The 115,343-nt window shown below is 70.8% G+C and carries 95 protein-coding genes and 2 riboswitches (2 of these 97 running past the window's edge); of the genes, 43 read left to right on the top strand and 52 right to left on the bottom strand.

Features of this window, described 5'->3' with window-relative positions; all coding sequences use genetic code 11:
* Positions 1-1,096 carry the 5' portion of a dihydrolipoyl dehydrogenase family protein gene (locus RWH45_RS02940; RefSeq protein ID WP_315993423.1) on the bottom strand. The gene continues 332 nt to the left of window position 1, outside the view, so the window shows 1,096 of its 1,428 coding nt (coding positions 1-1,096); it begins with the start codon at positions 1,094-1,096; its stop codon lies off the left edge, out of view.
* Between the two features lie 287 nt (positions 1,097-1,383).
* Here RWH45_RS02940 and RWH45_RS02935 point away from each other — a divergent pair, with 287 nt between their 5' ends.
* The 4 genes from RWH45_RS02935 (at position 1,384) to RWH45_RS02920 (ending at position 7,511) form a co-directional block, all read left to right on the top strand.
* Complete coding sequence (locus RWH45_RS02935) at positions 1,384-2,997, top strand: DNA-3-methyladenine glycosylase 2 family protein (protein WP_315993422.1); 1,614 nt, start codon at positions 1,384-1,386, stop codon at positions 2,995-2,997.
* Positions 2,994-3,491, top strand: coding sequence for a methylated-DNA--[protein]-cysteine S-methyltransferase (locus tag RWH45_RS02930; RefSeq protein ID WP_315993421.1), 498 nt, complete (start codon positions 2,994-2,996; stop codon positions 3,489-3,491). Before RWH45_RS02935 ends, RWH45_RS02930 begins: the two co-directional genes overlap by 4 nt.
* A 286-nt stretch (positions 3,492-3,777) precedes the next feature.
* Positions 3,778-5,697 carry an ABC transporter ATP-binding protein gene (locus RWH45_RS02925; protein ID WP_315993420.1) on the top strand — a complete coding sequence of 640 codons (1,920 nt, stop codon included), beginning with the start codon at positions 3,778-3,780 and terminating at the stop codon, positions 5,695-5,697.
* The gene (locus tag RWH45_RS02920; RefSeq protein ID WP_315993419.1) at positions 5,694-7,511 is read left to right on the top strand and encodes an ABC transporter ATP-binding protein; all 1,818 of its coding nucleotides are present in this window, start codon (positions 5,694-5,696) and stop codon (positions 7,509-7,511) included. The genes RWH45_RS02925 and RWH45_RS02920 overlap by 4 nt, the downstream gene beginning before the upstream one ends.
* Before the next feature lie 66 nt (positions 7,512-7,577).
* Here the strand turns inward: RWH45_RS02920 and RWH45_RS02915 are convergent, their stop codons facing one another.
* Entirely contained in the window at positions 7,578-7,763 is a 186-nt protein-coding gene (locus RWH45_RS02915; protein ID WP_315993418.1) for a hypothetical protein, read from the bottom strand.
* 78 nt (positions 7,764-7,841) lie between these two features.
* Complete coding sequence (locus RWH45_RS02910; protein WP_315993417.1) at positions 7,842-8,294, bottom strand: GNAT family N-acetyltransferase; 453 nt, start codon at positions 8,292-8,294, stop codon at positions 7,842-7,844.
* A 128-nt stretch (positions 8,295-8,422) separates the two neighbouring features.
* Here RWH45_RS02910 and RWH45_RS02905 point away from each other — a divergent pair, with 128 nt between their 5' ends.
* Positions 8,423-8,968 carry a hypothetical protein gene (locus tag RWH45_RS02905; protein ID WP_315993416.1) on the top strand — a complete coding sequence of 182 codons (546 nt, stop codon included), beginning with the start codon at positions 8,423-8,425 and terminating at the stop codon, positions 8,966-8,968.
* Between the two features lie 113 nt (positions 8,969-9,081).
* Entirely contained in the window at positions 9,082-11,301 is a 2,220-nt protein-coding gene (locus tag RWH45_RS02900) for an NADP-dependent isocitrate dehydrogenase (RefSeq protein ID WP_315993415.1), read from the top strand.
* Between the two features lie 381 nt (positions 11,302-11,682).
* Here RWH45_RS02900 and RWH45_RS02895 read toward each other — a convergent pair whose 3' ends face one another.
* The 3 genes from RWH45_RS02895 to RWH45_RS02885 form a co-directional block, all read right to left on the bottom strand.
* On the bottom strand, positions 11,683-13,083 hold the full coding sequence (locus tag RWH45_RS02895; protein ID WP_315993414.1) for a L,D-transpeptidase family protein: 1,401 nt from the start codon (positions 13,081-13,083) through the stop codon (positions 11,683-11,685).
* 124 nt (positions 13,084-13,207) lie between these two features.
* A complete protein-coding gene (locus RWH45_RS02890; RefSeq protein ID WP_315993413.1) occupies positions 13,208-14,611 on the bottom strand; it encodes an FAD-binding oxidoreductase in 1,404 nt (467 codons plus the stop codon).
* On the bottom strand, positions 14,608-14,994 hold the full coding sequence (locus tag RWH45_RS02885; protein WP_315993412.1) for a YrdB family protein: 387 nt from the start codon (positions 14,992-14,994) through the stop codon (positions 14,608-14,610). The genes RWH45_RS02890 and RWH45_RS02885 overlap by 4 nt, the downstream gene beginning before the upstream one ends.
* 376 nt (positions 14,995-15,370) lie before the next feature.
* Positions 15,371-15,456, top strand: a riboswitch (ZMP/ZTP riboswitch).
* 57 nt (positions 15,457-15,513) lie between these two features.
* On the opposite strand from RWH45_RS02885, the gene glyA reads away from it, so the two are divergent.
* The 3 genes from glyA to RWH45_RS02870 all read left to right on the top strand — a co-directional run bounded on the left by glyA (position 15,514) and on the right by RWH45_RS02870 (position 18,509).
* Entirely contained in the window at positions 15,514-16,788 is a 1,275-nt protein-coding gene (gene glyA, locus RWH45_RS02880; protein WP_315993411.1) for a serine hydroxymethyltransferase, read from the top strand.
* A gap of 264 nt (positions 16,789-17,052) precedes the next feature.
* Positions 17,053-17,937 carry a bifunctional methylenetetrahydrofolate dehydrogenase/methenyltetrahydrofolate cyclohydrolase gene (locus tag RWH45_RS02875; protein WP_315993410.1) on the top strand — a complete coding sequence of 295 codons (885 nt, stop codon included), beginning with the start codon at positions 17,053-17,055 and terminating at the stop codon, positions 17,935-17,937.
* 89 nt (positions 17,938-18,026) lie between these two features.
* Complete coding sequence (locus RWH45_RS02870; RefSeq protein ID WP_251504743.1) at positions 18,027-18,509, top strand: cytochrome C5; 483 nt, start codon at positions 18,027-18,029, stop codon at positions 18,507-18,509.
* Between the two features lie 70 nt (positions 18,510-18,579).
* On the opposite strand, the gene hxlA is transcribed toward RWH45_RS02870, so the two are convergent.
* Positions 18,580-19,203 carry a 3-hexulose-6-phosphate synthase gene (gene hxlA, locus RWH45_RS02865; RefSeq protein ID WP_315993409.1) on the bottom strand — a complete coding sequence of 208 codons (624 nt, stop codon included), beginning with the start codon at positions 19,201-19,203 and terminating at the stop codon, positions 18,580-18,582.
* Positions 19,204-19,232: 29 nt separating this feature from the next.
* Positions 19,233-19,805: a 6-phospho-3-hexuloisomerase gene (hxlB, locus tag RWH45_RS02860; RefSeq protein WP_315993408.1), complete on the bottom strand. Its 573-nt coding sequence runs from the start codon at positions 19,803-19,805 to the stop codon at positions 19,233-19,235.
* Positions 19,806-19,907: 102 nt separating this feature from the next.
* Here hxlB and RWH45_RS02855 point away from each other — a divergent pair, with 102 nt between their 5' ends.
* Complete coding sequence (locus tag RWH45_RS02855) at positions 19,908-20,747, top strand: helix-turn-helix transcriptional regulator (protein WP_315993407.1); 840 nt, start codon at positions 19,908-19,910, stop codon at positions 20,745-20,747.
* Here RWH45_RS02855 and RWH45_RS02850 read toward each other — a convergent pair.
* The 6 genes from RWH45_RS02850 to RWH45_RS02825 form a co-directional block, all read right to left on the bottom strand.
* Positions 20,741-21,541 (bottom strand): HpcH/HpaI aldolase family protein, encoded by an 801-nt coding sequence (locus tag RWH45_RS02850; protein ID WP_315993406.1) that lies wholly within the window; start codon positions 21,539-21,541, stop codon positions 20,741-20,743. The genes RWH45_RS02855 and RWH45_RS02850 overlap by 7 nt on opposite strands.
* Positions 21,526-22,311 carry a fumarylacetoacetate hydrolase family protein gene (locus RWH45_RS02845; protein ID WP_315993405.1) on the bottom strand — a complete coding sequence of 262 codons (786 nt, stop codon included), beginning with the start codon at positions 22,309-22,311 and terminating at the stop codon, positions 21,526-21,528. The genes RWH45_RS02850 and RWH45_RS02845 overlap by 16 nt, the downstream gene beginning before the upstream one ends.
* Before the next feature lie 250 nt (positions 22,312-22,561).
* Positions 22,562-23,710: a 3,4-dihydroxyphenylacetate 2,3-dioxygenase gene (hpaD, locus tag RWH45_RS02840; RefSeq protein ID WP_315993404.1), complete on the bottom strand. Its 1,149-nt coding sequence runs from the start codon at positions 23,708-23,710 to the stop codon at positions 22,562-22,564.
* A 71-nt stretch (positions 23,711-23,781) separates the two neighbouring features.
* A complete protein-coding gene (gene hpaE, locus RWH45_RS02835) occupies positions 23,782-25,302 on the bottom strand; it encodes a 5-carboxymethyl-2-hydroxymuconate semialdehyde dehydrogenase (protein WP_315993403.1) in 1,521 nt (506 codons plus the stop codon).
* 73 nt (positions 25,303-25,375) lie between these two features.
* Positions 25,376-26,062, bottom strand: a complete 687-nt coding sequence (locus RWH45_RS02830) for a GntR family transcriptional regulator (protein ID WP_315993402.1) — start codon at positions 26,060-26,062, stop codon at positions 25,376-25,378.
* Positions 26,059-27,711: a fumarylacetoacetate hydrolase family protein gene (locus tag RWH45_RS02825; protein ID WP_315993401.1), complete on the bottom strand. Its 1,653-nt coding sequence runs from the start codon at positions 27,709-27,711 to the stop codon at positions 26,059-26,061. The genes RWH45_RS02830 and RWH45_RS02825 overlap by 4 nt, the downstream gene beginning before the upstream one ends.
* A gap of 118 nt (positions 27,712-27,829) precedes the next feature.
* Between RWH45_RS02825 and RWH45_RS02820 the strand changes: the two genes are divergently transcribed.
* Positions 27,830-29,212 carry an MFS transporter gene (locus RWH45_RS02820; protein ID WP_315993400.1) on the top strand — a complete coding sequence of 461 codons (1,383 nt, stop codon included), beginning with the start codon at positions 27,830-27,832 and terminating at the stop codon, positions 29,210-29,212.
* Between the two features lie 256 nt (positions 29,213-29,468).
* Here RWH45_RS02820 and RWH45_RS02815 read toward each other — a convergent pair whose 3' ends face one another.
* The 4 genes from RWH45_RS02815 to RWH45_RS02800 all read right to left on the bottom strand — a co-directional run bounded on the left by RWH45_RS02815 (position 29,469) and on the right by RWH45_RS02800 (position 34,968).
* A complete protein-coding gene (locus RWH45_RS02815) occupies positions 29,469-30,236 on the bottom strand; it encodes an endonuclease domain-containing protein (RefSeq protein ID WP_315993399.1) in 768 nt (255 codons plus the stop codon).
* A 594-nt stretch (positions 30,237-30,830) separates the two neighbouring features.
* Complete coding sequence (locus RWH45_RS02810; RefSeq protein WP_315993398.1) at positions 30,831-32,300, bottom strand: FAD-binding oxidoreductase; 1,470 nt, start codon at positions 32,298-32,300, stop codon at positions 30,831-30,833.
* Positions 32,297-33,949, bottom strand: coding sequence for a thiamine pyrophosphate-binding protein (locus RWH45_RS02805; protein WP_315993397.1), 1,653 nt, complete (start codon positions 33,947-33,949; stop codon positions 32,297-32,299). The genes RWH45_RS02810 and RWH45_RS02805 overlap by 4 nt, the downstream gene beginning before the upstream one ends.
* Before the next feature lie 314 nt (positions 33,950-34,263).
* Positions 34,264-34,968 (bottom strand): IclR family transcriptional regulator, encoded by a 705-nt coding sequence (locus RWH45_RS02800; RefSeq protein WP_315993396.1) that lies wholly within the window; start codon positions 34,966-34,968, stop codon positions 34,264-34,266.
* 96 nt (positions 34,969-35,064) lie between these two features.
* Here RWH45_RS02800 and RWH45_RS02795 point away from each other — a divergent pair, with 96 nt between their 5' ends.
* Entirely contained in the window at positions 35,065-36,900 is a 1,836-nt protein-coding gene (locus RWH45_RS02795) for an FAD-dependent monooxygenase (RefSeq protein ID WP_315993395.1), read from the top strand.
* A gap of 255 nt (positions 36,901-37,155) precedes the next feature.
* Complete coding sequence (locus RWH45_RS02790; protein ID WP_315993394.1) at positions 37,156-38,628, top strand: NAD-dependent succinate-semialdehyde dehydrogenase; 1,473 nt, start codon at positions 37,156-37,158, stop codon at positions 38,626-38,628.
* Between the two features lie 145 nt (positions 38,629-38,773).
* Here RWH45_RS02790 and RWH45_RS02785 read toward each other — a convergent pair whose 3' ends face one another.
* On the bottom strand, positions 38,774-40,213 hold the full coding sequence (locus tag RWH45_RS02785; RefSeq protein ID WP_315993393.1) for a helix-turn-helix domain-containing protein: 1,440 nt from the start codon (positions 40,211-40,213) through the stop codon (positions 38,774-38,776).
* 117 nt (positions 40,214-40,330) lie between these two features.
* On the opposite strand from RWH45_RS02785, the gene RWH45_RS02780 reads away from it, so the two are divergent.
* Positions 40,331-42,220 carry a phosphoenolpyruvate carboxykinase (GTP) gene (locus RWH45_RS02780; RefSeq protein ID WP_315993392.1) on the top strand — a complete coding sequence of 630 codons (1,890 nt, stop codon included), beginning with the start codon at positions 40,331-40,333 and terminating at the stop codon, positions 42,218-42,220.
* 139 nt (positions 42,221-42,359) lie between these two features.
* Here RWH45_RS02780 and RWH45_RS02775 read toward each other — a convergent pair whose 3' ends face one another.
* The 15 genes from RWH45_RS02775 to sdhC all read right to left on the bottom strand — a co-directional run bounded on the left by RWH45_RS02775 (position 42,360) and on the right by sdhC (position 58,728).
* Positions 42,360-44,234 (bottom strand): ABC transporter ATP-binding protein, encoded by a 1,875-nt coding sequence (locus RWH45_RS02775; protein ID WP_315993391.1) that lies wholly within the window; start codon positions 44,232-44,234, stop codon positions 42,360-42,362.
* Positions 44,235-44,542: 308 nt separating this feature from the next.
* Entirely contained in the window at positions 44,543-45,994 is a 1,452-nt protein-coding gene (locus tag RWH45_RS02770) for an MFS transporter (RefSeq protein WP_315993390.1), read from the bottom strand.
* 204 nt (positions 45,995-46,198) lie between these two features.
* Complete coding sequence (locus RWH45_RS02765; protein WP_315993389.1) at positions 46,199-46,552, bottom strand: Fe-S protein; 354 nt, start codon at positions 46,550-46,552, stop codon at positions 46,199-46,201.
* 325 nt (positions 46,553-46,877) lie between these two features.
* A complete protein-coding gene (gene ribH, locus RWH45_RS02760; RefSeq protein WP_315993388.1) occupies positions 46,878-47,351 on the bottom strand; it encodes a 6,7-dimethyl-8-ribityllumazine synthase in 474 nt (157 codons plus the stop codon).
* Positions 47,351-48,619, bottom strand: a complete 1,269-nt coding sequence (ribA, locus tag RWH45_RS02755) for a GTP cyclohydrolase II (protein ID WP_315993387.1) — start codon at positions 48,617-48,619, stop codon at positions 47,351-47,353. Before ribA ends, ribH begins: the two co-directional genes overlap by 1 nt.
* A complete protein-coding gene (locus RWH45_RS02750; protein WP_315993386.1) occupies positions 48,616-49,272 on the bottom strand; it encodes a riboflavin synthase in 657 nt (218 codons plus the stop codon). Before RWH45_RS02750 ends, ribA begins: the two co-directional genes overlap by 4 nt.
* Complete coding sequence (ribD, locus tag RWH45_RS02745; protein WP_315993385.1) at positions 49,272-50,345, bottom strand: bifunctional diaminohydroxyphosphoribosylaminopyrimidine deaminase/5-amino-6-(5-phosphoribosylamino)uracil reductase RibD; 1,074 nt, start codon at positions 50,343-50,345, stop codon at positions 49,272-49,274. Before ribD ends, RWH45_RS02750 begins: the two co-directional genes overlap by 1 nt.
* Positions 50,346-50,401: 56 nt before the next feature.
* Positions 50,402-50,551: riboswitch (FMN riboswitch) on the bottom strand.
* Between the two features lie 218 nt (positions 50,552-50,769).
* Entirely contained in the window at positions 50,770-51,633 is an 864-nt protein-coding gene (locus RWH45_RS02740; protein ID WP_315993384.1) for an Fpg/Nei family DNA glycosylase, read from the bottom strand.
* Between the two features lie 182 nt (positions 51,634-51,815).
* Positions 51,816-52,820 carry a tryptophan--tRNA ligase gene (gene trpS / locus RWH45_RS02735; RefSeq protein WP_315993383.1) on the bottom strand — a complete coding sequence of 335 codons (1,005 nt, stop codon included), beginning with the start codon at positions 52,818-52,820 and terminating at the stop codon, positions 51,816-51,818.
* Positions 52,821-52,863: 43 nt separating this feature from the next.
* The gene (locus RWH45_RS02730) at positions 52,864-53,712 is read right to left on the bottom strand and encodes an exodeoxyribonuclease III (RefSeq protein WP_315993382.1); all 849 of its coding nucleotides are present in this window, start codon (positions 53,710-53,712) and stop codon (positions 52,864-52,866) included.
* Between the two features lie 59 nt (positions 53,713-53,771).
* Entirely contained in the window at positions 53,772-54,971 is a 1,200-nt protein-coding gene (locus RWH45_RS02725; RefSeq protein WP_315993381.1) for a YihY/virulence factor BrkB family protein, read from the bottom strand.
* Between the two features lie 201 nt (positions 54,972-55,172).
* On the bottom strand, positions 55,173-55,958 hold the full coding sequence (locus RWH45_RS02720; RefSeq protein ID WP_116536175.1) for a succinate dehydrogenase iron-sulfur subunit: 786 nt from the start codon (positions 55,956-55,958) through the stop codon (positions 55,173-55,175).
* A 1-nt stretch (position 55,959) separates the two neighbouring features.
* Entirely contained in the window at positions 55,960-57,789 is a 1,830-nt protein-coding gene (sdhA, locus tag RWH45_RS02715) for a succinate dehydrogenase flavoprotein subunit (protein WP_315993380.1), read from the bottom strand.
* A 46-nt stretch (positions 57,790-57,835) separates the two neighbouring features.
* Positions 57,836-58,294, bottom strand: a complete 459-nt coding sequence (locus RWH45_RS02710; RefSeq protein ID WP_315993379.1) for a succinate dehydrogenase hydrophobic membrane anchor subunit — start codon at positions 58,292-58,294, stop codon at positions 57,836-57,838.
* Positions 58,294-58,728: a succinate dehydrogenase, cytochrome b556 subunit gene (gene sdhC, locus RWH45_RS02705; RefSeq protein WP_074615813.1), complete on the bottom strand. Its 435-nt coding sequence runs from the start codon at positions 58,726-58,728 to the stop codon at positions 58,294-58,296. Before sdhC ends, RWH45_RS02710 begins: the two co-directional genes overlap by 1 nt.
* A gap of 227 nt (positions 58,729-58,955) precedes the next feature.
* Here sdhC and RWH45_RS02700 point away from each other — a divergent pair, with 227 nt between their 5' ends.
* The 8 genes from RWH45_RS02700 (at position 58,956) to RWH45_RS02665 (ending at position 68,624) form a co-directional block, all read left to right on the top strand.
* A complete protein-coding gene (locus RWH45_RS02700; protein ID WP_076674157.1) occupies positions 58,956-60,074 on the top strand; it encodes a mannose-1-phosphate guanylyltransferase in 1,119 nt (372 codons plus the stop codon).
* Positions 60,075-60,298: 224 nt separating this feature from the next.
* Positions 60,299-61,405 (top strand): BMP family lipoprotein, encoded by a 1,107-nt coding sequence (locus tag RWH45_RS02695; RefSeq protein ID WP_315993378.1) that lies wholly within the window; start codon positions 60,299-60,301, stop codon positions 61,403-61,405.
* A gap of 163 nt (positions 61,406-61,568) precedes the next feature.
* On the top strand, positions 61,569-63,089 hold the full coding sequence (locus RWH45_RS02690) for an ABC transporter ATP-binding protein (RefSeq protein ID WP_315993377.1): 1,521 nt from the start codon (positions 61,569-61,571) through the stop codon (positions 63,087-63,089).
* The gene (locus RWH45_RS02685; RefSeq protein WP_315993376.1) at positions 63,086-64,450 is read left to right on the top strand and encodes an ABC transporter permease; all 1,365 of its coding nucleotides are present in this window, start codon (positions 63,086-63,088) and stop codon (positions 64,448-64,450) included. Before RWH45_RS02690 ends, RWH45_RS02685 begins: the two co-directional genes overlap by 4 nt.
* Positions 64,447-65,742 (top strand): ABC transporter permease, encoded by a 1,296-nt coding sequence (locus tag RWH45_RS02680; protein WP_315993375.1) that lies wholly within the window; start codon positions 64,447-64,449, stop codon positions 65,740-65,742. The genes RWH45_RS02685 and RWH45_RS02680 overlap by 4 nt, the downstream gene beginning before the upstream one ends.
* 43 nt (positions 65,743-65,785) lie before the next feature.
* Positions 65,786-66,187 (top strand): cytidine deaminase, encoded by a 402-nt coding sequence (locus tag RWH45_RS02675; protein WP_298874382.1) that lies wholly within the window; start codon positions 65,786-65,788, stop codon positions 66,185-66,187.
* Positions 66,184-67,485, top strand: coding sequence for a thymidine phosphorylase (locus RWH45_RS02670; protein WP_315993374.1), 1,302 nt, complete (start codon positions 66,184-66,186; stop codon positions 67,483-67,485). The genes RWH45_RS02675 and RWH45_RS02670 overlap by 4 nt, the downstream gene beginning before the upstream one ends.
* A gap of 26 nt (positions 67,486-67,511) precedes the next feature.
* Positions 67,512-68,624 (top strand): adenosine deaminase, encoded by a 1,113-nt coding sequence (locus RWH45_RS02665; RefSeq protein ID WP_315993373.1) that lies wholly within the window; start codon positions 67,512-67,514, stop codon positions 68,622-68,624.
* 296 nt (positions 68,625-68,920) lie between these two features.
* Here RWH45_RS02665 and RWH45_RS02660 read toward each other — a convergent pair whose 3' ends face one another.
* The gene (locus RWH45_RS02660) at positions 68,921-69,601 is read right to left on the bottom strand and encodes a response regulator (protein ID WP_315993372.1); all 681 of its coding nucleotides are present in this window, start codon (positions 69,599-69,601) and stop codon (positions 68,921-68,923) included.
* On the bottom strand, positions 69,601-71,187 hold the full coding sequence (locus tag RWH45_RS02655) for an ATP-binding protein (protein ID WP_315993371.1): 1,587 nt from the start codon (positions 71,185-71,187) through the stop codon (positions 69,601-69,603). Before RWH45_RS02655 ends, RWH45_RS02660 begins: the two co-directional genes overlap by 1 nt.
* Before the next feature lie 170 nt (positions 71,188-71,357).
* Between RWH45_RS02655 and RWH45_RS02650 the strand changes: the two genes are divergently transcribed.
* Genes RWH45_RS02650 through RWH45_RS02640 form a run of 3 tightly spaced genes read left to right on the top strand, consistent with a single transcriptional unit; the run spans position 71,358 to position 74,599 of the window.
* A complete protein-coding gene (locus RWH45_RS02650; protein ID WP_315993370.1) occupies positions 71,358-72,374 on the top strand; it encodes a Bug family tripartite tricarboxylate transporter substrate binding protein in 1,017 nt (338 codons plus the stop codon).
* A complete protein-coding gene (locus RWH45_RS02645) occupies positions 72,371-72,925 on the top strand; it encodes a tripartite tricarboxylate transporter TctB family protein (protein WP_315993369.1) in 555 nt (184 codons plus the stop codon). The genes RWH45_RS02650 and RWH45_RS02645 overlap by 4 nt, the downstream gene beginning before the upstream one ends.
* A 12-nt stretch (positions 72,926-72,937) precedes the next feature.
* Positions 72,938-74,599: a tripartite tricarboxylate transporter permease gene (locus tag RWH45_RS02640; protein ID WP_315993368.1), complete on the top strand. Its 1,662-nt coding sequence runs from the start codon at positions 72,938-72,940 to the stop codon at positions 74,597-74,599.
* Between the two features lie 99 nt (positions 74,600-74,698).
* On the opposite strand, the gene RWH45_RS02635 is transcribed toward RWH45_RS02640, so the two are convergent.
* The 7 genes from RWH45_RS02635 to RWH45_RS02605 all read right to left on the bottom strand — a co-directional run bounded on the left by RWH45_RS02635 (position 74,699) and on the right by RWH45_RS02605 (position 81,352).
* Positions 74,699-75,469 (bottom strand): alpha/beta hydrolase, encoded by a 771-nt coding sequence (locus RWH45_RS02635; RefSeq protein ID WP_315993367.1) that lies wholly within the window; start codon positions 75,467-75,469, stop codon positions 74,699-74,701.
* Between the two features lie 109 nt (positions 75,470-75,578).
* Positions 75,579-76,730, bottom strand: coding sequence for a mannitol-1-phosphate 5-dehydrogenase (locus tag RWH45_RS02630; protein ID WP_315993366.1), 1,152 nt, complete (start codon positions 76,728-76,730; stop codon positions 75,579-75,581).
* Entirely contained in the window at positions 76,727-77,164 is a 438-nt protein-coding gene (locus RWH45_RS02625) for a PTS mannitol transporter subunit IIA (RefSeq protein ID WP_315993365.1), read from the bottom strand. Before RWH45_RS02625 ends, RWH45_RS02630 begins: the two co-directional genes overlap by 4 nt.
* A gap of 104 nt (positions 77,165-77,268) precedes the next feature.
* Positions 77,269-78,933, bottom strand: coding sequence for a PTS mannitol transporter subunit IIBC (locus RWH45_RS02620; protein ID WP_315993364.1), 1,665 nt, complete (start codon positions 78,931-78,933; stop codon positions 77,269-77,271).
* Positions 78,934-79,032: 99 nt separating this feature from the next.
* Complete coding sequence (gene ptsP / locus RWH45_RS02615; RefSeq protein ID WP_315993363.1) at positions 79,033-80,718, bottom strand: phosphoenolpyruvate--protein phosphotransferase; 1,686 nt, start codon at positions 80,716-80,718, stop codon at positions 79,033-79,035.
* Between the two features lie 14 nt (positions 80,719-80,732).
* Entirely contained in the window at positions 80,733-81,008 is a 276-nt protein-coding gene (locus tag RWH45_RS02610) for an HPr family phosphocarrier protein (RefSeq protein ID WP_076674181.1), read from the bottom strand.
* A 17-nt stretch (positions 81,009-81,025) separates the two neighbouring features.
* The gene (locus RWH45_RS02605; RefSeq protein WP_315993362.1) at positions 81,026-81,352 is read right to left on the bottom strand and encodes a PTS sugar transporter subunit IIB; all 327 of its coding nucleotides are present in this window, start codon (positions 81,350-81,352) and stop codon (positions 81,026-81,028) included.
* Between the two features lie 202 nt (positions 81,353-81,554).
* Here RWH45_RS02605 and RWH45_RS02600 point away from each other — a divergent pair, with 202 nt between their 5' ends.
* Complete coding sequence (locus RWH45_RS02600; protein WP_315993361.1) at positions 81,555-83,483, top strand: BglG family transcription antiterminator; 1,929 nt, start codon at positions 81,555-81,557, stop codon at positions 83,481-83,483.
* A gap of 101 nt (positions 83,484-83,584) precedes the next feature.
* On the opposite strand, the gene RWH45_RS02595 is transcribed toward RWH45_RS02600, so the two are convergent.
* The 3 genes from RWH45_RS02595 to RWH45_RS02585 form a co-directional block, all read right to left on the bottom strand.
* On the bottom strand, positions 83,585-84,544 hold the full coding sequence (locus RWH45_RS02595; protein ID WP_315993360.1) for a type IV toxin-antitoxin system AbiEi family antitoxin domain-containing protein: 960 nt from the start codon (positions 84,542-84,544) through the stop codon (positions 83,585-83,587).
* A gap of 171 nt (positions 84,545-84,715) precedes the next feature.
* The gene (locus tag RWH45_RS02590; protein WP_315993359.1) at positions 84,716-86,407 is read right to left on the bottom strand and encodes a phospho-sugar mutase; all 1,692 of its coding nucleotides are present in this window, start codon (positions 86,405-86,407) and stop codon (positions 84,716-84,718) included.
* Positions 86,404-87,237, bottom strand: a complete 834-nt coding sequence (locus tag RWH45_RS02585; protein ID WP_315993358.1) for a purine-nucleoside phosphorylase — start codon at positions 87,235-87,237, stop codon at positions 86,404-86,406. The genes RWH45_RS02590 and RWH45_RS02585 overlap by 4 nt, the downstream gene beginning before the upstream one ends.
* Before the next feature lie 108 nt (positions 87,238-87,345).
* Between RWH45_RS02585 and RWH45_RS02580 the strand changes: the two genes are divergently transcribed.
* Positions 87,346-88,806: an NAD(P)H-quinone dehydrogenase gene (locus RWH45_RS02580; RefSeq protein ID WP_315993357.1), complete on the top strand. Its 1,461-nt coding sequence runs from the start codon at positions 87,346-87,348 to the stop codon at positions 88,804-88,806.
* A gap of 319 nt (positions 88,807-89,125) precedes the next feature.
* Here RWH45_RS02580 and RWH45_RS02575 read toward each other — a convergent pair whose 3' ends face one another.
* Together RWH45_RS02575 and RWH45_RS02570 are read right to left on the bottom strand one after the other, a co-directional pair.
* Positions 89,126-90,892 carry an ATP-binding protein gene (locus RWH45_RS02575; protein ID WP_315993356.1) on the bottom strand — a complete coding sequence of 589 codons (1,767 nt, stop codon included), beginning with the start codon at positions 90,890-90,892 and terminating at the stop codon, positions 89,126-89,128.
* Positions 90,893-90,969: 77 nt separating this feature from the next.
* Positions 90,970-91,617: a Maf family protein gene (locus RWH45_RS02570; protein WP_315993355.1), complete on the bottom strand. Its 648-nt coding sequence runs from the start codon at positions 91,615-91,617 to the stop codon at positions 90,970-90,972.
* 270 nt (positions 91,618-91,887) lie between these two features.
* Between RWH45_RS02570 and RWH45_RS02565 the strand changes: the two genes are divergently transcribed.
* The 4 genes from RWH45_RS02565 (at position 91,888) to RWH45_RS02550 (ending at position 96,185) form a co-directional block, all read left to right on the top strand.
* A complete protein-coding gene (locus RWH45_RS02565; protein WP_315993354.1) occupies positions 91,888-93,150 on the top strand; it encodes a class I SAM-dependent RNA methyltransferase in 1,263 nt (420 codons plus the stop codon).
* A gap of 86 nt (positions 93,151-93,236) precedes the next feature.
* Positions 93,237-93,902 (top strand): response regulator transcription factor, encoded by a 666-nt coding sequence (locus RWH45_RS02560; protein ID WP_315993353.1) that lies wholly within the window; start codon positions 93,237-93,239, stop codon positions 93,900-93,902.
* Positions 93,883-95,151, top strand: coding sequence for a sensor histidine kinase (locus RWH45_RS02555; protein ID WP_315993352.1), 1,269 nt, complete (start codon positions 93,883-93,885; stop codon positions 95,149-95,151). The genes RWH45_RS02560 and RWH45_RS02555 overlap by 20 nt, the downstream gene beginning before the upstream one ends.
* The gene (locus tag RWH45_RS02550) at positions 95,148-96,185 is read left to right on the top strand and encodes a hypothetical protein (protein ID WP_315993351.1); all 1,038 of its coding nucleotides are present in this window, start codon (positions 95,148-95,150) and stop codon (positions 96,183-96,185) included. Before RWH45_RS02555 ends, RWH45_RS02550 begins: the two co-directional genes overlap by 4 nt.
* A 443-nt stretch (positions 96,186-96,628) precedes the next feature.
* Here the strand turns inward: RWH45_RS02550 and RWH45_RS02545 are convergent, their stop codons facing one another.
* Positions 96,629-96,865 carry an acyl-CoA carboxylase subunit epsilon gene (locus RWH45_RS02545; protein WP_315993350.1) on the bottom strand — a complete coding sequence of 79 codons (237 nt, stop codon included), beginning with the start codon at positions 96,863-96,865 and terminating at the stop codon, positions 96,629-96,631.
* Complete coding sequence (locus tag RWH45_RS02540; RefSeq protein WP_391400357.1) at positions 96,862-98,451, bottom strand: acyl-CoA carboxylase subunit beta; 1,590 nt, start codon at positions 98,449-98,451, stop codon at positions 96,862-96,864. Before RWH45_RS02540 ends, RWH45_RS02545 begins: the two co-directional genes overlap by 4 nt.
* A gap of 148 nt (positions 98,452-98,599) precedes the next feature.
* Between RWH45_RS02540 and RWH45_RS02535 the strand changes: the two genes are divergently transcribed.
* The 9 genes from RWH45_RS02535 to RWH45_RS02495 all read left to right on the top strand — a co-directional run bounded on the left by RWH45_RS02535 (position 98,600) and on the right by RWH45_RS02495 (position 108,813).
* A complete protein-coding gene (locus RWH45_RS02535; protein WP_315993348.1) occupies positions 98,600-99,382 on the top strand; it encodes a biotin--[acetyl-CoA-carboxylase] ligase in 783 nt (260 codons plus the stop codon).
* Positions 99,383-99,462: 80 nt separating this feature from the next.
* The gene (locus tag RWH45_RS02530; RefSeq protein ID WP_315993347.1) at positions 99,463-100,017 is read left to right on the top strand and encodes a PH domain-containing protein; all 555 of its coding nucleotides are present in this window, start codon (positions 99,463-99,465) and stop codon (positions 100,015-100,017) included.
* 192 nt (positions 100,018-100,209) lie between these two features.
* Positions 100,210-101,343 (top strand): 5-(carboxyamino)imidazole ribonucleotide synthase, encoded by a 1,134-nt coding sequence (locus RWH45_RS02525; RefSeq protein ID WP_315993346.1) that lies wholly within the window; start codon positions 100,210-100,212, stop codon positions 101,341-101,343.
* Between the two features lie 119 nt (positions 101,344-101,462).
* Entirely contained in the window at positions 101,463-101,930 is a 468-nt protein-coding gene (gene purE / locus RWH45_RS02520; RefSeq protein ID WP_315994585.1) for a 5-(carboxyamino)imidazole ribonucleotide mutase, read from the top strand.
* Positions 101,927-103,393: an LCP family protein gene (locus RWH45_RS02515; RefSeq protein WP_437127317.1), complete on the top strand. Its 1,467-nt coding sequence runs from the start codon at positions 101,927-101,929 to the stop codon at positions 103,391-103,393. Before purE ends, RWH45_RS02515 begins: the two co-directional genes overlap by 4 nt.
* Positions 103,390-104,493 (top strand): glycosyltransferase, encoded by a 1,104-nt coding sequence (locus tag RWH45_RS02510; RefSeq protein ID WP_315993345.1) that lies wholly within the window; start codon positions 103,390-103,392, stop codon positions 104,491-104,493. Before RWH45_RS02515 ends, RWH45_RS02510 begins: the two co-directional genes overlap by 4 nt.
* Positions 104,494-104,553: 60 nt before the next feature.
* Positions 104,554-105,504, top strand: a complete 951-nt coding sequence (locus RWH45_RS02505) for a glycosyltransferase family 2 protein (RefSeq protein ID WP_315993344.1) — start codon at positions 104,554-104,556, stop codon at positions 105,502-105,504.
* Positions 105,505-105,733: 229 nt separating this feature from the next.
* The gene (locus RWH45_RS02500) at positions 105,734-106,099 is read left to right on the top strand and encodes a hypothetical protein (RefSeq protein WP_315993343.1); all 366 of its coding nucleotides are present in this window, start codon (positions 105,734-105,736) and stop codon (positions 106,097-106,099) included.
* Positions 106,099-108,813, top strand: a complete 2,715-nt coding sequence (locus RWH45_RS02495) for a hypothetical protein (protein ID WP_315993342.1) — start codon at positions 106,099-106,101, stop codon at positions 108,811-108,813. The genes RWH45_RS02500 and RWH45_RS02495 overlap by 1 nt, the downstream gene beginning before the upstream one ends.
* Before the next feature lie 57 nt (positions 108,814-108,870).
* Here RWH45_RS02495 and RWH45_RS02490 read toward each other — a convergent pair whose 3' ends face one another.
* Both RWH45_RS02490 and rfbB read right to left on the bottom strand, forming a co-directional pair.
* Entirely contained in the window at positions 108,871-110,292 is a 1,422-nt protein-coding gene (locus RWH45_RS02490) for a sugar nucleotide-binding protein (protein WP_315994583.1), read from the bottom strand.
* A gap of 2 nt (positions 110,293-110,294) precedes the next feature.
* Positions 110,295-111,293, bottom strand: coding sequence for a dTDP-glucose 4,6-dehydratase (gene rfbB / locus RWH45_RS02485; protein WP_315993341.1), 999 nt, complete (start codon positions 111,291-111,293; stop codon positions 110,295-110,297).
* A gap of 80 nt (positions 111,294-111,373) precedes the next feature.
* On the opposite strand from rfbB, the gene rfbA reads away from it, so the two are divergent.
* The 3 genes in view from rfbA to RWH45_RS02470 are tightly spaced (each overlapping or abutting the next) and all read left to right on the top strand, a layout consistent with a single transcriptional unit that may run on beyond the window.
* On the top strand, positions 111,374-112,249 hold the full coding sequence (gene rfbA, locus RWH45_RS02480; protein ID WP_315993340.1) for a glucose-1-phosphate thymidylyltransferase RfbA: 876 nt from the start codon (positions 111,374-111,376) through the stop codon (positions 112,247-112,249).
* Positions 112,233-114,191 carry a rhamnan synthesis F family protein gene (locus RWH45_RS02475; protein WP_315993339.1) on the top strand — a complete coding sequence of 653 codons (1,959 nt, stop codon included), beginning with the start codon at positions 112,233-112,235 and terminating at the stop codon, positions 114,189-114,191. The genes rfbA and RWH45_RS02475 overlap by 17 nt, the downstream gene beginning before the upstream one ends.
* On the top strand, positions 114,188-115,343 hold the 5' portion of the coding sequence (locus RWH45_RS02470) for a rhamnan synthesis F family protein (protein WP_315993338.1). Its footprint extends 773 nt past the window's final position; 1,156 of the gene's 1,929 nt are visible here — the first part of the coding sequence; it begins with the start codon at positions 114,188-114,190; its stop codon lies off the right edge, out of view. Before RWH45_RS02475 ends, RWH45_RS02470 begins: the two co-directional genes overlap by 4 nt.

The raw sequence follows: 115,343 nt of genomic DNA, 5'->3' as shown, positions 1-115,343 counted from the left end.
CGGGATCGGTGAACGTGACCTGGGGCACGGCGTCGTGGTCGGCGGTGGCGACGTGAGCGCCCCACGGGGCGTCGTCGACCTCGTCGCCCTTCGCGCGTGCGGCGATGACGTCGCCCGCGGCCCGCGCCTGGTACTTGCCCTGGTGGGTGAGGAGCGCGCGGTGGTTGACGTCTCCGACCGCGTACAGCCAGTCCGAGCCCCGCACGCGGAGGGTGTCGTCGACGTCGAGCCACTCGCCCGGGACGAGTCCGACGGCCTCCACTCCCAGGTCGTCGGTGCGGGGGACGCGTCCGGTCGCCACGAGCACCTCGTCGGCGGTGACGGTCGTGCCGTCGGACAGCTCGAGCACGACGCGGCCGTCGTCGTCGCGGCGCGCCGACGCGGCATCCGCCCCCGTCTTGACGGTCGCTCCGCGGTCGCGGAGGGAGGATGCGACGAGCTCGCCGGCGAACGGCTCGTTTCCGCCCAGCAATCCGGAGCGCGCGATGATGGTGACCTGCGCGCCGAGGCTCTGGAACGCGGTGGCCATCTCGGCACCGACGACGCCACCGCCGATGATGGCGAGCGAGCCGGGGATCCGTTCGACGGCGGTCGCTTCGCGGCTCGTCCAGGGCGACACGTCGGCGAGGCCGGGGATGTCGGGGAGGAGCGCGGCGGAACCCGTGCACACGGCGACCGCGTGCCGAGCGACGAGATCGGTCGTGGTGCCGTCGGCGGCGGTGACGCGCACCGTCTTCTCGCCCGTGAGCCGCCCGTGTCCGCGGACGAGGTCGATGCCGGCGCCCTGCAGCCACTGCACCTGACCCGAGTCGTCCCAGTTGCTCGTCATCGTGTCGCGGCGTCGCAGAACAGCGGCCACGTCGAGCTCGCCCGTGACCGCCTGCTTCGCGCCGTCGACGTCACGTGCGGCGCGGAGGGCCGCGCCGCTGCGCAGGAGTGCCTTCGACGGCATGCATGCCCAGTAGGAGCACTCGCCGCCGACGAGCTCGGACTCCACGATGGCGGCGGTGAGACCGGCCTGCACGGCGCGGTCGGCCACGTTCTCGCCCACGGGGCCCGCGCCGATGACGATCAGGTCGTATTCGCGTTCGCTCATCCCCTCACGCTAGCGACGGGCACCGACATCGGGGAGGGGTTGCGGCGACGGCCTCGTCGCTGGATGGCCCCGGGGCCGGCGCGGCCGCCCCGGCGTCACTTCCGTCGCCCCGGGGGGAGTCGGGCGCGCCGAGTCGGGGCGCAGGGTGGCCCCAGGGCCACCTCCGTCGCCCCGGGGCCACCTGCGCACCTGTCGCCACCCCGTCTCCGCCCGCGCTTTCGCGGCCGCCCACGGCCGTGTCCGATTTCCGCCAGCCGATGTCGGAGGTCGATGGCAGGGTGGATGCCATGACCCCCACCACCGCCGACGCGCCGGGCTTCACCGAGCGCTACCGCGTGATCCAGTCGCGCGACCGGCGCTTCGACGGGCAGTTCGTCACGGCCGTGCGATCGACGGGCATCTACTGCCGTCCGAGCTGTCCGGCGCGCACCCCGAACGAAGAGAACGTCACCTTCTACGCCACCTCCGCCGCAGCGCACGAGGCGGGCTATCGCGCGTGCAAGAGGTGTCTGCCCGAGGCCGCCCCGGGTTCGCCCCTGTGGGACGTACGCGGAGACGTCGTGGCCCGCGCCATGCGCCTCATCGCCGACGGAGTGGTCGACCGCGAGGGCGTCCCGGGCCTCGCCCGCCGCCTGGGGTATTCGTCGCGTCACCTGACGCGACTCCTCGCCGCCGAGCTCGGTGCGGGTCCGCTCGCCCTCGCGCGAGCCCATCGCGCCCACACCGCACGGGCCCTCCTCGTGGGCACCGACCTGTCGTCGGCCGACGTGGCCTTCTCGGCCGGATTCTCGAGCGTCCGTCAATTCACCGAGACCATCGGCGAGGTGTTCGGGATGACGCCCAGCGCCCTGCGCGCGCGCCGTTCGGCGACCGCGCGCGCCGAGGCGGCGGCGGGCGAGATCGATCTGGCGCTTCCGGTACGCGGGCCCATCGACACGGTCGGGCTCTTCGGATGGATGCGGGCGCACGCGATCCCGGGTGTCGAGGTCGGCGACGACCGCTCGTTCGCACGGGTGGTGCGCCTTCCCGGTGGCCCCGCGTGGTTCGAGGTGCGCCGCGCCGACGACAAGCTGCGCCTGCGCGCGCGGCTGAGCGCGCTCGCCGATCTCGGCACGCTCATCGCACGGGTCAGGCGACTGTTCGATCTCGATGCCGACCCGCGCGCGATCGACGACGCCCTCGCGCGGCATCCCGAACTCGCTCCCGCCGTCGCCGCGATCCCCGGTGTCCGGGTGCCGGGGGCGATGGATGCCGACGAGATGCTGTTACGCGCCATGATCGGCCAGCAGATCAGCGTCGCCTCGGCCCGCACCATGCAGGGGCGACTCGCCGCCGAGCTGGGTGAGTCCGCGAGCGTGGCGCCCGAGCCGATGACGCTGTTCCCCCCGCCGGCAGTGATCGCCGAACGCGGACTCGAGGTGCTGCGGGGGCCGGCCGCGCGCATGCGCGCGATCGTCGAGGCCGCCGCAGCTTTGGCCGACGGCTCACTCGAGATCGGACCCGGCGACGACGGCGCCGAGCAGCGGGAGCGGCTCCTCGCCCGGCGGGGGATCGGCCCGTGGACCGCCGACTACGTGCGCATGCGTGTCCTCGGCGACCCCGACGTGCTGCTCCCCGGAGACGTCGCAGCGCGCGCCGGTGCCGCGCAGCTCGGTCTGCCGTCCGATCCCGCCGGGTTCACCGCCTGGTCGCAGCGCCTGGCTCCGTGGCGCAGCTATGCGATGGCGCACTACTGGTACGCCGCCCCGGTGACCCAGGCCTGGCGCTCGCCCGCCCCCGCGGCACCCGCCGCCCCAGCGGCACCCGCGGCACCCGCCGCCTCGGCCGCGGCGCGGCCCACCCCCGCATCCCGCCCCGCACCGATCCCCGCCCCCGACGCAGAAAGCGAGACCCCCGCATGACCACGGCCACCCTGCAGTTCGTCGACACCCCCGACGGCCCCTTCGCGATCCTCGCAGACGCCGCCGATCGCGTGATCGTGTCGGGATGGACCGACGACCGCGACGCCGTCCTCGCCCGCCTGCGGCCCGACCGCCGTCCCGACCTCGTGTCCCCGGGCGAGACCGCCGCGGCCGTGGCGGTCCGCGCCTACTACGCGGGCGATGTCGCGGCGATCGACGACGTCGAGGTCGCGCAGCACGGTACGGCCCTCCAGCTCGCCGGGTGGCAGGGCCTGCGCCGTATCGCGCCCGGTTCCCCGCTGACCTACACCGGGTTCGCCGCGGCGCTGGGCTCGCCCACCGCGGTGCGGGCCGCGGCATCCGTCTGCGCCCGCAATGCGGTCGCCCTGTTCGTCCCGTGCCACCGCGTTCTGCGGGGAGACGGGACGATGGGCGGATTCGCGTGGGGCACCGCGGTCAAGCAGAGCCTCCTCGCGCGCGAAGCGGCGGCCTGAGCGGCGAAGACACCCTTGCCTTCAGCGTTCTCACAGGGATACTCTGGAGGGCTGTCGTTCCCCCGGCGATGGCTTCACCAGATCAAGGAGGATGCCATGGACCAGATCGACGCCCCCGTCGCCCCGGCCGCCGCGTTCTCCGTCGCCGCGCGTCCCGGCCGACGCTCCTAGGGCCCGCGTCCGCGCTCCGGCGCTCGCGCTTCCGCCCTGACCGACGAAACCCGTCGCGCCCTCGGCTTCCCTGTCCGCGCCCGATCCCGGCGCCCGCTTCGACCCCCTGAGGATCATGACCACCTCGACGACTCCGAAACGTCTCTCCACGCCGCGCGCGCTCGCGCGGTTGCTGCCCATCGCGCGGCCGGTGCTGCCGCGCCTCATCGCGGGCGCCGTCACGGCGCTCATCGCGAGCCTCCTCGCCCTCGCCATCCCGCTCGTCCTCGAGCAGATCGTCGCGGGCCCCATCGCCTCCCTCGACCCCGCCGCGCTCGTGGGGGGCTCGCTCGCCGTGCTCGCGCTCGGCCTCGCCGAGGCGGCGATGGTGTGGCTGCGTCGGTGGTTCGTGCTCGCGCCGGCGACCAAGGTCGAATACGACCTGCGCCAGTCGTTCTACTCGCGCCTGCAGCGGCTGCCCGTCGCCTTCCACGACCGGTGGCAGTCGGGGCAGCTCCTCTCCCGCATGATGCAGGACATCAGCATGCTGCGCCGGTGGCTCGCCTTCGGTGTCATCCTGCTCGTCGTCAACATGCTGACGATCGCGATCGGCGCGATCCTGCTCTTCCGCTGGCACTGGCTGCTCGGAGCACTGTTCCTCGTCACCTCGGCCCCGGTGATCTACGTCGGCTTCCGGTTCGAGAAGCGGTACGGCGCCCTCACCCGTCAGAGCCAGGATCAGGCGGGCGATCTCGCGACCTCCGTCGAAGAGAGCGTCCACGGCATCCGCGTGCTCAAGGCCTTCGGCCGCGGAAAGCACGCGCTGCAGAAGTTCACCCGCCAGGCGGAGTCGCTGCGTGAGACCGAGATCGACAAGGCCCGCGCGGTCGGCTGGATCTGGTTCTGGCTCGTGCTGCTGCCCGACATCGCCTTCGCCGTCTGCCTCGGCGCGGGGATCGTGCTGGCGCAACTCGAGCAGCTGCAGGTCGCCGAGCTCGTGGCCTTCTTCGCCATGGCCACCGTGCTGCGCTGGCCGATGGAGTCGATCGGCTTCCTCTTCTCGTTCCTGCTCGACGCGCGCACCGCGACCGACCGCATCTTCGAGGTGTTCGACGAGCAGAACACGATCGTCGACCCGGAGAACCCGCGTTCGATCGCCGCACCGCGCGGCGAGCTCACCTTCGAGGGCGCCCACTTCCGCTATCAGGATGCCGCCGGCACCGAGCCCGATCTGCTCGACGGGATCGATCTGACGCTGCGCCCGGGCGAGACGATGGCCCTCGTGGGCCTGACCGGCTCCGGCAAGACCACGCTCACGACCCTGCCGGGCCGGCTCTACGACGTCACGGGCGGACGCGTGCTGCTCGACGGCGTCGACGTGCGCGAGCTGTCGCTCGCCGAGCTGCGGCGCCACGTCGGCATGGCCTTCGAAGACGCGACCCTGTTCTCGCAGACGGTGCGCGACAACGTCCTCCTCGGGCGCGAAGACCTCGTCCCGGGCTCGCCCGAGGCGGAGGAGATCCTGCGCGAAGCCCTGCAGGTCGCTCAGGCCCAGTTCGTGCACGACCTGCCCGACGGTGTCGACACCGTCATCGGCGAGGAGGGGCTCAGCCTCTCGGGCGGCCAGCGTCAGCGTCTCGCCCTTGCGCGAGCGGTCGCCGCCCGCCCCGCCGTCCTCGTGCTCGACGATCCGCTGTCGGCGCTCGACGTCGACACCGAGGCCCTCGTCGAAGACGCCCTGCGCGAGGTCCTCAGCGAGACGACGGCCCTGGTCGTCGCCCACCGGCCCTCGACGGTCACCCTGGCCGATCGCGTCGCGCTGCTGGAGAACGGGCGCGTCACGGCGGTCGGCACCCATTCCGAGCTGCTGCGCGAGAGCGAGCACTACCGCTACGTCATCTCGAGCCTCGAAGAAGCCGAGCGCGAGGCGCGGACGGGAGCCATCTCGATCATCGCTCCCGACGAGGACTTCGCGGACACCGACGGGCGCCGGGCCACGGCATCCGAAGACGCCCCCACCGACGACGCCCTCACCGAGAAGGAGGCGACCCGATGAGCACCGCGACCGTGTCCGGGACCAGCGGCGAAGACCGCTCCGACTACACGCGCGCCGAGAGCAAGGCCATCCGGCAGCGCTCCCTCCGCCTGCTCGGATCGCTCGTGTCACCGCTGCGGTGGCAGCTCGTGCTGGCTGCGGCCGTGCTCGTCGTCTCGACGGCACTGCGTGTGGCCGGTCCCGCGCTGATCGCCTACGGCATCGACAACGCGCTCCCCGCCGTCATCGAGCGCAGCGACTGGATGCCGACCTACGGCGTGGTCGGCGTGTACCTGCTCGCGGGCATCGGCGGTGCCGTGCTGATCGGCTGGTACGTGGTCGTCGCCGCGCGTCTGACGCAGGCGATCATGCTCGACCTGCGCAAGCGCATCTTCCTGCACACGCAGAAGCTCAGCCTCGAATTCCACGAGTCGTACACCTCCGGCCGCATCATCTCGCGTCAGACGAGCGACCTCGACACCATCCGCGAGCTGCTCGACGGCGGACTGAACGAGCTGGTGTCGGGGGTGCTCTACGGCCTGTTCACCCTCGCCGCGCTCTTCCTCATCGACTGGCAGTCGGGGCTGATCCTCACCGTCATGGGCATCCCGATGTACCTGCTCATGCGCTGGTTCTACACGCGCTCGCAGGTCATCTACCGGGAGTCGCGCGTCATCAGTGCGCAGGTCATCGTCAAGTTCGTCGAGACCATGACGGGTATCCGCGCCGTGAAGGCGTTCCGCAAGGAACCCCGCAACGACGCCGAGTTCGGCGCGCTCGCCGCGGATTACCGCGACGTCAACATGCGCTCGATCCGTCTGTTCGGAACGTTCGAGCCGGGGATCATGGCGGTCGCCGCCGTCTCGGTGGCCGTCGTGCTGCTGTGGGGCGGCGGTCGCGTCATCGCCGGTCCGCTCGAGATCGGCGTACTGACGGCCGCCGTGCTGTACGTGCGCAACTTCTTCTCGCCCCTGCAGGAGGTCGCGTTCTTCCTGAACTCCTACCAGTCCGCCACCGCGGCCCTGGAGAAGGTGTCGGGCGTCCTCGAGGAGGAGCCGACGGTTCCCGACCCGACCGACCCCGTCGACCTGTGGAGTGCCCGCGGGCACGTCCGCTTCGACGAGGTCACCTTCGGCTACACCGAGGGTCGGGTCATCCTGCCGAACTTCACGCTCGACATCCCCGCGGGGCAGACGATCGCCCTCGTCGGCACCACCGGCGCCGGCAAGACGACGCTCGCGAAGCTCATCTCGCGCTTCTACGACCCGACGCAGGGTGCCGTCACCCTCGACGAGGTCGATCTGCGTCGCCTGCATCCGAAGGATCTCCGCCGCGCGATCGTCATGGTCACCCAGGAGGCGTACCTCTTCAGCGGAACGGTCGCCGACAACATCGCGCTCGGCAAGCCCGACGCCACGATGGACGAGATCCGCGCCGCCGCCCGTGCGGTGGGCGCCGACGGCTTCATCTCGAAGCTGCCCGACGGCTACGACACCGACGTGAACAAGCGCGGCGGTCGGGTCTCGGCGGGCCAGCGTCAGCTGATCTCCTTCGCGCGCGCCTTCCTCGCCGACCCCGCGGTGCTGATCCTCGACGAGGCGACGGCGTCGCTCGACATCCCGAGCGAGCGTCTCATCCAGGATGCGCTGCAGACGTTGCTGGCCGACCGCACGGCGATCATCATCGCCCACCGCCTGTCGACGGTCGCGATCGCCGACCGCGTGCTGGTGATGGAGCACGGTCGCATCATCGAGGACGACACCCCCGCCGCCCTCATCGCCGGGACGGGCAAGTTCGCGCAGCTGCACGCGGCCTGGCGGGAGTCGCTCGTCTGACCCCGGGCGCCGAGAACATCGGATGCCACGCCCCCCCGCCTGACGCGGGGCGCGTGGCATCCGTCGTCAGTCACGCGGAGCGCGGCGGCGAGCCCGTAGGTCGAGGACGCCCCGCAGGACGGACGTTACGGCAGCGGAAAGCAGAATGGCCGTGGTGGCGATGTTCCACCAGTGCGGAGTCGAGCCCAGCTGAACGAGGCTGTAGGCCGCGAGCGCGACCCCGAAGGGCATGGAGAACCACGGTCCGGACACGGGGACACCGTACGAGGAAGCGGGTTCTCCGTGCGCCCGGAGGCTACAACCTCACCCGGGAAGCAGAGGTGGTTCGCCTCACACGCGGACGCGCGCGATGACCTCGCCGTACTCCGTCTCGTCGACGGGCTCGAAGCCGACGCGCTGGAAGAAGGCCTCCGGGCCGCCGACGCCGGGCTCGTAGATGACATCGACGTGGTCCATGCCGCGACGGCGCGCCTCTTCGAGGAGCTGCCCGAGCGCGAAGCTGCCCACACCGCGGCCTTGATCGTCGGCGTCGACGTTGATGCGCCACAGCACGGAGCGGAAGTGCTCCTCGGGCGCCTCGCCGTCGAAGTTGGCGCTCACGAAGCCGACGACCTCGTCGCCGTCGAGCACGACGCGCTGCCACGACGTCGACGGGTTCATCACGGTCGCGGCGATGCCGTAGCTGACCGGGGCGAGGAACTGCTCCTGGCCGGGCTTGAGCGAGAGATTGTTCACGGCCACGATCGTGGCGGCGGACAGTTCGACGAGACGCAGGTCAGCCATGCGCCCAGGCTAGCGGCACCGTCGTCCCGGCCCCAAGATCCCATGCCACCGCATGCGTTCGGCGTCATGGTTTTCGCGCCCCCGCCCGCCCGCCGCCCCGCCCCGGACACCCGCCGTAGGCTGAATCGATGGATGCCGCCACCCCGCCGCCCGCGCGCCCTCCCCGCGCCGAAGACGGACCGGCGGGCCGATGGAAGATCGCCCGCGCGTGCGTCCTCCACGTGGCGCGAGAGGCGCAGGGCACCACGGTCGACGCGGTGTCGGCTGCTCTGGCGCGGGCGCACCTGCGCCCGGCGCCGGAACGCACGAGCTCCGCCGATCCGGGGGCGACGGGCGAGAGTCTCTGGGTGTGGGAGCGCGGCGACGTCGTCAGCGAGGCGCTGTTGGACAACACCGGGTTGTCCCTGTTCACGACGCGCATCGGGCCGTTCTCTCTGAAGGCCGTGGTCGTCGTGACGGCGCGCGTCGAGCGAGAGGAGTGCCGCGTGATCGTGTCGATGGTGGTCGGCAGTCAGCTCGCCGACGAGATCTCCCGCGAGGTGGATGCTGCGATCGACGGTCTCGCCGCGAAGGGCGCCCGGATCGAGGGGCCGGGGTGGATGCGCGTCGCCGACCTTCCTCGCGACACCATGGCGCATCCGAAGACGGCCCGGGAGCACGGCATCCGCGCCTGAACGGAGTCCACACGACAGGGGGCGCCGAGTGGAACTATCTCGACATCAAGAGACTTTGCCCTGGTGCGATAGGCTGGTTCGCAACCCTGGCCGCCTCTACGGAGAGATCTGACGTGCCCGATTCCACCATCATCTACACGTACACCGACGAGGCGCCGGCTCTCGCCACCGCGTCGTTCCTGCCCATCGTGCAGGCCGTCACGAAGCAGGCGGGCGTCGACGTCGATACCCGCGACATCTCGCTCGCCGGCCGCATCCTCGCGGCCTTCCCGCAGCGCCTCACTCCCGAGCAGCAGGTGGGCGACGCCCTCGCCGAGCTCGGCGGTCTCGCGACGCTGCCCGAGGCGAACATCATCAAGCTGCCGAACATCTCGGCATCCATCCCTCAGCTCAAGGCGGCGATCGCCGAGCTGCAGGCGCAGGGCTACGACATCCCCGACTACCCCGACGAGGCGTCGAGCGTCGATGAGAAGGACGTCCGCGCCCGGTACGACCGCATCAAGGGCTCGGCCGTGAACCCCGTGCTGCGCGAGGGCAACAGCGACCGCCGCGCGCCCCTGGCGGTGAAGAACTACGCCAAGAAGCACCCGCACCGCAACAAGGCGTTCGGCGAGGGCTCGAAGACCCGCGTCGCGACCCTCGGCCACGACGACTTCCGCTCGAACGAGAAGTCGGTCGTCATCGCCGACGACGACGTGCTCACCATCCAGCACGTCTCGGCCGACGGCACCACGAAGACCCTCAAGGACGGCCTCAAGGTCCTCCAGGGCGAGATCGTGGATGCCACGTTCCTCTCGGCCGCGGCCCTCGACGCGTTCCTCGCCGACACGCTGGCCGAGGCCAAGGCCGACGACGTGCTCTACTCGGTGCACCTCAAGGCCACGATGATGAAGGTCAGCGACCCGATCATCTTCGGTCACGTCGTGAAGGCCTTCTTCGCCGATGTCTTCGACCGTCACGGCGACGCCCTCGCGGCCGCCGGGCTCACCCCGAACGACGGCCTCGGATCGATCCTCGCGGGTCTGGCGAACGTCGAGGGCGGCGAGGCCATCGCGGCCGAGATCCGCGCCGGTCTCGAGAACGGCCCCCGCCTCTCGTACGTGAACAGCGACAAGGGTATCACCAACCTGCACGTGCCCTCCGACGTCATCGTCGACGCCTCGATGCCCGCGCTCATCCGCAACGGCGGCAAGCTGTGGGGCGCCGACGGGGGAGAAGACGACACACTCGCCGTCATCCCCGACTCCTCGTACGCCGGTGTCTACCAGGCGACCATCGAGGACGTCATCGCCAACGGTCCGCTCGACCCGGCGACCATCGGCTCGGTACCGAACGTCGGTCTCATGGCTCAGGCCGCCGAGGAGTACGGCAGCCACGACAAGACCTTCGAGATCCCGGCCCCGGGCCGCGTGCAGGTCGTCGCCTCGAACGGCGACGTGCTGCTCGAGCACGAGGTGAGCACGGGCGACATCTGGCGCGCGACGCAGACCAAAGACGTGGCTGTCCGCGACTGGGTGAAGCTCGCTGTCACGCGCGCCCGCGCGACCGGCGTTCCGGCCGTGTTCTGGCTCGACGAGACCCGCGCGCACGATCGCAACCTCATCGCCAAGGTGCACGAGTACCTCGCCGACCACGACACCGAGGGCCTCACCATCGAGATCCTCGCTCCGGCCGAGGCCACGCGGTACTCGCTCGAGCGCATCCGCCGCGGTGAGGACACGATCTCGGTCACCGGCAACGTGCTGCGTGACTACCTCACCGACCTGTTCCCGATCCTCGAGGTGGGCACGAGCGCCAAGATGCTCTCGATCGTGCCGCTGCTCGCGGGCGGTGGCCTGTTCGAGACCGGTGCCGGTGGCTCCGCCCCCAAGCACGTGCAGCAGCTCGTCGAGGAGGACTACCTCCGCTGGGACTCGCTCGGCGAATTCTTCGCCCTCGCGGCCTCGCTCGAGCACCTCGCCGACACGACGGGCAACGACCGCGCCCGCGTGCTCGCACAGACGCTGGATGCCGCGACCGGCACGTTCCTCGAGAACGACAAGTCGCCGGGCCGTGCGCTCGGCACGATCGACAACCGCGGCAGCCACTTCTACCTCGCGCTGTACTGGGCTGAGGAGCTCGCGAAGCAGACGACGGATGCCGACCTGGCGGCCGTCTTCGCCCCTGTCGCCGAGAAGCTGGAGGCGGAGGAGCAGACCATCGTGTCCGAGCTCAACGCGGTCCAGGGCCACCACGCCGAGATCGGCGGCTACTACCGCCCCGACACGGCGCTCGTCGAGAAGGTCATGCGCCCCTCGGCCACGCTGAACGCGGTCATCGACGCGCTGCGTTGATCGCCTGATCCCGAGAGGGGCGGATGCCATCGGCATCCGCCCCTCTTTCGTCGTCGCCCCGCCCCGAGACCGTGCGCTGGGCCGATCCGTCGGCCCGGGGCGGCGTGCACAGCTGCTGCAGAGCCGCCGCTCCCGCTGGCGATGAACATTCGGCCGAGCCGTAGCGCAGGAGTTGTGCGCGCGAGGGACCCGATCCCGGGGCGGACGGGCCGGCCGAGGAGGGGAACTCCTGCGGTGCGTCGCGCCCACGGGGACGGCCCGCGTGATGTCGCGCTCGCGTGAGCGGACGGGCTGTTGCACGCCCACTCGAGGGAGGGGCCCCGAAACGGGACGAGGGGCGGATGCCGAATGGCATCCGCCCCTCTTCTGAAGGATCCGGGCTCAGTAGTGGACCGACACCTCGGTGCCGCGGTAGGCCCAGTCGTAGAGCTCCTTGGCCTGCGGGATGGTCATGTTGATGCAGCCGTGGCTCATCGGCGTACCGAAGTTGTTGTGCCAGTAGGTGCCGTGGAAGCCCTCGTCGCCGTTGAAGTAGGCGACCCAGGGGACGTCTTTCGTGCAGTAGTCGTAGCCGGGGACGCAGCCCATGTCCTGCATGGCCGTCTTCCAGCCGATGCGGAACTCGCCGGTGTGGGTGGCGTGGTCGCCCGCGCCCGACGAGATCGTGTAGGTGCGATACACCTGCCCGTTCTGCCAGAGCGTCGTGGTCTGCGTGCTGAGGTTGACGTCGATACGGCGCTCGGTCTTCGTCGTCTCGAACGGCGTCTCGGCCACGGTCAGGGCGTACCGCCCGTTGCCCTCGGCGAGCTGGGTGGCGAAGGCCGCGGCGATGCCGGCGGTGTCGCCGAGCGAGCGTCCGGTCTGACCCTCGGTGTTGGTGTGGATGACCTCTCCGCCGGTGTCGACGATCACGTCGGCGTTGATCGCCCCACGATCGACCGCGGCGGGGAGCCCGGCGACCGCATCCTGGATCGCGGCCTCGTCGGCCGAGATCGCGAACGCGCCCTTGCCGTCGGGAGTGACGGTGAGCCACGAGGCGGCGGTGGCGCGGTCGACGGTGACGGTGCGCTCGTCGCCGACGTAGAAGCCGGCCGAATCGAGGATGCCGTTGAGCGTGCCGACCGCGGCCGCGGCCTCGTCGGTGGAGACGGGGGCGTCGACGGGCACGAGCGAGGCCTCGACGGTGGTCGCAGCGGTGCCGGCGTCGAATGCCGACTGCAGCGCCGCGGTGACCGCTGTGACATCGATGCCTTCGCCGGCCTCGGCGGGGGTGGTCACGTAGGCCTGCGACCCGGCGTCATACGCGACGGTCGCGTCGACGGGAGCGCGGTACGCGCCGGGGGCCTTGTCGCGAAGAGCTGCGGCGGCCTCGGCCTCGTCGATCTGGACGGACACGCCCGTCCCCTGCGGGAACCACGACGAGGGCTTCCACATCGGGTTGTCGGCGAAGGCCTTGTCGGCGAGGGCTGCCGCGTCGACGGTCGCGCCGAGGTCGGCACCGGTCACGACGACCTCGCCCGCGGGGCTCTCGACCGTGACGGCCGTCTGCGCCAGACGCGACTCGATGGCCTGCGCCGCAGCGCCGGCCGTGAGACCGCCGATCTGCACGCCGGCGACCGAGGCCCCGGGGGCGATCAGCACGAGCGACGCGGCGATGAGGGCCACGGCCGTGGCACCGGCGGGGATGCCGATCCACAGGCCGGAGCGGTTCTTGCGCGGCTGGGGCTCGGCGGGAGCCCAGGCGTAGGTCGCGCCGTCGGTGCCAGGTGCGCCGTCGGTCATAGTCAAACCCCCCGGAAGTCAGTCTTCCAATGGTAGAGGCGCACACTGCGCGTCTGCCCTGAGCAATATCACGGTCTGATCACGCCCGTGGCGCGACGCGGCCGTGCCGGCCGGGAAGCGCGACTCAGGGAGCGAACACCTTGCCGGGGTTCAGGATGCCGAGGGGATCGAAGACGCGGGCGATGTCTCGTTGCAGGGCCCACTGATCGTCGCCCAACTCCTCGGCGAGCCAGCGTCGCTTGAGCACGCCGATGCCGTGCTCACCGGTGAGCGTGCCGCCGAGCGCGAGCGCCGCGCGGAACAGCTCCTCCGCCGCCTCCCACACCACCGGGGGGACCTCGGGCCCCTCGAAGACGAAGTTCGGATGCAGGTTGCCGTCGCCCGCGTGGGCGACGGCGGGGATGACGAGGCCGTACTGCCGTTCGATGCGGGCTATCTCGTCGAACATGTCGGGAAGCGCGCTGCGGGGTACCGACACGTCCTCGATGAGGGGGGTGCCGAGCGTCTCCATCGCCGGGTGCATGGCCCGCCGCACCGCGAGCAGCTCCTCGCCCTCGGCCGCGTCGGCCGCGACCGACACGCGTCCTCCCGCGGCCTCCAGCACCGCGGCGATCGCCCGTGCTTCATCGACCGCGACGGGGCCGTCGGTCTGGATCGTCACCTGCGCCGCGCCCGCGGGAGGGGTGGGCAGCGAGAGCAGGCGGTGCACGGCGGCGAGGCTCGTGGCATCCATCAGCTCCATGATCGCGGGCTGCACTCCGGATGCCGTGACCGCGGCGCAGGCGACGGCGGCGGCGCGCACGCCGTCGAACAGGGCCGTCAGGGTCACACGCTCGCCTTCGACGAGGCGGCGGAGCTTGAGGGTCGCGCCCACCACCACGCCGAGTGTGCCCTCGGATCCGATCACGAGCGAGGTGAGGTCGAGGCCGGTCACCCCCTTCACGCTGCGGTGGCCGAGGTGGAGGAGGAGGCCGTCGGCGAGCACGAGGTCGACGCCGAGCACCGCGTCGCGCACCACGCCGTACTTCGCGCACAGCAGGCCACCCGCACCGGTGGCGATGTTGCCGCCGACGGTGGAGATGGCCCGGCTCGCGGGGTCGGGGGCCCACCAGACTCCGTGAGATTCGAGGTGGGTGTTGAGGTCGGCGTTCAGGATGCCGGGTTCGACGACGGCCAGCAGATCGTCGGGGCGCACCTCGAGCACGCGGTCCATCGCGCGCACCGACAGGCTGATCTCACCGCCGCCGGTGTTGGCGCCGCCCGCGAGTCCCGTCCCCGCTCCGCGCGGCACGACGGGCGTGCGCGTGGCGGTGGCGATGCGCATGACGGCCTGGACATCGGCGACGGATGCGGCGTGCACCACCGCGAGGGGGAGGCCCTCGGCCGCGTGGCCCGATTTGTCGGCGCGAGCCGCCTCGAGGGCGGCGGGGGCGGTGTCGACGCGCGCGCCGAGTTCGGCCCGGAGCAGCGCGAGGACGTCGTCACCCGCGCGCTGCGACGGCGTGAGGTGCGCCGTCTCGTCGGTCATGCCAGGCGCCGGCGGCCGTTCAGGGCGCCGAAGACGACGGCGACGATGGCGAAACCGAGGCCGATCCAGGCCTGGCCCATGCTCCACCACGCCACGGTGGCCGCGGCGTAGACGAACAGCTCGACGATGGCGCGCACGAAGGGGTGCACGGCGAGCACCGCGCGGGGTGAGACGAACAGGGCCCAGACGATCACGGCCAGGGCCGGGGCGCCGATGCCGGCCACGATGTTCCACGGCAGCGGCCACGCGGTGAAGCCCCAGATGGCGAGCGTCACGAAGGCGAAGAGGCCGCAGACGACGCTGCCGATCTCGACCGCCGTCGGCCGCGGGCGCATGCCGGGAGCGAGGGGCGCCTGCGCGCGGACGTTGGGGGAGTCGGTCACCCCGCCATTTTACGCGGGCCCGCGGTCTCGGCATCCGGGATCGCTCACCGTCGAGCCGATCGCGCCGCTACCGAGGTCCCTGAGCCTGTCGAAGAGACCGGGCCCGCGCCGACCGCGGCGGCGTCGGCACGCTCAGCCCCCCCCCCCCCCCCCCCCCCCCCCCCCCCGCCCAGCTCAGGTCCCTGAGCCTGTCGAAGCCACCGGGACCCGCGGAGGCCCCGGTGGCTTCGACGAGCCCAGCCACCTCTGCGTCGGACAGGGCTGACGCGGACCGTGGCGCCTTCTACAGGCTCAGCCCCCTCCGCGTCGAGAGGAACCTGTGGAGCAACGGTGGATGCAGGGTCACGCGAGGACGCGCACGTGATACGCGATACAGTGGCACCGTCGCGACTGGCGTTGAGGTGGGACACCACCGGGGAGCGACCGCTTGACGGTATTCGACCGCACGCCTGGGTCGATGCGGTATCTCCGCGGACTCGCCGAGTCCGCGGCATCCGGAACCATCGTCAAGGAGATCGCATGACCGATCCGTACTTCAACGCCCCTCTCTCGGAGGTCGACCCCGAGATCGCCGAGGTCCTCGAGCGCGAACTGAACCGCCAGCGCGGCTTCCTCGAGATGATCGCGTCGGAGAACTTCGTGCCCGTCTCGGTGCTGCAGTCGCAGGGCTCGGTGCTGACCAACAAGTACGCCGAGGGCTACCCCGGACGCCGCTACTACGGCGGCTGCGAAGAGGTCGACGTCGCCGAGTCGCTCGCGATCGCGCGCGCCAAGCAGCTGTTCGGCGCCGAGTTCGCCAACGTCCAGCCGCACTCCGGCGCCTCCGCCAACGCTGCGGTGCTGCACGCGATCGCGCGCCCCGGCGACACGCTGCTCGGTCTCGCCCTCGACCAGGGCGGCCACCTGACGCACGGCATGAAGATCAACTTCTCGGGCCGTCTCTACGACATCGTCGCGTACGGCGTCGACCCCGAGACCTCGGTCATCGACATGGACGAGGTGCGCCGTCTCGCCGTCGAGCACAAGCCGAAGGTCATCATCGCCGGCTGGTCGGCATACCCGCGTCAGCTCGACTTCGAAGCGTTCCGCGCGATCGCCGACGAGGTAGGCGCCCTCCTCTGGGTCGACATGGCGCACTTCGCCGGTCTCGTGGCCGCGGGCGTGCACCCGAGCCCGATCCCGCACGCGCACGTCGTCTCCACCACCGTGCACAAGACGATCGGCGGCCCCCGCTCGGGCCTGATCCTCACCAACGACGCCGACATCGCCAAGAAGATCAACACCGCGGTCTTCCCCGGGCAGCAGGGCGGTCCGCTCATGCACGTCATCGCGGCGAAGGCGACGGCGTTCAAGCTCGCGATGACGCCCGAGTTCAAGGAACGTCAGGAGCGCACGCTCCGCGGAGCGGCGATCCTCGCCGACCGTCTCACCCAGGACGACGTGAAGAACGCCGGCATCGCCGTGCGCTCGGGCGGCACCGACGTGCACCTCGTGCTCGTCGATCTCCGCGAGGCCGAGATCGACGGCAAGCAGGCCGAAGACCTGCTGCACGACATCCACATCACGGTCAACCGCAACGCCGTGCCGAACGACCCGCGTCCGCCGATGGTGACCTCGGGCCTTCGCATCGGCACCCCGGCGCTCGCGACCCGCGGCTTCGGCGACGTGGAGTTCACCGAGGTGGCCGACATCATCGCCCTCGCGCTGATCCCGGGCGCCGACGTCGAGGCTCTCCGCGCCCGCGTGGCGACGCTGACCGAGGCCTTCCCGCTTTACCCCGACCTGCAGCAGTGAGCCGTGCCGGGGCGGGCGTCGCGCAGGCGGCCCCGCCCCGGCATCCGGTGTCCGCTTTTCGCGGCGCGGTCCCCGGCGTCGCATTCGTCCGGCGCAGGGCCGCGATAAACGCTGATTCTGTCGAAACACGGTGCGACGCCGCGTATCTCACGCGGATCAGCGTTTATCGCTGCGGTGACACCGACGACCGTGCCCCCGGCGGCTTCGGGGCGCGGCACCGCACCACTTCATGACACGAATGACACACACAGAACGAGGGATGCCATGACGGCGACGATTCTCGACGGTAAGGCCGCGTCGGCGGCGATCAAGGCCGAGCTCACCGAGCGGGTCGCGGCACTCCGCGAACGCGGCGTCGTGCCGGGCATCGCCACGGTGCTCGTGGGCGCGGACCCCGCTTCGCAGCTGTACGTCGGCATGAAGCACAAGCAGTCCGAGGCGATCGGCATGAACTCGATCCAGGTCGAGCTGCCCGCCGAGGCCACGCAGGAGGAGGTCGAGGCCGTCATCGACCGGCTCAACGCCGACCCCGCCTGCCACGGCTACATCGTGCAGCTGCCGCTGCCGAAGCACATCGACACCGACGCGATCCTCGAGCGCATCGATCCGGCGAAGGATGCCGACGGCCTGCATCCCACGAACCTCGGTCGTCTGGTGCTCAACGTCAACGCGCCGATCCACACGCCCCTGCCGTGCACGCCGCGCGGGGTCATCGAGCTGCTGCTGCGAGGCGGCTACGACCTGAAGGGCAAAGAGGTCGTCGTCGTCGGACGCGGCGTCACGATCGGCCGCTCCATCGGGCTGCTGCTGACCCGCCGCGAGATCAACGCGACCGTGACCCTCACCCACACCGGCACGGCCGACCTGGCGAAGCACCTGCGCGAGGCCGACGTCATCGTCGCCGCCGCGGGAGTGAAGCACATCGTGCAGGCCGCCGACGTCAAGCCGGGCGCCGCGGTGCTCGACGTGGGTGTCACGCGCGAGACCGACCCCGAGACCGGAAAGTCGCGCGTATACGGCGACGTTCACCCCGACGTCGCCGACGTCGCCGGCTTCATCTCGCCGAACCCGGGCGGGGTCGGACCGATGACCGTGGCCCTGCTGATGACCAACGTGGTCGAGGCGGCCGAGCGGGCGGCATCCGTCTGAGGTGAACCGCGCGCAAGCGCGGGTTGAACAGCCGTCGCGGCGCGCGCAAGGTGTTCACACCGGGGAGCCGGACGTGGGATCGTTGATTCATGACTGAGTCCGTGCTGAACGACCTCCTCCGCCGCGTCACCGAGAGCGGCCTGCTCGACGACGCCCAGATCGACGAAGACAGCGTCATCGGGTCGGGACACCTGGATGCCGCCGGCGTCGAGGTGGAGGTCGACCTCGACCCCGAGATCGACGAGGAAGATGCCCCCGACCTCGACGCGATCATGAGCAACCTCAAGGACGTGCTCTCGGTCGGCGAGGAGCGCTGGCGTGCGATCGTCGAAGAGGTCGCGAGCGACATCGAAGACGCCCTCGACGACGACGAGCTCGATGCCGACGTCGACCTGCGCACCGACCTCGAGGCGATCGGCGTGGGCGTCTTCGCCGACGCGATCATCGTGGTCTTCGCCGGTCAGACCTCGTTCCCCGACGCTCTCGTGCACGTGCAGCTCACGCCCGAGCTCGAGGTCGAAGACATCGAGATCATCGGCGACGACGACGAAGACGACGAAGACGAGGACTGACCCTCGACACCACGAAGGGCCGGACGAGCGATCGTCCGGCCCTTCGTCGTTCTCGGGATGCGGTCGGCGCTCAGACGATCGCGGCGCGCAGTTCGGCGGCGGCGGCGCCCACATCGGGGGCGCTGTAGATGGCGCTGCCGGCGACGGCGACCTGGGCGCCCGACTTCTGCACGTCGGCGATGCTCGACGCGTTGACGCCTCCGGCGACCGAGAACGGCACGCCCGAGGCTTCTCCGTCGCGCAGCAGCGTGGCGAAGGTGAAGCCCTCTTCGGCCTGCTCGTCGAGGCCGGCGTGCATCTCGACGAACTCGACGCCGAGGGCGATGACCTCCTTGGCGCGGGCCGGCTTGTCGGCGACCCCGATGAGGTCGACGACGACGCCCTTGCCGTGCTTCTTGGCGGCGGTGACGGCTCCGACGATCGTGCTGTCGCCGGCGCTGCCGAGCACCGTCACGAGGTCGGCTCCGGCGCCGAAGGCGATGTCGGCCTCGAGCTCGCCGGCATCCATCGTCTTCAGATCGGCGAAGACGATCTTGTCGGGGTGCGCCTTCTTGATGGCGGTGATGGCCGAGAGGCCCTCGCTCTTGATGAGCGGGGTGCCGAGCTCGAGGATGTCGACGTGCGGCGCCGCGGCGGCGGCGAGGTCGAGGGCGGCCTCGGTGGTGAGGGTGTCCATGGCGAACTGCAGCTTCATTCGGGGGTCCTGACTGTCGGGGTGGAGGGTCATTCGAGGTTCGCGTGGCGGGGCCACAGGTCGTCGGCCGAGAGGCCCGAGCGCTGCCAGAGCGCGTCGAAGACCGCATCGCCGACGAGGACGACGGCCTGCTCGAACAGACCGCCGGCGTATTGGGTGGAGGCCGTGCCCGAGCGATCGAGCTTCGTCGCGGCGGGCACCACGACGAGGGCGTCCGCCGCTCGCCCGAGGGGCGAGTCGGGCGCGGTGGTGATCGCCACGACGCGCGCGCCGACCTCGGTGGCCGTCTCGACGGCGCGGACGATGCCGGCCGTCGTCCCCGAGCCGCTGGCGGTGAGGAGCACGTCGCCGGCGCGGATCGCGGGGGCGGTGGTCTCGCCGACGACGTGCACGGCGAGGCCGAGGTGCATGAGGCGCATCGCCGTCATCTGCAGCGCGAGGCCCGAGCGTCCGGCGCCGAGGACGAAGACGCGGTCGGCGCCGCCCAGCACCTCGAGCACGTCGTCCGCGCCGTCGCCGGTGGCGAGGCTGTCGACGACCGAGGTCAGCTCGCCCGAGATGCGGGTGAGGGATGCCGCGATGCCGGCGTCGGGGGAGGTCATGTGTCCATGCTTCGCCGGGGGAGCGGAGCGCGAGGCCGGTCGACGGCAGAGGTCGACCTACCCGATCGGGTAGGTTCGGCTCCGTCGGCTAGGTTTGGGCGGGTGAAGTCGTCCGCCGAGTTGTCGTCTCCCGCGTCCCGCGCCCTCGTCATCGAGCACGAACGCGTCGTCGCCGAGCAGGCCGACCGCCACGCCGTGACGCTCGAATCGGTGCTGGCGATCCTGCGGTCCACGCGTCTCGACGACCGGGCCGCGCGCGCCCTCGCCGTGGAGACCGCGGCCGCCGCCCTCGTCGTGCTGCGGACCTCCACCGATCAGCAGCGCAGCGCCCTGCTCGAGCCCGTCACCGGGGCCTTCGCCCGGTTGCGCACCGACCTCCGTCCGCTCGTCCGGCACGGCGACCTCGACGTGCAGTTCGTCGAGCCTCCGGCGACCGGGCGCGCCTTGCCGGGTGAAGTCGCGCACGAGGCCCGGGCGATCGTCCGCAGCGCCGTGCTCGCCCTACTCGACCGGGGCACTCCACACCGCGTGCGCATCCAATGGGACTGCGACGGGCTGAACCTGCTCATCGGCATCCGCGACGACGGAGCGGGCACCCTCACCGCTCACGACGACTCGCTGGGACCGATCGTCGAGCGGGTCAGCGCGCTCAACGGCGCGTTCGACGTCGCCTCGACTCCCGGGTGGGGGTCGGAGCTGTCGGTCGTGCTGCCGCTCGATCCGCCCCCGCGCCCCGACTTCCTCGACGAGGCGGTCGACCTCAGCCCCCGCGAGAGCGAGGTGCTCAGCCTGGTCGTCGCGGGCTCACGCAATCGCGCGATCGCCGAACGCCTCGGCATCAGCGAGAACACCGCGAAGTTCCACGTGTCGAACCTGCTGCGCAAAGCCGGCGTCTCCACGCGGGCCGAGCTCGCGGCCCTCGGGACGGCGCGCGCTCAGTAGCTGTCGCGCTGCTCCGCGCGGGCGGTGACGAACCGCGCCGCTAGCGCCTCGGACGCGCGGGCCAGCAGAGCGACGTCGGCGCCGACCGCGACGAAATCCGCTCCGGCGTCGAGGTAGGCCTCGGCCACCGCGGGATCGAAAGCGTTCACGCCGACCGGGGTCCCGGCATCCGCCGCTGCGGCGAACACGCGATGCACCGCCGCCACGACATCGGGATGCGACTGCTGCCCGAGCAGGCCCATCGAGGCCGAGAGGTCGCTGGGGCCGACGAAGACGGCATCCACCCCCTCGACCGCGGCGATCGCAGCCGCGTTGTCGACTCCCGTCGTCGTCTCGATCTGCACCGTGAGCGAGACGTGCTGGGCGGCCTCGGTGAGGTAGCCGTCGACGCGGTTCCAGCGGGCGCTGCGGGCGAGGGCGCTGCCGACACCGCGCACGCCCTGCGGCGGGTACCGCGTGGCGGCGACTGCGGCGCGGGCTTCGTCGGCGGTCGAGACCATCGGCACGATGATGTTCTGCGCACCCAGGTCGAGCACCCGCTTGATGGTCACGGGGTCGTTCCACGGCACGCGCACGACCGGCGTGACCGGATACGCCGCGGCCACCTGCAGCTGGGTCAGCACCGACTCGAGCGAGGTCGCCGAGTGCTCCATGTCGAGCAGCAGCCAGTCGAGGCCCGAGCCGGCGGCGACCTCGGTAATCGTGGCGTTGCCCGAACACACCCACATGCCCGCGAGGGAGCGATCGGATGCCGCGAGGGCGGCGCGGAAGGTCGGGGTCAGACGAAGCGGCACGAGATCGTTCCCATCGGTCCGTAATCGCACAGCACGTCGTCGCCCTGCGACACCCACATCGGGCGCGTGAACGATCCTGCCAGGATGATCTCGCCCGCCTCCAGGCGCGCGCCGTGCTGGTGGAACTTGTTCGCCAGCCACGCCACGCCGGTCGCCGGGTGGCCGAGGACGCCTGCGGCGACGCCGGTCTCTTCGATCTCGCCGTTGCGGTTGAGCACGCCCGGGACCCACCGCAGGTCGATCTCGTCGGGGCGCTTGTGCACGTCGCCGAGCACCATCGCCCCGTAGGCGGCGTTGTCGCTGATCGTGTCGACGATCGTGCGGCCCTCGAGCTCGATGTGCGAGTTGAGCACCTCGAGCGCGGGCACGGCGTAGTCGGTCGCGGCGAGGGCGTCGTCGAGCGTGCAGTCGGGGCCCTCGAGCGGGGTCTTCAGAACGAACGCGAGTTCGACCTCGATGCGCACGTTCGAGAACAGGGCGACCGGGATCTCGTCTCCCGAGCGGTAGACCGTGTCGTCGAACATCACGCCGTAGTCGGGCTCGGTGATGCCCGTCGCCTGCTGCATCGCCTTCGAGGTCAAGCCGATCTTTCGCCCGACGAGGGTGCGTCCCGCGGCGATCTGCGTATCGCGCCAGCGGCCCTGGATCGCGTAGGAGTCTTCGACCACGGCATCCGGATACCTCGCCGTGATCCGCGGGATCACCGCGTGCGTGCGGTCGGCCTCGGCGAGCTCGGCCGCGATGGCGTCGATCTGTGCGTCGGTGAGCATGGGGTCTCCTTGGTCGGTCTCACGAACGTCGTCCCACTTCTGGTGGAGCGTGTCCCACTTCTGGCTGGTTGAGGGGTGCCCAACCAGCCAGAAGTGGGACATGGACGGGCTGGACGAGCTGCGGCTGTGCGCGCGTCCCACTTTTGGTGGAGCGTGTCCCGAATTCGGCTGGTTGAGGGGCGCCCAACCAGCCATACGTGGGACATCGGTGGGCGGGCGCCGGCGCTGGCAGGGTTGGCGCGGCGGCGGGTCAGAGCTGGTTGCCCAGCTTGAACTCGCCGGCACCGACCTCTTCGGGCGCGCGGGTGTAGCTGAAGCCGTCGGCGCCGATGGTCACGGCCATCTCGCTCGAGTCGGTGCGCGCGCGCACCGGCTGCGGGGTGCCGTCGAGGTCGAGCACGAGCGAGCCCTCGGTGTACCACGACGGCACGACGGGGTTGCCCCACCAGTCGCGGCGCTGGTTGTCGTGCACGTCCCACGTGATGACCGGGTTGTCGGGGTCGCCGGTGTAGTAGTCCTGCGTGTAGATCTCGACGCGGTGGCCGTCGGGGTCGCGCAGGTACAGGTAGAACGCGTTCGAGACGCCGTGGCGGCCGGGACCGCGCTCGATGGCATCCGATCGGCGCAGGGCGCCGAGCTTGTCGCAGATGGCGAGGATGTTGTGCTTCTCGTGCGTGGCGAAGCACACGTGGTGCATGCGAGGTCCGTCGCCGCCGGTCATGGCGGTGTCGTGCACGGTGGGCTTGCGGCGCATCCAGGCCGCGTAGACGACGCCCTCCTCGTCCTGGATGTCCTCGGTCACGCGGAAGCCGAGCGACTGCATGAAGTTCACCGCGCGCGGCACGTCGGGGGTGATCTGGTTGAAGTGGTCGAGGCGCACGAGCTCGCCGGGGGAATAGAGGTCGTAGCGCCACGACAGGCGCTCCTGGTGCTCGGTGTCGAAGAAGAACTCGTACGGGAAGCCGAGGGGATCGACCACGCGCACCGAGTCGCCGATGCCCTTGGTGAACCCGTTCGGCTCGCGGCGCACCTCGCAGCCGAGCTCCTCGTAGAACGCGACGGCCTTGTCGAGGTCGTCGGCGCTGCGCACGCGGTACGAGAAGGCGGCGACGGCCGCGACCGGACCCTGACGCAGCACCAGGTTGTGGTGGATGAACTCCTCGGTCGAGCGGAGGTAGATCGCCTCGTCGTTCTCCTCGGTGATGTGCAGGCCCAGGATGTCGACGTAGAAGACACGGGATGCCGCGAGGTCGGTCACCACGAGCTCCATGTACGCGCAGCGCAGGATGTCGGGCGCCGGTGAGGTGGGCGTGGGGATGGGGTTGTCCGACTGGATCGGTGCCTCTTCGGTCACCCAGAACCCGGAGGAGGTCTTCTGTTCTTCGGTGTGCTTTGCCATGGGGTCGCGTCCTTGCGTGGAGTGTTCTGCGGGTCGGGGGTGGCTTCGACGGGCTCAGCCACCGGTGGGGCTCAGTGCGCCTGCGCCTTGCCGAACGTGGGGTTGTGCGCGGGGCCGAGCGTGATGTGCACGGCCTGCTGGTCGGTGTAGAAGTCGATCGAGCGGTAGCCGCCCTCGTGCCCGAGGCCCGAGGCCTTCACGCCGCCGAACGGGGTGCGGAGGTCGCGGACGTTGTTGGAGTTCAGCCACACCATCCCGGCCTCGACGTTCTGCGCGAAGAGGTGGGCGCGCTTCAGATCGTTCGTCCAGACGTAGGCGGCCAGGCCGTACTTCGTGTTGTTCGCGAGGGCGAGTGCCTCTTCGTCGGTGTCGAAGGGGGTGATCGCCACGACGGGGCCGAAGATCTCCTCCTGGAAGATCCGCGCCTCGGGGGAGACGTCGGCGAACACCGTGGGGCGGACGAAGTTGCCCTCCGGGAACTCCTCGGGACGGCCGCCGCCGGCGACCAGGCGCCCCTCGGTCTTGCCGAGCTCGACGTACGACATGACCTTGGCGTAGTGCTCGGGGTGCACGAGCGCGCCGACCTCGGTCGCGGGGTCGTCGGGGAGCCCGACCTTCACGCGATCGGCCTGGGCCGCGTACCGCTCGACGAAGGCGTCGTACACGTCGCGCTGCACGAGGATGCGGCTGCCCGCGGTGCAGCGCTCGCCGTTGAGGGAGAACACCCCGAAGATGGTCGCGTCGATCGCGGCATCCAGGTCGGCATCCGCGAAGACGATCGCGGGGCTCTTGCCGCCCAACTCCATCGACAGGCCCTTCAGGAAGGGCGCCGCATTGGCGAAGATGAGCTGCCCGGTGCTGCTCTCGCCCGTGAAGGAGATGAGCGGAACATCGGGGTGCTTCACCAGCGCGTCACCGGCGTCTTCGCCGAGGCCGTTGACGAGGTTGAACACGCCCTCGGGCAGGCCCGCCTCCTCGAAGATCCCCGCCCACAGGGATGCCGAGAGGGGCGTGAACTCCGCGGGCTTGAGCACCACCGTGTTGCCGGTGGCGAGCGCCGGTCCCAGCTTCCAGGACTCGAGCATGAAGGGCGTATTCCACGGCGTGATGAGGCCGGCGACGCCGATCGGCTTGCGGTTGACGTAGTTGAGCTGACGGCCGGGCACCTTGAAGGCGTCGTCGGTCTGCGCCACGATCAGGTCGGCGAAGAAGCGGAAGTTCTCGGCCGCGCGGCGGGCCTGACCGAGGGCCTGCGTGATCGGGAGCCCCGAGTCGAACGACTCCAGCTCCGCGAGGCGCTCGTCGCGCGACTCGACGATGTCGGCGATGCGGTGGAGCACCCGCGAGCGCTCGCGCGGCAGCATCCGGGGCCAGGGGCCTTCCGTGAACGCCTTCCGGGCGGCGGCGACCGCGAGGTCGATATCGGCCTTCTTGCCCGCGGCTGCCCGCAGGTAGGTCTGGTTCGTCACCGGGTCGAGCACGTCGAACGTGTCGCCGTCGACGGAGTCGACGAACGATCCGCCGATGTAGTGCTGGATGTGCTCGGGCAGGTCGGCCGGGGTCCGGCGTGTGGTGGTGAGCGGGGTGGTCATGGCTGCTCCTTTGTGGGAGGGGTGGATGCCGGCGGCCGGCGATCCGCGACGGCGATGCCGGGTGGGCGGAACGTCAGAAAGCGGGAAGGCCGAGCACCTCATCGGGGTGCTCGTGGATCATGTAGGCGTCGAGAGTGGCCGAGCGGTGGCGCCGCGACACCTTCTCGATCTCGGCGAGCGGGGCGCCGTTCTCGATAAGGACGAGGATGTTCTCGTGCTCGCGCACCGATTCGGCGGCGCGGCCGGGGACGAAGCTGAACGTCGAGTCGCGCAGGTGGCCGAGGCGGGCCCATTCGGCCTGGACGAGTTCGAGCATGCGGGGGTTGGCGCACTTCTCGAAGAGGATCGCGTGGAACTCCTGGTTCAGCGCGGTGAAGGCGCGCGGGTCGAAGTGCTCGAGCGTCTCGACCATGAGGTCGTTGACGGAACGCGCGCGCCGCACGTCGTCGGCGGTGAGTGCGCGCGCCGACAGGGCTGTCGCGGCTCCCTCGAGCAGGCTGAGCGCCTGCATGCTGAACCGGTAGGCGGTGTCGTCGACCATCGACACGCGCGCGCCGACGTTGCGCTCGAACATCACCAGGCCCTCGGCCTCGAGCTGGCGGATGGCCTCGCGCACCGGGACGACGCTCATGTCGAGCTCGCCCGCGATCGTGCCGAGCACGAGCCGGTAGCCCGGAGAGAATTCCTGCGACGCGATGCGCTGCTTGATCCAGTGGTAGGCCTGCTGCGACTTGCTCCTGCTCGCGGTGACCTCGCTCATCGGGTGGCCTCGCTCTCGTAGCGAGCGCGCCATTCGGCGTTCATCGGGAACAGTCCCTCGATCGGGTGACCGGATGCCACCTGCTCGGCGATCCACGCATCTTCGGTCTCTTGCGCGAGCGCGGCGTCGACCACCTCCTCGGCGATCGCGGGCGGGATCACGATCACGCCGTCGCCGTCGCCGACGAGGATGTCGCCCGGCTCGACCGTGGTGCCGCCGCAGCCGACGGCGACGTCGGTCTCCCACGGCACGTGACGACGCCCGAGGACGGCCGGGTGCGGGCCGGCGGTGAAGACGGGGATGCCGACAGCGGCGACGGCCTCGGCATCCCGCACTCCGCCGTCGGTGACGATCGCGGCGGCTCCCCGCGCGTGGGCGCGGATCGCGAGGATGTCGCCGAGCGTGCCGGAGCCGGTCTCGCCGCGGGCCTCGATGACGATGACCTCGCCCTCGCCGACCGCGTCGAACGCCCGCTTCTGCGCGTTCTGCCCGCCGCCGTGGGAGGCGAAGAGGTCCTCGCGGTGGGGGACGAAGCGCAGCGTACGGGCGGTGCCGACGAAGCGGCTACCGGGAGTGAGGGCGTGCACCCCGTCGATGGTGACGTCGTTGAGGCCGCGCTTGCGCAGCTGTCCGCTGAGGGCGGCGACCGGGACGCGCTCGAGCTTGCCGCGGAGCGTGGGGGAGAGGCGCGGGGCCGCGGCATCCGTCACCGGAACAGGGGATGCGGCGGGAACAGGCTGATTCGTCGAGTTTTCGCCTGTTCTGGTGACATCGCCTGTTTCGGGCGCGGCGTGGGGCGTCGCGGCATCCGTCACGAGGACAGGGGATGCGACGGGAACAGGCTGATCCGTCGGGTTTTCGCCTGTTGCGGTGACATCGCCTGTTCTCGAGGCGGCGGTGGCGGCCGCTTCGGCCGAGCCCCAGGCTTCGACGCGCTGCGTCTCGTCGATCGCGGGCACGGATCCGATCGCGGGATCGAAGGGCTGGGCGCCCGGGACCACCGTCGTGCGGAGTCTGCCGGTCGTCAGGGAGCCGGCATCCACCTGCACCTCCACCACGTCGCCGGGGATGACGACCGACGAGCCGGCCGGCGTGCCGGTGAGGATGACGTCGCCGGTTTCGAGGGTGAAGTGCTGCGAAAGGTCGGCGACGATCTGGGCGAGCGGGAAGATGAGGCCCGCCGTCGAGTCGTCCTGCACGAGGTCGCCGTTCACCCAGGTGCGCAGGCGCAGGGCGGCGGGGTCGATGTCGCGGGCGTCGATGAGCGCCGGGCCGATCGGCGTGTAGCCGTCGCCGCCCTTGGAGCGGACGTTCGACCCCTTGTCGTTCGCGCGGAGGTCGTACAGGCCGAAGTCGTTCGCGGCGGTGACGGATGCCACGTGCGACCACGCGGCATCCGGGGTCACCCACCGCGCGGGCTCGCCGATGACGAGCGCGATCTCCCCCTCGAAGGCGAGGAGTTCGGTGCCAGCCGGGCGGACGATCTCGGCGCCGGACGCGGCGAGCGAGCTCGACGGCTTGAAGAAGTACGACGGGGCGGCGGGGCGGCGTCCGCGCTGATCGGCGCGCGAGGCGTAGGAGAGGTGGACGGCCACGATCTTGCCGGGGCGCTCACCGAGGGCGGTGAACCGGGGGTCGGTGTCGGTCATGGATGCTCCCTTGCGTCGTATTCGAAATCGTATACGATGTTGCCCACCCCAGCAAGACCACGCCTCGTCGCCGACGACGACGTCCGGGGGTCTGACGATGACGTCTCGAAGGAGTTCCATGTCCCGCTCGCAATCGCCGGGGTTCACCCCCACCGGCACCATCTCCACGTCCACGGACCGCCGCCGGGTGGTCTTCGCCACGGTCGTCGGCACCACCGTCGAGTGGTACGACTTCTTCCTGTACGCCTCGGCTGCCGGTCTCGTGTTCGGTCAGCTGTTCTTCGCGCCCGCCGGCCCCGGGATCGCGCAGATCCTGTCATTCCTCACGGTGGGTCTGAGCTTCCTGTTCCGTCCGCTTGGCGCCTTCCTCGCCGGGCACCTCGGCGACAAATACGGTCGTCGCGTCGTGCTCATGCTGACGCTCATCATGATGGGCGCCTCGACCACGCTCATCGGCGTGCTGCCGACCTATGAGGTCATCGGCGTCGCCGCCCCCGTGCTGCTCATCCTCCTGCGCGTGCTGCAGGGCATCTCGGCCGGTGGCGAGTGGGGTGGCGCAGTGCTCATGGCCGTCGAGCATGCGCCGAAGACCAAGCGCAGCCTCTTCGGCGCTTCGCCGCAGCTCGGCGTGCCCCTCGGTCTGCTGCTCGCGAGCGGCATGCTCGCGCTCATGGCGCTGATCGCCCCGGGTGACGCCTTCCTCGCGTGGGGCTGGCGCGTGCCGTTCCTGCTGTCGTTCGTGCTGATCCTGGTCGGCTACTACGTGCGCAAGAAGGTCGAGGAGAGCCCGGTGTTCGTCGAGCTCTCCGAGCGCAAGGAGCAGACCCGTATGCCGATCGTGCAGCTGTTCCGCAAGCACTCGCTGCTCGTGATCATCGCCGCGTTCGTCTTCGCCGGCAACAACGCCGTGGGCTACATGACCACCGGCGGCTACATCCAGCGCTACGCGACCAACCCCGACGGCCCTCTGGGGCTCGCGACCGCCGACGTGCTCGGCGCCGTGACGCTCTCGGCCGTGACGTGGCTGATCTTCACGTGGCTCGGCGGGTGGCTCGGCGACAAGATCGGGCGCCGCAACACCTACATCATCGGCTGGATCTCGATGCTCGTCGCGATCGTGGCGCTGTTCCCGCTGGTCAACTCCGGCAGCATCGTGCTGCTGGCGGTCGGCCTCATGCTGCTCACCGTCGGCCTCGGCCTGACCTACGGGCCCCAGGCGGCGCTGTACGCCGAGCTGTTCCCGGCATCCATCCGCTTCTCGGGGGTGTCGATCGCCTACGCCATCGGCGCGATCCTGGGCGGCGCCTTCGCCCCGACGATCGCGACGGCGCTCGTCGACGCGACGGGGACGACCGTGTCGGTCACGGTGTACCTGGCGATCATGGCCGTGCTCGGTCTCGTCGCGACGTTGCTGCTGCGCGACCGCAGCGGCATCCCGTTGGGTCCTGATCACGAGGCCGAGCAGGAGGTGAGCCCGATCCGCGGGCTGTCGAAGGTCTGACCCGATCGAACGGCCCTGTCGCGCTCCGGCGCGGTGGGGCCGTTCCGCGGGTGCTGCCACTCGAGCGCGCGGGCTCGCCCGTTCTCAGCGAGGCGAGGCCCGTTTGCCCGAGATGGTGGGTGTTGCGCGAGCGACCGGCCGTCCGCGGCACGTGAGCGCGGAGGCTGCCGGCTGATTTGCCTGAGATGGTCGATGTTGCTCGGACGGCCGACCATTCGAGGCGAACGAATGCGTGGGCTACCGACGTCGGTGCGGGTCAACCGGGGCGCACTCCACCGGAGAGCGCCCCGCGCACCCTCGCCACGAGCTCCTCGCGGTGCTGCGCGAGGTCGGACGCGGTCACGCGGATGATGCGCCATTCGAGGTCGGCGAGCATCTCGTAGCGCCGTATGTCGCGTGCCCACTGTCGTGGGTCGGTGAGGTGTTGCTCACCCTCGTACTCGATGCCGACCTTGCGGTCGGGATAGGCGAGGTCGACGAGCGCCACCACTTTCCCCTCGACGAGCACGGGATGGTTCAGAGACGGTTCGGGCAGACCCGCGGCCACGAGCACGAGTCTGGTCTCGGTCTCTTTCCTCGACCGCGAGCGTGTGCGAGTCAGGGAGAGCGCTTCGCGCAGCGCCGTGGCGCCCCGTCGGCGACCTGCCTCGAGCGAGGCCGCGAGCTCGGCGATCGTCGCGAGCGCGGGCGGGTCACCCCTGCGCATGGGCTCGCGAACGAAGGCGTCGCCCAGCGCGACGAGGTCGTCCCGGCACAACATGGCGCCCATCATGGCCCAGGTCGTCGCGGGGCTCGTCACCCGCAGCCCGCTCACGGGTTCGGTGCGGACGCTGCCCATCCCCTCCGAGATGGAGGTGCCGCGCACTCCCCGCGCCCTGCTCGCGCGCGAAGGCAGGAACACTCCGACGTCGAGGGGACGCTCGACGAGCCGGTTCCCGTCGCGGTGGTGGAAGACCGACGCGGGCAGCGGCGCGCCCCACGCCACTGCTGCGGCGACCAGGCAGAAGAACTCGCACTCTCGCATCCGTGCAACGTAGGCGGCTGATCGATGCCGAACGCTTGCCTCCAACGCGTCGTCCGGCGGGGCTGAACGCGTCCGCACTCCGGAGAAGGGAGAGGAGAGGTCCGCAGCCCGAAGTCGTCGCCGTGACACTCCCAGCTGCGTTGCCGCGCCGACCGAGAAGGCCTCGGGCAGCTCGGCGGGCAGGGGTGCAGCTCTCACTCCCGAAACATCGCACAGAGCGCATGGCCCGCGGCGCGGCATCCGCGATCTGTGGACAACCGCCCATTCGTTCGACCGGGGGCGCCGCGGCCCGCTTCTTCGTTCGCCTCAGATTGTCGGTCGCCCTGGTTCAGCGTCGGTCCTGCGAGGCAAGCGGGTAATACGTGCCTACGGTTGCTCAACTCTTGTCGGCGCCATTTGCGGTCGGGCCTGTCCACGACGAGCGCACGATCCTCGCCTCGGGTGGTTCGGCTCGCCTCTCGCCGAGCGCCTGGCCGTGTGCGTCAGGTGAGCGTCGGTGGCTGAGCGTCGTTTGCCGCGGTTTGTCGCTCATACGGTCGTGGTGCGGCCGTCTGCGGCAAGAGAGGAGAGGGCGAGGCAGCCCGAGGCCCGGGCTCAGATCGCCCGCCCCGGTGTCAGGATGCCGCGCGGGTCCAGCGCGGCCTTGATCGCCCGCTGCACGTCGAGAGCCACGGCATCCTGCTGCCAGGGGAGTTCGTGGCGTTTGACCGACCCGATGCCGTGCTCGCCCGAGATGGTGCCGCCGAGCGAGAGCGCGAGGCGCGTGATGTCGTCGATCACGAGCTCGGCCGCGGCGTACTCGTCGGGGGTGTCGCCCGCTTCGACCGTGGGGTGGAGATTGCCGTCACCCGCGTGCGCAACCACGGCGATGCGTCGGCCGTGGCGCTCGGCCAGCTCACCGATGCCGCGGAACACGGTCGCGAGCTGCGCGACCGGCACGCCGACGTCGCACGAGACGCGCAATCCCTGCGCGGTGAGCGCGGGGTTCGCCAGGCGGCGGGCCTCGAGCAGGCTGTCGGAATCGCTGATCTCGGTCTCGACCGCGCCGTGCGTCCGGCAGATCTCCACGATGGCCTCCGCGGTCTCGGGCGCGGCGAGTCCCACGGTCTGGCCGACGAGCATCGCGGCGACGGGGGAGGGGAGGCCGCTCGGGTGGAACGCCTCGATGATCTCGACGCTGCGCGCATCGATCAGCTCGAGCACTTCGGGGGCGGCCGGTCCCGAGACGATCGCGGTGACCGCGCGTCCGGCATCCTCGATGTCGTCGAAGCTCGCCCGGAAGGTACGCGGCTGCCCCGGCGGCACGGGCTTGAGGCGCACGGTTGCCGCGGTGATCACTCCGAGGGTGCCCTCGGAGCCGGTGAACAAGCTCGCGAGGTCGTAGCCGGTGGTGTTCTTGCGCGTGCGGGCGCCGGTGCGCAGGACACGGCCGTCGGCGAGCACCACCTCGAGGGCGGCCACGACGTCCGTGGTCACGCCGTGCGCGACGCAGCGCAGGCCGCCGGCGTTCGTGGCGATGTTGCCGCCGATCGTCGACCACTGCGCACTCGCCGGGTCGGGCGGGAAGAACAGGCCGTGGGCCAGGGCTGCGGCATCCAGGTCCGCGGTGATCACCCCCGCCTCGACGTCGGCGAGGCGGTTGTCGACGTCGATGTCGATGATGCGGGTCATCGCCTCGAGCGAGACGACCAGACCGCCGGCGTACGCCACGGCCCCGCCGGAGAGCCCGGTGCCCGCTCCGCGGACGGAGACCCGGATGCCGCGGGCGTGCGCCCACGCGAGAGCCGTCGACACGTCGCCGGTCGAGGTCGCCCGCACGACGGCGAGGGGCAGCCCCTCGGGTTGCGCGCGCGAACTGTCGACGGCGTAGGCGGCGAGGCTGTCCGCGTCGGTGAGGAGGCGGTCGCCGAGGGCGGTGCGGAGGTCGCCGAGGGTGTCGGTCGGGGTGTCCGCGGCGGACGCGGTCGAGGCGTCGTGCCCTACGCCGGCAGCACCCGTGGGCCTGTGTCCGGCGGCGCCCGCGAAGCCCGGTACGGGACCGGCCCCCGCCGCGGACTCGTTCACGAGTTCACCTTGATGATCTCGCGCTGGTACGGCGCGATGACGGCGCCGCTGATGCGCAGGTCGAGCAGCAGGAACGGCCGCTCGGCGGGGTCGCGGCGGGTCCACTCCGCCAGCGCCTCGAGATCGGCGACCTCGCGTACCACCACGCCCTCGGCGCCGAAGCCGCGGGCGACCGCGGCGAAGTCGACCTCGGGGATGAGCATCGGCTCGCGGGCGAGGCCCTTCAGGCCGTAGAGGTTGATCTCGGCGCCGTAGGCGGCGTCGTTCCACACCACCGCGATGCCGTGGCCGGCGGCCGTGCGCACGGCGCTCTCGAGGTCGGCGATCGCCATGAGGCCACCGCCGTCGCCGGTGGTGAGAACGACCGTCGCGTCGGGGCGGGCGGCGATCGCTCCCGCGACCGAGGGGAAGCCGAGGCCGATCGACTGGTACGCGGTGCCGACCATCATCACGCGGTCGGGGGAGGCGACGGGCCAGTACATGTTCGACCAGCCGAGGAAGTGTCCGCCGTCCGAGACGACGACACGGTCCTCGGGCAGCAGCTCACCGATCCGTGCGGCGGCGGAGCGGGGGTCGAGTCGGCCATCCGGCGCGAGGCCCTCGCCCGCCTCCTGCTCGCGCAGCGGGGCGACGTCGACGCGATCGCGCCAGCGCGACGACATCGCGCCGCGGGAGCGCAGGCGGCTGGTGATCTCCTCGGCCGCCACCGCGGCATCCGCCCGCACGAATCCCCCCACCTGGGCGTGGGTCGCGGTGGTCGCCACGTCGACCTGGAAGACATCGGTGCCCGGGGCGAAGAGCTCGCCGAAGCGCATCGTGAACTGGTTGAGCCCCGCGCCGAAGACCACGGCGACGTCGGCTTCGCGCACGAGTTCCATCGCTCCCGCGGCGCCGAATCCGCCCGTGACGCCGAGGTCGTGCTCGGACGAGGGGAAGATGCCCCGGCCGAGGGCGGTGGATGCCGTGATCGCCCCGGTCGTCTCGGCGAGGCGCCCGAGCGCGGGGCCGGCGTCGGCGAGCCAGGCTCCGCGGCCGGCGAGCAGGAACGGGCGCTCGGCTCCGGCGAGGGCATCGGCGATGCGGTCGAGCGCGGCACTCGCCGAGGGGCCCTGCGGGGCCAGGGGAGCGGGGATCGTCACGGTCCCGGCATCCGTCAGCTCTCCGGCCTCGCGGGTGACCACGTCGTAGGGGATCGCCAGCACCACGGGGACGCGATACGTCAGCGCGTGCTCGAGCGCGATGAGCACGGTGGCCGAGGCGTCGCGGTCGCCGACGGTGTAGGTGCGCACGCCCACGGCCGAGGCGAGCGCGACCTGGTCGACGCCCCACGGGCGCGGGCCCGAGGTGGGCTCGTCGCCGACCACGAGCAGCAGGGGGATGCGCGCCTGCGCCGACTCGGCCAGAGCGGTCAGGGTGTTGGTGAAGCCGGCGCCGTAGGTGGCGGTGGCGGCGGCGATGCGACCCGACGCGCGATAGTGCGCGTCGGCGGCGACGACCCCGCCGGCCTCGTGCCGCATCGCGGTGAAGACGGCGTCGGTGTGCCGGTGCAGGGCGTCGAGGAAGTACGCATTGCCGTTGCCCATCACGCCGAAGACGCGGTCGAGGTGGCGGCCGAGGGTGTGGGCGACGTGCGCGGAGACGATGGGCATGCGGAAGCCTTTCGCGAAACAGGAACGGGAATGAGCCGTATGTGTCTCGCGCGGGTCTCGCGCTACGTGCCCCTTTTTCGAGCAGCGACGCACGACCTCGTGCGCCTGACGGGAGCGATCATATACGATCGCTCGGGCCCCGTGGGGTCCGCGGGGCGCGTGACCGAGGCTGCCGCCCTCGGAGACGAGACCGCTCGTCGCCGACACACCCATGCGGGCTGATGCGGGCTCGTCAGCAGGATGCCGTCCCGGCGGATCCCGGGCGCGGGCTCCGGACGAAGAACCCGGGCGGCGCACCGCGTGCGGGACCCGATTTACAGCGCTCCCCGGATCGCGGATGCCGCGGCCCCGAGCCGCGCGGCGATCGCCGCCTCATCGAGGTCGGTCGCCACGTGCACCGCGGCGATCGCCGCGGGCTCCCGCCCCTGCACCTGCAGGGGGACCGCCACGGCGTGCAGCGACGGGATCACCTCGTCATGACTCGTCGCCCAGCCGCGCTCCGCGGCATCCGCCACCTCCGACGCCAGCCGCGCATCGACCTCGTCGGGCCAGCGGCGCGGCGGGAGCTGCGCGAGGATCGCGCGCCCGGGGGCACCCCGGGTGACCGGATGCCGCGACCCGGGCCGCTGCGCCACCGCCGTCACCGTGTGCCGGGGTTCGACGCTCGCGAGGGTCACGCACTCGTCGTGATCGAGCACCACGAGGAAGCACGTCATGCCGAGATCGTTGGCGGCCGCGGTGAGTTCGGGCAGGGCCTCGGCCTGCAGGTCGGCGGCGACCCCGGCGGCCAGCGCCGCCAGGCCCGTCCCCAGGCGCACGGCCCCCGCGGAATCCCGGCTCACCAGACCGTGGTCCTCGAGCGTCCGCAGCAATCGATACGCGACGGAGCGATGCAGGTCGACGCGGGCTGCGAGGTCGTCGATCGACAGCGGCGTCCGCGCATCGGCGAGCTCTTCGAGCAGGCGGATGCCGCGGCTCAGCGTCTGCGAGGCGGGAGCGGCGTCTTGCCGTGGCGGCATCGGTCGGTTAGCCTCTCGTTCGATAGCGGAACGTTGCGTTCGAATATAGAACAGTGACGAGGGTGCCGCAACCCGACATCGACGTCAGGAGAAACGATGCAGTTCCACCACCACGGCTACGTCTCGGGCGATCCGCGCGTGCAGAACGCCGCCGGCACCGGCGTCGACCGCCCCGCGGCGGTGCCCGACGAGGTCGACGTGCTCATCGTGGGCTCGGGCCCCGCGGGCATGCTGCTCGCGGCGCAGCTCTCGCAGTTCCCCCAGATCACCACGCGCCTCATCGAGAAACGCGATGGTCGTCTCGCGCTCGGTCAGGCCGACGGCATCCAACCCCGCAGCGTCGAGACCTTCCAGGCCTTCGGCTTCGCCGACCGCATCACCGCCGAGGCGTACAACATCGGCTGGATGAACTTCTGGGCGCCCGACCCCGAGAACCCCGACCGCATCGTGCGGACGACGCGCACCGAGGACTACGGCCTGAAGATCAGCGAGTTCCCGCACCTCATCGTCAATCAGGCGCGCGTGCTCGACTACTTCGCCGAGGCGGCCGCGCAGGGTCCCGCGCGGATCGTGCCCGACTACGGCGTGGAGTTTCGCGGTCTGACGGTCGTCGACGACGGCGTCGAGGTGCGCGTGGCGGATGCCGCGGGCGAGCGGACCGTCCGCGCGCGGTACGTCGTGGGGTGCGACGGAGCGCGCAGTGGCGTGCGTCAGGCGATCGGCCGCACTCATGTCGGAGCCGCCGCCCGTCACGCGTGGGGAGTGATGGACGTTCTCGTCGAGACCGACTTCCCCGACTGGCGCATCAAGTGCGCGATCAACGCCGCGGCGGGGAACATCCTGCACATCCCGCGCGAGGGCGGCTATCTCAGCCGCATGTACATCGACCTCGGCGAGGTCGCGGCCGACGACGACCACCGCGTGCGTCAGACCCCGATCGAGGAGGTCATCCGGCGGGCCAACGAGATCCTGCACCCCTACTCGATCGACGTGAAGCAGGTCGCGTGGCACAGCGTGTATGAGGTGGGGCACCGGGTGACCGACCGGTTCGTCGACGACCTCGACGCCCCGCGTGTCTTCCTCGCCGGCGATGCCTGCCACACCCACAGCGCCAAGGCGGGCCAGGGCATGAACGTGTCGATGCAGGACGGGTTCAACCTCGGCTGGAAGCTCGGTCACGTGCTGACCGGCCTGGCTCCCGCCGATCTGCTGCGCACCTACGACGACGAGCGGCGCCCGGTGGCCCAGCAGCTCATCGACTTCGACCGGGAGTGGTCATCGCTCATGGCGCGCAAGCCCGGCGAGATCACCGACCCCGCGGAGCTGTCGACCTACTACCTGGCCACGGCCGAGTTCCCCTCGGGATTCATGACGCAGTACGCCCCCTCGGCGATCACCTCCGACGCGCCCGCTCAGGACCTGGCATCCGGATTCCCGGTCGGCAAGCGCTTCAAGAGCGTCGAGGTCGTGCGGGTGTGCGACGGCAACGCCGTGCACCTCGGCCATCACGCGAAGGCCGATGGCCGGTGGCGCGTGTATGCCTTCGCGGATGCCGACGGCTCGGCCCTGCGCGCCTGGGCCGAAGCCGCGCAGGAGATCGTCGAGCGGTTCACGCCCGCAGGGGCCGACCTCGACGCGGTGTTCGACGTGAAGGCGGTGTTCCCCGGCCGATGGGAGGACGTGGTCGACGCGCCCGCGCTCTTCCGCCCGCGCTCGGGGCCGCTGGGCCTGACCGATCTCGAGAAGGTCTTCGCCGCCGCACCGTCGGCCTGGACGACCGCCGACATCTTCGCAGAGCGCGGCATCGGCCCGGAGGGGGCGGTGGTGCTCGTGCGCCCCGACCAGTACGTGGCGCACGTGCTGCCGCTGACCGACCCGGCCGGCCTCGAGCGCTTCCTCGCCGGGGCGATGGCGGAGCCGACGGCGGGTTGACCCTGTGAACGCTCCCCCGAGCCAGAAACGCGGTGACATGGCGTTCCTCCCGGTGCGGAGCGTTCACACGCGCAGGGTGCGTGGAGCGACCCGGGAGGAGACGCTCGGGCGGAGTGTCGCGGCATGCGCCGGTTCGCTCCCTCCGCGTGTCCACCGAGGCCACCGCGTCATCCGGTTTGTACACGACGTATATCGGCACCGCTTCGCGGGCTGACGAGAATGGGCGGGACACCCCGCCCCGATCCAGGAGGATTCATGACCGATTCGCGCGAGAGCGAACTGCTGGCATCCGTACCCACCGGCCTCTTGATCAACGGGGAGTGGCGCACAGCCGAGGCCCGCAAGACCGTGGCGGTGAACGATCCCGCCACCGGTGACGTCCTGCTCGAGATCGCCGACGCGTCCATCGACGACGGCATCGCGGCGATGGATGCCGCGGCCGAGGCGTTCCCGTCGTGGGCGGCCACTCCGTCGCGTGAGCGTGCCGAGATCCTCCGCCGGGCGTTCGACCTGCTGCAGGAGCGCAAGGAGGACATCGCGCTGCTCATGACGCTCGAGATGGGCAAGCCGCTCGCCGAAGCGCGCGGCGAGGTCGGCTACGGCGGGGAGTTCCTCCGCTGGTTCAGCGAGGTCACCGCCCACACCCAGGGCCGCTACGGCGCGAACCCCGAGGGCACGGGTCGCATGATCGTCTCGCAGCACCCCGTGGGTCCCTGCTACCTCATCACCCCCTGGAACTTCCCCCTCGCGATGGCCACCCGCAAGATCGCCCCCGCGCTCGCCGCCGGTTGCACGGTCGTCATCAAGCCGGCCACCCTCACGCCGCTGACGACGCTCTTCTTCGCGCAGATCCTGCAGGATGCCGGGCTCCCCGCCGGCGTCGTGAACGTCGTCACCACCACGAACACCGGCCCCGTGTCGGAGCGCATCATCTCCGACCCCCGCCTGCGCAAGCTCTCGTTCACCGGCTCGACCCCGGTCGGCGTGAAGCTGCTGCAGCAAGCAGCCCCGGGCGTGCTGCGCACCTCGATGGAGCTCGGCGGCAACGCCCCCTTCGTCGTGTTCGACGACGCCGACCTGGACAAGGCCGTCGAGGGTGCGATGCTCGCGAAGTTCCGCAACATCGGCCAGGCCTGTACCGCCGCCAACCGCTTCATCGTGCAGCGCAGCGTCGTCGAGGAGTTCACCCGACGCGTCACCGAGCGCGTCCAGGGCATGAAGGTCGGTCGCGGCACCGAGGAGGGCGTGCAGATCGGGCCCCTGATCGACGACCGCGCCGTCGACAAGGCCAAGACGCTGGTGGGGGATGCCGTCGAGCGCGGCGCGACCGTCACCGTCGGTGGTTCGCCCATCGACGGCCCCGGCACGTTCTTCGAGCCGACCGTCGTGTCCGACGTGAAGCCGGGCAGCGACATCCTCCGGGAGGAGATCTTCGGGCCGGTGCTCGCGATCATCCCCTTCGACGACGAGGACGACGCCGTGCGCCTCGCCAACGACACCGAGTACGGTCTCGTCTCGTACGTCTTCACCGAGTCGCTCTCGCGCGGTCAGCGCATGATCGACAAGCTCGAGACCGGGATGATGGGCCTGAACGTCGGCGTCGTCTCCAACGCCGCCGCTCCCTTCGGCGGCTGGAAGCAGTCGGGCCTCGGCCGCGAGGGCGGCGACGAGGGCATCCACGAGTACCTGCAGACGAAGTACACGCTGACGGCGAACCCCTACGCGTAACACGTTTCGATGCCACGATCCCGGCGCGCCGCGAGGGCCCGGGGTCGTGGCATCCGTCGATCCGCCCTTGCGCACGAGTCGCCAAATTCTGTCGCTTCCGGGCCGTGCGAAGCGACAGGAAATGGCGACTCGGCGGAAGGGGGCGTCAGCCGTCCGCGTGACGGTCGAGGAAGGCGAACACCTCGGCGTCGTCGACGCCAGGGAACATGCCCCGCGGCAGCGGTGAGAACATGTGGCGGTGCACGCGCGCGCTCGGCCAGGCCTTGCCCTGCCAGCGCTCCGCGGCCTCGGCGTCGGGGCGCCGGCAGCACGACTCGTCGGGGCAGTGCGAGACGCCGCGCTTGGCGGTGTCGCGACCGCGGAACCACCGCGCGTCGTCGAAGGGCACGCCGACGGTGATCGAGAAGTCTCCGTCGCTGGTGCTCCCCGTCTGCGTCGAGCACCAGAACGTCCCGGCGGGGGTGTCGGTGTACTGGTAGTGCTCCGTCGTGCGGTTGTGCTCGGCGAACGCGGAGCGCGCCGAGAACTTCTTGCACACGACCTGGCCTTCGACGCTGCCCGTGACGTCGGTGGGCAGCGGCAGTCCGTCGTTCTCGTACACGCGCGAGATCGCCCCGTCGCCGTCGACGCGCAGGAAGTGCAGATGGATGCCGAGGTGCGTGGTCATCAGATTGGTCATGCGCATCGCGGCGGCTTCGTGGGTGACGCCGAACGCGTCGCGGAAGTCCTCGACCGCGAGGTTGCGGTCCTTCTTCGCCTGCGCGAGGAACGCCACCGCGCTGGTCTCGGGCATGAGGCAGCAGGCGGCGTAGTAGTTGATCTCGAGCCGCTGCTGGAGGAAGTCGGCGTAGTCGGTGGGAGGACGGTGTCCGAGGAGCCGGTGCGCCATCGCCTGCAGCGCCATGGAGCGGAGGCCGTGGCCGCCCGGAATCGACGCGGGGGGCAGGTAGATGCGGCCGTGCTCGAGGTCGGTGACCGATCGCGCCGAGTGCGGGAGGTCGGCGACGTAGATGAGCTCGAAGCCCAGTTGCTCGGCCATGATGCTCACCGTGCGGTGGGTGAGAGCGCCGGTCGAGTGGCCCGCCGCCTTGAGCTGCTTCTCGGCGAGGCGTTCGATCTCGGGCAGGTGGTTGGCGGTCTCGCGCATCCGCAGACGCAGCTCGGTGTTGGCGCGACGGGCTTCCTCGGGGCTCGCGATCGTCGCGCGCTCGCGCCGCAGGAGTTCGCGGTGCAGGCCGAGGACCGCCTCGATGGTCTCGTCGCTGGTGCCCTTGGTGACCTTGACGGGCGGGATGCCGAGCTGGTGGAAGAACGGGCTGGTCTGCGCCCGTTCGAGCTCGATCTCCAGGGCCGCGCGACGGTTCGGAGGTTCGCGGGAGAGGAGCTCGGTCACCTCGGTCTCGGTCGCGCGCGCGATCTCCTGCAGCAGGGAGAGCTTCGGCTCGCGCTTGCCGTTCTCGATGAGGCTCAGCTGGCTGCCGGCCACGCCCACCAGTGCGCCGAGCTCGTCGAGGGTGTACCCGCGCGCGAGTCGATGATGGCGGATGCGGTGACCGAGCGTGGTGAGTTCGAAGGACGAGGCCATTCCTTGACCATATCGAAAGAACCGAGTTTCTTACACGCAATCATCCTCGAAAGACCGGCGACCAGGCCCTCAAGATGGGGGAGAACACCGAATTCGCTCTCAACCGAGGAGAACGACATGGCTCTCGCCGACATCTTCGCTTCCCGCTCCACCGGCCGCGCCGCCGCGGTCGCCGCCGCCCCCGCCCGTCCCGGATACGGCGTGAAGCCGGCCGTCGACGGTCCCGGCCTGGCCGCCCTCACCGCGTGGGTCGACCAGGTCGCGGCCCTCACGAAGCCCGACCGCATCCACTGGGTCGACGGCTCCGCCGCCGAGAACGACGCGCTGCTGCGCGAGATGGTCGACGAGGGCAAGCTCATCAAGCTGAACCCCGAGTGGCGCCCCGGCTCCTACCTCGCCCGCTCGCACCCCGGCGACGTCGCGCGCCTCGAGTCGCGCACCTACATCGCCTCCGAGAGCGAAGAGGACGCCGGCCCCACCAACAACTGGATCGCGCCGGCCGAGATCCGCGAGACGCTGAACGGCGTCTTCGAGGGCTCGATGCGCGGTCGCACGATGTACGTGGTGCCGTTCTCGATGGGCGCCGTCGGCGGCCCCCTCAGCCACATCGGCGTGCAGATCACCGACAGCGCCTACGCCGTGGCATCCATCGGCGTCATGACCCGCGTCGGCACGGCCGTCACGGAGCAGATCGCCCAGGGCGCGCCGTGGGTCAAGACCGTGCACTCGGTCGGTGCCCCTCTGGGCCCGGGCCAGGCGGATGTGGCGTGGCCCTGCAACGACGACAAGTACATCGTGCACTTCCCCGACACCCTCGAGGTCTGGTCGTTCGGGTCGGGATACGGTGGCAACGCGATCCTCGCCAAGAAGTGCTTCGCCCTGCGCATCGCGTCGGTCATCGGTCGCGACGAGGGCTGGCTCGCCGAGCACATGCTGCTCATCCGCGTGATCGACCCGACGGGCAAGGCGTACCACGTCGCGGCCGCATTCCCCTCGGCCTGCGGCAAGACCAACCTGGCGATGCTGCGCCCGACCATCCCGGGGTGGCGCGTCGAAACGCTCGGCGACGACATCACATGGATCCGCCCCGGTGAGGACGGACGCCTCTGGGCGATCAACCCCGAGGCCGGTTTCTTCGGTGTCGCACCCGGCACCGGCGAGTCCACCAACGTCACCGCGATCGAGACCCTCTGGGGCAACACGATCTTCACGAACGTCGCCCTGCGTCCCGACGGCGACGTCTGGTGGGAGGGGCTGACCGACGAGGCGCCCCCGCACCTCACCGACTGGGAGGGCAACCCCTGGACGCCCGCGTCGGGCCGCCCCGCCGCCCACCCCAACTCGCGCTTCACCGTCGGCGCGGCGCAGTGCCCGCAGATCGCGGAGGACTGGGAGACCCCCGAGGGCGTGCCCCTCGACGTCATCCTGTTCGGCGGTCGCCGCGCGACCAACGTCCCGCTCGTGCTCGAGGCCACCGATTGGTCGCACGGCGTCTTCCTGGGCTCGACCGTCTCGAGCGAGAAGACGGCCGCGCAGGAGGGCACCGTCGGGGAGCTCCGCCGCGACCCGTTCGCCATGCTCCCGTTCTGCGGCTACAACATGGGCGACTACTTCGGCCACTGGCTGAAGGTCGGCGAGAAGCTGCGTTTCGACCGCGCACCGCGCATCTTCCAGGTCAACTGGTTCCGCAAGGGCGACGACGGCCGCTTCCTCTGGCCCGGCTTCGGCGACAATGCCCGCGTGATCGACTGGATCATCCGTCGCGTCGACGGACAGGTGGATGCCGTGGACAGCCCGATCGGACGCCTGCCCCGCACCGAAGACCTCGACCTGTCGGGCCTGGACCTGCCCGCCGCCGACCTCGCCGAACTGTTCGCGATCGACCGCGACTCGTGGCTGGCGGAGGCCGAGCTGACCGAGGAGTTCTACGACACCTTCGGCGCGCACCTGCCGGCCGCGCTGCGCGCCGAGCTCGCGTCGCTGCGCTACCGCCTGCAGCGCTCCTGAGACCGGCTCGCCCGCCGCGCCGCACGGTCCTGACCCGTGCCGCGCCGCGGGGCGAGCCCTGGAATCGACGCCCCTCCCGTTCTTGGCGCGCGGGAGGGGCGTCGGTGCGTTCGAGGGAGCCGCGGCCCCACGCCGCTGCTCACACGAGCAGCTGGTGCTTCGCCAGGTCGCGGTACAGGGGAGTGGATGCCACCAGCTCGCTGTGCGTGCCCTGGCCGACGACGCGGCCGTTCTCGAGCACCACGATGAGGTCGCTGTCCACGACCGTCGACAGGCGGTGCGCGATGACGAGCAGCGTGCGCCCGGTCGCCACGGCGTCGATCGCCTCGCGCATGCGCTGTTCGTTCACGCCGTCGAGTGACGACGTCGACTCGTCCAGCAGCAGGACCGGGGGAGCGGCGAGCAGCGCACGGGCGATCGCGAGGCGCTGACGTTCTCCGCCCGACAGCATCACGCCGTCTTCGCCGACGGGGGCGTCGACGCCGAGCGGGTTGCGCTCGAGCACCTCGCCGAGGTTCACGGCCTGCAGCACGCGCTCGCAGTCGGCGTCGGTCGCGTCGGGAGAGGACAGACGCAGGTTGTCGGCGATGGTTCCGGCCAGGGTCGGGGCGTCCTGCTCGACGTAGCCGAAGCGGGCGCGCAGGTCGTCGCGCGGAAGGTCGCGGGCGTCGATGCCGTCGACGAGGATCTCCCCGTCCGTGGGGTCGTAGAAGCGCTCGACGAGCGAGAGGATCGTGCTCTTGCCCGCCCCCGACGGCCCGACCAGAGCGACGCGCGCGCCGCGCGGCACGGTGAACGACACTCCGCGCAGCACGTCGCGGTCGGTCTCGGGAGCCGGCGCCTCGCTCGGGGCGGCGTCCAGGTGCACCTCGGCGAGCACCGATCGGGCCTCCTTCGCCGCCGCCTCCCGTGCCCGGACGACGTGGTCGGGATAGCGGAAGCGCACGTCGCGGAACGCGATCGCCGCGGCATCCGGAACCGTCGCCGCCGACGTCGGTCGATCGCCGTCGTCTTCGAGCGGAAGGTCGAGCACCTCCTGGATGCGCCCCAGCGCGCCGAGGGCCTGGTTCACCGACGTGATGGCTCCGATCGCCGAGGCGAGCGGCTGCACGAGCAGGAACAGGAAGATCACGAACGTCACCAGCGAGGCGACGTCGATGGCCCCGGATGCCACGCGGTACCCGCCGACACCGAGCACGACGAGCAACGACACCTGCAGGGCGACGAAGGCGATCGGCACGATCAGCGCCGACACGCGGGCGATGCGCACTCCCGCGTCGTAGGCGGCGGTCGCGCTCTCCGTCACGGCGGTGGTCTCACGCTCGGTCGCGCCGGATGCGCGGATGGTGCGGACCGACCCGACCGCGCGCTCCACACCGGACGACAGCTCGCCGACCTTCTCCTGCTGGATCGCGGATGCCGCGCGGATGCGCGTGCTGAGGAGCACCACGATGCCGAGCGACGCTCCGACGACCACGACGATGAGCACCAGCAGCAGGGGGTCGATGAACGCCATCGCGATGACGGCGCCGAGCAGGATCAGCGCGTTGCCCACGGCATCCGCGAAGCCCTGCGTCAGCACGGCGTACAGGAGCGTGGTGTCGGTGCCCACGCGCGAGACGAGGTCGCCCGTGCGACGCGCGTCGAACTCGCTGATGGGCAGGCGCAGGATGCGCGCGATCAGCCGGCGCCGCGAGGAGTACACCACCGCGGTGCCGGTGCGCTGGAGCAGATAGTGCTGGAAGCCCGAGATCACCGACGACAGCACGACGAACGCGACCAGCAGCCAGACGAGGGCGCCGAGCGGGATGCTGTTCTGCACGCGCGTGATGACCTGACCGACCAGCAGCGGCTGGGCGAGCGTCGCCCCCGCCCCGAGGACGCTGAGGACTGCGACCACAGCGAGCGTGCGCTTGTGCTCGAGCAGGAACGGCAGCAGCTGACGGAACGACGCGCGCGGACCTTCGGGGGTGCGGCGGCCGCGCCGACCGCGCGCGAGAGCGGGTGAAGACATGCTCATCCTCGGGAAAGGGATCGGGGTACTTCGACCGTACCTTCCGCGGCTGTGCGCTTCGCCCCCGCGAGGCGTGATGGGGGAGAACTCGGTGGGGGCCCCGGGTGGGGAGGAGTGCAGCGCCCGTCCGCGCCGACGAGGCGGAGGGCCCATCGCGGCGGAACGGTCCTTCGGCGCACACCTCCGGCGAAGGCGGCCCCTCCGGCCCGTCACGACCCATCGGTGCCGGATGAGCAGGAGTCCCGCGCCGGGAACGACGGATGCCACGAGGCCGAGGCCCCGTGGCATCCGTCGTCGAGAACTCCGCGTTACGGTGCGGTCGCTCCGGCGGCGATGTTGTCGTCGTAGTCGACGTCCTTCGTCTCGGGCGAGAGCACGAGGGCGACGAGGGTCAGCACACCCATCGCCGACAGGTAGACGCCCACCAGCCAGGGGTTGCCGTCACCGGCGGCCCACAGCGCGACGGCGACGATGGGTGCGAGCGCCGCGCCCAGGATCGACGAGACGTTGTACGAGATGGCCGAACCCGTGTAGCGCGTGTTCGTGGGGAACAGCTCGGGCAGCACGGCACCCATGGGGCCGAACGTCGAGCCCATGAGCAGGAACCCGATGATGAGGAACGCCTGCACGTACACGTGGGTCAGCGTCGCGTCGGCCTGCGGGAGCAGGAAGAACGCGAAGGTCAGACCGAACACGATGATCGCCGCGGTCACCACGATGAGCAGGCGCTTGCGACCGAAGCGGTCGGCGAGCGGCCCGGACAACATCGTGAAGACGCCGAAGAACACTACGCCGATGATCTGCATGATGACGAAGTCGGTGTAGCCGAAGCCCAGGCCCGGAACGTAGGCGGCGGCGTCGAAGGCGGTTCCGGCCTTCTCCGCGGCGGCCGCCGCGCCCTCGGCGGTCGGCTTGGTGCCGTACGACAGCGTGAAGCTGGTCATGAGGTAGAAGAGCACGTAGGTCGCCAGCATGATGAACGTGCCGAGGATCAGCTGCTTCCAGTTGCGGCGGATGACCTCGCCGAGCGGGAACTTGCGGATCACGCCGCTCTTCTCGGCCTTCGAGAACGACTCGCTCTCGACGAGCCGCAGGCGCACCCAGAGGCCCACGATGACCATGACGGCCGAGAAGAGGAACGGCACGCGCCAGCCCCACGCGAGGAACTCCGCGGAGCGCTGCGCCGTGCCGTCGGGGTGCGGCAGGGCGAAGTTGATGATGAGGAAGATGCCGTTGGCGATGATGAAGCCGATGGGGGCGCCCAGCTGGGGGAACGTGCCGAACAGGGCGCGCTTGCCCTTCGGAGCGTTCTCGGTCGCCACGAGCGCCGCGCCCGACCACTCGCCGCCGAGGGCGAAGCCCTGCGCGAGGCGCATGATGAGCAGCAGGATCGCCGCCCACACACCGATCTCGTTGAAGGTCGGCAGCAGACCGATGAGGAAGGTCGCGACGCCCATCGTCAGCAGGGATGCCACGAGGGTCGCCTTGCGGCCGAAGCGGTCGCCGAAGTGGCCGAAGACGACGGCACCGAGGGGACGCGCAACCATGGCGGCGCCGAAGACGCTGAACGACAGCAGCAGCGAGGTGGTCTCGTTGCCGGTCGGGAAGAAGAGGATCGGGAAGACGAGCACGGCCGCGGTCGCGTACGCGTAGAAGTCGTAGAACTCGATCGTGGTGCCGATGAGGCTCGCGGTGATGACGCGCGAACGCGGATTGGCCGGGGCCGAGGCCGAACGGGTGGAGGGGGATGACGTGGTCATGACTGCCTGACGGGAAGATTCTTCGTTCGCGTCCGGGGTGGGGCGCAGCGGTGGCACGCAGCGGTCACGGGGGTGGTGGTGAGAGAGCGCGCGGGCGGGGGCACCGGCGACGTCCCCGAGTGAGGGGCGTCTAGACCCTCCAGTCTATGCGCGCGCTGAACGTGCCCCGTCCCGCAGGCAGGTCGCGCGAGACCGCGGAAGTCGTCAGCGCCAGATGACCGCGAGGCCCGCGTTGAGCAGAGCCAGGATGCCGATGGGCCAGAAGATCGCGGGGGAGAGCGAGCCCGTGCGCTTCTGACGTGCGGACCCGATGCCCAGCAGCGCGCCGATCACGAGCAGGACGACGAGCTTGATGCCGATTTTGGCGTAATTGAGGTCGTGGTCCAGGCCCCACGGCGCCGACAGAGCGAGGCCCGTGATGAGGGAGATCACGAGCGCGTAGTTCATCAGCGGCGTCACGCGCACGCGCCGGGAGACCGCCTCGACGACCCAGGCCCCGAAGAGGATCGCGAAGCCGACGAGGTGGACGAGGACGACGACGTTCCGCAGGATCTCCATACCCGTCAGGGTAGGGACGGCGCGGGTGCGCCGCCAGCAAGGCGGTCCTCACCCCGCGCGCGGTCCTGACCGAGCCCTACGCGTGGCCCGTAAGCCCTGCGCGTGGCCCGTGAGCCCCGCGCGTGGCCCGTGAGCCCTGCGCGTGGCCCGTGAGCCCCGCGCGCGGTCCCTGAGCCCCGCGCGCGGTCGCTGAGCTCGTCGAAGGGCCCGCCCCCGACCCGCGGACCCCCGTTGGCTTCGACAGGCTCAGCCACTTCCGTCCCGCCCCGCGAACGAGAACGGGCCCGGCGACCGCAGTGGTCGCCGGGCCCGTGATCAGACCGTCTCAGCCGCGCAGCTCCCGCAGCACGAGGGCGGTGCGGATCGCCGCGTCCGCGGCCTCCTCGCCCTTGTCCTCCTTGGAGCCCTCGAGCCCCGCGCGGTCCAGCCCCTGCTGCTCGTCGTCGAGGGTGAGCACGCCGAAACCGACGGGCTTGCCCGTGTCGAGCGCGACGCGCGTCAGTCCGTCGGTCGCGGCCGACGAGACGAAGTCGAAGTGCGGGGTCCCGCCGCGGATGATCACGCCCAGCGCCACCACGGCGTCCGCCCCGGCGTCGAGGGCCGCCTTGGCGGCCACGGGCAGCTCGAACGACCCCGGCACGCGCACGACGCGGTAGGTCGCGCCGGTGGCATCCAGCACGCGCTCCGCTCCGGCGATGAGGCCGTTCGTGATGACCTCGTGCCAAGTACCGGCGATGACGACGACGTTCAGTCCCGACGCGTCGACGCCGCCGGTCTCGGGTGCTCCACTGCCGGCCATCAGGCGCTCTCTTCCTTCATGTGCGCGAGGGCGTCGCGCAGGTCGTCCTCGGCGATGATGTGACCCATCCGGTCGCGCTTCGTCTCGAGGTACTGGTGGTTGTTGGGGCCGACGCCCACGAGCAGGGGGACCTGCTCGACGACGTCGAGGCCGAAGCCGCGCAGCTGCGCGACCTTGTCGGTGTTGTTCGTCAGCAGGCGCACCTTCTCGACGCCGAGGTCGGTCAGGATGCCGGCGGCGGCGGCGTAGTCGCGCGCGTCGGCGGGGAGGCCCAGGGCGAGGTTGGCATCCACCGTATCCATGCCGCGCTCCTGCAGGTTGTACGCGCGCAGCTTGTTGATGAGGCCGATGCCGCGGCCCTCGTGACCGCGCATGTAGATGACGATGCCGCCGTCGCGATCGATCGTGTCGAGTGCCGCCTCGAGCTGCGGTCCGCACTCGCACTTCAGCGAGCCGAACGCCTCGCCGGTCAGGCACTCCGAGTGCACGCGCACGAGGGGCGCCTCTTCGGTCAGGTCGCCCGAGACGACAGCCAGGTGGTCGGTGCCGGTGACGCGGTCCTTGTACGCGAGGAAGCGGAACGTGCCGTGCGAGGTGGGCACATTGGATTCGGCGCGCAGGCTCACGCGACGCCTCGGCGCCGCCGTGGCGGGCAGCGGGTCGGTGTCGTTCAGGTGGGCGATGAGCTGCTCGATCGTGATCACCGGGATGCCGTCGCGCTCGCCGAGCTCGAACAGTCCGGGCAGGCGCATCATGCTGCCGTCCTCGGCGACGACCTCGGCGATCGCACCGACGGGCTCGAGCCCCGCGAGGCGCATGAGATCGACGGCGGCCTCCGTGTGCCCCGCGCGCTCGCGCACGCCGCCGTCCACCGCGCGCAGGGGGAGCACGTGTCCGGGCCGGATCAGGCTCGACGGCTCGGAGTCGGGTGCAGCGAGCACGTTGAGGGTGCGCGCGCGGTCGGCGGCGCTGATGCCGGTGGTGACCCCGGATGCCGCGTCGACGCTGACCGTGTAGGCGGTGCCGCGGGCGTCCTGGTTGACCTCGACCATCGGGGGCAGGTCGAGGCGGTCGGCCCACTCGGCGGGCATGGGCGCGCAGACGTAGCCGCTCGACCAGCGGACGGTCCAGGCGAGCCACTCGGGTGTCGCGAGCTGGGCCGAGATGATGACGTCGCCCTCGTTCTCGCGGTTCTCGTCGTCGGCGACCAGGATCGGTCGGCCCTGACGGAGAGCCTCCAGGGCCTCGGGGATGGTGGACAGGCTCATTCGGAGCCCCTCTCGGTCTGTGCGGCGGTCGCCGCGGGGTTCTCTGTCGTGCGGAAGGCGAGCATGCGCTGCACATGACGGGCCAGGATGTCGGTCTCGAGGTTGACGGGCGTTCCGGCCTCGGCGCGTCCGAGGGTCGTGGCCTCGAGGGTCTCGGGGATGAGCGAGACCTCCAGCCACGGCTCGGGCTCGGAGGCTGCGCTCACGGCGCTGACGGTCAGCGAGACGCCGTCGATCGCGATCGAGCCCTTGTCGACGACGAGCGGGGCGAGGGGGGCCGGGATGCCGATGCGTACGACGCTCCACTGCGCGCCGGGTCGCACCTCGCGCACGACGCCCGTGCCGTCGATGTGGCCCTGCACGATGTGCCCGCCCAGGCGACCGTGGGCGGCGGTGGCCCGTTCGAGGTTCACGGCGCGACCGGGGGCCACATCGGCGAGGGTCGACATGTCGAGGGTCTGCTTCATCACATCGGCGGTGAACCAGTCGTCGCCCTGGTCGACGACGGTGAGGCACACGCCGCTGACCGAGATCGAGTCGCCGTGACCGGCGTCCGACACCGACAGGGGGGCGCGCAGTGTCAGACGCACGCCGTCGCCCGACGGCTCGACGGCGGTGACGGCGCCGATCTCTTCGACGATTCCGGTGAACATCAGGCGTCTCCTTCGTTCTCGCCCGCGGCCGCGGGCACAGTCTCGGGGCTTCGGGGTCCGGCCTCGGCCGGGCGGGCGACGATGAGCAGATCGTCGCCGAGGGGAGTGACGGATGCCACCACCAGCCGTTTGGCCGCGCCGATGCTCGGCACTCCCACATCGCCCAGCGCCAGGCGCGAGCCGCCGAGCAGCACGGGGGCGACGTAGACGAGCAGTTCATCGACGAGACCCTCGCGCACGAACGCGCTCGCGAGGGTCGGTCCGCCCTCGACGAAGACGCGCTGCACGCCCCGCTCGGCGAGATCGGCGAGCACCGCGTGCAGATCGTGCGTCGTGTAGAACAAGGGGTCTCGCGGATGGCGGCGCACGGCCGCATCCGGTGCCGTCTCACTCTCACCGATGATGACCGGCATCGGCTGATCCGCGAGGAGCGAACCGTCGTCGTCCCGGGCGGTCAGGGCGGGGTCGTCGGTGCGCACGGTGCCGGTTCCGGCGACGATCGCGTCGGCCGCCGCGCGGCGGGCGTGCACGTCGCGGCGGGCGTCGGGCCCGGTGATCCACTGGCTCGTGCCGTCGTCGGCCGCGGCGCGGCCGTCGAGGCTCTGGGCCCACTTGACCGTGACGCGCGGGCGGCCGGTGCGCTGCAGGTGGGTCCAATCGCGCACGAGCGCCTCTGCGGCATCCGCCTCGGGTCCCGACTCGACGTCGACGCCGGCCGTACGCAGCCGGTCGGCTCCTCCGGACGCGGCATCGGTCGGGTCGTCGAGCGCGTAGACCACGCGAGCGACGCCCGCCTCGATGAGAGCGAGGGCGCACGGACCGGTGCGACCGGTGTGATTGCACGGCTCGAGGGTCACGACGGCGGTGGCGCCGCGGGCGGCGCCGGGCGCGACCTGGGAGAGGGCGTCGACTTCGGCGTGCGCCGTGCCGGCGCCGCGATGGAAGCCCTCCGCGAGGATCTCGCCGGCGGGGGACAGGATGACGGCGCCCACCTGCGGGTTGAGCCCGCGCGGGCCGCGCCGGGCGAGCTGCAGCGCTCGCCGCATGGCGTCGATCTCGACGGCGGATGCCATTTCCCTGTCCTTCCCGCGCCGTCGGGGCAGGGCCAGCGGGAAGGCGCGACGCGCCGTCCGTGCTGCCTCCTATCCGGACTAGCGAGGGGAGACCCCCGCATCACCGTCGGTCCCGGAATTCCACCGGATCGGCCCCACCGCCATGGGCGGAAGGGTTCGCGGACTATCACCGCCGGTTCGGATTCTCACCGACCCCGGAGCACGTTGTTTGCTCTTCGAAGTGTAGTCAACGCGGGGTTTGCGGTTTCATTCCCCGACTTCTGACGACGTTTTCCGGTATCCCGCGCGGCGATGACAGGGCGGATGCGGGCCTCGATCGCGGTGGCACCGGCGTTGCGCGCACGGGCAGCGTCGTGGAAGGCCCCGGAGTGGCAACGCGCCCGCGCGTGCGCTCCGGTCGGTCGGCGGCCCTCGCGCCGCGGTCTCACTTCAGCAGGCGCGACAACCGCCGGTCGGCCAGCAGTTTGCCGCCGGTCTGACAGGTGGGGCAGTACTCGAGCGAGTTGTCGGCGAAGAAGACGCTGCGCACCTCGTCGCCGCACACGGGGCACGCCTCGCCGCGCCGCCCGTGCACGCGCATGCCCCGCCGCTTGGCATCCTTCAATTCGGCGGGCGGCTTGCCGCGCGCGGCCTCGACCGCTTCTGTGAGCGTCGTCGTCATCGCGGAGAACAGGCGATCGACCTCGTCGTCCGCGAGGGTCGCCGCGAGCGCATAGGGCGACATCTTCGCCGCGTGCAGGATCTCGTCGGAGTACGCATTGCCGACGCCCGCGATGACCGACTGGTCGCGCAGCACGCCCTTGATCTGCGTGCGGCGGCCGATGAGGAGCGCGCCGAAGGCCTGGCGGTCGAAGCCTTCGCTCAGCGGGTCGGGGCCGAGGCGGGCGATACCCGGGACGTCGTCGGGGGAGCGGACCGCGTACACGGCCAGCGACTTCTTCGTGCCCGCCTCGGTGAGGTCGAAGCCCGACCCGTCGTCGAAGCCGACGCGCAGGGCGATCGGGGTCTTGCCGGGCTTGATGATCGTCGCCGGAAGCGTGTCGTACCACCGCAGCCATCCCGCCTTGGCTAGATGGAAGACGAGGTGGATGCCGGCATCGGTCGTGAGGTCGACGAACTTGCCGTGCCGCCGGGCGTCGATCACTGCGGAGCCCACGAGCGCCGACAGCGGCGGGTCGAACGTCTTGAGCGCGTTGATCGCCGACACGGTGGCCTTGTCGATGCGCAGCCCCGTGACGCGATCGCGCAGGAACTCGACGAGCCCCTCGACCTCAGGCATCTCCGGCATGCGCCCATGCTGCCACGCACCTCCGACATCGGGGACGGGCCTTGCGCCCTAGCCGAGCACCGCCCACGACCGCGGCGGGGGGTCGTCGTCGTGCGGCAGCTCGCCCGAGGCGGCAGCACCCGGGCGGAACGACGACGCCCGCACGACTCGCGGAGAGTCGCACGGGCGTCGAACGGAACGGATCAGCCGCGGCGGAGCAGGCCGATGCGGTCGTACACGTCGGAGAGGGTCTTCTCGGCGACGGATGCCGCCTTCCCGGCGTTGACGGCCAGCACGCGGTCGAGCTCGGCGGGGTCGTCGAGCAGCTCGAGGGCGCGCGTGCGCACCGGCTCGAACTCGTTCACGACCACCTCGGCCAGGCCCTTCTTGAAGTCGCCGTACCCGCGGCCGGCGTACTCGTCCTCGATCGCGGTGATCTCGCGGCCGGTCAGAGCCGAGTAGATCACGAGCAGATTCGAGACGCCCGGCTTCTCGTCGCGGTCGAAGCGCACCGCACCCTCGGAGTCGGTGACGGCGCGCATGATCTTCTTCGCGCTGACCTTGGGGTCGTCGAGCAGCCACAGCACGCCCGCGTCGGACTCGGCCGACTTCGACATCTTCGAGGTCGGGTTCTGCAGGTCGTAGATGCGGGCGGTCTCGCGTCGGATCACGGGCTTGGGAATCGTGAAGGTCTCGCCGAAGCGCTGGTTGAAGCGCTCGGCGAGGTCGCGCGTGAGCTCGATGTGCTGCTTCTGGTCGTCGCCGACGGGCACGACGTCGGTCTGGTAGAGCAGGATGTCGGCGGCCATCAGCACCGGATAGGTGAAGAGGCCGACGTTGGTGGCATCCGTGCCGTAGCGCGCCGACTTGTCCTTGAACTGCGTCATGCGTCCGGCCTCGCCGAAGCCGGTGAGGGTCGAGAGCACCCACTGCAGCTCTGCGTGGGCGGGCACATGCGACTGCACGTACAGCGTCGAGCGGGAGGGCTCGATGCCCGCGGCGATGTACTGGGCGGCGGTGCGGCGGGTCTTCTCCCGACGCTCGGCGGGGTCGCCGGGCTGGGTGAGGGCGTGCAGGTCGACGACGGAGAAGAAGGCGTCGTACTGATCCTGCAGGTCGCGCCACTGCAGCAGGGCCCCGATGTAGTTGCCGATCTGGAGGCTGTCGGCGGAGGGCTGCATTCCGGAGTAGAGGCGCTCGGTGGTCACCGTACGATCCTAGGCGGCGCGCCGCGCGGCGGTGGTCGCCGGCTCAGCGCCCGAGCGTGTAGTCCACGACGACGGGGGAGTGGTCGCTCCATCGCGTGTCGTACGACGGCGCGCGGTCGACGCGGTACGCCGTGACCCGCTCGGCGAGCTCAGGGGTGGCGACGTGGTAATCGATGCGCCAGCCGCTGTCGGTGTCGAACGCCTTCCCCCGCATCGACCAGAACGTGTACGGACCGTCGACCTCGCCCATGACCCGGCGGCCGACGTCGACCCAGCCCAGGCCCGTGCCGGTCGAGCCGTCGACGCCCTCGACCTGCTCGCCCGCGGGGCCGAAGAAGCGATCGAAGTACGCACGCTCGCGCGGGAGGAAGCCGGCGTTCTTGCGGTTGCCCCGCCAGTTCTTGATGTCGAGCTCGCGGTGGCCGACATTCAGGTCGCCGGTGACGAGAGCCAGTTCGCGCTCGGCCTTCAGCGCGGCGAGGCGCTGCTCCATGGCATCCAGGAACAACCACTTGGCGTCTTGCTTCGGGGTGTCGACCTCGCCGCTGTGCACGTAGGCGCTGACGATGGTGAGGGTCTCGCCGTCGATGTCGAAGTCGGTCTCGATCCAGCGGCCCGACGCGTCGAGCGGCTCGGGACCGAGGTGCGTGCGGGTCTCGACGCCGGGGAGGCGGCTGATGATCGCGACGCCGGCGCGCCCCTTCGCGAGCGCCTCGTCGTTGACGATCTCCCAGCCGGGAAGGGCCTCGGCGAGCTGCTCGGCGGAGGCGCGGACCTCTTGCAGGGTGACGATGTCGGCGCCGGAGGCGTCGAGCCACTCGACCATGCCCTTGCGGACGGCGGCACGGATGCCATTGACGTTGACGGAGACGATACGCACGGAACGAGCCACCCGACGAGCCTAACCGCGACCTCCGACATCCCTCCGGGCTGGACAGCCGCCCGCGGTCCTCAGTCGAGGACGAGCGTCGTGCGCCGTGGGGCCGGCACGTCGGCCTCGGCGCGGGCGAGCGCCTTCTCGGCCGCCGCGAGCCGTCGGCGTGCGCGCCATCGCCAGGGCCAGCGCGCCAGCGCCAGCGCCTTCTCCGCCTCGCGCACCCCCACCTGCGCGGCGATGACGAGCGCCGCCTGCTCCATCGCCCGGCGGTCCTCGGGGGAGCGCAGGGGGACGTCGCGATCGCCCGCGGCCACGGCGATCCAGGCGGCCGACACGAGGATGACGATGCCGATGAACCGGAACCACAGCAGGAAGCCGATGAGCACTGTGAAGGTCGCCAGGAGCGGGTTCGACGGCGTGTACACGAACAGGAACCCGGCGCCGACCTGCAGCACCACGATGCCCGTCGCCCCGACGACGGCTCCCGGCCAGGCGCGGCGCCACGACAGCGTCGTCCCCGTCAGGAAACGGAACAGCGAGGCGAGCGCCACCGTGTTGATGCCGAACGCGACGACGAGCGACACCAGACGTGCGCCGATCGACCAACCGAGGGTTTCGCGGTCCCAGCCGATGAGGCCGAAGATCAGGTCCACGGCGCCGGTCGTGACCGACCCCAGCAGGGCGCCCACGAGCAGAGAGACCCCGAAGAGCACGGATGCCACGAAGTCGCGCGCCTTGAGCATGACGTAGTTGCGCAGGTCGAAGGGTAGGCCGAAGGTGTCGCGCACGGCGCGCCGGGTGAACGTGACGAACCCGATCGCGGTCCACACGACCACGACGACGGCCACGATGCCGGTGATGGTCAGCAGACGTCCGCTCTCCTGGGCGACGGCCTCGACCTGGTCGCGGTCGACGAGGCCGTTCTTGCTGATCAAGCCCGGGATGTAGCTGTTGATGATGCGGATGAGACCGTCGATCGCTGCGGTGCTGCCGCCCAGCCAGATCCCCACGCCCGCGAACGCGAGATAGAGCGCCGAGAACACCGCGAAGAGTCCCTGGTAGCTCATCCCCGCGGCGAGCAGGAACCCGTTGTGCCGCAGGAAGTGCCGCCACACCCGGATCGGGAACCACTGCGCGATCTTCGCCGCGCGCGCGATCGGCTGATCCAGCCGCTCCCGCACCGCGACCTGCGCCGCTTCGAACCTGTTGCGCAGGGACGGGTCGTCGTCGCGCACCGCGGGCAGCGGTCGCGGGTCGGCGTGCGTCTCGGTCACCCGTCGAGCCTAATGAATGGATGCCGAGGCCTCGGCGTCCCCCGGGCCACGGCATCCGCCCGCCCCTGCGTGAGTCGCCGGGATCTGTCGCTTCCGCGGGCATCGACGCGACGATTTCCGGCGACTCACGAGAGAGAGGGTCGCCGCGAACGCCGAACGGCGGGTCCGCCTGCGCGCACCCGCCGTTCGAGAGGAGAGGGGTCAGCGACCGCCGCGGAGGACGGCCTGCTTGACCTCGGCGATGGCCTTGGTGACCTCGATGCCACGCGGGCACGCCTCGGTGCAGTTGAAGGTGGTGCGGCAGCGCCACACGCCCTCTTTGTCGTTGAGGATGTCGAGGCGCACGTCGCCCGCGTCGTCGCGCGAGTCGAAGATGAAGCGGTGCGCGTTGACGATCGCAGCGGGGCCGAAGTACTGCCCGTCGGTCCAGAACACGGGGCACGACGAGGTGCACGCGGCGCAAAGGATGCACTTCGTGGTGTCGTCGAAGACCTCGCGGTCGACGATCGACTGCACCCGCTCCTTGCCCGCCTCGGGCTTCGAGTTCGAGATCAGGAAGGGCTGCACCTCGCGGTAGGAGGCGAAGAACGGCTCCATGTCGACGATGAGGTCCTTCTCGAGGGGGAGACCCTTGATCGCCTCGACGTAGATCGGCTGCGAGATGTCGAGATCCTTGATCAGGGTCTTGCAGGCGAGGCGGTTGCGACCGTTGATGCGCATGGCATCCGAACCGCAGATGCCGTGCGCGCACGAGCGGCGGAACGACAGCGAGCCGTCGACCTCCCACTTGATCTTGTGCAGGGCGTCGAGCACGCGGTCGGTGGAGTACAACTCCACGTCGTAGTCGACCCAGCGGGGCTCGTCGTCGACCTCGGGGTCGAAGCGGCGGATGTTGAAGGTGACGAGGAACGACTGGATGCCGGTGTCCTCAGGAGTCTGCTCGACCTCTTCCGAGGTGTCGACCTGCTCGATGACGGTGGATGCCATCTCAGTACTTCCTCTCCAGCGGCGGGTAGCGCAGCTCCCCGGCCTCGTTCTTGGTGAAGACCACGGGCTTCCAGCCGAGTTCGATGTGGTCGGCGGGGTGCGACGAGTGGGGGTCGCCCGACAGGTACGCCATGGTGTGCTGCATGTAGTTCTCGTCGTCGCGCGTCGGGAAGTCGTCGCGCATGTGACCGCCGCGGCTCTCCTCGCGGTTCTGCGCCGAGTAGACGACGACCTCGGCGAGGTCGAGCAGGAAGCCCAGTTCGACGGCCTCGAGCAGGTCGGTGTTGAAGCGCCTGCCCTTGTCGTCGACGTGGATGTTCTTGTAGCGCTCGCGGAGGTCCGCGATCACGTCCATGACGTGCGCGAGGGACTCGTGCGTGCGGAACACCTGCGCGCCCTTGTCCATCTCGTCCTGCAGCGTCTTGCGCAGCACCGCGATGCGCTCGGTGCCGCTGTTGTTGCGCAGGCCCTCGATGAGGCCGCGCACCTCGGCGGCGGGGTCTTCGGGCAGCGGAACGAAGTCGGCGGTCTTGACGTACTCGACGGCGTTGCGACCGGCGCGCTTGCCGAAGACGTTGATGTCGAGCAGCGAGTTGGTGCCCAGGCGGTTCGAGCCGTGCACCGAGACGCACGCGCACTCGCCGGCCGCGTAGAGGCCCGGCACGACCGTGTCGTTGTCGGCGAGCACCTCGGCCTTGATGTTGGTCGGGATGCCGCCCATCGCGTAGTGCGCGGTCGGCATGACCGGGACCGGCTCGACGACCGGGTCGACGCCCAGGTAGGTGCGGGCGAACTCGGTGATGTCGGGGAGCTTGGTCTCCAGCACCTCGGCGCCCAGGTGGGTGCAGTCCAGCAGCACGTAGTCGCGGTGGGGGCCTGCTCCGCGGCCCTCGGCCACCTCCTGGACCATGCAGCGGGCGACGATGTCGCGGGGCGCGAGGTCTTTGATGGTGGGGGCGTAGCGCTCCATGAAGCGCTCACCGCTGGCGTTGCGCAGGATCGCGCCCTCACCGCGGGCACCTTCGGTCAGCAGGATGCCGAGACCGGCGAGACCGGTCGGGTGGAACTGGAAGAACTCCATGTCCTCCAGCGGCAGGCCCTTGCGCCAGACGATGCCGACGCCGTCGCCGGTGAGGGTGTGGGCGTTGGAGGTGGTCTTGAAGATCTTGCCGAAGCCGCCGGTGGCGAAGACCACGGCCTTGGACTGGAACACGTGCAGTTCGCCGGTGGCGAGGTCGTAGGCGACGACGCCGGCGACCTGCGTCTTGCCCGCGGCATCCTTCACCGTGATGAGGTCGAGCACGTAGAACTCGTTGAAGAAGTTGATGCCGAGCTTCACGCAGTTCTGGAACAGCGTCTGCAGGATCATGTGGCCGGTGCGGTCGGCCGCGTAGCATGCGCGGCGCACGGGCGTCTTGCCGTGGTCGGCCGTGTGACCGCCGAAACGGCGCTGGTCGATCTTGCCCTCGGGGGTGCGGTTGAAGGGCAGGCCCATGTTCTCGAGGTCGATGACGGCGTCGATGGCCTCTTTGGCGAGGATCTCCGCGGCATCCTGGTCGACGAGGTAGTCGCCGCCCTTGATGGTGTCGAAGGTGTGCCACTCCCAGGAGTCCTCTTCGACGTTCGCGAGCGCGGCCGCCATGCCGCCCTGCGCCGCACCGGTGTGCGAGCGCGTGGGGTAGAGCTTCGAGATGACGGCGGTCTTCGCGCCGGGGCCGGCCTCGATGGCCGCGCGCATTCCTGCGCCGCCCGCGCCGACGATGACGACGTCGAACTGGTGGTAGTGGACGCCGTCTTTGACGATCGAGTCCGAGCTGGTCTGAGTGCTCACGTGTGCGATACCTCTGCTGTCAGGGGAAAGAAGGGATGCCGTCGGCTCAGGCCGCCTGGCACACGTCCCACAGGGAGCTGCTCTCGGTCACGCCGAGGCAGGGGTCGAAGGTGAAGACGACGAGCGTGCCGAGCAGGATGAGGAACCCGGCCGACACCCACAGCGAGCCCACGAGAATCGTGCGGATGCGGGCGTTCGTGACGTAGTCGTTCACGATCGTGCGCATGCCGTTGGCGCCGTGGATGAGGGCCAGCCAGAGCATCAGCACGTCCCACCACTGCCAGAACGGCGAGGCGAGCTTGCCCGCGACGAACGCGAAGTCGATCTGGTGGATGCCCTCGCCCGTCATGAGGTTGACGAAGAGGTGGCCGAAGATCAGGACGATCAGCAGCACGCCGGAGGCGCGCATGTAGATCCAGCCCCACTTCTCGAGGTTGGTGCCCTTCTTGCGCACGGAGGGCGTGCGGGGCGCGGGGATCGTGGCGGCTTCTTGGGCGACGGACATCAGTGGCTCCCGGTGACGGCGCTGAAGACGTTGATCAGGTGGCGCGGGGTGAACCCGAGCATGGTGACGACCCAGAGACCGAGCACGCCCCACCACAGCTGGCGCTGGTGGCGCGTGGCCCACGGCCAGAAGTCGACCAGGATGATGCGCAGGCCGTTGAACGCGTGGTACGCGATCGCGCCGACCAGGGCCACCTCGCCGAGACCCATGACCGGGTTCTTGTAGGTGCCGATGACGGCGTCGTACGCCTCGGGCGAGACCCGGATGAGCGCCGTGTCGAGGATGTGCACGAGGAGGAAGAAGAAGATCGCCACGCCGGTGATGCGGTGAAGGACCCACGACCACATGCCCTCACGGCCGCGGTAGAGAGTGCCGCGAGGCCTCTTCGAAGTGGTCTCTTTCACCGACGGCGTGGCACGTGCTGGTGCTGACACGGTCGTCCTCCCTGATCGAACACGGTGTGGGACCCACGCGGGTCCGAGCGTCACACGGGCGCCATCGAATACTACGTCCGGCCTATGAACGGCGGGGATTAGGGCCGCCTAAGACTCTCTCGACATCGAGATATCTTCGGATGCCGCCGACGCCGCGTTCCGGTGCCGTCGATCACCCGTCACCGCGCGGAAAAGCGCGCGTGCGCGCGGGCAGTAGGGTCGGAGCCATGGCCGACATCGCTATCGACGACTTCTACGCCGTGATCCCCGCCGGTGGGATCGGCAGCCGCCTGTGGCCGCTGTCGCGCGCCGACGCCCCCAAGTTCCTCCACGACCTCACCGGGTCGGGCCAGACGCTGCTGCGCGACACGTGGGATCGCCTCGCCCCGCTCTCGGGTGCCGACCGCATCGCCGTCGTGACGGGCCGTGCCCACCGCGCGGCCGTCGAACGGGAGCTCCCCGGCGTCCCCGACCACAACGTCTTCCTCGAATCGGAGCCGCGCGACTCCTCCGCGGCGATCGGTCTCGCCGCCGCCATCCTCGTGCGCCGCGAGCCCGACGTCATCATCGGCTCGTTCGCCGCCGACCACGTCATCCGCCAGACCCGTCAGTTCGACTTCGCCGTTCGTCAGGCCGTGGCCGTCGCACGGGCCGGATACATCTGCACCATCGGCATCCAGCCGAGCGAGCCCTCCGTCGGCTTCGGCTACATCAAGCAGTCCGACGAGCTCATCGTCGACGACGCCCCCGAGGCGTACATGGTCGAGCGCTTCGTCGAGAAGCCCGACCTCGACACCGCGAAGGAGTACTTCTCGGACCGCGCGTACCTCTGGAACGCGGGCATGTTCATCACCCGCGCCGACGTGCTGCTCGCCGAGCTCGCCGTCAACGAGCCGGAGCTGCATGCGGGGCTGCTCGAGCTCGCCGAGGCGTGGGACGATCGCGATCGTCGCGGCCCCGCGGTCGACCGCATCTGGCCGGGACTGAAGAAGATCGCCATCGACTACTCCGTCGCCGAGCCGGCCGCCGAGAAGGGGCGCCTGGCGGTCATCCCGGGGCACTTCGATTGGGACGACGTGGGCGACTTCGCGAGCCTGTCGAAACTCAACTCCTCGGGCGGTCGCAACGAGCTGGCGATCCTCGGTGAGGACGCCCGCGTGCTCTCCGACGCCTCCAGCGGCATCGTCGTCTCGCAGACCAAGCGCGTGATCAGCCTCATCGGCGTGCGCGACATCGTCGTGGTCGACACCCCCGACGCGCTCCTGGTGACCACGAGCGAGAACGCGCAGCGCGTGAAGGGCGTCGTCGACGCCCTCAAGCTCACCGGCCGCGGCGACGTCCTCTGACACGGCAGGCCTCGGCTCGGACGCCGCTGACACCGGATGCCGCCCCGCGTGGCATCCAGTGTCTCGCCCGCTGTGGCGTGTGGCGGTCGCGTGACGCGAGATTGCGTCTTTGTAACCATTGATGCGCGCGAGGCTCTCGGGGACGCAAGCCCGCCGACACAGTAGGTAACGTGACGGGATCGTCCCCCGAACCCGTTGGGGGCATCCGTCTTGGAGGACCATTCGTGAAGACCACGAAGAAGGCCGTCGTCAGCGGCCTCGCCATGATCGGCGCCGCGGCGCTGCTCGCCGGTTGCGGCGCCGCACCCGAGAGCAACGGCGCATCCGGTGGTGCCGCCGCCGGCGCCAGCGACTACCTGCCCTGCATGGTGTCCGACTCGGGTGGATTCGACGACAAGTCGTTCAACCAGCTCGGCAAGGAGGGCCTCGACGCCGCCGCTTCCGAGCTCGGCTCGAAGAAGCCCATCGAGGTGCAGTCGCAGTCCGAGACCGACTTCGCCTCGAACCTGCAGAACCTCGTGGACCAGGGCTGCAACACCATCATCACCGTCGGCTTCCTGCTCGCCCCCGCCGCGCTGGAGTCCGCCACGGCGAACCCCGACCTGCAGTACGTCTCGATCGACGACACCGTCGACCAGAACTTCGACGGCACCACCGACGCCCCGAACATCAAGCCGATCATCTTCGACACCGCTCAGGCGGCGTACCTCGCCGGCTACCTGGCCGCGGGCACGTCGAAGACCGGCGTCGTCGGCACCTTCGGCGGCATGAACATCCCGACCGTGACGATCTTCATGGACGGCTTCGCCCAGGGCGTCGAGAAGTACAACACCGACAACAACGCGTCCGTGCGCGTCGTCGGGTGGGACCGCACCGCCAAGGACGGCTCGTTCACCGGTGGCTTCGAGGCCAACGACACCGCGCGCCAGACCGCGCAGGCGATCATCGACCAGAACGTCGACGTGCTGCTGCCCGTCGGTGGCCCGATCTACCAGTCGGCCGCCGTCGCCATCCAGGACTCCGGCCGCGAGATCGCGCTCGTCGGCGTGGACGCCGACGTGTACGAGACCGACCCCGGCATCGGCGACCTGCTGCTGACCTCGATCCTCAAGGGCATCGACGTGGGCACCAAGGACGCGATCGTCGCCGCGGGCGAGGGCTCGTTCGACACTGCCCCGTTCGTCGGCACGCTCGAGAACGACGGCGTGGGCCTGGCCCCGTTCCACGACTGGTCCGACCGTGTCCCGGCCGACCTGTCGTCGAAGGTCGACGCGCTGAAGGCCGACGTCATCAGCGGGAAGATCAAGGTCGAGTCCTACCTGGCCGGCTGAGAGAACTCCACTCTCCAGGGGAGGCCGGCGCGATGCCGGCCTCCCCTCCTCATGGAGCGGGCGCCCTGCGCCCCTCCTCCCCAGACGCCGATCCGCTCACGAGGCGGGTCGGTCTCGTCGGACGCCTCCCTCGTCCGATGCCACAGAACTTAGGATCGGGAACATGAAGCTCGAACTCCGCGGGATCACGAAAACCTTCGGGTCCCTGGTGGCGAACGATCACATCGACCTCACCGTCGAGGCCGGAGAGATCCACTGCCTGCTCGGCGAGAACGGTGCCGGCAAGTCCACCCTGATGAACGTCCTCTACGGCCTCTACCAGGCCGACGGGGGAGAGATCCTGCTCGACGACGCCGTCCAGCATTTCTCCGGTCCCGGCGACGCGATGCGCGCGGGAATCGGCATGGTGCACCAGCACTTCATGCTCATCCCCGTCTTCACGGTGGCTGAGAACGTCATGCTCGGCCACGAGCCCACCAAGGTCGGCGGTCGCCTCGACCTCGCGGCCGCCCGCGCGAAGGTGCGCGAGATCTCCGATCGCTTCGGGTTCGACGTCGACCCCGACGCCCTCGTCGACGACCTGCCCGTCGGCGTGCAGCAGCGCGTCGAGATCATCAAGGCCCTCTCCCGGGATGCCAAGGTGCTCGTCTTCGACGAGCCCACGGCCGTGCTCACCCCGCAGGAGACCGACGAGCTGATGGCGATCATGCGCCAGCTCAAGGCCGCGGGGACCTCGATCGTCTTCATCACCCACAAGCTCCGCGAGGTGCGCGAGGTCGCAGACCGCATCACGGTCATTCGTCTCGGCAAGGTCGTGGGCGAGGCCGACCCGCGCGCCTCGAACGCCGAGCTGGCCTCGCTCATGGTCGGCCGCGCGGTCGAGCTCACCGTGCAGAAGGAGGAGCCGACGCTCGGCGACGTCGGCCTCTCGGTGTCGAACCTCACGGTCGTCGACCCCATCGGACAGCTGGTCGTCAACGACGTGAGCTTCGACGTGCGTCGGGGCGAGGTGCTCGCCATCGCCGGTGTGCAGGGCAACGGTCAGACCGAGCTCACCGAGGCGCTGCTCGGGCTGCAGGAGCGCGTCGAGGGTTCCGTCGTTCTCGACGGGACGGAGCTGAACGGACGGAGCGTGCGCGCGGTCCTCGACGCGGGGGTGGGCTTCGTCCCCGAAGACCGCAAGGAAGACGGTCTGGTGGGGGAGTTCTCCATCGCCGAGAACCTCATGCTCGACCGCGCCGACGGCGCGCCGTTCGTCAAGGGCGGCGCGATCCAGCTGTCCACCCTCGCCGACTTCGCGCGCGAGAAGGTCACCGAGTTCGATGTGCGCACTCCCTCGATCGAGACCCCGGTGGGGCGTCTGTCGGGCGGCAACCAGCAGAAGGTCGTGCTGGCGCGCGAGTTGAGCCGTGACCTGCGCCTGTTCGTCGCGGCCCAGCCGACCCGTGGCGTCGACGTCGGCTCCATCGAATTCATCCACAAGCGCGTCATCGAGACGCGCGACGCCGGAGTCCCCGTCATCGTGGTCTCCACCGAGCTCGACGAGGTGACCGCCCTCGCCGACCGCATCATGGTGATGTACCGCGGTCGCGTCGTGGGCATCGTCCCCGGCGACACCTCGCGCGACGTGCTGGGCCTCATGATGGCCGGCGAAGCGCCCCAGAACGAAGGAGTCGCGGCGTGAGCGATCCGCACAGCCCGCACGACCCGACCGCCGCGCGCGCCGAGCGCGCCGCGGAGGTCGCCGAGGCCGGTCAGGCCGACCTCGCCCTCGAGGGCGAATCCCGCATCGATCCCGCCACGGAGGCACGCGTGGTCGCCCCCGAACCGGCGGACGACGAGAACCGCTGGCGGCGGGCGTTCCGCGAGATCGCCACCGGCAACGCCATCATCTCGGTGCTGGCCGTCATCCTGGCGCTGCTCGTCGGCGCCATCATGATCGCCGCCACCGACGAGAACGTGCAGGCCGCAGCGGGGTACTTCTTCGCGCGACCGGGCGACACCCTCGCCGCCATCTGGCAGTCGGTCTCCGGTGCGTACTCGTCGTTCTTCCAGGGCGCGATCTACAACTTCCGTCGTCCGGAGTTCGCCACCGGCATCCGGCCGTTGACCGAGACGCTCACCTTCGCCACGCCGCTCATCGCGGCCGGTCTCGGTGTCGCCCTGGCCTTCCGCGTCGGCATGTTCAACATCGGTGGTCGCGGCCAGATGCTCGTCGCCGCCGCTGCCGGCGGATGGGTCGCCTTCGCGTTCGACCTGCCGTGGGGCATCCACATGATCGTCGCCCTCGTCGCGGGTGTCGTCGCGGGAGCCGTCTGGGCCGGTATCGCCGGTGTGCTGAAGGCGCGCACCGGGGCGCACGAGGTGATCGTGACGATCATGCTGAACTACGTCGCGTTCTACATCGTGTACTACCTCCTGCGCACCCCCGGGCTGCTGCAGGCACCGGGATCGAACAACCCCACGACCCCTCCGATGAAGGACACCGCGGTGTTCCCCGACCTCTTCGGCTCCGGGTACAACCTGCACTTCGGTTTCGTGCTCTCGCTCGTCGCCGTCGCGGTGGTCTGGTGGATCCTCGAGCGCTCGTCGCTCGGCTTCCGCTTCCGCGCCGTGGGCCTGAATCCGAACGCGGCGCGCGTAGCCGGCATCAACGTGAAGTCGATGTACGTCTACGCGATGCTCATCTCGGGAGCCCTCGTGGGCCTCGCGGGCGTCGACCAGGTGCTCGGCACGGTGACCACCGGCTTCTCGAGCGGCATCGACGCCGGTATCGGCTTCGACGCCATCACCGTGGCCCTGCTCGGTCGTTCCACCCCCGTCGGCGTGCTGGTCGCCGGCATCCTGTTCGGCGCGTTCAAGGCCGGCGGCTTCGCCATGCAGGCGGCCAACGGCGTTCCGGTCGACATCGTCCTGGTCGTGCAGTCGCTCATCGTGCTCTTCATCGCGGCGCCGCCGCTGGTGCGCGCGATCTTCCGTCTGCCGGCCCCCGGGGCGCGCCAGCCCAAGGTGCGCGCCGCCAAGAAGAAGGAGGCGGCCCGGTGAGCACCACCGCCGCACACCCCGAGGCCACGGCTCCGGAGACGCTCGACACCGCTGTCGTCGTCAGCTGGAAGGCGCCCATCGTCTACGGCGTCATCACGGTGCTGGCCGCCGTGCTGTTCATCGTCGCCCGGCAGGACGGCGATGCCGTCTTCCGCATCTCGAGTCCCGGTGAGTTCCTGCAACTGCCCGAGGTCGTCCTCGGCGGCGTCGTCACCGGCATCGTCTGCACGGTGCTGCTCGCCGTGGTCACGCTCGCGAGCGTGATGATGGTGCGGGCACGCCGCCGCCCCCCGATCTGGCTCGCCGTGATCTTCGCCCTCGTCTTCATGGTCGGCTTCCTCACCTGGGCGGCCGCGGGGGCGACCACCTCGGTGATCCCGCTGACCGGTCTGCTGGCCGGTGGACTCAGCCTGTCGGTTCCGCTCATCTTCGGTGCCATGGCGGGTGTGCTCAGCGAGCGCGTCGGCGTCGTGAACATCGCCATCGAGGGTCAGCTGCTCGCGGGGGCGTTCACCTCCGCGATCGTGGCCACCGCGACGGGCAACCCGTTCATCGGGCTGCTCGCGGCCGGGGTCTCCGGCGTGCTCGTGTCGTTCGTGCTGGCTGCCTTCGCGATCAAGTACTTCGTCGACCAGGTCATCGTCGGTGTCGTGCTCAACGTGCTCGTGGTGGGCCTGACGAGCTTCCTTTTCTCGCAGGTCCTCGCGCCCAACGCCGCGACGCTGAACTCGCCGCCCCGCTTCCCGCGTCTGCCCATCCCCTTCCTGGCCGACATCCCGATCATCGGACCGATGCTGTTCAACCAGACCGTCATCGTCTACCTGATGTACGTCACGGTCGCCTTGGTCTACCTCGGGCTGTTCCACACGCGCTGGGGCCTGCGCCTGCGCGCGGTGGGAGAGCACCCCCAGGCCGCCGACACCGTCGGCATCAACATCGCCAAGACGCGCTTCTGGAACGTCTCGCTGGGTGGGGCCATCGCGGGCCTCGGCGGCGCGTTCTTCACGCTCGGCTCGGTCGGCGCCTTCAACAAGGAGATGACGGCGGGTGCCGGTTACATCGCGCTCGCCGCGGTCATCTTCGGCCAGTGGGACCCGATCCGGGCGACGCTCGCGGCTCTGCTGTTCGGCTTCGCATCGAACCTGCAGAACACCCTCGGCGTGATCGGATCGCCCGTGCCCAGCGAGTTCATGCTCATGCTGCCGTACGTCGTGACGATCTTCGCCGTCGCCGGTCTCGTCGGTAAGGTCCGCGGACCCGCGGCCGCCGGCAAACCGTACATCAAGGGCTGACCCAGCCCGCTTCCCCCTTCACGAGAGGACCCCCCGCACCACGATGACCGACATCGATTGGGATGAACTCCGCGCCGCGGCGACGGATGCCATGCACCGCGCGTACGCGCCCTACTCCCGCTTCAAGGTGGGCGCCGCAGCGCTCGTCGCCGACGGGCGCATCGTCTCGGGCTGCAACGTCGAGAACGCCTCGTACGGCGTGACGCTGTGCGCCGAGTGCGGCCTGGTCTCCGAGCTGCACATGTCGGGCGGCGGTCAGCTGGTGGCCTTCGTCTGCGTCGACGGCGAGGGACGCACCCTCATGCCGTGCGGTCGCTGCCGTCAGCTGCTCTTCGAGCACGCGATCCCCGGGATGCTGCTCGAAACGGTCAGCGGCATCCGGACGATCGACGAGGTGCTGCCCGACGCGTTCGGGCCCCGCGACCTCGAGGAGGCGGCGCGATGAGCGGTCAGGGATCGGTGGAGTCGTACGACGCCGTCGACATCATCCGCGCTCAGCGCGACGGACGCGCGATCACCGAGGGCGAGATCCGCTGGCTCGTCGACGCCTACACGCGCGGCTACGTCATGGACGCGCAGATGTCGGCGTTCACGATGGCAGTGCTGCTGAACGGCCTCGGTCGCGACCAGATCCGCGTGCTCACCGACGCCATGATCGCGTCGGGCGAGCGCATGGACTTCTCCTCCCTCGGCAAGGTGACCGTCGACAAGCACTCGACGGGAGGCGTGGGCGACAAGATCACCCTGCCGCTCGCGCCGCTGGTGGCCGCCTTCGGCGTCGCCGTGCCGCAGCTCTCGGGTCGGGGGCTCGGCCACACCGGTGGCACTCTCGACAAGCTCGAGTCGATCCCCGGCTGGCGTGCGGCGCTGTCGAACGACGAGATCATGGCCCAATTGCGTGACGTGGGCGCGGTCATCTGCGCCGCGGGCACGGGGCTCGCCCCCGCCGACAAGAAGCTCTACGCGCTTCGCGACGTCACCGGCACAGTGGAGGCCATCCCGCTCATCGCCTCCAGCATCATGTCGAAGAAGATCGCCGAGGGCACCGACTCGCTCGTGCTCGACGTGAAGTTCGGCTCGGGTGCCTTCATGCAGGACATCGACCGCGCGCGCGAGCTCGCCGAGACGATGGTCGCGCTCGGCACCGACTCGGGTGTGAACACCACCGCGCTGCTCACCGACATGAACACCCCGCTGGGCCTCGCCATCGGCAACGCCAACGAGGTGCGCGAGTCGGTCGAGGTGCTGGCGGGAGGCGGACCCGCCGACGTGGTCGAGCTGACCGTGGCCCTCGCCCGCGAGATGCTCACGCTGGCGGGCCGGCCCGATGCCGACGTCGAGGCGGCGCTTCGCGACGGTCGCGCGATGGACGTGTGGAAGCGCATGATCCGCGCCCAGGACGGCGACCCCGATGCCGCCCTCCCCACTCCGCGCGAGACGCACACGGTCGTCGCCGATCGCTCCGGTGTCGTCACGCGCGTCGACGCCCTGCCCTTCGGCATCGGGGCCTGGCGTCTGGGCGCGGGTCGCGCGCGGGCGGAGGATGCCGTCGTGCACGCGGCGGGTATCGACCTGCACGTGACGGTGGGCCAGTCCATCGCCGCCGGCCAGCCGCTGTTCACCCTGTCGGCCGACGATGAGACGCGCTTCGCGCGCGCCCTCGACGCGGTCGACGGTGCGTGGGAGATCGGCGACACCGCCCCGGCGGGGACGTCGATCGTGCGCGAACGCATCACCGCGTGATGGCATCCAGCAAGAGGAGCACCCCCATGGGCACAGCCACCGAGGACTTCCGCGTCGACGGCGTGAAGGTGAAGAACCTCCCGAAGGTGTCGCTGCACGATCATCTCGACGGGGGACTGCGTCCGCAGACCGTGCTCGAGCTCGCGGACGAGATCGACCTCGACCTCCCCGCCGACGATGCCAAGGGCTTGAAGGCCTGGTTCAGCGACCACATCGACGGCGGCTCGCTCGAGGACTACCTCGAGAAGTTCGACGTCACCGTGGGCGTCATGCAGACGCGCGAGGGTCTCGTGCGCGTCGCGAAGGAGTTCGTCGAAGACCTCGCCGCCGACGGCGTCGTGTACGGCGAGGTGCGCTGGGCGCCCGAGCAGCACCTCACCCGCGGTCTCAGCCTCGACGACGTCGTGGACGCCGTGCAGGAGGGCATCGAGGAGGGAGAGGATGCCGCGGACGCCCGCGGACACGACATCCGCGTCGGCCAGCTCCTCACCGCGATGCGCCACGCCGACAACTCGCGCGAGATCGCCGAGCTCGCCGTCGCGTGGCGCGGGCGGGGCGTGGTCGGGTTCGATCTCGCGGGGGCGGAGGACGGGTTCCTCCCCAGCCGCCACCGTGCCGCGTTCGACTACCTCGCCGAGCAGTTCTTCCCGACCACGGTGCACGCGGGGGAGGGCGCCGGTCTGGCATCCATCCGCTCCGCACTGATCGACGGGCGCGCCCTCCGCCTCGGCCACGGTGTGCGCATCGCCAACGACCTCGACGTCGTGTCCCGCGAGGGAGAAGACGTGCAGGTCACGTTCGGCGACCTGGCGCGCTGGGTGCGCGACCGCGAGATCACGCTCGAGCTGTCGCCGACGTCGAACCTGCAGTCGGGCGCCGTCACAGCCTGGGGCGACACCATGGACGCCCACCCCTTCGACCTGCTGTACCAGCTCGACTTCTCGGTCACGGTGAACGTCGACAACCGCCTGATGAGTGCGACGACGCTCACGCGCGAGCTGGGGCTGCTGGCGGAGGCGTTCGAGTACGGCCTCGACGATCTCGAGGCCTTCCAGCTCAACGCCGCTGCCGGGGCGTTCCTCCCGGTGGAGGAGCGCGAAGAGCTCATCGAGATCATCTCGGACGGCTTCCAGCGCTGAGTCGCGGCTTCGAGTGGCGCGTACCCGCGGGTGCGCGCCACGTCGTCGCGCGATGCCCTCGCCCCTGTCGAGTGGCCAGGACACGCCGTGCCGGGCAGCGGAACGCGGCGTGTCCTGGACACTCGATGAAGGGGGACCCCGGCGTCTCGCTCGCGTCAGCGCGTGCGAGTGTCCGGGACACGCCGCGCCTCGCGCCGGGATGCGGGGTGTCCTGGACACTCGACGAAGGGGATGCCGGGGGGAGGGCGAGAGCGTGCAAGGCGCCGCGCCGCGCCGGGGCGGACGGGGGCCGGGGACTACGCCAGCGGGGTCGCGAGCGTGTAGCGGGTGCTCGGGCGACCGGCGGTGGAGTAGTCGAGGCTGCGGACGCACTCGCCGTCGTCGGCGAGGTGCTCCAGATACCGCCGACAGCTCACCCGCGACAGGCCGAGGTGGTCGGCGACTTCGGCCGCGCTCGCCGAGCGGAGGTCGTCGAGCGCGGTGCGCACGAGGTCGAGCGTCGGACGCGAGAGCCCTTTCGGCAGCGGGCGTCGCGTCACGGGTCGCAGGACCGCGTCCACGCCCCGCTGGTTGAGCGATCCCTCCATGGCAGCGGACGACCTGCGCTCCGCCAGGACATCGTCGATGCGCGCGTGCAGCTCGCTCGCGGTGAACGGTTTGACGAGGTAGTGCTGCACCCCCATCAGCCGTGCCGTGCGCACGGTGTCGACGTCGCGCGCGGCGGTGACGGCGATCACCTCGGGCTGCACGATCCCGGCATCCGCTCGCACGGCGCGCAGGGCGTCCAGCCCCGAGAAGCCCGGCAGGTGCACGTCGAGGAGCACCAGGTCGGGACGGAGATCGGTGACGGCCGCCACGGCATCCGGACCGCTGCCCGCCGTGCCCACGACCTCGCATGCGGCGTGACCGGCGACGAAGAGGCCGTGCAGCGACGCGACCGCGGGCTGATCGTCGACGACGAGGACGCGCAGGACCATCATGAGACCCTTTCCGGCTCGGGCAGGACGACCTCGAACCGCGCACCGCCGAGCGGGGAGCGCGACACGCGGGCCTCGCCGCCGCGGCGACGCGCGACGCGCCGCACCAGGGCCAGGCCGATCCCGCGAGCGCGATGACGGGCGTCCTTCGTGCTGATGCCCTCGTCGAACACGCGGTCGTGGAGGGAGTCGGGCACCCCCGCGCCGCTGTCGTCGACGACGATGCGCACGGCGGGCGCCGTGGCATCCACCGTCACGCGGAGGCGGTCGCCGGGGCGGCAGGCTTCCAGCGCGTTGTCGACGAGGTTGCCCACCACGGTGACGATGTCGCCGACGGCCTCGGCCGGCGGGGTGCCGTCGGCGATGATCTCGAGCGCGACATCGAGCTCACGCGATCGCGCGAGCTTCACCGACAACAGCGCGGTCAGTTCGCTGCCCAGACCGGCGGCATCCGGACCGAGGTCCAGCGACCCGCCCGGGCGCACGCGCGCGATGAACTCCCGGGCGTCGTCGTAGGCTCCGAGTTCGAGCAGGCCTGAGACCACGTGCAGCGAGTTGGCGAACTCGTGCGCCTGGGCGCGCAGCCCCTCGGTGAGCGATTGCTGGCCGTCCATCTGCCGGAGCGCCTCGTGCAGCTCGCTGTGGTCGCGGAGCAGGAGCGTCGCGCCGACCAGGCGCCCGCGGTCGTCGCGCAATCCCGTCGAGCGGGCGATCACGGGGCGTTCGCCGGCGAGCACGAGGCGTCCCTCGGGCTCGCCGTCCTCCATCACCTGCAGGAGCGGCCCGTCGAGCGTCTCGTCGGCGCGGCGGCCCCGCAGAGCACCGCGGTCGATGATGCGCTCGGCGGCGTCGTTCGCACTCGTGACGATGCCGCGGTGATCGACGCGGATGACGCCCTCGCTCAGACGGTGCAGCATCGTCTCGCGCTCGCCGACCATCTCGGCGATCTCGTCGGGTTCGAGCCCGAAGATCCGGCGGCGGATGAGGGCCGCGACCCAGGCCGCGCCGAAGACCCCCGCCACCGCTGCTCCGCCGAACGCCAGCAGCAGTCCCGGCAGGCGCGACTGCAGGTCGGCCGCGAGCTCGGACTCCAGCACGCCCACCGACACCGACCCGATGATCTCGGCCCCCGCGTCGTCCTCACCGGTGTCGCCGTCGGCGTAGACCGGCACCTTCACCCGGTACGACTCGCCGAGCGTGCCCGTCTCGGTGCCCGACCACACCTGCCCCGAGAGCGGGATCGAGGGGTCTGTCGACACGCTCTCTCCGATGCGGTCGGGGTGAGGGTGCGAGAAGCGGATGCCGTCGACATCGGTGACGACGACGTAGGTCAGCGACGACGCCTCCCGGATCACCTCCGCGACCGGTTGGATCGCGGCCGAGGGGTCGGGGTCGTCGAACGCCTCGACGATGACGGGCAGACGGGCGATCGACAGGGCCACGCCGACCATGCGCTCGCGGTACGAGTCCCGGATCGCGCTCTCCTGGATCCAGACGGCGACGAGGCCGGCACCGAGGGTCACGACGCACACGATCAGCGCCTGCAGCAGCAACAGCTGCAGTCTCAGCGACAGTGCTCGGACCACGCTCCATTGTCTCCCGGGCGTCGACCGCCGCCCACACCCGCCCGCGACCAATAGTTGCCGAACTCGTCGTTACTTGCGCAAGCGAGACGGCATCCGTGCGCTCTGCCTACCGTGAGCGATCAGCGGGGAGGCGACGGCGCCTCACCCGAACTCGAAGAGGAGTATCGCGCATGCGTCGCACCACCATCGCCCTCGTCCCCCTGGCTGCGCTGTCGCTCGCGGCCCTCACCGGCTGCAACCCGCAGGGCGCGGGTGCCGGCGGGGCGGCCGCCTCGCAGGATGCCGCCTCCATCGACTCCGTCAACATCGTCGTCCCCGCCGATCCGGGCGGCGGCTGGGACCAGACCGGCCGCGCCGTCTCCGACGTGCTCACCGGCGACAAGCTCGTCGGGACCGCGGCCGTGAGCAACGTCGGCGGCGCCGGCGGCACGGTCGGCCTCGCCTCGCTCGCGACCGAGCGCGACCCGTACACGCTCATGGTGACGGGCCTGGTGATGGTCGGCGCGGTCGAGACCAACGCCGCGGAGAACCGCATCGAGGACACCACCCCCATCGCGCGCCTGACCGAGGAGCCGCTGGTCGTGGTCGTACCCGCGGCCAGCCAGTACCAAACGCTGAAGGACCTCGTCGACGCCGTCGTCGCCGACGGGCAGGGCGTCACCATCACGGGCGGCTCGGCCGGCGGCGCGGACCACATCCTCGCGGGGCTGCTCCTCGAGGAAGCCGGCCTGACCGGGGCGGACATCACCTCGAAGCTCAACTACGTGCCGAACGCCGGCGGCGGCGAGGCCGTGTCGCTGCTGCTCGGCAACAACGCCGCGGCGGGCATCTCGGGCGTAGGGGAGTTCGCCGAATACGTGAAGTCGGGCGACCTGCGCGCCCTCGCCGTCTCGAGCGAGGAGGCGGCGGCGCTGCTGCCCGACGTGCCCACCATGACCTCCGAGGGCTACGACGTCGTCTACACGAACTGGCGCGGCCTGCTCGCCCCGGGAGGGATCAGCGAGGCGGATGCCGAGGGCCTCACGAAGCTCGTCACCGACATGCACGCGTCCGACGCGTGGAAGAGCGTGCTCGAGGAGCGCGGCTGGACCGACGCCTTCCTGACCGGCGACGAGTTCACCTCCTTCGTCGAGGAGAACGTCGTCGACGTCTCCGGAACCCTGAAGAACATCGGGCTCGTGTCGTGACGACCACCGACGCACCGGGGGCGGGGCCGACCAGCCGCCCCCGGTGGGGCGCCGAGCGCATCGGCAACGTCGCCTTCGCCGGCGTCGTGGTCGGGCTGGGCGTGTTCGCCCTCGTCGGCGCGTTCGCCATCCGCGTCCCCGCCGGTCAGGCGATCGGCCCCCAGGTGTTCCCCTTCGCCGTCGCCGCCATTCTGCTCGGCTCCGGAATCACGCTGGTCATCGCCGCTCTGCGGGGCCGGGTGGCTCCGCGCGAAGAGGGTGAGGACATCGATCCGGATGCCAAGACCGACTGGTGGACGATCCTGAAGCTCGTCGCGCTGATGGTCGCCGTTCTGCTGCTGCTCGAACTGCTCGGCTGGTGGATGGTCGCCGCTCTGCTGTTCGGCGGCGTGGCCTGGACCCTCGGCGCCAAGCGTCCGTGGGTCGCCTTCCTCGCCGGTCTCGTCATCGGCATCGGAACCCAGCTCCTCTTCGGCGAGGGCCTGGGCCTCTTCCTTCCCCGCGGGGCCGCCTTCGACTGGTGGTACGGCCCCGGACCCCTGTTCGGCTAGGAGACCGTCGACATGGATGCTGTCAACTCCCTCATGGAGGGCTTCGCCACCGCGCTGCAGCCGGAGTACCTGCTGTTCGCGCTGCTCGGCGTCGTCATCGGAACCGCCGTCGGCGTGCTCCCGGGCATCGGCCCGGCCATGACCGTCGCCCTCCTGCTGCCCCTGACCTACTCGCTGTCCCCGACGGCGGCCATCATCACCTTCGCGGGGATCTACTACGGCGGGATGTACGGTGGCTCGACCACCAGCATCCTGCTGAACACGCCGGGTGAATCGGCATCCGTCATCACCGCCATCGAGGGCAACAAGATGGCCAAGCTCGGTCGCGGCGCGGCGGCGCTGGCCACCGCGGCGATCGGCTCCTTCGTGGCCGGCACGATCGCCACGGCGCTGCTGACCCTCTTCGCTCCGCTGCTCGCGCGCTTCGCGGTGAACCTGTCTCCCGCCGACTTCGTCGCGCTCATCGTCGTGGCCTTCGTCACCGTGGGTGCGCTGCTCGGGTCGTCGCCGGCGCGCGGTCTCGCCTCGCTCGGCATCGGCCTGCTCGTCGGACTCATCGGCACCGAGGCGACCACCGGTCAGGCGCGGTACACGATGGGTGTGCTCGCGCTGTCGGACGGCGTGAGCGTCGTGCTCGTGGCCGTCGGCCTGTTCGCGGTGGGGGAGACCCTGTACGTCGCCGCGCGCCTGCGCCACGGGCCCATCCCCGTCATCCCCGTCACCCGCGGCTGGCGCAACTGGATGACGAAGGAGGACTGGCGCCGCTCGTGGAAGCCGTGGCTGCGGGGCACCTTCATCGGCTTCCCGATCGGGACGATCCCCGCCGGCGGTGCGGACGTCGCGACCTTCCTGTCGTACGCGAGCGAGAAGAAGCTGTCGAAGAACCGCGAGCAGTTCGGTCGCGGGGCGATCGAGGGTGTCGCAGGCCCCGAGGCGGCCAACAACGCCGCCGCGGCCGGCGTGCTCGTGCCGCTGCTGACGCTGGGCCTTCCGACGACGGCCACCGCGGCCATCATCATCACGGCGTTCCAGTCCTACGGCATCCAGCCGGGGCCCCAGCTCTTCCAGAACCAGGGCGACCTGGTGTGGGCCCTGATCGCGAGTCTGTACATCGGCAACGTGCTGCTCATCGTGCTGAACCTGCCGCTCGCGGGGATCTGGGTGAAGGTGCTGCAGATCCCGCGTCCGTACCTGTACGCCGGCATCCTGACCTTCGCCGTGCTCGGCGCCTACGCCGTGAGCTTCTCGACGCTCGACATCGTCATCCTGCTGGTGGTGGGGGCGCTGGGGTACTTCATGCGGCGCTTCGGCTTCCCGATCGCACCGCTCATCGTGGGGCTCATCCTGGGGCCGATGGGGGAGCAGCAGCTGCGCAAGGCGCTGCAGTTGAGCCAGGGCAACGTCGCCGACCTCGTGCTGCACCCCTTCGCCGCATCGGCCTACGTGCTGCTGGCGGTGTTCCTCGTGGTGGGGCTGTGGCTCAAGCGTCGCCAGAGCCGCTACGAGCGGGCGCTGGAGGCCTCGCTCGCCGCGACCGAGGGGCACCCGCAGGCCGGTGTCGACCGCCTGTGGGAGCCGGGGGAGCGCCCCACCGACGTGCGCACCGACACGATCCGCGCCGAGCTCGCGGCCGAGCAGGCCCGCGCCGCACGGGGTGAGCCTCCGCGGGACTGACCCCTTCTTGTCGAGTGTCCGAGACACGCCGGTGCCCGGCCCCGGGAACGGCGTGTCTTGGACACTCACCGCCGTGTGGGGCGAGCGACGGGGCGGCGGTCAGGGACGGGGGAGGAACCCCGCGAGCTGCTCGGCGATCACCCGGTCGACCTCGGCCGGATCGGCGGTGGGGGTGCCGTCACCCGGCTGCGGGCCGTACGCGCCGAACGACGCGTGCGAGGCACCGGGGATCTCGACGAAGGCGGCATCCGCGGTCAGTTCGCCCTTGGCATCCGCGATCTTCTGCGGGGTCGACAGCCCGTCTTCCGAGCCCGACAGGCTCAGGACGGGGAGCCCGGATGCCGAGAGGTCGTTCGCGCAGTACGAGGCGAACAGCACGAGCGCGTCGGCGTCGGTCGCGAGCTGGCACGCGCGCACGCCGCCGAGCGAGTGGCCGCCCACCGCCCAGGTCGAGACGTCGGGCGCGAGGTCGGTGAACGTCGACAGCGGACGGGGGTCGAAGAAGGCGAGGTTCAGCCACGGCTTCGTGATCACGACCGTGACGCCGTCGTCGACGACGACGTCGGCGAGGGTGGCGATGTAGCCCTCCGCCTGCACCTTCGCGCCCGGGATGAACACCAGTCCCTGGCCGGTCGCTCCCGCGGTGGGGGAGAGCACGATCCCCGCACCGTCGTCGGTGATCGTCAGCCCGGGATCCGCCTCGGCCGAGGCGAGCGGGCCCGGTTCGGCGCCCATGACACCGACCTGACTGTAGATCAGGATGCCGCCGACCAGCACCACGACGAGGGCGCCCAGGCCGCCGAGGGTCCACCGCAGCCATCGGCGACGGCGGCGGGGAGCAGGGGCGGCGGGGGCAGCGCTGTCTGTCACGTAGTCGAGCGTATCCCCGGCCGCCGGCCGTGCAGCGTCGGTCCTGCCCGCGAACACGACACCGCCGACGCGCCGCCCGATGCGGCCGCGTCGGCGGTGTCGGAAGGGTTCAGGCCGAGAGAGCCGTCTGCCGGGCGGCGACGACCTCGACGATCCGGGCGAACAGCGGGTGCGCGGCGTCGAGTCCGGTCACCTGCGCCGTGAAGGCGTCGGCGTCGAGCTCGCGCAGCAGGCGCTGCAGCTCGACGGCCTGGGCGTCTTCGGCATCCTGGAACTCCAGGGCCGCGGCCATCGCGGCGACGAGCGCATCGACGCTCAGGCCCCGCTCGATCGCCTCGGCCGCGGGTCCCACGAAACGCTCGTGCCGCGAGAGCTTGCGCAGCGGCTGCCGTCCGACGCGCCACACGGTGTCGGGCAGCGCGGTGTTGCGGAAGCGGCGCAGGATCGTCGCGCGGTACTCGCCCTGCACGCCGGCATCCAACTCGTGCTTCTGCACGAGCAGCGCGCTGGTCTCCTCGAGCGCCGCCTCGACCTTGGCCGAGATCGCCGGGTCGGCGAGGGCGTCGGAGATGCGCTCGATGCCCGCCTGCGCCCCGAAGTACGCCGTGGTGGCGTGACCGGTGTTGACCGTGAAGAGCTTGCGCTCGATGTAGGGCTCGAGGTCGTCGACGAAGTGCGCGCCGGGGATGTGCGGAGGGGTGTCGCCGAACGGGGCCCGCTCGATCGCCCACTCGTAGAACGGCTCGACGGTGACGTCGACGCCGCCCTGAGCCTGGGCCGGCACGATGCGGTCGACCGCGGTGTTCGCGAAGACGGCCCGGGACGCCAGGGCATCCCACGACTCGCCGGCGAGCTCGACGACGTGGTCGTGCAGCTGGTCGGTCGCGCCGATCGCGTTCTCGCACGCCATGATCTGCAGCGCCGGCAGCGACGGGTCGCGCAGCGCGAGACCGGCGACGATGTGCGGAGCCACGAACTTCAGGATGGTCGGGCCGACGGCGGTGGTCACCACGTCGGCGGTGGCGATCTCGTCGACGAGGGCCTCGGCATCCACCGAGCTGTCGATCGCGCGGAAGTTCGTCACCTGCTTGTCGACGCCGCCCTCGCCCACCTCGTGGACCGTGTACGACGTCGCGTCGTTGATGGCGGACACCAGCGCCGCGGAGACGTCGGAGAACACGAGGTCGTACCCGCCCTCGTGCAGCAGGAGGCCGACGAAGCCACGGCCGATGTTGCCCGCGCCGAAGTGGACGGCCTTCATGCGTTGACGGAGCCCGCGAGGGCCTCGTAGAGCTCCTCGGGGGAGGAGGCGGCCTTCAGACGCGCGACATCGTCCTCCTCGGAGAAGAGCATGGCGATCTGCGACAGGATCTCGAGGTGCTCGTCGCCCTTGCCGGCGATGCCGATGACGAAGGTGACGGGTTCCCCGCCCCAGTCCACGCCGCCGTCGTACCGCACGACCGACAGACCGGACTCGAGGATCGCCTGCTTGGTCTCGTTGGTGCCGTGGGGGATGGCGAGCTCGTTGCCCATGTAGGTGGACACGGTCTGCTCGCGCTGCTGCATGGCGGCGAAGTAGTCGGCGGTCACCGAACCGGTGGCCTGCAGCAGATCGGCCGCCTCTTTCATCGCCTCCTCGCGGGTGGCGCTTCCGGGGTGGATGCGGACGGATTCGATGCGGAGGACGTTCGACATGGTTCTCGCCTTTCTCGTCGTGCTGTCCAGCCTCGCAAAACGCGGGCCGGACGGGAAGACGCCAGGGGCCGGGCTGACGCTCCGACCCCTGGCGTGCTATTGGGTTACTTGGCCTCGTGCTGCGAGCGGACCATCTCCACGACCTCGTCGTACCGCGGCGAGTTCATGAAGTTGTCCACCGAGACGTGCACGGAGTCGGGCGACTGCGCCTTCGCGCGGTCGGTGAGCTGGTTCTGCGTGATGACCAGGTCGGCCGAGCCGTCGAGGTTCGCGATGGCCTGGTTGGTGACCGTGACCCCCTCGATGCCGGCCTTCTTGATCTTGTTGCGCAGGACGCTCGCGCCCATGGCGGAGGAGCCCATGCCGGCGTCGCAGGCGAACACGATGGTGTTCAGCTGCTTCACGGCGACCCCGCCCCCGAGACCGCCCAGCGCGGCGTCGACGTCGTGGTCGGCCGACTCGGTGGTACCCGAACCGGTGGTGCCGGCAGCGCGCGTGCGGAGGGCGCCGAGCGCCGACGACTCCTTGCCCTTGTTGGCGGCGGTCTGGTCGATGGCCGCGGCGAAGCTGTCGCCCTCGGCCTCCTGGTCGCGCTTGCGCGAGGCCCGGAGGATGACACCGGCGACGAGGAAGGTCACCACGGCGGCGACGATCACCGACAGGTAGACCACCAGCAGGTTGGCGGGGCCGGCGCCGATGGCGGCGACGGTGACGGCGATGATGCTGCCGGGAGCGGCCGGGAAGGCCAGGCCGCCGCCGAAGATCATGTTGACCGCGACGCCCGAGGCGCCACCCGCGATGAGGGCGAGGATCGTCATCGGCTTGGCGAGGGCGTAGGGGAAGTAGATCTCGTGGATGCCGCCGAGGAACTGGATCACGATGGCGCCGGGAGCCGAGGCCTTGGCCGCACCCACGCCGAAGAACGTGAACGCGAGCAGCAGACCCAGGCCGGGGCCGGGGTTCGCCTCGATGAGGAAGAGGATCGACTTGCCGGTGTCAGCCGCCTGCTCGATGCCGAGCGGGGTGAAGACGCCGTGGTTGATGGCGTTGTTGAGGAACAGCACCTTGGCCGGCTCGACGATGATCGACAGCACCGGGAGCAGGTTGAACTGCACGAGGAACGCGACGATGCTGCCGAGGACCGCACTGATGCCGAGGAAGACGGGACCGAAGGCGAAGAAGCCGACGATCGCGAGGATCATGCCGAGGATGCCGGCGGAGAAGTTGTTCACGAGCATCTCGAAGCCGGGGCGGATCTTGCCGTCCCACAGCTTGTCCATCTGCTTGGTGATCCAGGCCGCGAGCGGGCCCATGATCATCGCGCCGAGGAACATCGGGATGTTGGTGCCCACGATCACGCCCATGACGGCGATGGTCGCGACCACGCCACCGCGCGCGCCGTAGACGATGCGTCCACCGGTGTTGGCGATGAGCAGGGGCAGCAGGTAGGTGATCATGACGCTGACCAGGCCGACGTAGCCCTGGTAGGTGCCGCCGTCGGCGTTCGCGGTCAGCGCGGTCGCTGCTCCGGGCCAGCCGATGGTGGCGGCGTCACCGCCGCCGCCGAGGATCTCGGCGACCGGGGCCCAGTGCCAGCCGAAGGGGCTGTTCGCACCGAAGAACCCGGCGGGGATGAAGAGCATGGTGATGAAGCCCCATGCGATGAATGCCGCGATGTTCGGCATGATCATGCCGGAGAGGAACGTGCCGAATCGCTGAACCGCGATCCGTGCCCCTCCCGGCTTCTTGGCGGGTGACGTCGTCGTCATTGCTGTGTCTCCTTGGTAGGTGCACGGCGGGAGCCGCGCGATGGGGGTACGGCGTGCGCCGCGGTGCAGAAGGGGGCGGCGGTCGCCGCCCCCGGGGGTTTACGGGGTGGGAACGAGAGCGGAGGCAGCCTGGGCGGCCTCGCGGGCGGATGCCGCGTCGTCGGCGGACAGGGCGGCCTCGGCGATGCGGCGGGCGTCGTCGAGGGTGTGACGGAGGAGGGTCGCGCGCACGTCGGCGAGGGCCGTGGGGGCCATCGACAGCGTGGTCGCGCCGAGTCCGACGAGGACGACGGCGAGCAGCGGATCGGCCGCGGCCTCGCCGCAGATGCCGACGGGCTTCCCGTGCGCCTGGCCCGCGGCCCCGACCTCGCGGATGAGGCGGAGGACGGCCGGATGCCACGGGTTCTGGAACGACGCGACCGAACCGAGCAGGCGGTCGGCGGCGAGCGTGTACTGCGTCAGGTCGTTCGTGCCGATCGAGGCGAAGTCCGCGATCTGGAGGATGCGATCCGCCAGGAGCGCGGAGGAGGGGACCTCGACCATGACGCCGGTCGTCTTGAGGCCGTAGTCCTTCGCGAGCGCCGTGAAGTAGCGGGTCTCCTCGACGGTGGAGACCATGGGCGCCATGACCCACAGGTCGGCGGGGCCGGCCTCGGACGCGCGGGTCGCGGCATCCGCTTCGGCGAGGGCGGTCAGCTGCTCGCGCAGGATGTCCTCGCTGGCGCGGAGGGCACGAAGGCCCCGGAGTCCCAGCGCGGGGTTCTCCTCGTGCGCGTCGTTGAGGAAGGGCAGCGGCTTGTCGGCGCCGGCGTCGAGCACGCGCACGACGACCTTCTTGCCGGGGAAGGCGCTCAGCAGCTCGGTGTACGCCGCGCGCTGCTCCTCGACGGTGGGAGCCGAGCTGGAGCTGAGGAACAGGAACTCGGTGCGGAACAGGCCCACGCCCTCCGCGCCCAGCTCCACGGCCTCGGCGGCACCGCCGGGCTTTCCGAGGTTGGCCAGCAGGGGCACCTTCGTGCCGTCGGCGAGGGCGCCGTCGGTGATGGGGGCGGATGCCGCGGCCGCACGGGCCTCGGCACGGTTCGCCGCGCGGGTCTTCTCGTCGTCGGTCGGGTCGACGGTGACGACGCCGGCGGCGGCATCCACGATCACCGACTGCCCGTAGACGAGGTCCTTCGCACCGCTTGCACCGACCACGGCGACGATCGACTTCTCGCGCGCGAGGATCGCGGTGTGCGAGGTCGGCCCGCCCTCGGTGGTGACCAGGGCCAGAACCTTGTCGAGGTCGAGCAGGGCGGTGTCGGCGGGGGCGAGGTCTTTGGCGACCAGCACGAACGGGTGGCCGGGATCCGGGATGCCGGGGGCCGCGACACCGCGAAGCCGTGCGATCACGCGCTGGGCGACGTCGTCGAGGTCGGCGGCGCGCTCGCCGAGGTAGCCGCCGAGGGCCACGAGCTGCTCGCGGAACGAGGCGAAGGCGTCGTGCACGGCGAACTCGCCCGTCTTGCCGCTCGCGAGGCGGCTGTCGACCTCCGCCTCGAGAGTCGGGTCCTCGGCGATCATCGCCTGCGCCTCGAGCACGTCGCGGGCGGCGCCGCCCGCCTGCGCGCCGCGGGCCTCGAGCTCGCGCGCGACGGCGCCGATCGCCTCGCGGACGCGGGCGGTCTCGTCCTCGACGCTCAGCTCGCTCTTCGCATCCTTCGGGGCGGGCAGGGGCTCGGCCATGCGCGCGATGGGTCCCTGGGCGACGCCCAGTCCGATTCCGACTCCACGGAGTTCCGTCATGGTGTGTGTCTTCCTTACTCGGCGTCGTGGTCGGTGGTCAGCAGCTCGGCGAGGCGCTCGAGCGTCGCGTCGGCGTTGTCGCCGTCGGCGGTCAGGGTGACGTAGTCGCCCTGCTCCAGCCCCAGCGCGATGATGCCGAGGATGCTCGCGGCGTTGATGGGGGAGCCAGCGTCCTTGGCGAGGGTCACCGGGATGCCGGATTCCTTCGCCGCCTGCGCGAACAGCTTCGCGGGGCGCGCGTGCAGGCCGTGCGACGATCCGATGCGGACGGTGCGGGTCAGATGGGGCATGGGTCTCTCCGTCGAACTCAGATCGTGTCCGCCGGCTGGCGGGAGCGCAGGGAGTCCTCGACCAGGGCGAGGGTTCGGGTGCCGCTGAGGTCGGCGAAGACATCGTCCGGGAGCAGCACGACGGTGGCACCGCGGGCTTCGGCGTCGCGGCGGATGTGCGGGAGATCGTCGGCCAGGTGCGGGCCGACGAGCACGACGTCGGCGCCGTCGAGGTCGATGGGCAGCGATCGTGCGGTCCCGGCCGAGGCGTTGTAGTCGAGGCCGCGGTCCCGCGCAGCACGACGGACGCGCTGCGCCACGAACGTGCTCGACGCACCCGCTCCACACACCACGAGGATCCTCATCGACCGGCCTTTCTTCCTCTCGATTGTGCGCACCCGCCTCACAGGAGACAACCAGGTTCGTTTCCCACCCCCCGGAACGCGGATGCCGCGGCCCCGCGCGCTCGCGCCGCGCGTGCCGTCGCGCGCGTTCCCGCGCCCGGTGGGGAGGGGCGTGAAAGGATGGACGGATCGCCGCCCACCGGGGCGGCGCGGAGGACGGATCGTGACGACGAAGGCTCGCCAAGACCGCCTGCTGGCCCTGTTGCTGCGGGACGGGGAATGGTCGACCGCCGCATCGCTGGCGGACGCGCTCGGGGTCACACCGCGCAGCATCCGGTCGTACGTCACGGCGATCAACGCCCGGGTGTCGTCCGGTGCCGCGATCGAGTCGGGTCCCCTGGGGTACCGCGCGGGCGGCGATGCCGCGGCGGCGCTGCGTTCCCTCTCCGGGTCGGATGCCGGCACCCCGCGCGACCGCCTGCACACCCTCGTGCGGCGCCTGCTCGACTCCGCCGACGGCATCGACGTCTTCGACACCGCAGACGCGCTGCACGTGAGCACCGCCACCCTCGAGGCCGACCTGTCGCGCGTGCGCGGCCTTCTCGGCGGGACCGAGCTGACGCTGGAGCGCTCGGCATCCACCGCCCGTCTGCGCGGGACCGAGGTCGCCCAGCGGCGCCTGCTGTCGAAGCTCGCGCACGACGAGATGGATGCCGGCCTGTTCGATCTCGACGCGCTGCGGCGCACGCTCGGCGAGCGCTCGGTCGGGGCGCGGGCGTTCGGTCCGTTCAAGGCGGAGCTCGTCGCCGAGCTGGGGGCGCTCGGCTACTACGTGAACGAGATCGGCATCGGCGACGTCGTGATGCACATCGCGATCGCCGCCGACCGCACCACCCGCGACCGCGCGCTCGGGTCTCCCGGCGGCGACTCCTCCGACGCCGCCGCGGCGGTGGTCGAGCTGCTCGACCGCCTGACCGTCAAGCACATCGGCGTGCAGCTCGGCTCGGGCGACCTTCGCCACCTCGCCACCCTCGTGCTGACGCGCATCGTCGCCCCGGGCTCGCCGGGCGGCGACGACGTGCGCGCGCGCCTCGACCCCGCGGTGGAGGCGGCCGTTCGGCTGGTCGTCGACAACGCGGCATCCGAGTTCCTCGTCGACATCGCGCACGACGACTTCATCCTGCGGCTGGCGCTGCACGTGCAGAACCTCCTCGCCCGATCCCGGGAGCAGGCGTGGTCGCGCAATCCGCTGACGCGGTCGCTGAAGTCGACGTATCCGATGATCTTCGAGGTCGCCGTGTACATCGCCAAGGGTCTGCAGGACGGTCTCGGCATCCCGATCCTCGACGACGAGATCGCCTACATCGCCATGCACGTCGGCGGGCGCCTCGAGCGCAGCCGTCGCGCCGACCAGCTGTTGACGGCGACCATCGTGTGCCCCGGGTACTACGAACTCCACGAGCTGCTGCGCTCGAGCGTCGACCGCTCCCTCGGGCAGGCGATCGAGGTCGTCGGCGTCGAGACGCGCATCGACCCGGCGTGGGATGCGATCGAGACCGACCTCGTGCTGACCACGATCGACCCGCCGCGGCCCGGTGACCGGTTCGTGCGGATCCAGCCGTTCCTCACCGACGCCGACGTCGAACGCGTCCAGGCCGCTGCGGGACGCATCCGCCGCGGGCGACGCCTGGCGCGCCTGCGCGATGAGCTCGAGCGCTACTTCGCGCCGGGCGCGTTCGTGCGGGGCCTGGATGCCGCCGACGGCGAGGCCGGCGTCATCCGTCGCCTGGGCGGTCTGCTCGTGGAGCAGGGCGTCATCGACGAGGCCTACGTCGCCCGTGCGGTAGAGCGCGAGTCGATTTCGTCGACCGCGTTCACCGATGCCCTCGCCGTGCCGCACGCGATGGGGATGACCGCGACGCAGACCCGCATCGCCATCGGCATCGCCGACCCTTCCATCGCGTGGGGCGAGGGACGCGTGCAGGTGGTGGCTCTCGTGGCGTTCAGCGAGACCGACCGCGAGGCCTTCCAGACGGTGTTCGAGCAGTTCGTCGAGGTCTTCAGCGAGCGCGAGAGCGTGCAGCGCATCGTCCGCCGCGCGACGTCGTTCCCGGCCTTTCTGGACGAGCTGGTCGCGGTGATCGACGGCTGACGCGGCCTTCCCCGGGTTCGGGGCGCGATGTTGCGTTTGGGGCGCCGAATACTCCGCCCCGAGTGGAACCGCGCGCCCCGAACCGCGTGTTGAGGGCGTGATCAGGGGAGTGGGATGTGGAACGCCCGCAGGCGGGAGGCCAGAGTCGCGGCGTCGCGGAGGTGGGGCCAGCCCCAGCGGACGACGGGCCTCCCGGTGGTTCCGCGTATCCAGTCCTCGCGTTGCTTCTCGGCGAGCATCACCTCGGCCGCCGTCCGACCACCGCGGAGGCCGTCATCGACGTACTTCCCGCGCCCGTCGAACTCTCCCCAGGCGTTCACGTCCTCGATGCCGAAGTCGACGTAATACGAGCCTCCCGTGGGCGTCGCCACCGGGACCTGCAGACGCAGCGACCGGAAGCCGAGCTCGGTCAGGCGGATGCGGCTGATGCTCTCCCCGGGAAGCTGCGCGCGACCGTCAGCGAATGCGAGAGCGCGTGCTGCTCCTGCGCGACCGTGCGCCGACCGCATCGAGATCGCGAGTGCCGCGGCTCTGAGTGCGTGCGCCGCGTCTTCGTCATACCCTCCGTTGCCTCGGCCCGCCGTGTGTCGTAGTGCGCCGTCGAGCGAGCACACCGCGTTCTCAAAGGGCGAGGTACGTGCGACATCGGCCATGGTGCGGGTGAGCGCGGTCACCTTCAGGCCGTTCCTCTCGACGACCTCGTCCGGCTGGAGCTCTCCCCGGTGCCGGACGGCTGAGGCGATCGGGCCCCGGCGATGCTCGTCGAGGATCAGGTGGACGCGCTCGCCCGAGGGCGCATGCACGGGGAGGCCGTGAAGTGCGGCGGCCGTCTGATGGGAGAACACGGGCGCCTCGCTGCACATCAGCGCGAGTGCCCTTGCGCGAACGACCATCCACTGTTCGGGACGGAGGCTCGCGGCTCGCTGAGGGTCGACGTAGACGCCGGGACGCACGCGCTCCAGGACCCCGGCGCGAAGCCGGGCGTCGAGGCCGTGCCGGTCGATTCCCGCCTCGAGCAGCTCAGCCCGGCGGAGGAGGGGGATCTCGAATGCTGCATCCATCGCCCCACCTTCGCGAAGTCCACTTTCGCGTGGTGCCCCGCTCGTTGCCGCGGTGGATAACCGCCGCTGTGGAGAACACCTCGATCTGGTTTGGGGCGCGTTCTACCGTTTGGGGCGCGGAATACCCCGCCCCAAACGGAATCGCGCGCCCCAAACCAGGAGAACGCCGCCTCAGCGCACCGAAACCAGCAGCTCCTCGGCGCCGGCGCGCAGCGCGGCGAGGCGCCGCGCGGCCTTCTTCGCCGACGAACCGCGCACGTCGAGGTACAGCTTGAGCTTGGGCTCGGTTCCGCTCGGGCGCACGATGAGGCGCGAGCCGTCGTCGAGCCACAGTCGCAGCACGTCTCCGGGGGGCAGGCCGTCGACGCCCTGCAGCAGGTCGTCGATGCGCGACACCGCGACCTCGCCGACGGCGGACGGGGGCTGGGCGCGAAGGGATGCCATGATCCCGGCGATCTCGCTCACGTCGCTCACGCGGATCGAGATCTGGTCGCTCGCGAACGCGCCGAACGTCTCACGGAACTCCTGCAGCAGGTCCGCGACCGTGCGGCCCTCGGCGCGCGCCGCGGACGCCATGCCGAGAAGCGCCACGGCGGCGGAGATGCCGTCCTTGTCGCGCACCGTGCCGGGGTTCACGAGGTAGCCGAGGGCCTCCTCGAACCCGAACACCATGCCCGGTGCCCGCGAGATCCACTTGAAGCCCGTGAGGGTCGAGTGGAAGTCCAGACCGTAGTGCTCCGCGACCGCCTGCAGCCCGGGCGACGAGACGAGCGAGCAGGCGAGGGATGCCGCAGCCCCGGGACCGTCCGCATCGGAGCCGCCCGAGTCGGCCGCGGCCCGCGCCGCGCGCCACCCCAGCAGCAGACCGATCTCGTTGCCGGTGAGCCGGCGCCACCCGCCCTCGGCGTCGGCGTCGGGGATCGCGACGGCCAGGCGGTCGGCATCCGGGTCGTTGGCGATGACGAGCTCGGCGTCGACGGCGCGCGCGGTCTCGAACGACAGGTCCATGGCCCCGGGCTCTTCGGGGTTGGGGAACGCGACGGTCGGGAAGCGCCCGTCGGGGTGGATCTGCGCCTCGACGACCGTGGGCTGGGGGTAGCCGGCTTCGGTGAGCACGCGCGAGACGGTCTCCCATCCGACGCCGTGCATGGCGGTGTAGACCCAGGTCAGGCCCTCGGCGCCGGTGGGCGCGGGGGCCACCGCGGCGGTCGCGGCGACGTAGGCCTCGACGACCGACTCCGGGGCGTTGGCGTAGCCCACCGAGCGGGGCAGCACGGTGACGTCGCCCTCGTCGGCGATCCGCTGAATGTGGGCGGCGATCTCCGCATCGGCGGGGGAGACGATCTGTGCGCCCTCGTCGGCGCCGCCGAGGTAGACCTTGTAGCCGTTGTCGTCGGGCGGGTTGTGGCTGGCGGTGACCATGACGCCCGCGTCGGCACCGAGGTGGCGCACGGCGAAGGCGAGCACGGGCGTGGGCAGCAGGCGGGGCAGCAGGATGGCGGTCAGTCCCGCGCCGGCGAAGATCTCGACCGAGTCGCGCGCGAACACGTCCGAGTTGCGACGCCCGTCGTACCCGACCACGACGGTCGGCGTGCCCGACGACCGCTCGCGCAGGTACGCCGCGAATCCCGCCGCCGCCTGGGCGACGAGCACCCGGTTCATGCGGTTGGGGCCGGCGCCGAGCGTGCCGCGCAGTCCCGCCGTCCCGAACGCCAGGCGGGTGGAGAAGCGATCCTCCAGGTCCGCCGCAGCCTCGGCATCCCCCGTCTCGACGCGGGCGACGAGGTCCTCCAGCTCGGCCCGGGTCACGGCATCCGGGTCCTGTGCGATCCAGGCCCGCGCGGCGTCGAGGTGGGCGTTCACAACGCGCCGATCACGCGCGCGAGCAGCGCGGAGATGACGGGCTCGGCCTCGCGGCCGGCCTCGAGCACCTCTTCGTGGCTGAGGGGGGTCTTCTGGATACCGGCGGCCAGGTTCGTGATGAGCGAGAAGCCGAGGATCTCCATGCCGGCCTGGCGGGCGGCGATCGCCTCGAGAGCGGTGGACATGCCCACGATGTGGCCGCCGATGGTCTTGGCCATCTGCACCTCGGCCGGCGTCTCGTAGTGCGGCCCGCGGAACTGCGTGTAGACGCCCTCGTCGAGGGTCGGGTCGATCGATAGCGCGAGCTCCCGCAGGCGGGTCGAGTAGAGGTCGGTGAGGTCGATGAAGGTCGCGCCCTCGAGGGGGGAGTCGGCGGTGAGGTTGATGTGGTCGCTGATGAGCACCGGCTGGCCGGGCTTCCACGTCTCGCGGATGCCGCCCGCGCCGTTGGTGAGGATCATGGTGGTCGCACCGGTCGCCGCCGCGGTGCGGACGCTGTGCACGACCCGGCGCACGCCGTGGCCCTCGTAGTAGTGGGTGCGCGCTCCGATGACGAGGACGTTCTTGCCGCCCGGGGTGCGGACGCTGCGCAGGGTGCCGACGTGGCCCTCCAGCGCGGGCTTGCTGAAGCCGGTGACCTCGGTGGCGGGGAACGACGCCGTCTCCTCGCCGATGAGTTCGGCGGCGCGCCCCCAGCCCGACCCGAGGGTCACGGCGATGTCGTGGTGCTCGACCCCGGAGAGGCGGGCGATGTCGGCCGCTGCGGCCGCGGCGACCTCGAAGGGGTCGACCGCCGGGTCGTCGAGCGGGTGAGATGTGCTGTTGGACATTCCCCCACTCTAGAAACTGCGGGGCCCGCGGGCCAGACGGCACACGCGTGCGGTCAGCGTGTCGGACCGACCTGGGTGGCGCATCGGCATCCGCCCAGCGCTGACAGAATGGATGCCATGGTGCAGAGCTTCGAGCGCAAGCAGTCCGTGGCGATCGTCGGCGGCGGCCCCGGCGGATACGAGGCGGCCCTTTCCGCGGCTCAGCTCGGCGCCGACGTCACCCTCGTCGAGCGCGCGGGAGTCGGCGGCTCGGCGGTCATCACCGACGTCGTGCCCTCGAAGACCCTCATCGCCACGGCCGACGCGGCCGTCGCGATCCGCAACGCGAGCAGCCTCGGCGTGCAGCTCTTCGCGAAAGACGACCGCGGCAAGCCGCTGACCCCCGAGGTCGCGATCAACCTCGCCGCGGTCAACCAGCGTCTGCTCTCGCTCGCGCGCCAGCAGTCCGACGACATGCGCGCCTCGTTGCTCGAGGCGGGCGTCCGCATCATCTCCGGGCACGGCCGCCTCGACGGCAACGGCGCCGTGGTGGTCTCGACCGAGGCCGGCGGCACCGATTTCGACCGGGTCGAGGCCGAGACCCTCGTCGTCTCGGTCGGGGCGTCTCCCCGCGAGCTCCCCTCGGCCAAGCCCGACGGTGAGCGCATCCTCACGTGGACGCAGCTCTACAACATGAAGTCGGTCCCCACCCACCTCATCGTGGTGGGCTCGGGCGTCACCGGCGCCGAGTTCGCCTCGGCGTACATGAACCTCGGTGCCAAGGTCACGCTCGTCTCGAGCCGCGACCAGGTGCTGCCCGGAGAAGACCAGGATGCCGCGGCGGTGCTCGAGCGCGTCTTCCAGCGCGGAGGCATGACGCTGCTGGCCAAGGCGCGCGCCGAGTCGGTGGTGAACACGGGCGACGGCGTCACCGTGACCCTGGCGGACGGACGCACGATCGAGGGCAGCCACTGCCTCATGGCGGTGGGCTCCATCCCGAACACCGCGGGGCTCGGCCTCGAGCAGGCGGGGGTGCAGATGACGGCATCCGGACACATCCGCGTGAACCGCGTGGCGCGCACCTCGGTGCCGAACATCTACGCCGCCGGCGACTGCACCAACTTCTACCCGCTCGCGTCGGTGGCGTCGATGCAGGGGCGCCAGGCGATCTTCCACGCGCTGGGCGACATCGTCATCCCGCTCGAGACCCGCCGCATCACGGCCAACATCTTCACCGCCCCCGAGATCGCCACGGTCGGCTTCAGCGAGCAGGACGTCACCGAGGGGCGCATCGCCGGCAAGGTGCGAAAGCTCCCGCTGTCGGCCAACCCGCGCGCCAAGATGCAGGGCATCACCGACGGCTTCGTCAAGCTGATCGCCCGCGAGGGCAGCGGCACGGTCATGGGCGGCGTCATCGTCGGCCCCAAGGCATCCGAGCTCATCTACCCGATCGCGATTGCCGTCGAGCGCCGCCTCACGGTCGACCAGGTCGCCCGCGTCTTCGCGGTGTACCCGTCGCTGACGTCGAGCATCACCGACGCCGCGCGCGCGATGCACATCGTCGACCGCGACGATCCCGGCGAGGACTGAGTGTTGCGGATGCCGCGTGCTCGCCGCATCCGTCACCGTTCCGCGGCGCGCGGGGTGTGGGTTGACGCATAAACGCTTCTCGCGCGCATAAACGCGCTGTGCTCGCGTTTATGCGCGGGGATCGCGTTTATGCGTGGGGTTTCGCCGCAGGGTGGGGTTCCGCGGCCCGGTGGGGCCTGTGTGTCGCGAATGCCGCGTGCCCGCGGCATCCGTCACCGTTCCGCGTCGCGCGGGGCGTGGGGGTGCTCCGCACCGGCGCCCACGAACGACGGCGCCGCGCCCCCGAAGGAGCGCGGCGCCGGTCGAACGAGACGCAACCTCAGCTGATCAACAGCAGCTGGTGCCCCGCGGACACCGTCGTTCCGGCGGTCGCGTCGATCGAGGCGACCGTCCCGTCCTTGTGGGCCTGGATGGGCTGCTCCATCTTCATCGCCTCGAGCACGACGACGAGGTCGCCCTTGACGACCTGCTGGCCCTCCTCGACCGCGACCTTGACGATCGTGGCCTGCATCGGAGACTTGACCGCGTCGCCGGTCGCCCCGGCGGCGGGCGAGGCCGCGTGGGAGCGGCGCGACGGGGGAGCGGCGGCGGGGCGACCCGCCTGCGGGGCGGCGGCGGTGATGCGGTCGGGCAGGCTCACCTCGAGGCGCTTGCCGCCGACCTCGACCACCACCGTGTGACGGCCGGTCTCCGCGGCGGGAGCGTCGAGCTCGCCGTCCCAAGCGGGGATGTCGTTGACGAACTCCGTCTCGATCCAGCGGGTGAAGACGCCGAAGGTGCCGTCCTCGGCGGTGTAGGCGGGGTCGCGCACCACCTTGCGGTGGAACGGCAGCACTGTCGGCATCCCGGCGACCTCGAACTCGTCGAGGGCGCGGCGGGCGCGCTCGAGCGCCTCGGCGCGATCACGACCGGTGACGATGATCTTCGCGAGCAGCGAGTCGAAGGCGCCCGAGACGCTGTCGCCGGCGGTGACACCGGAGTCGAGGCGGATGCCGGGACCACCGAACGTCTTGAAGACGTGGATGGGGCCGGGCTGCGGGAGGAAACCACGGCCGGGGTCCTCGCCGTTGATGCGGAACTCGATCGAGTGACCGACGGGGGCGGGGTCGTCGTAGCCGAGCTCCTCACCCTCCGCGACGCGGAACTGCTCGCGCACGAGGTCGATACCGGTGACCTCCTCGGACACGGGGTGCTCGACCTGCAGGCGCGTGTTGACCTCGAGGAATGAGATGGTGCCGTCGGCGCCGATGAGGAACTCGCAGGTGCCCGCTCCGACGTAGCCGACCTCTTTGAGGATGGCCTTGGATGCCGAGTACAGCACCGCGTTCTGCTCCTCGCTGAGGAAGGGGGCCGGGGCCTCCTCCACCAGCTTCTGGTGACGGCGCTGCAGCGAGCAGTCGCGGGTCGAGACGACGACGACGTTGCCCGCCGAGTCGGCGAGGCACTGCGTCTCGACGTGGCGCGGCTTGTCGAGGTACTTCTCGACGAAGCACTCGCCGCGACCGAAGGCGGCGACCGCCTCGCGCGTGGCCGACTCGAACATCTCGGCGACCTCGTCGAGCTCGCGCGCGACCTTCAACCCGCGTCCTCCGCCGCCGTAGGCGGCCTTGATCGCGATGGGCAGGCCCACCTCTTCGGCGAAGGCGATGACCTCGTCGGCGCCCGAGACGGGGCCGGGCGTGCCGGGAGCGAGGGGAGCGCCGACCTTCTCGGCGACGTGTCGCGCGGTGACCTTGTCGCCGAGCGCCTCGATCGCGTCGGGCGAGGGCCCGATCCAGATGAGGCCGGCGCCGATGACGGCGCGGGCGAAGTCGGCGTTCTCGGCGAGGAACCCGTAGCCGGGGTGCACGGCGTCGGCGCCGGAGCGGCGGGCGACCGAGAGGATCTTCTCGATCGAGAGGTAGGTGTCGGCGCTGGTGGCGCCGTCGAGGGCGTACGCCTCGTCGGCGAGACGCGTGTGAAGGGCGTCGCGGTCCTGATCGGCGTAGACGGCGACGGAGGCCTTGCCCGAATCACGGGCGGCGCGGATGATTCGGACGGCGATCTCGCCGCGGTTGGCGACAAGGACCTTGGCGATCTTCGGCATTCGTCCAGCCTAGCGAGGGCGACCGCGCGTCTTTTGACACTCCTCGACAAGAAACGCCGAGAAACGTGAGCGGGTGTCTACGAACGATTCCAGAGCATGGTCCAGGAGCCGCCGAGCTCGCGAACGAGGCGGCGCACGGTCGACAGCGACATCCCCACCACCGTGGAGGGGTCGCCCTCCACGCGCTCGATGAAGGCACCGCCGAGACTGTCGACCGTGAAGGCGCCCGCCACGAGGAGCGGTTCGCCGCTGGCGACGTAGGCCGCGATCTCGTCGTCGTCGACGTCGGCGGCGAAGGTCACGGACGCCTCGGCGACGGCGTGGGCCTCGCGCGGCTCGAGGCCGGGGGAGAGGCGGAACACGCTGTGCCCGGAGTGCAGCACGCCCGTGCGCCCGCGCATCCCGCGCCAGCGCGCCGTCGCCGCATCGGCGGTGTACGGCTTGCCCAGGATCTCGTCGTCGAGCGCGAACATCGAGTCTCCGCCGATGACGAAGCCGTCGAAGAGGGGGTCCTCGTCGCGGACGCGGTGGGCGACGTCGGCGGCCTTGCGGCGCGCGAGCAGCAGAACGTGCTCGGGGGCGGGCAAGCGCCGCCCCTCGGACGCCTCGACCTCGGCGATCACCGATTCCTCGTCGACCCGGGGCGCACGCGCCTCGGGCTCGATCCCCGCCTGGCGCAGCAGCATCAGACGGGCGGGAGAAGTGGATGCCAGGCACACGCGCATGCGTCCACGCTACCGACGCGATGCCCCGGCGGAGGCCCGCAGACCTTACGTCGTGCCACAGCGAGGCGACCGAGCCTGTCGAAGCCCCCGCGCTCGCGTGGGCCCGGACCCTTCGACGGCCTCGGGGCCCTGGGGCGGCGAGGTGGCTGAGCCTGTCGTCGCCGCCGCGCTCAGGGCCCGGGGGCGACGAGGTGGCTGGGCCTGTCGACGCCACCCGGCGCGAAGACCGAGGCCCGGCTGCTTCACGGCCTCGTGTGACAGGCTCGGGGGATGCACGACGGCGACCTCATCGAACTCGACATCACCGGCATCGCCCACGGCGGTGTGTTCGTCGGGCGGCACGAGGGGCGCGTCGTCTTCGTCCCCGACACCCTGCCGGGCGAGCGCATCCGTGCTCGACTCACCGACACCCGCAAGAAGGCGTTCTGGCGGGCCGAGGCGATCGAGGTGCTCGAGGCGGCGCCCGAACGGCAGCCGCACGTGTGGCAGGCGGCGGCGATCGAGGTCGATCCGTCCGAGCGGGTCGGCGGCGCCGAATTCGGACACATCGCCCTCGCCCACCAGCGGGCGCTGAAGGAGCGCGTCATCCGCGAGGCGGTCGAACGCGTCGGTCGGCTGGAGCTCCCCGTCGAGGTCGCGATCGCGGGCGACGACGCGCAGCGCGAGTCGTCCGACGGCACGGGATGGCGCACCCGCGTGAGCCTGCACGTCGACGACGGCGGACGCGTCGGCGCGTTCGCCGCCCGCTCGCACCACGTCGTCGAGACCGTCGACCTTCCCCTGGCGACCGAGGCCATCGCCCTCGCCGCGTCGGAGGTGCGGGCCGGTCGCGCCCTCCCCGGACGCATCGACCTCGTCCAGCCCGCCGACGGTCGCGTGCGCGTCCTGCCCCGTCCCGAGGGGGAGCGCCCGTCCTCGGAGCCCGAGGTGATCGAGGAGCGCGTCGGCGATCGCGTGTTCCGCGTCGGCGCCGGCGGGTTCTGGCAGGTGCACCGTCTGGCCGCCCGCACGCTGACCTCGCTCGTCTCAGCGGAGCTCACGGCATCCCTCGGCGGACTCGATCCCGACGCCACCCACCTCGACCTCTACGGCGGAGTGGGCCTGTTCGCCGCCACGCTCGGCGAGATGGGCGGGAGCGGAACGCGCGTGGTGAGCGTCGAGAGCGATCCGCGCGCCACCGAGCATGCGGGTGAGAACCTCGCGGAGTGGATCGGGGCCCGTGCCGAGACGGCGCGCGTCGACCGGTTCGTCGCGGCGCTCGCCGCCGGCGCCTCCGCCCGGGAACGCGAGCGTCTCTCTCGCGGCGTCGTGCTCCTCGATCCGCCGCGCGCCGGCGCCGGTCGCGCCGTCGTCGAGGGCATCGCCGCCCTGGCCCCGACCGCGGTCGTGTACGTCGCGTGCGACCCCGTGGCCCTCTCCCGCGATCTCGCGACCTTCGCCGAGCTCGGCTATCGGGCCGATCGCGGCATCCGGGGCGTCGATCTGTTCCCGAACTCGCACCACGTCGAGGCGGTCACCGTCCTCCGTCGCTGAAGCGCGTCGCGGGCGCGCGAGCGAGGACGCGCCGTGCGGGGAAGGTCCTCCTGCGCGGCGGAGGGCAGCGCCGATACGATGACGGAATGACGCGCGTCGCCCTCATCGATGACCACGAGTCGGTCCGGCTCGGGTTGGAGGCCGCCCTCGCGCGCACGCAAGCCACCACGGTCGTCTTCTCGGGCGCGAACGTCGCCGCCTACCTGACGTGGCGCCAGAGCGCGGCCGAGACGCCGGCCGACGTCGTCGTGCTCGATCTCACCCTCGGCGACGGCACCACCGTGTCGGAGAACGTCGACCGTGTCGTCCGCGACGGCTCGAGCGTGATCATCCACAGCGTCGCCGACCGTGCCGGGGCGGTGCGCGAAGCCCTCGCCGCGGGTGCGGCCGGGATCGTGAGCAAGTCCTCTCCCACGCACGAGGTGCTGGGCGCGATCAGCACCGTCGCTCGCGGCGAGCTGCTCGACAACGTCGAATGGGCCAGCGCCGTCGAGGGCGACCGCGACTTCGCCGACGCGCAGCTCTCCGCTCGCGAGCGCGAGGTGCTCCGCCTGTACGCGGCGGGACTGCCGCTGAAGGCCGTGGCCGAGCGGCTCGGGGTGGCGTACTCCACGGCGAAGGAGAACATCACCCGGGTGCGCGTGAAGTACGTGGAGGTGGGGCGACCCGCACCCACCAAGGTCGACCTGCTGAGACGCGCCATGGAAGACGGCATCCTCCAGGATGCGCCAGATGACGTCGGCCGTGGCTGAATCGGACCGGTCGGTGCTCGACGAGGCGTGGGGTCGCATCCCGCACACGCGCGAGAGCCAGGCCGACCAGGGGACATTCACCCAGACGCGCATCGAGCGCGTCATCACGCTCATCGTGGGACCGGGCTCGCTCGTCCTCGGAGCGCAGGCGTTCTTCGCCGCTTTCGGGCCCGGGGATGAGGCGCAGGGGTGGCATCTCCCGTTGGTGCTCGGGGTGTTCCTCCCCCTCGTCGCGATGATCATCGCGTGCAGTGTGGGGCGCTTCGCCCGGGTGTTCTCGGGCATCTTCGCGGTGGTGTTCCTGCTGGCCCTCGCGTTGTGGCCGCTCGCGACCGCGGGCGGTCCGGCGCCGGCGCCCACGGAGAACCCCTGGATCTTCTACCTCGTCAACGTGGCGACGGTGTCGACGATCGTCGCGTTCCCCCTCGCGCTGCAGATCGTGTGGACCATCGCCACCCCGCTGCTGTTCGGCGTCGTGCGTCTGCTCCAGGCCGGCGGACAGCCCGATTTCGTGCTCCCCGTCATCCTCGACGTCACGTTCGCCCTCATCCTCGGCAGCGTGCTGCTGACCCTCGGGTGGATGTATCGCTCGATCGCCGCCAACGTCGATCAGGCGCGCGCCGTCGCCGTGTCGAGCTATGCGGCGGCGGCGGCGACCGCGGCCACGGAGCACGAGCGCGTCGCGGTCGCCGCCCTGATGCACGACAGCGTCCTCGGCGCCCTGCTCGCCGCGGAACGCGCCTCCAGCCCGCGCGAACGCACGCTCGCGGTCAGCATGGCGCGAGAGGCGCTGACGCGACTCGCCAACGCCGAGAAGGACTCGCTCGAGGGCAGTGACGAGCCCGTTCCCGCCCTGCGCCTCGCCGACGACATCGAGGTCGCCGCTCGCGAGCTGGGCATCGACCTCGTCGTCACCCGGGCCGTGGAGGAGGGAACGCCTCGCGTCCCCGGGCGCGTGGCCCGCGCCCTGGTGCTCGCCGCCATGCAGGCCGTCGCCAACGCCGTGCAGCACGCCGACGCGCAGGGGCTCACGGTCGAGCTGACGGGAGACAGCGCGCCCGGTGGCGTCGCTGTGCGCGTGCGCGACACGGGAGCCGGCTTCGACGTGGCGGCGATCCCCGATGACCGTCTCGGCATCCGCGGGTCGATCAACGCCCGTCTGGCGGCCGTCGGGGGACGCAGCGACATCGACTCGACCTCCGCCGGGACGACGGTCACCCTCGAGTGGGAGAGCGGGGACCGCTGGTGACCGTCCGCTCGGTGCTGTCCGTCATCGGTCTGGCCTTCACCGCCTACCTCGCCGCGAGGGGACTCATCTGGACCTCGCCCGAGACCGTCGTGCGCGGGTGGCTGATCGTGGCCGCTCTGCTCTTCTACCTGCCCGTCACCTGGCTCTGGATCTTCGCCATCGGCGCGCGCGAGCGCACCGACTCGTCGTCGCCGGTCACCTCGCCGGCCAAGCTCCCCGGCTGGGGCGTCGCGCTCGCGTTGATGGCCGCCGTCATCGTGCCGAACGCCCCGTTCCTCGCGGTCACCGAAGCCGGACGTTCCCAGCCCTTCGTGACCTGGGTGATCGGAGCGATCGGCGCCCTCATGACCATCGTCATGGTGCGCCGTCGCCCCATCGTGGCCTGGACCGGGATGGCACTGCTCACCCTGTCGACCTCGCTCTGGTTGGGGCCCCTTCAAGCCCTCAGCCTCGGCCTCGTCGGCTCCCTCATGTGGGTGGCCGCAGCGCAACTGGTGACGATCGCGCTCGATCGTGCCGCGCGCGACGCCGAGCGGCTCGCCGAGCTGCAGCAGGCCGCCTCCGCATGGCAGGCGTCGCAGAGCGGACGGCAGCGCGAGCGCCGGCTGCATGTCCAGCGTGCCCTGCAGGCCGCGGGTCCGATCCTCGCCCGCACCATCGAGAACGGTGGCAACCTCCGTGCCGCCGACAAAGAGGCGGCGCGCCGCGCCGAGGCGAGTCTGCGCGACGAACTGCGCGGCAACCGTCTCCTCGATGACGGCGTGCGCGTCGAGATCGAGGCTGCCCGTCGCCGCGGAGCGGCCGTCAGCCTGTTCGACGAGGGCGGACTCGAGGGGCTGCGGGCCGCCGACCTCGATGCCATCCGTACCGAGCTGGCATCCGTCCTGCACGAGTCCGTCTCTCAGCGCGTCATCATCCGCACGTCGCCGCACCACGAGGTCGCGGTGACCATCGTCGGCCGGTCCCAGGGCGACGGCGACGGGGGCGACGACGACGAGGTCGATCTCTGGCGCGAGATCCGCCGACCGCGCTGAGCGCACCCGACGGCCCGCGCCGCATCCGGGCGGACAGCCGACGCCCGCGCTGAGCGCACCCGACGGCCCGCGCCGCATCCGGGCGGACAGCCGACGCCCGCGCTGAGCGCACCCGACGGCCAACGACGCATCCCGGCGGACAGCCGACGCCCGCGCTGAGCGCACCCGACGGCCCGCGCCGCATCAGCGGCACACCCCTCATCCGCCGGTCCGACCGACGCAGAGGGGGGATTCGTCGACGCTGCCGAGGATGAGGGGTGAGGGGCGGCGATGTCGCCTGCCCCCCACCCGGACGAACGGTTACCCGAAAACCGTCCGTGCGGCCGGATCCGGCTCGAAGGAGCGGTCCGACCGAACGCATGATGCGTTCCAGCTCCTCCAGTATTCGCGAGCTGTCCCGCGGCGTCTGTAGGTATTTCGGGGGACACTTTCCGGCCGAACGGTCAGCCGGTGAAGCCGTTCCATCCCGCGTCGCGGTTCAGAGGGGTGCGCAGGCCGCGCGCCGACAGCTCCCAACGCGAACGCGGGGCGTCGTCGGGCGCCGTGGCCTCGGCGACCTCGCGCACGTACGCCTCGCTGACCACGACGATCGCCGCGGCCAACTCCTCCTCGGTCGGTGTGCCGCGCACGACCTCCGCCACGACGGGCGGCAGGCCGGTGTTCGCAGACGCGTCGCTCACAGCGGGATGTTCCCGTGCTTCTTGGCGGGAAGGCTCGCGCGCTTGTTGCGCAGCGCGCGCAGGGCCTTGGCGATCGACACGCGCGTCTGCGCGGGCTCGATGATCCCGTCGAGCTCGCCGCGCTCGGCGGCGAGGAACGGGGATGCCACGTTGTACGTGTACTCGTTCGCGAGGCGCGTGCGCACCGCAGCGACGTCTTCTCCCGCCTCCTCGGCGCGCTTGATCTCGCCGCGGTAGAGGATGTTGACGGCGCCCTGGCCGCCCATGACGGCGATCTCCGCGGTCGGCCAGGCGAGGTTGATGTCGGCGCCCAGCTGCTTGGAGCCCATCACGATGTACGCGCCGCCGTAGGCCTTGCGCAGGATCACGGTCACGAGGGGGACGGTGGCCTCGGCATAGGCGTAGAGCAGCTTGGCGCCGCGGCGGATGACGCCGGTCCACTCCTGGTCGGTGCCGGGGAGGTATCCGGGCACGTCGACGAGGGTGACGATCGGGATCGAGAACGCGTCGCAGAAGCGCACGAAGCGCGAGGCCTTCTCGCCCGCGTCGATGTTGAGCGTCCCGGCCATCTGCGAGGGCTGGTTCGCGATGACGCCGACGGTGCGCCCCTCGATCCGCCCGAAGCCGATCACGATGTTCGGCGCGAACAGCGGCTGCACCTCGAGGAACTCCCCGGCATCCACGATCCCGTCGATCACGGTGTGGATGTCGTACGGCTGGTTGGGGGAGTCGGGGATGACCGTGTTCAGCGAGCGGTCGGCATCCGTCGTCTCGAACTCGAACGGCGTCTCGTAGACGGGGATCTCGGCGAGGTTGTTGTCGGGCAGGTAGCCGATGAGACCGCGCGCGTAGTCGATCGCGTCGTCCTCGTCGTCGGCGAGGTAGTGCGCGACGCCGGAGCGGGTGTTGTGGGTGAGCGCCCCGCCGAGCTCCTCCATGCCGACGTCTTCGCCGGTGACGGTCTTGATGACGTCGGGGCCGGTCACGAACATCTGGCTCGTCTTGTCGACCATGATGACGAAGTCGGTGAGGGCGGGGGAGTACACCGCGCCTCCCGCCGCGGGTCCCATGATGATCGAGATCTGCGGGATCACGCCCGAGGCGGCGGTGTTCAGGCGGAAGATCTCGCCGTACTTGCCGAGGGCGACGACGCCCTCCTGGATGCGGGCGCCGCCGGAGTCGAGGACGCCGATGATCGGGATGCCGCTGCGCAGCGCGAGCTCCATCACCTTGATGATCTTGTCGCCGGCGACCTCGCCGAGCGATCCGCCGAAGGTGGAGAAGTCCTGCGCGTACACCGCGACCGTGCGGCCGTGGATGGTGCCGGTGCCCGTGACGACCGAGTCGCCGTAGGGGCGGGACTTGTCCATGCCGAACGCGGTGGTGCGATGGCGCACGTACTCGTCGAGCTCGACGAACGAGCCCGGGTCGACCAGCATCTCGAGGCGCTCGCGGGCGGTGAGCTTGCCCTTGGCGTGCTGCTTCTGGCGCGCGGCGGCTTCGGCATCGACGACCGCCTCCTGGAACCTGCTGCGCAGGTCCGCGATCTTGCCGGCGGTGGTGAAGAGATCGGGCTGGTCGGTCACGCTTTCCACCCTAGCGACCGCACCGGCACCGGCGTTGGAGGGTGCGCACAAGCGAATCGTCCGCGGGCTGTGGCATCCGGCCATCGGTGGTGTCGGTCGTCGCACGCAACCGGATGCCGCCGCGCCGCCGTTTCCCTAAGGTGTGGACATGCCGATCCCCGCGTCCGGATACCCCCGCACCGCCGACATCAGCCCCCGCGTCCAGGTGGTGACGACCACCGATTCGACCAATGCCGACGTCGTGGCCGCCGTCACCGCCGACCCCGCCGGCTGGCCCCACCTCTCGTTGCTCGTCACCGATGACCAGCGCGCGGGCCGGGGGCGCCTCGACCGCACGTGGACGGCGCCGGCGGGCACAGCGCTCGCCGTGTCCGTCGTGGTCGACGCGTCCGGCATCCCGATGTCGTCGCGCGGGTGGATCCCGCTGGCCGCGGGGGCGGCCATGACCCGCGCTGTCCGCGCGCAGCTGACCGGCCACGGCGGCAGCGCCGAGCTGAAGTGGCCGAACGACGTGCTCGTGGACGGCGCCAAGATCTGCGGCATCCTGGCCGAGGCGGTGCCGGGCACGTTCGACACGGTGGTGGTCGGAGCGGGTGTCAACACGCGCATGTCCCGCGCCGATCTCCCCGTGACGACCGCGACGTCGTTCCAGGCGATCGGGGCGGAGTGCGACGACGACCGTTTGATGGCCGACTACCTCGGCCACCTGCGCGACAGCCTCGCCGCCCTCGCATCCGGGGACGTCGAGGGCGTGCACCGCGACATCGAGGGGCTGTGCGCGACGGTCGGGCGCGAGGTGACGGTGTCGATGCCGGACGGCACGACGCTGCAGGGGCGCGCCGAGCGACTCGACGACGACGGTCGCCTCGTCGTCGCCGCCGGCACGATCGAGACGGTCGTGGCCGCGGGCGATGTCGTGCACGTGCGCTGACGCGGTGCCGCGCTGCTCCGCCGCGACCGCCGCCCGCGTGTGCGCCGCGATCGTCGGCCACGGGGTCGCACAATGAGAGGGTGACCCAGCCGTCGAGCTCGATCGGGCGCCCGCGCATGCCGGCGCCGGGCACGAACGCGCCCGAGCTGCGCATCGCCCGGCTGCACGCCCATGCCCGCGGGCTGTTCTGGTCCGCGCTCGTGCTCATCGCCGTCGCGGGGGCGACCGCCTACTTCTACGACAATCTCCCCGCGCCGTACGAGAACTGGATGCTGCTGACCGCCGCCGCGGTCGTCATCCTGCTGCTGGTCGTCATCCCGTTCCTCGTGTGGCTCTGCCACACGTGGACCATCACGACGCGCCGCGTCATCGAGCGCTCGGGGCCGTTCGGCTCGACCCAGCGCGAGATCTCCCACGTGCGGGGCTACGCGATCCAGATGCGTCGCGGCCTCCTCCAGCGCCTCTGGGGTGCGGGGACGTTGTCGCTGTCGAACGGCGTCGAGCCCCCGCTGCGCCTGAAGAACATCCCGCACGCCGTGCTCGTGCACGAGACGCTGGTCGATCAGGTCGAGGTCAACCAGATCCTCGCCCACCGCGATTCGCAGACCTTCGGCTCGGGCTCCGTCGGCCTCTGACTCGAGGGGGCCCGGTCCCTCCGACGGGCTCAGGCGTCGAGCGGAGGTGGCTGAGCCCGTCGAAGCCGCCGGGCGTCGCGTCCGCGCCCCCGGAGCCGGGCTCGGCGTCGGCGCTTCCCGACGCCCCGGGGCGGCCCCGGCTCGCGCGCGCGCGGACGTCCCGACAGAATGGATGCCGACGGAAGGAGCGGCATGGCGCTGCGAGTCGGAGTGGTCGGTGGCGGGCAGCTGGCGCGGATGATGATCGCGCCGGCGGTCGAGCTGGGCGTCGAGATCCGCGTGCTCGCCGAGCAGGAGGGCATGTCGGCGGCCCTCGCCGCAACCGCCGTCGGCGATTACCGCGACGCCGAGACCGTGCTCGCGTTCGCGCGCGACGTCGACGTCATCACCTTCGACCACGAGCACGTCCCGCAGGACGTCCTCGCCGCCCTCGTCGACGCGGGCGTCGCCGTGCACCCCGGCCCCGCGCCCCTCGGCGTCGCGCAGGACAAGCTCGTCATGCGCGCCCGCATGGCCGAGCTGGGCCTGCCGCAGCCCGACTGGGCCGCCGTCGCGGACTCCGCGGCGCTCCAGGAGTTCCTCGACGCCCATGGCGGTCGCGCGGTCGTCAAGACCCCCCGCGGCGGATACGACGGCAAGGGCGTGCGGGTCGTATCGGCCGCGACCGAGGCCGACGACTGGTTCGCCGCCCTCGCGGAAGACGGCAACGGGGGGTCGCTGCTCGTCGAGGAACTCGTCGACTTCACGCGCGAGCTCGCCCAGCAGGTCGCCCGTCGCCCCTCCGGCGACGTCCGCGCCTACCCGGTCGTCGAGACCGTCCAGCGCGACGGCGTGTGCGCCGAGGTGGTCGCCCCCGCCCCGCGCGCCGACCAGCGCGTGCAGCGCGCGGCCGCCGGGATCGGTGTCGCGGTCGCGGAGGGCCTCGGGGTGACCGGCATGCTCGCCGTCGAGCTCTTCGAGACCACCGACGAGCGCATCCTCATCAACGAACTCGCCATGCGTCCGCACAACAGCGGGCACTGGACGCAGGACGGCGCCGTCACGAGCCAGTTCGAGCAGCACGTGCGCGCGGTCCTCGACCTGCCCCTCGGATCGACGGATGCCGTCGCCCCCTGGACCGTGATGATCAACGTGCTGGGCGGGCCGGCGGAGGGCACGCTCGAGGAACGCTTCCCCGCCGCCATGGCCGCTCACCCGTCGGCCAAGATCCACACCTACGGCAAGGCGCCGCGGCCGGGCCGCAAGGTCGGGCACGTCAACGTCGTCGGCGACGACCTCGACGACGTCGTGTACGAGGGCCGCGCGGCCGCGGCCTTCTTCGACTGAATGGGCGACCGACCGGCACTCCTGAGCGCGCCGTTCCGCGATCTTCCAGCGAGCCCCCCTAGCCTGGTGCGGTGACCCGGCCGCTGCATTCTTCCGAGACGCCCGTGGTCGGCGTCGTCATGGGCTCCGACTCCGACTGGCGGGTGATGGATGCCGCCTCCGCGGTGCTGACGGAGTTCGGCATCCCGCACGAGGTCGAGGTCGTCTCCGCCCACCGCACCCCCGACAAGCTCATGCGCTACGGACGCGAGGCGCGCGGTCGGGGGCTCCGCGCCATCATCGCCGGGGCCGGGGGAGCGGCGCACCTGCCGGGCATGCTGGCATCCGTCACCGCCCTCCCCGTGATCGGCGTCCCGGTGCAGCTGGCGACCCTCGACGGGCTGGACTCGCTGCTCAGCATCGTGCAGATGCCGGCCGGCATCCCCGTCGCGACCGTGTCGATCAACGGCGCGAAGAACGCCGGGCTGTTGGCCGCCCGCATCCTCGGCAGTGCCGACGCAGAGCTCGCGGAGCGCGTGGAGGCATACGCCCGGGACCTCGAGGCCCAGGTCGACGAGAAGAACCGGCGTCTGAAGGACTCGCTGTGACCCTCGCAGCGCCCGCCCGCCCGCGCGCACACGCGCCGATGATCGAGGCGCGGCCGCTGCGCAACCCCGACGCGTCGTCGGTCGAGGTCATGACCCGCCGCGGCTGGTGGCTCGTCGTGCTGAACCTGCTCATCCCCGGGTCGGCGCAGGTGCTCGCCGGCAACCGGCGCCTCGGTCGCTTCGGACTCGGCGCCACCCTCGCGCTGTGGACGCTGCTCGTGCTGGCGGGCCTGGGGGCGATCCTGTGGCCGACCGGCCTCTTCACCCTCGCGACCGGCTCGTTCTTCCCCGACTTCCTGTCGTGGTTCCGACCCCTGCCGTTGACCCTCGTGCAGGTCGTGATCGCCGCCTACGTCGTGCTGTGGGTCGTGCTCACCATCGACACCCTGCGCCTGATCCGCCTGGTCAAGGTCGGTCCCCTCTCGCGCGTCGCCCTCGCGATCGTGTCCGTCGGGATGCTGGTGCTCACCGGTTCGGGAGCCGCCTGGGCGGCTCAGATCGCGGGGAGCACCCGCGACGCGTTCTCGACGCTGTTCGCGCAGTCGGCCCCCGTCGTGCCGCCGTCCGACGGCTACTACAACATCCTCCTTCTCGGCGCCGACTCCGGCGAAGGTCGCGATTCGATGCGTTTCGACAGCATCTCCGTGGTCTCCATCAACGCCGCCACCGGCGCGACGACGATCACCGGCATCCCGCGCGACATGCCGCACTTCCCCTTCGCCCCGGGGCCCATGCAGGACAAGTACCCGGACGGACACACCGGATACGCCAATGCGACGTGCGGCTGGGGCAGCGGCATCAACCAGCTCAAGACCGAGGTCGAGATCTGCCAGGACGGCAACGCCCTCTACCCCGAGGCCGAGGCGCACGACTCCGAGCCCGGGATCGAGGCGACCAAGGACGCCGCCGAGGGCATCATGGGCATCCAGATCCCGTACTACGTGCTCATCGACATGAAGGGCTTCGCCGACGTCATCGACGCCCTGGGCGGGGTCGACATCAACGTCCAGGAGCGCCTGCCCAAGGGCGGACCCGCCTACGACGGCCAGCCGGTGGACGACTGGGCATTCGGATGGATCGAACCCGGTCAGCAGCACATGGACGGCGACACCGCCCAGTGGTACGCCCGCTCGCGTTACACCACGAGCGATTTCGACCGTATGCGTCGCCAGCGCGAGTTGCAGGAGGCGATCCTCGCGCAGTTCACGCCCCAGAACGTGCTCGCGCATTTCCAGCAGGTGGCCACCTCGACCACGAACATCCTTCAGACCGATCTGCCGCAGAGCCTCATCGCCCCGACACTGGTCGATCTCGCCCTCAAGGCGAAGGACCAGACGGTCGGCACCCTCGAGCTCACCCCCGCGGGCGGCGTCGACGAGTTCGACCCCGACTACGCGCAGGTGCAGCAGATGGTGAAGGACGCCCTGCACCCGCCGACCGAAACGGAGAGCCCCGCGCCGTGACCGTCACCCTCCGCGTCGTCCTCGATCAGCTCGTCGCCCCGACCTCCCGCGACCTCGCCGAGGCCTCGGCATCCCTCACCGAAGCACTCATCGCGACGGCGCCACGAGGCTGCGACGTCGCGGCGATCGTGCCCGCCCCCGGCCTCGCCGACGATCAGACGATCGATGGGCTGAGCTCCGAGACGCGGCTGGCGGTGCGTCGCCGCGAACTCGCGGCGTCGTGGCAGTTGGGGGTGGCCCCGGGGATCGGCAAGGGGCTCATCCACTCCCCGACGGCGTTGGCCCCGCTGGTCCGGCACGACCGGGTCAACGAGACGCACCAGATCGTCGTGACGCTCTGGGACCTGCGGGCGTTCGAGACCCCCGACGAGCTGCCGAGGACCGAGAGCCTCGCCGCGCGGGCCCTGCTCTCGCGCGTGGCGAAGCACGCGGACGCGGTGATCGTGCCGACCCACGCGATGGCCGACCGGCTCGCCGAGACGGCCAAGGCGAAGCTCGTGAAGAAGGTCCGCGTGATCGGCGGTGCTCCCGCCGCGGGACTCCGCGTGCCCTCGGATGCCGTGGGGCGCCTGCGCGCCCTCGATCTGCCGTCGACGTTCGTCGCCACGGTGGGAGGGGTCGCCGCCTCCGACGACCTCGCCCACGCCTTCGAAGCGGTCGTCTCGGCGGGCTGGGGCGGCGACGTGGTCGTGCTCGACGTGCCGGACGGGGAGGAGCCCGGCGTGGCCGACATCGCGGCGGCGGCCGGCGTGGCGGAGACACGCGTTCACGCGCGCGGTTCGCTCGACCGGTGGGACCGCGCGGCCGTGCTCTCGCACGCCGCGGCGTTCATCGCCCCGTGCGCCCGCACCGACTGGCCCTGGCGGGCGGTCGATGCGCTCGCGCTCGCCGTTCGCGTCGTGGCCGTCGACACCGTCGCGCACCGCGAGGTGCTCGACGACGCGGCGGCCTATGCGGCCCCGGAGGAACTCGGCGAGGCCCTCGCCCGCGCCCTGGGCGACGAGGCGGAGCGTCTGCGCGTGCTCGCCGGTGATCGCGCGAAGGGGTTCGCCTGGGCAGCCGCGGCGGAGCGCGTCTGGGCGCTGCACGCGGAGCTGTGATCGATCGACCTCCCGCGAGGCTCCCGCGACCGCGGACGAGGCGACCCTAGGCTTCGACGTATGCCTGCTCGCGTCGGGATCGTCGTCCGCACCCGCCACCGTCCCGGATTCCTCCGCGGTGCGCTCGCCGACATCGCCGCGCAGACCTTCGCCGACCGGCGGGTCGTGGTCGTGAACGACGGCGGCGTCGCCGCCGAGGTCGACCGCGTGGTCGCGGAATCCGGCCTCTCGGATGTCGAGATCGTGCACATCGCCGACGGCGACGGCGGTCGCTGCGTCGCCGCGAACACGGGCGTGCGCGCGCTCGACACCGACCACGTCGTGCTGCACGACGACGACGACCGGTGGCATCCCGAATTCCTCTCCCGTACCGTCGCGTGGCTCGACGCGCACCCCGACGACGCCGGCGTCGCGGTACCGACCGAGATCGTCTACGAGGAGCAGCGCGACGGGGACTGGGTCGAGGTCGGGCGCGCGCCCTTCTGGGCGGGGATGCAGCGGGTCTCGCTCACCGAGATGATGAGCATCAATCGCATGGTGCCGATCGCGGTGCTGTACCGCCGTGCCGTGCACGCCGAGGTGGGCTGGTACGACGAGACGCTCGACGCCGTCGAGGACTGGGACCTCTACCTGCGCATCCTGCGCGTGCACGGGATCGGCTTCCTCCCGGGCGAGCCCCTTGCCTTCTGGACGCAACGACCGGATGCCGTCGGCCTCGACGCCAACAGCATGTTCGGTCTGGCCGCGGAGCACGCGCGCGACGACGCCCTGGTCCGCGACCGCGCGCTGGCGGAGTGGGTGCGCCGGGAGGGCGCCGGGCTCCCTCTCTTCGTCGCCGCGTCGCAGGCCGAGCTGGCGGCTCACGTCGACCGGTCGATCGAGGACGCCGTGGAGCGGATCGTCGAGCGGCTGCGCACCGACATCCGCGACGACGTCCGGCGCGAGATCGACGCGCATCAGCCGGTGATGTCGCGGCTACGGCGGGCGCGGCGGCGGCTCGGGGGGCGCTAACATATGCCCCTCTTCCTTCACAATATTCCCATCCGTCACTTGCGCAACGCATAATGAACGCGTGAAGCACCTTCTCGGCACCGTCGTCCCGTCTCCCTCGAGGCGCGCGCGTGTCGCGTCGTCCTCACTCCTGGTCCTCGCGGTGATCTCGTTGTCCGCGTGCGCGACCCCGGCGCCCGGCGCTGCTCCCGTCGCATCCGACACGGCATCGCCGAGCGCGTCCCCCTCCGTGCCTCCGACCTCCTCGCCCTCACCGACGGCCACCGCCGACCCCTCTCCCGCGCCGAGCGGGAGCGCGACCGATTCGCCGTACAACGGGGAGATCCTCGTCATCACCTCCGAGGTGCGCGACGGATCGCTCGAGGTCACGGCGATGGTGCCCGGGGTCTCCGAATCCGGCGGCACCTGCACCCTGACCCTCGAGCAGTCGCAGCGGTCGGTGTCGGTATCCGGTAACGAGGGCAAAGAGGTCACCTACTGCGGTCTCATGTCCATCCCCGTCGCCGAAGGGGACGACGCCGCCTTCACCGTCTCGTACACCTCCGCGAATCTCCGGGCGCAGTCGTCCATCACCACCATCGAGACGACGCCGTGATGCGTCGTTCCCGCCGCCGCAGTGTCGCGGCGGTCATCGCCTCCTGGGCGTGCGCCATCGCGCTCCTCGCCGCAGCTCCCCTCGCGCTGCCCGCCACGGTCGCCCCCGCACCTGCCGCCGCGGCCGCCGACGCGTCGGACTGGAACCCCGGCAGCATCATCGACGATGCGGTCTTCTACGACGGCACCGCGATGTCGGCGGGCGAGATCCAGACCTTCCTCGACGGCAAGGTCCGCTCGTGCCAGTCCGGCTACACGTGCCTGAAGGACTACCGGCAGAGCACCGACAACCGTCCCGCCGACAAGTACTGCAACGGCTACTCCGGAGCGGCGAACGAGAGCGCCGCCACCATCATCGACAAGGTGGCCCGCTCCTGCGGCATCAGTCAGAAAGCACTTCTCGTCCTCCTGCAGAAGGAGCAGGGGCTGGTCACCTCGACCGCTCCGTCGGCGTGGAACTACTCGGCGGCCACGGGCCAGGGCTGCCCCGACACCGCCCCCTGCGATGCGTCGACCCAGGGGTTCTTCTACCAGGTCTACTACGGCGCCCGTCAGTTCGAGGTCTACCGCCTGAATCCGAGTTGGTGGGGGTACCAGGCCGGCCGGTGGAACAACATCCTCTACAACCCGTCCGCGAGCTGCGGCACGCAGCGGGTGTACATCGAGAACCAGGCGACCGCCGGTCTGTACATCTACACGCCCTACGTCCCCAACCAAGCCGCGCTGCGCAATCTCTACGGCGAGGGCGACGGGTGCAGCGCATACGGCAACCGCAACTTCTGGCGCACATTCACCGACTGGTTCGGCTCCACGAAGGCCGGTGGCCGCCCCTTCGGATCTGCCGACGCGATCGAGGCCTATCCCGGTGGGATCCGCGTACGCGGGTGGGCCATCGACCCCGACACGTCCGACCCGATCCAGGTGCGGGTCTCCCTCGCGGGGGCAGTCACGACGCTGACGGCCAATGCGGATCGTCCGGACGTGGGTGCTGCATATCCCGGGGCGGGAAGCAGGCACGGGTTCGACACGCGCATCCCCGTGACGACCGGCGGCAGCGGGCAGGTCTGCCTCACCGCGGTGAACACGGGTTCGGGAAGCGATGTCAGTCTCGGATGCCGAGAGATGCCGTTCTACACCGGTTCCCCCGTCGGGGTCATCGACTCCGTCAAAGTCTCCTCCGGATCGGTGACGGTGGCCGGGTGGGCGCTCGACCCCGATACCGCCGCGTCGATCGCGGTGCACGCCTACGTCGACGGGGTGGGCACGGCGATCACCGCGAACCGATCGCGTCCCGACCTCGCCACCCCGTACCCGGCTCACGGCACGGCGCACGGATTCACCGCGACGCTCAAGGTGCCGCTGGATGCCAAGCAGATCTGCCTCTACGGCATCGATTCCGGGCGGGGCGAGAACACCACCCTCGGTTGTCGCAGCATCATGACGCCCGCGGCTCGTGACATCGGTCGTGCGCCCATGGGGTACATCGATTCCTTCGACGTCGTCGGCACGACGGCGCGCATCACCGGATGGGCGATCGACCCCGACACGAAGAGCTCCATCGCTGTCCACGTCTACGTGGGCGGCTCCGGCCGCGCGATCACGGCCAACGGCACGCGAACCGACGTGGCCGAGGTGTACCCTTCCTACGGCTCGCGCCACGGCTTCGACACCGTGGTGGACCTCCCCGCCACGGCCACCAACGTCTGCCTCTATGCGATCAACACCTCGGGCGAGAACACCACGCTCGTGTGCCGGACGGTTCAAGGCGCGGACCAGAATCGCGCGCCGATCGGAGCGTTCGATGCCGCCACCGTGTCCGGCCGCACCGCCACCGTCAAGGGGTGGGCGATCGACCCCGACACCGTGCGGCCCATCGCCGTACGGATCTCGGTCGACGGCAAGATCACGACGGTCACGGCGCAGGCGAGCCGGCCCGACGTGGGCGTGGCGTATCCGGTCTACGGGGGCTCCCACGGCTTCTCGAAGACCGTCGACATCCCCATCGGGCCCTCGCGCGTCTGCGTCACAGCCGTCAACTCCAGCGGGCCGAACACCGATCTCGGGTGTCGCGACATCACCACACCCGATGAGGGCAGGACTCCGATCGGCAGCGTCGACGAGGTGAGCGTCTCCGGCACGACGGCCACGGTGCGCGGTTGGGCCATCGACCCCGACACCGCTCGGCCCATCGCCGTGCACGTCTACGTCCGCGGATCGGCGACCGTCCTCACCGCTGACCGCAGCCGGCCCGACGTCGCCACGGTCTACCCGTTGTACGGCGCGGCCCACGGTTTCCAGGCGACGTTGCAGGTGCCGGCGGGTTCGTCTCAGCTGTGCATCTACGCGATCAACACGTCGGGCGCGAACCCCCTGCTGGGATGCCGCACCGTCACGGGCGTCGCCGGCGCTCCGGTCGGCAGCCTGGATGCCGTGACGGCGTCGACGGGCGCGCTGACGGTGCGCGGATGGGCGTTGGACCCCGACGTGTCCGGACCGGTGAATGTGCGCGTCTCGGTCGACGGTGCGGTGCGAACGGTCAAAGCCGACCGCGACCGCGCCGACGTGGGGGCGGCATACCCGGCAGCGGGGTCGCGCCACGGCTTCGAGCAGCGGCTCACCGCGGCGAAGGGCAGTCGCCGGGTGTGCGTGAGCGTGCTCGATGATCGCGGTGGTTACAGCGTCACGCTGGGGTGCGTCTCGGTGACGGTCCGCTGAGAGCAGGAGCCCCCGGACGCTGACGCGTGACCCGGGGGCTCCTCCTCTCGTGCAGCGTCAGTCTCGTCCGAGATAGCTGCGCAGGCGCTCGTCGGCGTCTCCAAGGGGCACGCCCGCGCTCGCCGTCGCCGTCGTGTCGAGGATGCTGTTGAACGGACGGGGTGCGACCGGGGCGGTCGCCCCCGCGAAGTACTCGGCGGTGCTGACGCCCGACACGCGTTCGGGGTCGTGACCCACCAGCTCGAAGACGCGCCGCGCGACGTCGTACCAGGACGTCGGCTCTCCCTGTCCGGTGACGTTGTAGACGCCGGACGGAGATCCCGCGTCGAGAAGAGCGGCGATGGCTGCCGCGATGTCCGAGGTGAAGGTCAGGCGGCCCACCTGATCGTCGACCACTCGCGGATCGATCCCGCGTTCCGCGAGTGAGGCCATGGTGCGCACGAAGTTGTTGCCGTCGCCGATCACCCAGCTCGTGCGCACGATGTAGTGGTGCGGGACCATCGAGACCAGCGCGTCGCCCGCGGCCTTGGTCTGCCCGTAGACGCCGAGGGGGGCGAGGGCGTCGTCGTGCGCATAGGCACCGTCTTTCGTGCCGTCGAAGACGTAGTCGCTGGAGACGTGCACGAGCGTGATGCCGTTCGCCGCCGCGATACGCGCGAGTGCAGCCACCGCGGTGACGTTGGCCGCCCACGCCTCGACGCGTCCGTCCGGCGTCTCGGCGACGTCGACCTTGGTGTACGCGGCCGCGTTGATGATCGTGCCGTAGTCGCGCCAGCGGCGCGCGCCATCGAGATCGCGGGAGGTCAGATCGAGGTCGGCGCGTGCGGCGTACTCGATCCACGGGTGGTCGCCGAACTGTTCGCGCAGCGCCCGGCCGAGCTGACCGTTGGCACCCGTGACGAGGATCTTCTTGGGCGGCATGGGGACGACGTCGGCCAGACGCGGGTGGGTCTGATCCTTCGTACTGATCTCGACCTCGTCGAGGGGGATGGGCCATGCGATCGCAGCGGTCTCATCGGCGAGGTTGAGGAAGGTGTACGTCGCATCGGGAGACCAGTGGTCGTTCACGAGGTACGTGTAAGCCGTGTCGGCCTCGAGCGTCTGATAGGAATTACCGACGCCCCGAGGTACGAAGATGGCGGTCGAGGGGTCGAGTTCGGCGGTGAAGACCGCGCCGAAGGTCTCTCCCTCGCGCAGATCGACCCACGCGCCGAAGATCCGGCCGGTCGCCACCGACACGTACTTGTCCCAGGGCTCGGCGTGGATGCCACGGGTGGTGCCCACGGCGTCGTTGAACGAGATGTTGTTCTGGACGGGTCCGAAGTCGGGCAGCCCGATCTCCGAGGTCGCCATCTTCTCGCGCTGCCAGTTCTCTTTGAACCAGCCGCGGGAGTCACCATGGACCGGCAGATCGAGCAGCAGGAGTCCCGGGATCGGTGTCTTGCGGGCGTTGAGGGTCTTGCCGAAGACGGTGGCCACCATCACTGCCCCTTGCTGGCGTAGAACGCCTCGACGCCGTCCTTGGTGGGAGCCCACCAGGCTTCGTTGTCGCGGTACCAGTCGATCGTCGCGGCAAGGCCCGACTCGAAGTCGCCGTAGGTGGGGGTCCAGCCCAGCTCCGTCCGCAGCTTGGTCGAGTCGATGGCGTACCGGAGGTCGTGACCGGGGCGGTCGGTGACGAGGTCGTAGGCATCGACCGGCTCTCCGGTGATCTGCAGGATCAGCTCGACAACGCTCTTGTTGTCCTTCTCGCCGTCGGCGCCGATGAGATATGTCTCGCCGATCTCGCCTTTGTCGAGGATCGTCAGGACGGCCGAGGAGTGGTCGTCGGCGTGGATCCAGTCGCGGACGTTCTCGCCGGTGCCGTACAGCTTGGGGCGAATTCCGCGCAGGACATTGGTGATCTGCCGGGGGATGAACTTCTCGACGTGCTGGTACGGCCCGTAGTTGTTGGAGCAGTTGCTGATCGTCGCGCGGACCCCGAACGAACGCACCCATGCGCGAACGAGGAGGTCGGAACCGGCCTTGGTCGAGGAGTAGGGCGATGAGGGGTTGTACGGCGTGCTCTCGGTGAAGCGGGCCGGATCGTCGAGCTCGAGGTCGCCGTACACCTCGTCCGTGGAGATGTGGTGGAAGCGCACGTCATGACGGCGGGCCGCCTCGAGCAGCGTGTACGTCCCGATGATGTTCGTGTCGAGGAACGGGCGGGGGTCGTGCAACGAGTTGTCGTTGTGCGACTCCGCGGCGTAGTGCACCACGGCGTCGGCCTCCGCGACGAGGGGGTCGACGACGGCGGCGTCCGCGATGTCGCCGACGACCAGGCGCACGCGGTCCTCGGGGAGCCCCGCGAGAGATGCCTCGTTCCCGGCGTAGGTGAGCTTGTCCAGCACGGTCACCGTGTGGTCGGTGTGCGCGATGACATGGTGCACGAAGTTGGATCCGATGAAACCGGCACCACCGGTGACGAGAAGACGACTCATGCGCTCCAGATTAGCGGCGTCGTCCTCCGCCTCTTCCGTGGTGGATTGGCGCGTACAGCCGCATGGGGGAAAATGACCCCATGCGCGGAATCATTCTGGCGGGCGGCACGGGCTCCCGACTCCACCCGATCACACAGGGCATCTCTAAGCAGCTCGTGCCCGTCTACGACAAGCCGATGATCTACTACCCGCTGTCGACACTGATCCTCGCCGGCATCCGGGACATCCTCATCATCACCACACCCCAGGACTCCGAGCAATTCCAGCGTCTGCTGGGCGACGGTTCACGATTCGGCATCTCGCTCACCTACAAGGTGCAGCCCTCGCCCGACGGCCTCGCTCAGGCCTTCCTGCTGGGGGAGGAGCACATCGGGTCGGAGTCGGTGGCACTGGTCCTGGGCGACAACATCTTCTACGGGCAGGGCATGGGCACCCGGCTGCGTCAGTACACCGATCTCGACGGCGGAGTCGTGTTCGGTTACCAGGTCGCCGACCCCACCGCTTACGGGGTCGTCGAGTTCGACGCCGACGGACGGGTGGTTTCGCTCGAGGAGAAGCCCGAGCGCCCCAAGAGCAGCTACGCGGTTCCGGGACTGTACTTCTACGACAACGACGTCATCGAGATCGCCCGTGGACTCGCGCCGTCTCCGCGCGGCGAGCTCGAGATCACCGACGTGAACCGCACCTACCTCGAGCAGGGTCGTCTGCGCGTCGAGCTGCTGCCGCGCGGGACCGCCTGGCTCGACACGGGGACCTTCGATTCGCTCAGTGAAGCCACCGAGTTCATCCGGACTGTCGAGAAGCGTCAGGGCCTGTCCATCGGTTGTCCCGAGGAGGTGGCCTGGCGCATGGGCTTCCTCTCCGACGACGAGCTCCGCGAGCGCGCCGAACCCCTGGTCAAGAGCGGATACGGCCGCTATCTGCTGAGCGCGCTCGACAATGGTCTCGACCGCTGACGCGGGACGACGGGCCGATCGGGCGGGCGCCGCAGCCTCCGCCGTCGCGCCCGTCGACCGCGCGGTGGTCTACGGCGTCCGTTCCCAGGGGCGTCTGGAGGCGACCTCCCTGCATGCTCTGCGTGCGCTGAAGGAGGTCGCCGACACGATCGTCCTCGTGCACCCGGGGCGGATGACGCCGGAGTCGCGATCCGCTCTCGATGGGCTCGTCGACCGCATCGAGGAGACGGATGGCGACGACTTCACGTCCGAGTCCTATGCGGCCGCCGTCGATGAGGTGCGTCGCATGCGCGCGGGCGTCACCGAGATCGTCCTCACCGGCGACTCGTGGTTCGGCCCCGTCGCCGACCTCGCGCCTCTGATGGGCCGGATGTCGGGTTCATCGGCCGACGTGTGGGACCTCCTCCCGCCGGCGGCGCCCCGCGAGGCATTCCCGGGGGAGGGGTTCCCGGCCGTCGGCGATCGCCCGTGGTTCTTCGTCGCCGTGCGCCGCAGCTTCTTCGACAGCGACGCCTGGCGACGGTGGTGGGCCGAGCCGATCGCTCCCGGTGAACGCGAGCGGCGCCTCGTGACGGATGCTCGGCGCGCCGGTGTGCGTCACGCCCGGGCGTTCGAGACCGAACGTCTGCATCCGGACGATCCGGGGCTCTTCGCCCCCGAGGACCTGCTCGAATTGGGCGTCCCCTTCGTCGACCGGGCCGTCTTCACCAGCTATCCGCCGTTCCTCGATCGTTTCGCCGTGATCGGGTCCGAGATCGCCGAGATGATGGGCGAGCGCAGGTATCCGCTCGGCACCCTGCGCTCGAGCCTCGCCTCGTGCGTTCCTCCGAAGGCACTCAACGCCGTCCTCGGGCTGCTGTCCGTCCTGCCCGACGAAGCCGTCGACCCCGACGGTGGAGCGTCCGCCTCGATCGCGGTGGTCGTGCACGTCAGCGACATCGACGAGATCGCTGAAATCCTCCGGCGTCTGCAGTTCCTCCCCCCGGGTGCCTCCGTCTTCGTCACCACCACCGAGGGCGTCACGGCGGCGCGTCTGGAGCAGTTGCTCGAGGCGTGGTCGGGGACGAACGAGCACACCTATGAGCTGCGTGTGACCCCTCAGAGTCCCGGCAGGGACATGGCCGACTTCTTCGTCGGATGCCGTGACGTCATCCAGTCCGATGCCTACGACCTCGTGATCAAGCTGCACATGCGTCGCGCGCCGTGGAAGACGATGAACCGGTTGCGGTACTTCCGCCGTTATCAGCTCGACAACCTCCTGAGCAGTCCCGGTTACGTCCGCAACGTGCTGTCGTTGTTCGACCGCGAACCGGAGCTCGGTATCGTCTTCCCCCCGATGATCCACATCGGATACGCGACGATGGGCCGCGGCTGGGCACTGCTGCACCCCCACGCCGAACGGCTCGCGAAGCGGCTCGGCATCCGGGTGCCGCTCGACACCGTCTCTCCGCTCGCCCCCTACGGAGGGATGTGGATCGCGCGTCCCGCGGCCTTCCGCGTGATGATGCAGCGGCGGTGGACCTTCGCCGATTACGACTGGAAGTACCAGCGCCGTTTCGGGCATCTCGCCCATCTGCAGGAACGCCTCATCAGCGCGGCGGCGGGGCAGGCGGGATTCTCCAGCCGGACCGTGATGAACTTCGCGCACACGGAGATCGGGCATACCGCTCTCGAGTACAAGGTCGATCAGATGTTCTCCACCACCCGCGGGTGGCCCGTCGAGCAGATCGGAATGCTCCACCGCGCCGGGTACACCGGGTACGGCGGTACCGTCGCGCTGGTGCGGATGTTCATGCGCATCAACCACCCCCGCGTGGCCGACGCGTTCCGTCCCTTCTACCACCTCGCGCTGCGCGGGCACCGTGTCTTCTCGGCAGGACGCCGGGTGGCGTCGCGCCTGCGCAGCGAACGCGGCGAGAAAGAACGAGAGGCCTCATCGTGAAGACCGCGGAGCTCATCGGTGATTGGACGCGACCGGCCGACACCTTTCCCGACGAGGGCAAGCGCCTGCTCATCTACGTCGTCTACGACCGGCGCGGCGAGGTGGGCGATTTCGTGGTGTACGCACTCGAGCGCATGCGCGAGTTCTGCGACACGATCGTGGTCGTCTCCAACGGTCCGCTGACGGCCGGTGGACGTGAGCGCCTGGAGGCGCTGGGAGACCTGGTGCTCGAGCGCCCCAACGAGGGCTACGACATCTGGGGCTACAAGCACGGCCTGGACGCGATGCAGGACCGCCTCGGGGAGTTCGACGAGCTTCTGCTCGTCAACGACACCTGGTTCGGGCCCATCCGGCCGTTCGCGCCGCTGTTCGAGCGCATGAACGGGCACCCTCTGCACTTCTGGGGCATGACCGATCACCTGCGCGTGGAGCCGCACCCCTTCACGCAGGAGGGGTACCTGCCCTACCACCTCCAGTCGTACTGGGTCGCCGTGCGTCGGCAGATGTTCCTCTCGCCCGAGTGGGTGGCGTACTGGCGCGACCTGCCCGAGATGACGTCGTACTCCGACGCCGTGACCAAGCATGAGGGCGTCTTCACGGAGCACTTCACGCAGCAGGGCTTCTCCGGCGAGGTGGCCTTCCCGACCTTGACCGACAAGATCGAGAACCACGCCGTGCTGTACGCCGAGCAGCTGATCGAGGCGGGGTGCCCGACGCTCAAGCGGCGGCCGTTCTTCCAGTGGCCAGTCTTCCTCGACCGTGTCGCCGTGGTCGGCAAGTGGACCCTGGAGGCGGCCGAACGCAGCGGTTACCCTGTGGAGCTCATCTTCGACGACCTCGCCCGCAACGTGGAACCGCGGGTGTTGAACGCGGACGCCGCACTCCTCCGCGTGCTCTCGCCGACCGACGACGACTACGACCCGGCGGCTCCGCTGCGGACGGCGGTCTTCGCGCACATCTTCTACGTCGAGATGACGGACGAGATCCTGGACCGAGCGGGGTACCTGCCCGGCGCGACCGATCTCATCGTGACCACGCCGGACGCCGACCGCGCACGCGCCATCGAGGACATCATTGCCGCCCGCAACCTGCCGGGCCGGACGGAGGTGAGGGTCGTGGCTTCCAACAATGGTCGCGACCAGGCTGCGTTCC

This window comes from Microbacterium galbum (assembly GCF_032464915.1).
Classification (GTDB): domain Bacteria; phylum Actinomycetota; class Actinomycetes; order Actinomycetales; family Microbacteriaceae; genus Microbacterium; species Microbacterium galbum.
Note: the sequence above shows the minus strand (reverse complement) of the source record. Positions and strands in the feature narration are given on the sequence as shown.

What these genes read in the sequence shown, in the direction of transcription:
- RWH45_RS02935 (WP_315993422.1), top strand. Translation starts at nt 1,384, where the DNA reads ATGACCCCCACCACCGCCGACGCGCCGGGCTTCACCGAGCGCTACCGC.
- RWH45_RS02930 (WP_315993421.1), top strand. Translation starts at nt 2,994, where the DNA reads ATGACCACGGCCACCCTGCAGTTCGTCGACACCCCCGACGGCCCCTTC.
- RWH45_RS02925 (WP_315993420.1), top strand. Translation starts at nt 3,778, where the DNA reads ATGACCACCTCGACGACTCCGAAACGTCTCTCCACGCCGCGCGCGCTC.
- RWH45_RS02920 (WP_315993419.1), top strand. Translation starts at nt 5,694, where the DNA reads ATGAGCACCGCGACCGTGTCCGGGACCAGCGGCGAAGACCGCTCCGAC.
- RWH45_RS02910 (WP_315993417.1), bottom strand. Translation starts at nt 8,294, where the DNA reads ATGGCTGACCTGCGTCTCGTCGAACTGTCCGCCGCCACGATCGTGGCC.
- RWH45_RS02905 (WP_315993416.1), top strand. Translation starts at nt 8,423, where the DNA reads ATGGATGCCGCCACCCCGCCGCCCGCGCGCCCTCCCCGCGCCGAAGAC.
- RWH45_RS02895 (WP_315993414.1), bottom strand. Translation starts at nt 13,083, where the DNA reads ATGACCGACGGCGCACCTGGCACCGACGGCGCGACCTACGCCTGGGCT.
- RWH45_RS02890 (WP_315993413.1), bottom strand. Translation starts at nt 14,611, where the DNA reads ATGACCGACGAGACGGCGCACCTCACGCCGTCGCAGCGCGCGGGTGAC.
- glyA (WP_315993411.1), top strand. Translation starts at nt 15,514, where the DNA reads ATGACCGATCCGTACTTCAACGCCCCTCTCTCGGAGGTCGACCCCGAG.
- RWH45_RS02875 (WP_315993410.1), top strand. Translation starts at nt 17,053, where the DNA reads ATGACGGCGACGATTCTCGACGGTAAGGCCGCGTCGGCGGCGATCAAG.
- RWH45_RS02870 (WP_251504743.1), top strand. Translation starts at nt 18,027, where the DNA reads ATGACTGAGTCCGTGCTGAACGACCTCCTCCGCCGCGTCACCGAGAGC.
- hxlA (WP_315993409.1), bottom strand. Translation starts at nt 19,203, where the DNA reads ATGAAGCTGCAGTTCGCCATGGACACCCTCACCACCGAGGCCGCCCTC.
- hxlB (WP_315993408.1), bottom strand. Translation starts at nt 19,805, where the DNA reads ATGACCTCCCCCGACGCCGGCATCGCGGCATCCCTCACCCGCATCTCG.
- RWH45_RS02845 (WP_315993405.1), bottom strand. Translation starts at nt 22,311, where the DNA reads ATGCTCACCGACGCACAGATCGACGCCATCGCGGCCGAGCTCGCCGAG.
- hpaD (WP_315993404.1), bottom strand. Translation starts at nt 23,710, where the DNA reads ATGGCAAAGCACACCGAAGAACAGAAGACCTCCTCCGGGTTCTGGGTG.
- hpaE (WP_315993403.1), bottom strand. Translation starts at nt 25,302, where the DNA reads ATGACCACCCCGCTCACCACCACACGCCGGACCCCGGCCGACCTGCCC.
- RWH45_RS02830 (WP_315993402.1), bottom strand. Translation starts at nt 26,062, where the DNA reads ATGAGCGAGGTCACCGCGAGCAGGAGCAAGTCGCAGCAGGCCTACCAC.
- RWH45_RS02825 (WP_315993401.1), bottom strand. Translation starts at nt 27,711, where the DNA reads ATGACCGACACCGACCCCCGGTTCACCGCCCTCGGTGAGCGCCCCGGC.
- RWH45_RS02820 (WP_315993400.1), top strand. Translation starts at nt 27,830, where the DNA reads ATGTCCCGCTCGCAATCGCCGGGGTTCACCCCCACCGGCACCATCTCC.
- RWH45_RS02815 (WP_315993399.1), bottom strand. Translation starts at nt 30,236, where the DNA reads ATGCGAGAGTGCGAGTTCTTCTGCCTGGTCGCCGCAGCAGTGGCGTGG.
- RWH45_RS02805 (WP_315993397.1), bottom strand. Translation starts at nt 33,949, where the DNA reads ATGCCCATCGTCTCCGCGCACGTCGCCCACACCCTCGGCCGCCACCTC.
- RWH45_RS02800 (WP_315993396.1), bottom strand. Translation starts at nt 34,968, where the DNA reads ATGCCGCCACGGCAAGACGCCGCTCCCGCCTCGCAGACGCTGAGCCGC.
- RWH45_RS02795 (WP_315993395.1), top strand. Translation starts at nt 35,065, where the DNA reads ATGCAGTTCCACCACCACGGCTACGTCTCGGGCGATCCGCGCGTGCAG.
- RWH45_RS02790 (WP_315993394.1), top strand. Translation starts at nt 37,156, where the DNA reads ATGACCGATTCGCGCGAGAGCGAACTGCTGGCATCCGTACCCACCGGC.
- RWH45_RS02785 (WP_315993393.1), bottom strand. Translation starts at nt 40,213, where the DNA reads ATGGCCTCGTCCTTCGAACTCACCACGCTCGGTCACCGCATCCGCCAT.
- RWH45_RS02780 (WP_315993392.1), top strand. Translation starts at nt 40,331, where the DNA reads ATGGCTCTCGCCGACATCTTCGCTTCCCGCTCCACCGGCCGCGCCGCC.
- RWH45_RS02775 (WP_315993391.1), bottom strand. Translation starts at nt 44,234, where the DNA reads ATGTCTTCACCCGCTCTCGCGCGCGGTCGGCGCGGCCGCCGCACCCCC.
- RWH45_RS02770 (WP_315993390.1), bottom strand. Translation starts at nt 45,994, where the DNA reads ATGACCACGTCATCCCCCTCCACCCGTTCGGCCTCGGCCCCGGCCAAT.
- RWH45_RS02765 (WP_315993389.1), bottom strand. Translation starts at nt 46,552, where the DNA reads ATGGAGATCCTGCGGAACGTCGTCGTCCTCGTCCACCTCGTCGGCTTC.
- ribH (WP_315993388.1), bottom strand. Translation starts at nt 47,351, where the DNA reads ATGGCCGGCAGTGGAGCACCCGAGACCGGCGGCGTCGACGCGTCGGGA.
- ribA (WP_315993387.1), bottom strand. Translation starts at nt 48,619, where the DNA reads ATGAGCCTGTCCACCATCCCCGAGGCCCTGGAGGCTCTCCGTCAGGGC.
- RWH45_RS02750 (WP_315993386.1), bottom strand. Translation starts at nt 49,272, where the DNA reads ATGTTCACCGGAATCGTCGAAGAGATCGGCGCCGTCACCGCCGTCGAG.
- ribD (WP_315993385.1), bottom strand. Translation starts at nt 50,345, where the DNA reads ATGGCATCCGCCGTCGAGATCGACGCCATGCGGCGAGCGCTGCAGCTC.
- RWH45_RS02740 (WP_315993384.1), bottom strand. Translation starts at nt 51,633, where the DNA reads ATGCCGGAGATGCCTGAGGTCGAGGGGCTCGTCGAGTTCCTGCGCGAT.
- RWH45_RS02720 (WP_116536175.1), bottom strand. Translation starts at nt 55,958, where the DNA reads ATGGCATCCACCGTCATCGAGCAGGTCGACACCTCGGAAGAGGTCGAG.
- RWH45_RS02710 (WP_315993379.1), bottom strand. Translation starts at nt 58,294, where the DNA reads ATGTCCGTCGCCCAAGAAGCCGCCACGATCCCCGCGCCCCGCACGCCC.
- RWH45_RS02700 (WP_076674157.1), top strand. Translation starts at nt 58,956, where the DNA reads ATGGCCGACATCGCTATCGACGACTTCTACGCCGTGATCCCCGCCGGT.
- RWH45_RS02690 (WP_315993377.1), top strand. Translation starts at nt 61,569, where the DNA reads ATGAAGCTCGAACTCCGCGGGATCACGAAAACCTTCGGGTCCCTGGTG.
- RWH45_RS02675 (WP_298874382.1), top strand. Translation starts at nt 65,786, where the DNA reads ATGACCGACATCGATTGGGATGAACTCCGCGCCGCGGCGACGGATGCC.
- RWH45_RS02670 (WP_315993374.1), top strand. Translation starts at nt 66,184, where the DNA reads ATGAGCGGTCAGGGATCGGTGGAGTCGTACGACGCCGTCGACATCATC.
- RWH45_RS02665 (WP_315993373.1), top strand. Translation starts at nt 67,512, where the DNA reads ATGGGCACAGCCACCGAGGACTTCCGCGTCGACGGCGTGAAGGTGAAG.
- RWH45_RS02660 (WP_315993372.1), bottom strand. Translation starts at nt 69,601, where the DNA reads ATGGTCCTGCGCGTCCTCGTCGTCGACGATCAGCCCGCGGTCGCGTCG.
- RWH45_RS02650 (WP_315993370.1), top strand. Translation starts at nt 71,358, where the DNA reads ATGCGTCGCACCACCATCGCCCTCGTCCCCCTGGCTGCGCTGTCGCTC.
- RWH45_RS02640 (WP_315993368.1), top strand. Translation starts at nt 72,938, where the DNA reads ATGGATGCTGTCAACTCCCTCATGGAGGGCTTCGCCACCGCGCTGCAG.
- RWH45_RS02630 (WP_315993366.1), bottom strand. Translation starts at nt 76,730, where the DNA reads ATGAAGGCCGTCCACTTCGGCGCGGGCAACATCGGCCGTGGCTTCGTC.
- RWH45_RS02625 (WP_315993365.1), bottom strand. Translation starts at nt 77,164, where the DNA reads ATGTCGAACGTCCTCCGCATCGAATCCGTCCGCATCCACCCCGGAAGC.
- RWH45_RS02620 (WP_315993364.1), bottom strand. Translation starts at nt 78,933, where the DNA reads ATGACGACGACGTCACCCGCCAAGAAGCCGGGAGGGGCACGGATCGCG.
- ptsP (WP_315993363.1), bottom strand. Translation starts at nt 80,718, where the DNA reads ATGACGGAACTCCGTGGAGTCGGAATCGGACTGGGCGTCGCCCAGGGA.
- RWH45_RS02610 (WP_076674181.1), bottom strand. Translation starts at nt 81,008, where the DNA reads ATGCCCCATCTGACCCGCACCGTCCGCATCGGATCGTCGCACGGCCTG.
- RWH45_RS02605 (WP_315993362.1), bottom strand. Translation starts at nt 81,352, where the DNA reads ATGAGGATCCTCGTGGTGTGTGGAGCGGGTGCGTCGAGCACGTTCGTG.
- RWH45_RS02595 (WP_315993360.1), bottom strand. Translation starts at nt 84,544, where the DNA reads ATGGATGCAGCATTCGAGATCCCCCTCCTCCGCCGGGCTGAGCTGCTC.
- RWH45_RS02585 (WP_315993358.1), bottom strand. Translation starts at nt 87,237, where the DNA reads ATGTCCAACAGCACATCTCACCCGCTCGACGACCCGGCGGTCGACCCC.
- RWH45_RS02580 (WP_315993357.1), top strand. Translation starts at nt 87,346, where the DNA reads ATGGATGCCATGGTGCAGAGCTTCGAGCGCAAGCAGTCCGTGGCGATC.
- RWH45_RS02575 (WP_315993356.1), bottom strand. Translation starts at nt 90,892, where the DNA reads ATGCCGAAGATCGCCAAGGTCCTTGTCGCCAACCGCGGCGAGATCGCC.
- RWH45_RS02570 (WP_315993355.1), bottom strand. Translation starts at nt 91,617, where the DNA reads ATGCGCGTGTGCCTGGCATCCACTTCTCCCGCCCGTCTGATGCTGCTG.
- RWH45_RS02565 (WP_315993354.1), top strand. Translation starts at nt 91,888, where the DNA reads ATGCACGACGGCGACCTCATCGAACTCGACATCACCGGCATCGCCCAC.
- RWH45_RS02560 (WP_315993353.1), top strand. Translation starts at nt 93,237, where the DNA reads ATGACGCGCGTCGCCCTCATCGATGACCACGAGTCGGTCCGGCTCGGG.
- RWH45_RS02555 (WP_315993352.1), top strand. Translation starts at nt 93,883, where the DNA reads ATGACGTCGGCCGTGGCTGAATCGGACCGGTCGGTGCTCGACGAGGCG.
- RWH45_RS02535 (WP_315993348.1), top strand. Translation starts at nt 98,600, where the DNA reads ATGCCGATCCCCGCGTCCGGATACCCCCGCACCGCCGACATCAGCCCC.
- RWH45_RS02525 (WP_315993346.1), top strand. Translation starts at nt 100,210, where the DNA reads ATGGCGCTGCGAGTCGGAGTGGTCGGTGGCGGGCAGCTGGCGCGGATG.
- purE (WP_315994585.1), top strand. Translation starts at nt 101,463, where the DNA reads ATGGGCTCCGACTCCGACTGGCGGGTGATGGATGCCGCCTCCGCGGTG.
- RWH45_RS02505 (WP_315993344.1), top strand. Translation starts at nt 104,554, where the DNA reads ATGCCTGCTCGCGTCGGGATCGTCGTCCGCACCCGCCACCGTCCCGGA.
- RWH45_RS02495 (WP_315993342.1), top strand. Translation starts at nt 106,099, where the DNA reads ATGCGTCGTTCCCGCCGCCGCAGTGTCGCGGCGGTCATCGCCTCCTGG.
- rfbB (WP_315993341.1), bottom strand. Translation starts at nt 111,293, where the DNA reads ATGAGTCGTCTTCTCGTCACCGGTGGTGCCGGTTTCATCGGATCCAAC.
- rfbA (WP_315993340.1), top strand. Translation starts at nt 111,374, where the DNA reads ATGCGCGGAATCATTCTGGCGGGCGGCACGGGCTCCCGACTCCACCCG.
- RWH45_RS02475 (WP_315993339.1), top strand. Translation starts at nt 112,233, where the DNA reads ATGGTCTCGACCGCTGACGCGGGACGACGGGCCGATCGGGCGGGCGCC.